The 115,343-nt window shown below is 47.7% G+C and carries 95 protein-coding genes, 6 tRNA genes and 1 pseudogene (1 of these 102 only partly in view); 40 read left to right on the forward strand and 62 right to left on the reverse strand.

The window, feature by feature from the left end; all coding sequences use genetic code 11:
* Positions 1-6: 6 nt before the first annotated feature.
* From H4O21_RS01995 to H4O21_RS02020, 6 genes are all read right to left on the reverse strand, one after another.
* Positions 7-83 (reverse strand) — tRNA-Asp (locus H4O21_RS01995).
* Positions 84-104: 21 nt separating this feature from the next.
* Positions 105-180: transfer RNA gene (locus H4O21_RS02000), tRNA-Val, on the reverse strand.
* 41 nt (positions 181-221) lie between these two features.
* Positions 222-298: transfer RNA gene (locus H4O21_RS02005), tRNA-Asp, on the reverse strand.
* Between the two features lie 50 nt (positions 299-348).
* Positions 349-424: transfer RNA gene (locus H4O21_RS02010), tRNA-Val, on the reverse strand.
* Between the two features lie 14 nt (positions 425-438).
* Positions 439-515, reverse strand: a tRNA-Asp gene (locus tag H4O21_RS02015).
* A gap of 25 nt (positions 516-540) precedes the next feature.
* A tRNA-Val gene (locus tag H4O21_RS02020) sits at positions 541-616 on the reverse strand.
* 720 nt (positions 617-1,336) lie between these two features.
* Here H4O21_RS02020 and ccoN point away from each other — a divergent pair.
* From ccoN to H4O21_RS02080, 12 genes are all read left to right on the forward strand, one after another.
* Positions 1,337-2,755, forward strand: a complete 1,419-nt coding sequence (gene ccoN, locus H4O21_RS02025) for a cytochrome-c oxidase, cbb3-type subunit I (RefSeq protein WP_182807169.1) — start codon at positions 1,337-1,339, stop codon at positions 2,753-2,755.
* Between the two features lie 18 nt (positions 2,756-2,773).
* Positions 2,774-3,382: a cytochrome-c oxidase, cbb3-type subunit II gene (gene ccoO / locus H4O21_RS02030; protein ID WP_182807170.1), complete on the forward strand. Its 609-nt coding sequence runs from the start codon at positions 2,774-2,776 to the stop codon at positions 3,380-3,382.
* Between the two features lie 6 nt (positions 3,383-3,388).
* Positions 3,389-3,574 carry a cbb3-type cytochrome oxidase subunit 3 gene (locus H4O21_RS02035; protein ID WP_182807171.1) on the forward strand — a complete coding sequence of 62 codons (186 nt, stop codon included), beginning with the start codon at positions 3,389-3,391 and terminating at the stop codon, positions 3,572-3,574.
* Entirely contained in the window at positions 3,567-4,463 is an 897-nt protein-coding gene (gene ccoP / locus H4O21_RS02040; protein ID WP_182807172.1) for a cytochrome-c oxidase, cbb3-type subunit III, read from the forward strand. Before H4O21_RS02035 ends, ccoP begins: the two co-directional genes overlap by 8 nt.
* 171 nt (positions 4,464-4,634) lie before the next feature.
* Positions 4,635-6,098 carry a cytochrome c oxidase accessory protein CcoG gene (gene ccoG, locus H4O21_RS02045; RefSeq protein WP_182807173.1) on the forward strand — a complete coding sequence of 488 codons (1,464 nt, stop codon included), beginning with the start codon at positions 4,635-4,637 and terminating at the stop codon, positions 6,096-6,098.
* A gap of 7 nt (positions 6,099-6,105) precedes the next feature.
* A complete protein-coding gene (locus H4O21_RS02050) occupies positions 6,106-6,621 on the forward strand; it encodes a FixH family protein (RefSeq protein ID WP_182807174.1) in 516 nt (171 codons plus the stop codon).
* A gap of 14 nt (positions 6,622-6,635) precedes the next feature.
* Positions 6,636-9,086, forward strand: a complete 2,451-nt coding sequence (locus H4O21_RS02055; protein ID WP_182807175.1) for a heavy metal translocating P-type ATPase — start codon at positions 6,636-6,638, stop codon at positions 9,084-9,086.
* Positions 9,083-9,328, forward strand: coding sequence for a cbb3-type cytochrome oxidase assembly protein CcoS (gene ccoS / locus H4O21_RS02060; protein WP_182807176.1), 246 nt, complete (start codon positions 9,083-9,085; stop codon positions 9,326-9,328). The genes H4O21_RS02055 and ccoS overlap by 4 nt, the downstream gene beginning before the upstream one ends.
* 21 nt (positions 9,329-9,349) lie before the next feature.
* The gene (locus H4O21_RS02065; RefSeq protein WP_255487092.1) at positions 9,350-10,063 is read left to right on the forward strand and encodes a sulfite exporter TauE/SafE family protein; all 714 of its coding nucleotides are present in this window, start codon (positions 9,350-9,352) and stop codon (positions 10,061-10,063) included.
* Between the two features lie 71 nt (positions 10,064-10,134).
* Positions 10,135-11,529 (forward strand): oxygen-independent coproporphyrinogen III oxidase, encoded by a 1,395-nt coding sequence (gene hemN / locus H4O21_RS02070; RefSeq protein ID WP_182807177.1) that lies wholly within the window; start codon positions 10,135-10,137, stop codon positions 11,527-11,529.
* A gap of 164 nt (positions 11,530-11,693) precedes the next feature.
* Positions 11,694-12,473, forward strand: coding sequence for a fumarate/nitrate reduction transcriptional regulator Fnr (gene fnr, locus H4O21_RS02075; protein WP_182807178.1), 780 nt, complete (start codon positions 11,694-11,696; stop codon positions 12,471-12,473).
* Between the two features lie 62 nt (positions 12,474-12,535).
* On the forward strand, positions 12,536-13,075 hold the full coding sequence (locus H4O21_RS02080) for a purine phosphoribosyltransferase family protein (protein WP_182807179.1): 540 nt from the start codon (positions 12,536-12,538) through the stop codon (positions 13,073-13,075).
* A gap of 70 nt (positions 13,076-13,145) precedes the next feature.
* Here H4O21_RS02080 and ttcA read toward each other — a convergent pair whose 3' ends face one another.
* A complete protein-coding gene (gene ttcA, locus H4O21_RS02085; protein ID WP_182807180.1) occupies positions 13,146-13,991 on the reverse strand; it encodes a tRNA 2-thiocytidine(32) synthetase TtcA in 846 nt (281 codons plus the stop codon).
* 176 nt (positions 13,992-14,167) lie between these two features.
* On the opposite strand from ttcA, the gene H4O21_RS26240 reads away from it, so the two are divergent.
* Positions 14,168-14,770 (forward strand): DNA-J related domain-containing protein, encoded by a 603-nt coding sequence (locus H4O21_RS26240; RefSeq protein WP_182807181.1) that lies wholly within the window; start codon positions 14,168-14,170, stop codon positions 14,768-14,770.
* A complete protein-coding gene (locus H4O21_RS02095; protein WP_182807182.1) occupies positions 14,767-15,846 on the forward strand; it encodes a polysaccharide deacetylase family protein in 1,080 nt (359 codons plus the stop codon). Before H4O21_RS26240 ends, H4O21_RS02095 begins: the two co-directional genes overlap by 4 nt.
* 151 nt (positions 15,847-15,997) lie before the next feature.
* On the opposite strand, the gene H4O21_RS02100 is transcribed toward H4O21_RS02095, so the two are convergent.
* The 5 genes from H4O21_RS02100 to H4O21_RS02120 all read right to left on the reverse strand — a co-directional run bounded on the left by H4O21_RS02100 (position 15,998) and on the right by H4O21_RS02120 (position 20,924).
* Positions 15,998-16,216, reverse strand: a complete 219-nt coding sequence (locus H4O21_RS02100; protein ID WP_182807183.1) for a hypothetical protein — start codon at positions 16,214-16,216, stop codon at positions 15,998-16,000.
* 24 nt (positions 16,217-16,240) lie between these two features.
* Positions 16,241-16,858, reverse strand: coding sequence for a 3'-5' exonuclease (locus H4O21_RS02105; RefSeq protein ID WP_182807184.1), 618 nt, complete (start codon positions 16,856-16,858; stop codon positions 16,241-16,243).
* A 3-nt stretch (positions 16,859-16,861) separates the two neighbouring features.
* Positions 16,862-18,712: a putative nucleotidyltransferase substrate binding domain-containing protein gene (locus H4O21_RS02110; protein WP_182807185.1), complete on the reverse strand. Its 1,851-nt coding sequence runs from the start codon at positions 18,710-18,712 to the stop codon at positions 16,862-16,864.
* A 75-nt stretch (positions 18,713-18,787) separates the two neighbouring features.
* Positions 18,788-20,611 carry a sodium:solute symporter family protein gene (locus H4O21_RS02115; RefSeq protein WP_182807186.1) on the reverse strand — a complete coding sequence of 608 codons (1,824 nt, stop codon included), beginning with the start codon at positions 20,609-20,611 and terminating at the stop codon, positions 18,788-18,790.
* Between the two features lie 58 nt (positions 20,612-20,669).
* Positions 20,670-20,924, reverse strand: a complete 255-nt coding sequence (locus tag H4O21_RS02120) for a DUF4212 domain-containing protein (protein WP_182807187.1) — start codon at positions 20,922-20,924, stop codon at positions 20,670-20,672.
* 315 nt (positions 20,925-21,239) lie between these two features.
* On the opposite strand from H4O21_RS02120, the gene H4O21_RS02125 reads away from it, so the two are divergent.
* The 3 genes from H4O21_RS02125 to H4O21_RS02135 all read left to right on the forward strand — a co-directional run bounded on the left by H4O21_RS02125 (position 21,240) and on the right by H4O21_RS02135 (position 29,137).
* Entirely contained in the window at positions 21,240-25,184 is a 3,945-nt protein-coding gene (locus tag H4O21_RS02125; protein WP_182807188.1) for a hybrid sensor histidine kinase/response regulator, read from the forward strand.
* 565 nt (positions 25,185-25,749) lie between these two features.
* The gene (locus H4O21_RS02130; RefSeq protein ID WP_182807189.1) at positions 25,750-26,778 is read left to right on the forward strand and encodes a TAXI family TRAP transporter solute-binding subunit; all 1,029 of its coding nucleotides are present in this window, start codon (positions 25,750-25,752) and stop codon (positions 26,776-26,778) included.
* 232 nt (positions 26,779-27,010) lie between these two features.
* Positions 27,011-29,137, forward strand: a complete 2,127-nt coding sequence (locus tag H4O21_RS02135) for a TRAP transporter permease (protein WP_182807342.1) — start codon at positions 27,011-27,013, stop codon at positions 29,135-29,137.
* A gap of 69 nt (positions 29,138-29,206) precedes the next feature.
* On the opposite strand, the gene H4O21_RS02140 is transcribed toward H4O21_RS02135, so the two are convergent.
* From H4O21_RS02140 to H4O21_RS02160, 5 genes are read right to left on the reverse strand one after another with little or no spacing between them, the layout of a single operon-like run.
* Positions 29,207-30,448, reverse strand: a complete 1,242-nt coding sequence (locus H4O21_RS02140; RefSeq protein WP_182807190.1) for an MFS transporter — start codon at positions 30,446-30,448, stop codon at positions 29,207-29,209.
* Positions 30,445-32,529 (reverse strand): IucA/IucC family protein, encoded by a 2,085-nt coding sequence (locus H4O21_RS02145; RefSeq protein ID WP_182807191.1) that lies wholly within the window; start codon positions 32,527-32,529, stop codon positions 30,445-30,447. Before H4O21_RS02145 ends, H4O21_RS02140 begins: the two co-directional genes overlap by 4 nt.
* The gene (locus tag H4O21_RS02150; protein WP_182807192.1) at positions 32,526-33,851 is read right to left on the reverse strand and encodes a type III PLP-dependent enzyme; all 1,326 of its coding nucleotides are present in this window, start codon (positions 33,849-33,851) and stop codon (positions 32,526-32,528) included. Before H4O21_RS02150 ends, H4O21_RS02145 begins: the two co-directional genes overlap by 4 nt.
* Entirely contained in the window at positions 33,851-35,791 is a 1,941-nt protein-coding gene (locus tag H4O21_RS02155; RefSeq protein WP_182807193.1) for an IucA/IucC family protein, read from the reverse strand. The genes H4O21_RS02150 and H4O21_RS02155 overlap by 1 nt, the downstream gene beginning before the upstream one ends.
* Positions 35,788-37,029: an ATP-grasp domain-containing protein gene (locus H4O21_RS02160; protein ID WP_182807194.1), complete on the reverse strand. Its 1,242-nt coding sequence runs from the start codon at positions 37,027-37,029 to the stop codon at positions 35,788-35,790. The genes H4O21_RS02155 and H4O21_RS02160 overlap by 4 nt, the downstream gene beginning before the upstream one ends.
* Positions 37,030-37,155: 126 nt before the next feature.
* Here H4O21_RS02160 and H4O21_RS02165 point away from each other — a divergent pair, with 126 nt between their 5' ends.
* From H4O21_RS02165 to H4O21_RS02175, 3 genes are all read left to right on the forward strand, one after another.
* Entirely contained in the window at positions 37,156-37,743 is a 588-nt protein-coding gene (locus H4O21_RS02165) for an RNA polymerase sigma factor (RefSeq protein ID WP_182807195.1), read from the forward strand.
* An 18-nt stretch (positions 37,744-37,761) separates the two neighbouring features.
* Positions 37,762-38,976, forward strand: coding sequence for a FecR family protein (locus H4O21_RS02170; protein WP_182807196.1), 1,215 nt, complete (start codon positions 37,762-37,764; stop codon positions 38,974-38,976).
* A gap of 147 nt (positions 38,977-39,123) precedes the next feature.
* Positions 39,124-41,556 (forward strand): TonB-dependent siderophore receptor, encoded by a 2,433-nt coding sequence (locus tag H4O21_RS02175; protein ID WP_182807197.1) that lies wholly within the window; start codon positions 39,124-39,126, stop codon positions 41,554-41,556.
* 72 nt (positions 41,557-41,628) lie between these two features.
* Here H4O21_RS02175 and fecE read toward each other — a convergent pair whose 3' ends face one another.
* The 7 genes from fecE to cysM all read right to left on the reverse strand — a co-directional run bounded on the left by fecE (position 41,629) and on the right by cysM (position 50,410).
* Positions 41,629-42,399, reverse strand: a complete 771-nt coding sequence (fecE, locus tag H4O21_RS02180; RefSeq protein WP_182807198.1) for a Fe(3+) dicitrate ABC transporter ATP-binding protein FecE — start codon at positions 42,397-42,399, stop codon at positions 41,629-41,631.
* Positions 42,399-43,346 carry an iron chelate uptake ABC transporter family permease subunit gene (locus H4O21_RS02185; protein WP_182807199.1) on the reverse strand — a complete coding sequence of 316 codons (948 nt, stop codon included), beginning with the start codon at positions 43,344-43,346 and terminating at the stop codon, positions 42,399-42,401. The genes fecE and H4O21_RS02185 overlap by 1 nt, the downstream gene beginning before the upstream one ends.
* Entirely contained in the window at positions 43,346-44,371 is a 1,026-nt protein-coding gene (locus H4O21_RS02190; RefSeq protein ID WP_182807200.1) for a FecCD family ABC transporter permease, read from the reverse strand. Before H4O21_RS02190 ends, H4O21_RS02185 begins: the two co-directional genes overlap by 1 nt.
* A gap of 2 nt (positions 44,372-44,373) precedes the next feature.
* Positions 44,374-45,282: an ABC transporter substrate-binding protein gene (locus H4O21_RS02195; protein ID WP_182807201.1), complete on the reverse strand. Its 909-nt coding sequence runs from the start codon at positions 45,280-45,282 to the stop codon at positions 44,374-44,376.
* Between the two features lie 249 nt (positions 45,283-45,531).
* The gene (gene relA, locus H4O21_RS02200) at positions 45,532-47,796 is read right to left on the reverse strand and encodes a GTP diphosphokinase (RefSeq protein ID WP_182807202.1); all 2,265 of its coding nucleotides are present in this window, start codon (positions 47,794-47,796) and stop codon (positions 45,532-45,534) included.
* Positions 47,797-48,005: 209 nt separating this feature from the next.
* Positions 48,006-49,289, reverse strand: coding sequence for a 23S rRNA (uracil(1939)-C(5))-methyltransferase RlmD (gene rlmD, locus H4O21_RS02205; protein WP_182807203.1), 1,284 nt, complete (start codon positions 49,287-49,289; stop codon positions 48,006-48,008).
* A 206-nt stretch (positions 49,290-49,495) separates the two neighbouring features.
* Positions 49,496-50,410, reverse strand: a complete 915-nt coding sequence (cysM, locus tag H4O21_RS02210; protein ID WP_182807204.1) for a cysteine synthase CysM — start codon at positions 50,408-50,410, stop codon at positions 49,496-49,498.
* Positions 50,411-50,631: 221 nt separating this feature from the next.
* On the opposite strand from cysM, the gene H4O21_RS02215 reads away from it, so the two are divergent.
* Positions 50,632-53,514 (forward strand): response regulator, encoded by a 2,883-nt coding sequence (locus H4O21_RS02215; protein WP_182807205.1) that lies wholly within the window; start codon positions 50,632-50,634, stop codon positions 53,512-53,514.
* 64 nt (positions 53,515-53,578) lie between these two features.
* On the opposite strand, the gene acpS is transcribed toward H4O21_RS02215, so the two are convergent.
* The 11 genes from acpS to rpoE form a co-directional block, all read right to left on the reverse strand.
* Positions 53,579-53,956, reverse strand: coding sequence for a holo-ACP synthase (acpS, locus tag H4O21_RS02220; RefSeq protein WP_182807206.1), 378 nt, complete (start codon positions 53,954-53,956; stop codon positions 53,579-53,581).
* Between the two features lie 29 nt (positions 53,957-53,985).
* On the reverse strand, positions 53,986-54,690 hold the full coding sequence (recO, locus tag H4O21_RS02225) for a DNA repair protein RecO (protein WP_182807207.1): 705 nt from the start codon (positions 54,688-54,690) through the stop codon (positions 53,986-53,988).
* A 111-nt stretch (positions 54,691-54,801) separates the two neighbouring features.
* Complete coding sequence (era, locus tag H4O21_RS02230; RefSeq protein ID WP_182807208.1) at positions 54,802-55,707, reverse strand: GTPase Era; 906 nt, start codon at positions 55,705-55,707, stop codon at positions 54,802-54,804.
* 8 nt (positions 55,708-55,715) lie between these two features.
* On the reverse strand, positions 55,716-56,363 hold the full coding sequence (gene rnc, locus H4O21_RS02235; protein WP_220495477.1) for a ribonuclease III: 648 nt from the start codon (positions 56,361-56,363) through the stop codon (positions 55,716-55,718).
* Between the two features lie 117 nt (positions 56,364-56,480).
* Positions 56,481-57,290, reverse strand: coding sequence for a signal peptidase I (gene lepB, locus H4O21_RS02240; protein ID WP_182807343.1), 810 nt, complete (start codon positions 57,288-57,290; stop codon positions 56,481-56,483).
* An 8-nt stretch (positions 57,291-57,298) separates the two neighbouring features.
* On the reverse strand, positions 57,299-59,098 hold the full coding sequence (gene lepA, locus H4O21_RS02245) for a translation elongation factor 4 (protein WP_182807210.1): 1,800 nt from the start codon (positions 59,096-59,098) through the stop codon (positions 57,299-57,301).
* 241 nt (positions 59,099-59,339) lie between these two features.
* Positions 59,340-60,737 (reverse strand): DegQ family serine endoprotease, encoded by a 1,398-nt coding sequence (locus H4O21_RS02250; protein ID WP_220495468.1) that lies wholly within the window; start codon positions 60,735-60,737, stop codon positions 59,340-59,342.
* Between the two features lie 21 nt (positions 60,738-60,758).
* A complete protein-coding gene (locus H4O21_RS02255; RefSeq protein WP_182807212.1) occupies positions 60,759-61,235 on the reverse strand; it encodes a SoxR reducing system RseC family protein in 477 nt (158 codons plus the stop codon).
* Positions 61,236-61,274: 39 nt separating this feature from the next.
* Positions 61,275-62,180 (reverse strand): MucB/RseB C-terminal domain-containing protein, encoded by a 906-nt coding sequence (locus H4O21_RS02260; RefSeq protein ID WP_182807213.1) that lies wholly within the window; start codon positions 62,178-62,180, stop codon positions 61,275-61,277.
* Positions 62,181-62,202: 22 nt separating this feature from the next.
* Positions 62,203-62,844: a sigma-E factor negative regulatory protein gene (locus tag H4O21_RS02265; RefSeq protein WP_182807214.1), complete on the reverse strand. Its 642-nt coding sequence runs from the start codon at positions 62,842-62,844 to the stop codon at positions 62,203-62,205.
* 51 nt (positions 62,845-62,895) lie between these two features.
* Complete coding sequence (gene rpoE, locus H4O21_RS02270) at positions 62,896-63,486, reverse strand: RNA polymerase sigma factor RpoE (protein ID WP_182807215.1); 591 nt, start codon at positions 63,484-63,486, stop codon at positions 62,896-62,898.
* 451 nt (positions 63,487-63,937) lie between these two features.
* On the opposite strand from rpoE, the gene nadB reads away from it, so the two are divergent.
* On the forward strand, positions 63,938-65,542 hold the full coding sequence (nadB, locus tag H4O21_RS02275) for an L-aspartate oxidase (RefSeq protein ID WP_182807216.1): 1,605 nt from the start codon (positions 63,938-63,940) through the stop codon (positions 65,540-65,542).
* Between the two features lie 43 nt (positions 65,543-65,585).
* Here nadB and H4O21_RS02280 read toward each other — a convergent pair whose 3' ends face one another.
* Positions 65,586-65,954, reverse strand: a complete 369-nt coding sequence (locus H4O21_RS02280) for a hypothetical protein (protein WP_182807217.1) — start codon at positions 65,952-65,954, stop codon at positions 65,586-65,588.
* 1 nt (position 65,955) lies between these two features.
* The gene (locus H4O21_RS02285) at positions 65,956-66,234 is read right to left on the reverse strand and encodes an FAD assembly factor SdhE (protein ID WP_182807218.1); all 279 of its coding nucleotides are present in this window, start codon (positions 66,232-66,234) and stop codon (positions 65,956-65,958) included.
* A 209-nt stretch (positions 66,235-66,443) separates the two neighbouring features.
* On the opposite strand from H4O21_RS02285, the pseudogene ihfB reads away from it, so the two are divergent.
* The 3 genes and pseudogenes from ihfB to H4O21_RS02300 form a co-directional block, all read left to right on the forward strand.
* Positions 66,444-66,749, forward strand: a pseudogene (gene ihfB, locus H4O21_RS02290) (integration host factor subunit beta); the annotation flags it as partial.
* Between the two features lie 118 nt (positions 66,750-66,867).
* Positions 66,868-67,185: a LapA family protein gene (locus H4O21_RS02295; RefSeq protein WP_182807220.1), complete on the forward strand. Its 318-nt coding sequence runs from the start codon at positions 66,868-66,870 to the stop codon at positions 67,183-67,185.
* Entirely contained in the window at positions 67,178-68,350 is a 1,173-nt protein-coding gene (locus H4O21_RS02300) for a tetratricopeptide repeat protein (RefSeq protein ID WP_182807344.1), read from the forward strand. Before H4O21_RS02295 ends, H4O21_RS02300 begins: the two co-directional genes overlap by 8 nt.
* Positions 68,351-68,432: 82 nt before the next feature.
* On the opposite strand, the gene pyrF is transcribed toward H4O21_RS02300, so the two are convergent.
* Positions 68,433-69,146, reverse strand: a complete 714-nt coding sequence (gene pyrF / locus H4O21_RS02305; RefSeq protein WP_182807221.1) for an orotidine-5'-phosphate decarboxylase — start codon at positions 69,144-69,146, stop codon at positions 68,433-68,435.
* 240 nt (positions 69,147-69,386) lie between these two features.
* On the opposite strand from pyrF, the gene H4O21_RS02310 reads away from it, so the two are divergent.
* Positions 69,387-69,746, forward strand: coding sequence for a ComEA family DNA-binding protein (locus tag H4O21_RS02310; RefSeq protein WP_220495469.1), 360 nt, complete (start codon positions 69,387-69,389; stop codon positions 69,744-69,746).
* Between the two features lie 92 nt (positions 69,747-69,838).
* Here the strand turns inward: H4O21_RS02310 and H4O21_RS02315 are convergent, their stop codons facing one another.
* Complete coding sequence (locus H4O21_RS02315) at positions 69,839-70,600, reverse strand: SDR family oxidoreductase (RefSeq protein ID WP_182807222.1); 762 nt, start codon at positions 70,598-70,600, stop codon at positions 69,839-69,841.
* 182 nt (positions 70,601-70,782) lie between these two features.
* Between H4O21_RS02315 and H4O21_RS02320 the strand changes: the two genes are divergently transcribed.
* The 4 genes from H4O21_RS02320 to H4O21_RS02335 all read left to right on the forward strand — a co-directional run bounded on the left by H4O21_RS02320 (position 70,783) and on the right by H4O21_RS02335 (position 74,373).
* Complete coding sequence (locus tag H4O21_RS02320; protein ID WP_182807223.1) at positions 70,783-71,298, forward strand: FxsA family protein; 516 nt, start codon at positions 70,783-70,785, stop codon at positions 71,296-71,298.
* 159 nt (positions 71,299-71,457) lie between these two features.
* Complete coding sequence (locus tag H4O21_RS02325) at positions 71,458-71,751, forward strand: co-chaperone GroES (RefSeq protein WP_182807224.1); 294 nt, start codon at positions 71,458-71,460, stop codon at positions 71,749-71,751.
* Between the two features lie 61 nt (positions 71,752-71,812).
* Positions 71,813-73,462 carry a chaperonin GroEL gene (groL, locus tag H4O21_RS02330; protein ID WP_182807225.1) on the forward strand — a complete coding sequence of 550 codons (1,650 nt, stop codon included), beginning with the start codon at positions 71,813-71,815 and terminating at the stop codon, positions 73,460-73,462.
* A gap of 203 nt (positions 73,463-73,665) precedes the next feature.
* Positions 73,666-74,373 (forward strand): RNA methyltransferase, encoded by a 708-nt coding sequence (locus tag H4O21_RS02335; protein WP_182807226.1) that lies wholly within the window; start codon positions 73,666-73,668, stop codon positions 74,371-74,373.
* Between the two features lie 131 nt (positions 74,374-74,504).
* On the opposite strand, the gene H4O21_RS02340 is transcribed toward H4O21_RS02335, so the two are convergent.
* The 11 genes from H4O21_RS02340 to H4O21_RS02390 all read right to left on the reverse strand — a co-directional run bounded on the left by H4O21_RS02340 (position 74,505) and on the right by H4O21_RS02390 (position 92,531).
* Positions 74,505-76,142: a methyl-accepting chemotaxis protein gene (locus H4O21_RS02340; RefSeq protein ID WP_182807227.1), complete on the reverse strand. Its 1,638-nt coding sequence runs from the start codon at positions 76,140-76,142 to the stop codon at positions 74,505-74,507.
* 29 nt (positions 76,143-76,171) lie between these two features.
* Complete coding sequence (locus H4O21_RS02345) at positions 76,172-76,420, reverse strand: hypothetical protein (protein WP_182807228.1); 249 nt, start codon at positions 76,418-76,420, stop codon at positions 76,172-76,174.
* Between the two features lie 29 nt (positions 76,421-76,449).
* Positions 76,450-78,510, reverse strand: a complete 2,061-nt coding sequence (locus tag H4O21_RS02350; protein ID WP_182807229.1) for an NHL repeat-containing protein — start codon at positions 78,508-78,510, stop codon at positions 76,450-76,452.
* A 292-nt stretch (positions 78,511-78,802) separates the two neighbouring features.
* Positions 78,803-80,482 (reverse strand): 30S ribosomal protein S1, encoded by a 1,680-nt coding sequence (gene rpsA / locus H4O21_RS02355; RefSeq protein ID WP_182807230.1) that lies wholly within the window; start codon positions 80,480-80,482, stop codon positions 78,803-78,805.
* Positions 80,483-80,708: 226 nt separating this feature from the next.
* Positions 80,709-81,386 carry a (d)CMP kinase gene (gene cmk / locus H4O21_RS02360; protein ID WP_368737509.1) on the reverse strand — a complete coding sequence of 226 codons (678 nt, stop codon included), beginning with the start codon at positions 81,384-81,386 and terminating at the stop codon, positions 80,709-80,711.
* A 126-nt stretch (positions 81,387-81,512) separates the two neighbouring features.
* Positions 81,513-83,726 carry a bifunctional prephenate dehydrogenase/3-phosphoshikimate 1-carboxyvinyltransferase gene (locus H4O21_RS02365; protein ID WP_368737512.1) on the reverse strand — a complete coding sequence of 738 codons (2,214 nt, stop codon included), beginning with the start codon at positions 83,724-83,726 and terminating at the stop codon, positions 81,513-81,515.
* A gap of 28 nt (positions 83,727-83,754) precedes the next feature.
* Positions 83,755-84,876 (reverse strand): histidinol-phosphate transaminase, encoded by a 1,122-nt coding sequence (gene hisC / locus H4O21_RS02370; RefSeq protein WP_182807232.1) that lies wholly within the window; start codon positions 84,874-84,876, stop codon positions 83,755-83,757.
* Positions 84,877-85,049: 173 nt separating this feature from the next.
* Entirely contained in the window at positions 85,050-86,141 is a 1,092-nt protein-coding gene (pheA, locus tag H4O21_RS02375; protein ID WP_182807233.1) for a prephenate dehydratase, read from the reverse strand.
* Positions 86,142-86,145: 4 nt separating this feature from the next.
* Entirely contained in the window at positions 86,146-87,231 is a 1,086-nt protein-coding gene (gene serC, locus H4O21_RS02380; protein ID WP_182807234.1) for a 3-phosphoserine/phosphohydroxythreonine transaminase, read from the reverse strand.
* Positions 87,232-87,382: 151 nt separating this feature from the next.
* Positions 87,383-90,169 (reverse strand): DNA gyrase subunit A, encoded by a 2,787-nt coding sequence (gene gyrA / locus H4O21_RS02385; protein ID WP_182807235.1) that lies wholly within the window; start codon positions 90,167-90,169, stop codon positions 87,383-87,385.
* A 379-nt stretch (positions 90,170-90,548) separates the two neighbouring features.
* Positions 90,549-92,531 (reverse strand): methyl-accepting chemotaxis protein, encoded by a 1,983-nt coding sequence (locus H4O21_RS02390; RefSeq protein ID WP_182807236.1) that lies wholly within the window; start codon positions 92,529-92,531, stop codon positions 90,549-90,551.
* Positions 92,532-92,877: 346 nt separating this feature from the next.
* Here H4O21_RS02390 and rdgC point away from each other — a divergent pair, with 346 nt between their 5' ends.
* The 4 genes from rdgC to H4O21_RS02410 all read left to right on the forward strand — a co-directional run bounded on the left by rdgC (position 92,878) and on the right by H4O21_RS02410 (position 96,592).
* Positions 92,878-93,792, forward strand: a complete 915-nt coding sequence (gene rdgC, locus H4O21_RS02395; RefSeq protein ID WP_182807237.1) for a recombination-associated protein RdgC — start codon at positions 92,878-92,880, stop codon at positions 93,790-93,792.
* Positions 93,793-93,853: 61 nt separating this feature from the next.
* The gene (locus H4O21_RS02400; RefSeq protein WP_182807238.1) at positions 93,854-95,008 is read left to right on the forward strand and encodes a 1-acyl-sn-glycerol-3-phosphate acyltransferase; all 1,155 of its coding nucleotides are present in this window, start codon (positions 93,854-93,856) and stop codon (positions 95,006-95,008) included.
* Between the two features lie 41 nt (positions 95,009-95,049).
* Positions 95,050-96,180: a cation diffusion facilitator family transporter gene (locus H4O21_RS02405; RefSeq protein ID WP_182807239.1), complete on the forward strand. Its 1,131-nt coding sequence runs from the start codon at positions 95,050-95,052 to the stop codon at positions 96,178-96,180.
* Between the two features lie 136 nt (positions 96,181-96,316).
* Entirely contained in the window at positions 96,317-96,592 is a 276-nt protein-coding gene (locus H4O21_RS02410) for a hypothetical protein (protein WP_182807240.1), read from the forward strand.
* Positions 96,593-96,688: 96 nt separating this feature from the next.
* Here H4O21_RS02410 and H4O21_RS02415 read toward each other — a convergent pair whose 3' ends face one another.
* Positions 96,689-97,177, reverse strand: a complete 489-nt coding sequence (locus tag H4O21_RS02415; protein WP_182807241.1) for a DinB family protein — start codon at positions 97,175-97,177, stop codon at positions 96,689-96,691.
* A 21-nt stretch (positions 97,178-97,198) separates the two neighbouring features.
* Positions 97,199-97,678 (reverse strand): pilin, encoded by a 480-nt coding sequence (locus tag H4O21_RS02420; protein ID WP_182807242.1) that lies wholly within the window; start codon positions 97,676-97,678, stop codon positions 97,199-97,201.
* Positions 97,679-97,841: 163 nt separating this feature from the next.
* On the opposite strand from H4O21_RS02420, the gene pilB reads away from it, so the two are divergent.
* From pilB to yacG, 5 genes are all read left to right on the forward strand, one after another.
* On the forward strand, positions 97,842-99,518 hold the full coding sequence (pilB, locus tag H4O21_RS02425) for a type IV-A pilus assembly ATPase PilB (RefSeq protein ID WP_182807243.1): 1,677 nt from the start codon (positions 97,842-97,844) through the stop codon (positions 99,516-99,518).
* 38 nt (positions 99,519-99,556) lie between these two features.
* Positions 99,557-100,777, forward strand: a complete 1,221-nt coding sequence (locus tag H4O21_RS02430) for a type II secretion system F family protein (protein WP_182807244.1) — start codon at positions 99,557-99,559, stop codon at positions 100,775-100,777.
* A 9-nt stretch (positions 100,778-100,786) separates the two neighbouring features.
* Positions 100,787-101,635 (forward strand): prepilin peptidase, encoded by an 849-nt coding sequence (locus H4O21_RS02435; RefSeq protein ID WP_182807245.1) that lies wholly within the window; start codon positions 100,787-100,789, stop codon positions 101,633-101,635.
* Positions 101,636-101,758: 123 nt separating this feature from the next.
* A complete protein-coding gene (coaE, locus tag H4O21_RS02440; protein ID WP_182807246.1) occupies positions 101,759-102,406 on the forward strand; it encodes a dephospho-CoA kinase in 648 nt (215 codons plus the stop codon).
* Positions 102,403-102,606: a DNA gyrase inhibitor YacG gene (gene yacG / locus H4O21_RS02445; RefSeq protein ID WP_182807247.1), complete on the forward strand. Its 204-nt coding sequence runs from the start codon at positions 102,403-102,405 to the stop codon at positions 102,604-102,606. The genes coaE and yacG overlap by 4 nt, the downstream gene beginning before the upstream one ends.
* A gap of 64 nt (positions 102,607-102,670) precedes the next feature.
* Here yacG and H4O21_RS02450 read toward each other — a convergent pair whose 3' ends face one another.
* The 4 genes from H4O21_RS02450 to H4O21_RS02465 all read right to left on the reverse strand — a co-directional run bounded on the left by H4O21_RS02450 (position 102,671) and on the right by H4O21_RS02465 (position 108,720).
* Positions 102,671-103,615 carry a Nudix family hydrolase gene (locus H4O21_RS02450; protein WP_182807248.1) on the reverse strand — a complete coding sequence of 315 codons (945 nt, stop codon included), beginning with the start codon at positions 103,613-103,615 and terminating at the stop codon, positions 102,671-102,673.
* Between the two features lie 78 nt (positions 103,616-103,693).
* A complete protein-coding gene (gene argJ / locus H4O21_RS02455; RefSeq protein WP_182807249.1) occupies positions 103,694-104,908 on the reverse strand; it encodes a bifunctional glutamate N-acetyltransferase/amino-acid acetyltransferase ArgJ in 1,215 nt (404 codons plus the stop codon).
* A 27-nt stretch (positions 104,909-104,935) separates the two neighbouring features.
* A complete protein-coding gene (secA, locus tag H4O21_RS02460) occupies positions 104,936-107,677 on the reverse strand; it encodes a preprotein translocase subunit SecA (RefSeq protein WP_182807250.1) in 2,742 nt (913 codons plus the stop codon).
* Between the two features lie 113 nt (positions 107,678-107,790).
* Positions 107,791-108,720 carry a M23 family metallopeptidase gene (locus H4O21_RS02465; RefSeq protein WP_182807251.1) on the reverse strand — a complete coding sequence of 310 codons (930 nt, stop codon included), beginning with the start codon at positions 108,718-108,720 and terminating at the stop codon, positions 107,791-107,793.
* A 69-nt stretch (positions 108,721-108,789) separates the two neighbouring features.
* Here H4O21_RS02465 and H4O21_RS02470 point away from each other — a divergent pair, with 69 nt between their 5' ends.
* A complete protein-coding gene (locus tag H4O21_RS02470) occupies positions 108,790-109,260 on the forward strand; it encodes a DciA family protein (RefSeq protein ID WP_182807252.1) in 471 nt (156 codons plus the stop codon).
* Positions 109,261-109,342: 82 nt separating this feature from the next.
* On the opposite strand, the gene lpxC is transcribed toward H4O21_RS02470, so the two are convergent.
* From lpxC to murC, 6 genes are all read right to left on the reverse strand, one after another.
* Positions 109,343-110,251: a UDP-3-O-acyl-N-acetylglucosamine deacetylase gene (lpxC, locus tag H4O21_RS02475; RefSeq protein WP_182807253.1), complete on the reverse strand. Its 909-nt coding sequence runs from the start codon at positions 110,249-110,251 to the stop codon at positions 109,343-109,345.
* Positions 110,252-110,350: 99 nt separating this feature from the next.
* Positions 110,351-111,679 (reverse strand): cell division protein FtsZ, encoded by a 1,329-nt coding sequence (gene ftsZ, locus H4O21_RS02480; RefSeq protein WP_182807254.1) that lies wholly within the window; start codon positions 111,677-111,679, stop codon positions 110,351-110,353.
* Between the two features lie 38 nt (positions 111,680-111,717).
* Entirely contained in the window at positions 111,718-113,010 is a 1,293-nt protein-coding gene (gene ftsA / locus H4O21_RS02485) for a cell division protein FtsA (RefSeq protein WP_182807255.1), read from the reverse strand.
* 72 nt (positions 113,011-113,082) lie between these two features.
* Entirely contained in the window at positions 113,083-113,781 is a 699-nt protein-coding gene (locus tag H4O21_RS02490; protein WP_182807256.1) for a cell division protein FtsQ/DivIB, read from the reverse strand.
* Positions 113,782-113,800: 19 nt separating this feature from the next.
* On the reverse strand, positions 113,801-114,712 hold the full coding sequence (locus H4O21_RS02495; protein WP_370463907.1) for a D-alanine--D-alanine ligase: 912 nt from the start codon (positions 114,710-114,712) through the stop codon (positions 113,801-113,803).
* 1 nt (position 114,713) lies between these two features.
* Positions 114,714-115,343: the 3' portion of a UDP-N-acetylmuramate--L-alanine ligase gene (gene murC / locus H4O21_RS02500; protein ID WP_182807258.1), read on the reverse strand. 837 nt of this gene lie beyond the right edge of the window; only the last 630 of its 1,467 coding nucleotides appear in the window; the start codon falls outside the window, past its right edge; it ends in the stop codon at positions 114,714-114,716.

Here is a 115,343-nt window from a genome sequence, read left to right on the forward strand (position 1 = left end):
AAAAATTGGCGGACCGGACGGGACTCGAACCCGCGACCCCCGGCGTGACAGGCCGGTATTCTAACCAACTGAACTACCGGTCCGCTATTTATCTCGTAAGATAATGGTGGGTGGTACAGGGATCGAACCTGTGACCCCCAGCTTGTAAGGCTGGTGCTCTCCCAGCTGAGCTAACCACCCACTGGCTTGCAGATATACTGCAGGGAGAAATTAAACTTAACTGGCGGACCGGACGGGACTCGAACCCGCGACCCCCGGCGTGACAGGCCGGTATTCTAACCAACTGAACTACCGGTCCACTACATTAAGTTTATTCTGTCGTACTGACCACTGTTATCTAAAAAACAATGGTGGGTGGTACAGGGATCGAACCTGTGACCCCCAGCTTGTAAGGCTGGTGCTCTCCCAGCTGAGCTAACCACCCAGCACGACGATGACTGGCGGACCGGACGGGACTCGAACCCGCGACCCCCGGCGTGACAGGCCGGTATTCTAACCAACTGAACTACCGGTCCGCATATCATCAATTTACAAGTTAAATGGTGGGTGGTACAGGGATCGAACCTGTGACCCCCAGCTTGTAAGGCTGGTGCTCTCCCAGCTGAGCTAACCACCCCCTCAACTTGTGGCGCAAATTATAGGGAGATTTTCAGAACTGTCAAACACTTTTTCTCAAAAATTTAAATTATTTTTCAGCAAGTTAGCTAAGGCCGTGATTAACAGAGGGTTTAAGCTATAACAACAGAATTCTACTCTCTCCGGATATATAAGCTGAAAGCTTCTGACAGGTTACTGATCACGCTAACCAATACAACTAACTCATACAAGCACCAGGAAAACAGAGAAAACTCTTGCTTCATCTATATGCTTTTTAGCTCTGCAAGAAATTATCTCCTATTCAGCCAGTGCCCTCCCCGAAAAACCTGATGATAATACAAAGAATACAAATAATGTGAACATAACAACCATCGCTTCATAAAGTCTTACCCCTCGAACAACCCTGACGACACCTGCATTCCTGGTATTTTACTCGGATATAAAAACCCGTCCCAGGTCAACAAACCCCTATCACTGTTCAGTTTTTACTACTTTCGGCTATGCCATATCCTCTCTTTTGCTGTTAAAATTGCCCCGCTTCTTGTACCCACTATGAGGAAGTGAATGCAAGAAGCAAGGCACCTGCTCTGGGTTAATACGCGTGTATCGGTTGCTTCATAACGCATGTGCGTCACATTGTCGCGCGAACTTGATATGCGTCATTGCCAAGAGTGTCGTAGTTTTACAGACTGCGAATGGATTCCTTTACTTTTAAACTCGCTGTTAATGGGAACCTGACATGAGCACAGCAACTGAACAACCGACCTATAACTATAAGGTGGTTCGGCAGTTCGCCATCATGACAGTCGTTTGGGGTATCGTCGGCATGGCCGTCGGTGTCTTAATCGCTGCTCAACTGGTGTGGCCGGCACTTAACTTTGATACTTCATGGCTTAGCTTTGGTCGTTTACGCCCACTGCATACAAACGCTGTGATTTTTGCATTTGGCGGTAGCGCTCTGTTCGCAACCTCCTACTACGTAGTACAGCGTACCTGTCAGGTTCGCCTGTTCTCCGACACTCTGGCTTCCTTCACCTTCTGGGGCTGGCAGCTGATTATCGTTCTGGCAGCAATCTCTCTGCCACTGGGCTTTACGTCCGGTAAAGAGTATGCCGAGCTGGAATGGCCAATCGATATTCTGATCGCAGTGGTCTGGGTTGCTTACGCAATCAACTTCCTGGCGACAGTTAAGATTCGTAAAACCTCCCACATCTACGTGGCAAACTGGTTCTACGCGGCCTTTATTCTGACCGTTGCAATCCTGCACATTGTAAACAGTGCCGCTCTGCCAGTAAGCATGACTAAGTCTTACTCTGCATACGCCGGTGCTATCGATGCAATGGCACAGTGGTGGTATGGTCACAACGCTGTAGGTTTCTTCCTGACTGCAGGCTTCCTGGGTATGATGTACTACTTCGTACCTAAGCAGGCTGAGCGTCCGGTATACTCCTACCGTCTGTCTATCGTTCACTTCTGGGCACTGATCTGTACGTACATGTGGGCCGGTCCACACCACCTGCACTACACAGCTCTGCCTGACTGGACTCAGTCTCTGGGTATGGTTATGTCTCTGATCCTGCTGGCTCCATCATGGGGTGGTATGATCAACGGTATGATGACTCTGTCTGGTGCATGGCACAAACTGCGTAACGATCCGATCCTGCGCTTCCTGGTTGTATCTCTGTCTTTCTACGGTATGTCTACCTTCGAAGGCCCGATGATGGCAATCAAGACTGTAAACGCCCTGTCTCACTATACTGACTGGACTATCGGCCACGTACACGCTGGTGCTCTGGGCTGGGTTGCTATGATCTCTATCGGTGCAACTTACCACCTGATTCCACGCGTATTCGGTAAAGAAGGCATGTACAGCGTTGGCCTGATCAACGTTCACTTCTGGCTGTCGACTATCGGTACCGTACTGTATATCGCAGCGATGTGGGTAAACGGTATCCTGCAGGGTCTGATGTGGCGCGCAGTTAACGCTGACGGCACTCTGACTTACAGCTTCGTAGAAGCACTTGAAGCAAGTCACCCAGGTTTCTTCGTTCGCTGGATGGGCGGTGCATTCTGGGTACTGGGTATGCTGCTGATGGCTTACAACGTCTTTATGACTGTTCGTAGCGCAGAAGCCAAGCCTGTAGCACAGACTGCCTAAGGTAAGGGATCGATAGACATGAAACACGAAAACGTCGAAAAGAATATCGGCCTGATGATTGTACTGATCCTGATTGTGGTCAGTTTCGGTGGTCTGGCTGAGATCGTACCTCTGTTCTTCCAGAAACAAACAACTGAGCCGGTTGAAGGTCTGAAACCTCTGACCGCTCTGGAACTCGAAGGCCGTGACATCTACATCCGTGAAGGTTGCTACGTGTGTCACTCCCAGATGGTTCGTCCATTCCGTTCTGAAACTGAGCGCTATGGTCACTACTCCGTAGCGGGTGAGTCTGTTTGGAACCACCCATTCCAGTGGGGTTCTAAGCGTACTGGTCCTGATCTGGCACGTGTTGGCGGTCGTTACTCTGACGACTGGCACCGAGCTCACCTGTACAACCCTCGTGACGTAGTACCTGAGTCTAAAATGCCATCTTATCCATGGCTGTTTACTAACACCCTGGATGGAAGTCTGACCGCTAAGAAACTGGAAACTCTGCGTACTCTGGGTGTTCCATACAGCGATGATGACATTGCAAATGCTAAAGCTTCTGTTCAGGGTAAAACTGAAATTGAAGCAATAGTTGCTTACCTGCAGCAGCTGGGTACTGTGCTGAAAGACAAACGGTAAGGATTTATGGACATCAATACATATCGCGGCATTCTGACCATTCTTGTAATGGTAGGCTTTATCAGCCTGGTATTCTGGGCCTATAGCAAACGTCGTAAAAACGACTTTGATGAAGCTGCAAACCTGCCTTTTGCCGACGAAGATGACCATAAACTGAGCAAATCAGAATTGGAGAAAAAAGACCATGAGTAGCTTCTGGAGCGCATGGATCATTGTCATCACCCTGGGTGTGATTGCAGGATGCTGGTGGGTACTGTTTGCCAACCGTACTGCAGCCCCTAAAGGTGAAGTAAAAACCATGGGTCATAGCTTCGATGGCATCGAAGAATATGACAACCCAATGCCTCGCTGGTGGTTCATGATGTTTATCGGAACCATCATTTTCAGCCTGATTTACCTGGCCCTGTATCCTGGTCTGGGTAACTTTAAAGGCATGCTGGGCTGGACTCAGGAAGGCCAGTGGGCTGAAGAAGTTGCATATGCAGATGAGCACTATGCACCTATCTTCGAACAGTATGGCAAAATTCCGGTAGAGCAGCTGGCTAAAGACGCAGAAGCCATGAAAGTGGGTCAGCGTCTGTTTGCCAACAACTGTGCTCTGTGTCACGGCTCTGATGGTCGCGGTGCATACGGATTCCCGAATCTGACCGACAACGACTGGCTGTATGGCGGTACTGCTGAAGCGATTGAGCATACCATCGTAAACGGCCGTAACGGCCAGATGCCTGCATGGGGCGACGTTCTGGGTGACGAAGGTGTAAACCAGATGGTTCAGTACGTTCTGAGCCTGAGCGGTAAAGAAACTGATGCGGCAGCTGCGAAAGTGGGTGGCGCAACCTTCGGCGCTATGTGCTCAGCCTGTCACGGTGCTGATGGCAAAGGCACTCAGATGCTGGGCGCACCAAACCTGACTGATGACACCTGGTTGTACCTGAACCCTGAATGGGGCCTGGCGAAGTCGGTTGAACAGTCTATCCGTCTGGGCCGTAATGGTCACATGCCTGCACAGGCTCGCTACATTGGTGAAGATAAAGTTCACCTGGTAACTGCATATGTTTACAGCCTGTCTCAGGGTAAGTAATCGATAGCAGAGTAGCCTGTCATCCAAAAGGAGTGCGACACAGTGTCGCATTCCTTTTCCCTGCCCCCTTCGCAAAAAATCCCTTAAAATTAGCTCTACCTGAACCTGTATTACAATAATATCAACTTCCCGGTTCAACCTGTCACCTATGAAATAAGGTTGGTTAGTGCGATGAAGGATAGAATTCCTACTCAGGATATAACAGATGCCGCCCAGAAAAAGGCTGCTGCATTGCGTGCAGCAAAGGGCAGAAAAATAGAGAAACAGCAAGACAGCGCCGATCTCTATCAGAAGCGTAAACATATCTATGTGCGCAAAGCGATTGGCTTTTTCACAAACCTCAGGACAACCCTGAACTGGGTCCTGCTACTGGCTTACTTCTCTGTCTCCTGGTTACAGTGGGATGGTAAGCAGGCAGTCTTTTTTGATCTGCCAAACCGACAGTTCCATGTATTTGGCTATACGTTTTTCCCCCATGACTTCATGTTATTATCATGGATACTGATTATCTGTGCTTTCCTGCTATTTTTTATGACCGTATTCGCTGGACGGGTGTGGTGTGGCTATGCCTGTCCACAGAGCGTATGGACATTCCTCTACATCTGGGCTGAGCGCGTTACTGAAGGTTCCAGAAACAAGCGCATGTCTCTGGACCGTAGCGAGATGACCGGAGAGAAAGTCCGCAAAAAAGCAGCAAAACATGCACTGTGGATATTTTTTGCTCTGGCTACAGCGTTTGCCTTTGTCGGTTACTTTTCGCCTGTCCGGGAGCTGGGTCCACGTATACTTGCATGGGATTTAGGTCCATGGGAGATGTGGTGGCTGTTCTTCTTCACCACAGCAACATATATTAATGCCGGCTGGATGCGTGAGCAGGTATGTATTTACATGTGCCCTTACGCCCGTTTCCAGAGTGTAATGTTTGACCGGGACACCCTGGTAGTATCCTATGATGCTGAGCGCGGTGAAAATCGAGGTCGTCGCAAAAAAGGCGTCGATTACAAAGCCGATGGCCTGGGTGACTGTATTGATTGTGGCGTCTGTGTCCAGGTATGCCCTGTAGGCATCGATATTCGCGATGGCCTGCAATACGAATGCATCACCTGTGCAGCCTGTATCGACGGCTGCGATGAGATGATGGATAAAATGGGCTATGACCGTGGCCTTGTTCGTTACACCACTGAAAACGAACTGGAAGGCAAGAAAACCCATATTCTGCGCCCACGCCTGATCGGTTATTTCACCGCCCTGATGGCGATGGTGATAGCCCTTATGATTGCCATCTCTGATCGTATTCCACTGGAGCTGGAAGTTCTGCGTGACCGGAATCAGCTATATCGTATGGATACTGCCGGTAATATCGAAAACAGCTATATCATTAAAATTGCCAATATGGATCAGAAGAACCATGACTATCGTCTGAGTGTTGATGGTATTCAAGGACTGGAACTCATTGGCAGCACTGAAGTCTCAGTGAACGCCGGTGAAGTAATCAACCTGCCTGTACGTATCAGCATTCATCAATCCTCAATGAATGTGCCCAGCGCAGATATTACTATTACCGTGAAATCGACAGATGGCTCTGAACAGGAGTTATCTAAAGAATCACGCTTTATCAGTGCAGTACAACGGTAACTCTTAAATGCAAAAAACGAATAGCAAATCCACTGCGTGGTACAAACAGTTCTGGCCATGGTTTCTGCTGGTACCTCTTATTGTGACTGTTATTGTCGGTATTACCATGCTGACCCTGTCTATCAAGTACTTTGATGGTACAGTGAATGATAACTACTACAAAGAAGGTCTGGCAATTAACCAGGTACTGCAGAAGGATAAGGCCGCAGCTGAGCTGAACATGGCCGCATCTATGAAAGTGGATGAACTAACCGGAGAAGTTGTACTGTCTCTGTCTGGCCAGCTGAAAAGCTGGCCAGATAAGCTGAAACTGGAAATGGTTCACCCGACACGTGCTGTTCTGGATTACGGGATTACGCTTAGTCAGGTATCTCAGAATCATTACAGGGGCCAGCTGGAAAAAATTCCACAGAACTTCTGGTACCTGGATATCTCTCCTGTTGAGAGTGACGACTGGCGCATTAAAGGAGGCAGCAAATTTCCTGCCCCTGAAGGCATCAGCATGAAAGCCGGCTCACAATAAGAGATATCCTTACAATGAGTTTAACCTGTTACCACTGCGGAGAGCCGGTACCTGCCGGCTCTGACTTCTCTGTTGTTATCAACCAGGAAAAACAGAGCATGTGTTGCCTGGGTTGCGAAGCTGTAGCCCATGCCATCGTCAACGGGGGGCTGGAAAACTATTACCGCTTCCGTGATGGACCTGCAGCACGACCGGATGATCTGACAGATGAGCAACAGGCAGCATTTGCCCTGTATGACAGGGATGATGTTCAGGAAAGCTTTGTCAGGGACAGGGACGGAGGCGAAAAGGAGGCCTCTCTTGCGATTGAAGGCATTACCTGTGCAGCCTGTGTCTGGCTGATTGAACATCAGATGTCTAAAGCAGACGGTGTTAGCAAAGTTCAGGTTAACCTCAGTAATCACAGGGCCAGTTTGCACTGGAACCCTGAAAAGTCCAGCCTGAGTAAACTAATGGCCCTGTTTTCAGCCATTGGTTTCCAGGCTTTTCCATACCAGGCTGACGAACAGCAGGAACGTCTGGTAAAAGAGGAAAAGAAAACCATCCGACGTTTGATTATCGCAGGCGCAGGCATGATGCAGGCCATGATGTTTGCTGTCATGCTCTATGCCGGAGCCTTTCAGGAAATGGAAGAGCAATATGTACTGCTGTTTCGCTGGCTCTCTCTGATTGTATCAGCCCCTGTTATTCTCTATTCCGCCCAGCCTTTCTTTAAAGCGGCCATCCGTGATTTTAAAGCAATGCACCTGACGATGGATGTGCCCGTATCCTTAGCCATTGGTGTTGCTTTTGCTGCCAGTGCCTGGGCAACCATTACCAACAGCGGTGATGTCTATTTTGATTCCGTCAGTATGTTCACCTTTTTCCTGCTCTTCGGCCGCTATCTTGAAATGCGCGCCAGACACCGAATAGGGCGCAGCGGAAATGCTCTGAACACCCTGATTCCCACCAGCACAACCCGCCTGAATGGCTCAGAGGAAGAGGTTGTGCTGACAAGGGAGCTGAAAGCAGACGATATTCTTCTGGTCAAGCCCGGACACACTGTACCTGCTGATGGGGAAATCATTGAAGGCCGGAGCAGCCTGAATGAATCAGCACTGACCGGTGAATATATGCCTGTATCCAGGCAGACTGGCGATAAAGTTCTGGCTGGAACGATGAATACAGAAAGCCCGTTGAAAATACGGGTAGAAAAGACCGGACAGAACGCGCGTGTTGCCAATATCGTACATTTGTTAGACCGGGCTTTTTCAGAACGACCTAAAACCGCCGAAATTACTAACCGGGTTGCCCACTGGTTTGTACTGGGGGTGTTGGTATCTACCTGCGCTGTTGGCCTTTACTGGTGGCAGCATAAACCTGAAGATGCCTTCTGGATTGTATTATCTGTACTGGTTGTTACCTGCCCCTGTGCACTATCGCTGGCAACACCAACCGCACTGACGACATCAACTAATGCCCTGAGAGAAAAAGGGCTACTGGTCACCCGAGGGCATGTTATTGAAACACTGGCAGATGCCACCCGGATTGTATTTGATAAAACAGGTACCCTTACTGAAGGCAGGCTTATTCTAACCGGAACTCACCCTGTATCCGGAGAAACAGATGCAGAGGAAGCCAGAAAGCTGGCTGCCGCTCTGGAACGTACATCTGAGCACCCAATTGCCAGAGCCTTCGATGACTTCAGAGGGTACTACCTTGCAGAGCAGGTTGAAGCAACGCCAGGCAAAGGCCTTCAGGGTGAGATTCTTGGCGAACTCTATCGTATAGGTACCCCCGAATATGCCACCTCTTCTGAGACACCGCTATCACCACCAACAGAGGAAGGACAGTGGCTGTTACTGAGTAAAAACCATCAGGCCTTTTGCTGGTTTGCTATCGGTGATCATATTCGTTCAGATGCCGCTCAGGCGGTTGACGCCCTGAAAAAGCTGGGCCTTGAAGTTGATCTGCTTTCTGGGGATCATTCAGGCGCAGTAAAAGCCGTTTCAGAGGCGACGGGCATCAGCAATGTCAGATCCGGAGCCAGCCCGGAAGAAAAACTGAAATATGTTCGGGAGCTGCAATCCTGCGGAGAAAAAATTATCATGGTCGGTGATGGAGTGAATGACATTCCTGTACTGGCCGGAGCAGATATCTCCATTGCTATGGGCAGCGCAACAGATCTGGCAAAAACCAGCGCAGATGCAGTACTGATGGCCAGCCACCTGCAACGTATTGCTGACAGTATTGCACTGAGCAGAAAAACACGTCGGGTTATCAGGCAGAATCTGGCCTGGGCGCTGGGCTACAACCTTACCGCTCTGCCTCTGGCTGCTGCAGGTATTATTCCACCATACCTCGCAGCGATTGGCATGTCAGCCAGCTCTTTAATCGTCGTTATTAATGCATTGAGACTAAGCAAACGTAAACGCACGGAACAGCAAAACTCAACTGAACAGCCTGAAACAGGACTTGCATCATGAGTATTCTTTTTTTATTAATCCCCTTATCACTGATATTGCTGGGCGTTGCGATATGGGCTTTTTTCTGGGCTGTAGATTCCAATCAATTTGATGATCTGAGTGGCCCGGCTTACAGCATTCTTTATGATGAGGATGAAAAAGCCACTCTGAAGGCTGAAGAGCAGAGTTCACAACAGTACTCTGCCAGCAGAGCGGCCCCGAAATCCGAATCATCATCCAGCACTTCTTCATCAGATAGCTGATTACTGTTACAACCGGAAAATATGGAACAAGTACCCCACTTAATGGGTTCTGTTAACCTGATGGCGGCTTTTATGTTTGGCCTGATGGGCAGCGCTCATTGCATCGGCATGTGCGGCGGCATTATGAGCACTCTTTCTCTGGCAAGAGGGTCAGGCTATTCTGCTGCAGTCAGTCTGCTGGCTTACAATTCAGGCCGGATTATGACTTATAGCATTGCAGGTGCAATTGTAGCCGGATTTGGCACTTTGCTGACTGACCGGCTAATGACGGCAGGTATTATACTGCGCGTCTTTGCCTCAATAATGCTGATAGCTATGGCTTTGTATCTGGCAAACTGGTGGAAAGGACTGGTATACGTCGAGAATATAGGCCGGGCGCTCTGGAAATATCTGCAGCCTTTTGCTTCCAGACTGATGCCAGTACGCACTTCAGGGCAAGCCTTACTACTGGGATTAATATGGGGCTGGCTCCCCTGTGGATTGATATACAGCGTGCTTATCTGGACGCTGTCAGCAGCATCACCTGCTCAGGGTAGTCTGATTATGCTGGCATTTGGCCTGGGCACTCTGCCTTCTATGCTGCTGACAGGAGCCCTGGCCGCACAATTCAGGCAATTGAGCCAGTCCCCGTTATTACGCAATCTGGCAGCAGTCACTATTATTATCTTTGCCATCTGGCAACTGTTACCGCTGATTGGCCTGGACCCGTTTCAGACCGGCCACAGCCACCATTGACCGATTAGCAATATCACTGCAGGCTCTGCTGACAGCACCATCCTGCACACTACAGATAACAGGTATAACTAATGAGTAATCTGAACCAAATTGAATGGGACCATGACCTTATTCAGCGCTATAACATCTCAGGTCCGAGATATACCTCTTATCCTACCGCTGTTCAGTTTACAGACCAGTTCAGAGAGTCAGAGTACCAGGTTGCTGTCCAGCGCAGCCGTGAGTCGGGTACACCTCTTTCACTGTATTTCCATATTCCTTTCTGCGATACCGTCTGCTTCTATTGTGGTTGCAACAAAATTGCAACTAAGGATACAGCCAAAGCACAACCTTATCTGGAACGGGTTTATAAAGAGATTGCTCTGCAGGCTGAACAGGCTGGCAGCTCAGAGCGCACGGTAAAACAGCTTCACTGGGGCGGTGGCACACCAACCTTTCTCAGCCATGAACAGATGCGGGAACTGATGGCTGAAACACGTCGGCATTTTCAGCTGCAAGAGAATGACGAAGGTGATTTTTCAATCGAAATTGACCCAAGAGAAGCCACTGGCGAGACAATGGAACTCTTGCGAGAGCTTGGTTTTAACCGGGTCAGTCTGGGGGTTCAGGATTTTAACCCGGATGTTCAGAAAGCCGTCAATCGTATCCAGTCTGTAAAAATTACTCAGGAGATCATGGACCATGCCCGTCGTCTGGGCTTCCGCTCCCTGAATCTTGATCTGATTTATGGCTTGCCATTACAGACAGAAAGCAGTTTTGCTGAAACCCTGGAGACCATTATAGAAATGGACCCGGACCGTATTTCTGTTTTCAATTATGCCCACCTGCCTGAGCGCTTTAAGCCACAACGCCGTATTAATAATGATGACCTGCCGTCTCCGGATACCAAGCTGAAAATTCTGGAGCATACCATCAATCGTCTGATTGAAGCTGGTTATGTCTATATTGGTATGGATCACTTTGCGAAGCCGGATGATACTCTGTCAATTGCACAGCGCGAAGGCAAGCTGCATCGTAATTTCCAGGGATATACCACTCATTCAGATTGCGACCTGATTGCTATGGGAGTTTCATCCATCAGTCAGCAAGCTAACACTTACAGCCAGAATGCTTACACAATCGATGAGTACCAGGCTGCAATTGATGATGGACATCTGCCCGTGATCAAAGGCGTAGAACTGAATGACGATGATATTCTGCGCCGGAGTGTTATCAACCAGATTATCTGCCATTTTGAGCTTGATGGTGATGATATCAGTAAAACTTTCGGTATCGACTTCAACGAGTATTTTGCCGAAGAGCTTGAGTTTCTTGAGCAACACTGTCGTGATGGTCTGGTAATAAGAGAAGGAAATCACTATACAGTAACACCTGCTGGTCGCTTACTGGTCAGAGCAGTTTGTATGGCATTTGATAGCTACCTCGATAAAAAAGCCCTGACTCAGTCCTATTCACGCATTATTTAAACCTCTTTCAGCTGCCTGAATCTTCAGGCAGCTAGCTCCCCGCCTTGTTTCATTTACCATATAAATCTGATGTGCATCAAAAAACCTTTGCGTAAAATGGCAAATTGTTCATAATGAGCTTCGAGCGGATTGTAAATGAACAGTAAAAAGCCCGGAGTACCGTCATGCCAAAAGGGCAACTTAAGGGAATTTGTTTTCACCCAAGCAAGGAAACAAAGTGTGTCACCTGTAGTCTCAGCTCGCTATGCCTTCCAATTTCTCTGAACTTCGAAGATATTGACCAGCTGGATAAAATCATTAAACGTCGTCAGCCTTTGAAAAAGGGAGAACACCTTTTCCATCAGGGGGACCGTTTTGATTGCGTCTATGCCGTAAGGTCCGGCAGTATCAAAAATTACGCGATGACCAATGACGGTGAAGAGCAGATCACCAACTTCCATCTTCCCAGCGAGCTGGTGGGAATGGATGGTATTGACTGCGACACCTACCCCGTGTCTGCAAAAGCACTGGAAACCACCACCGTTTGTGAAATCCCATTTTCCCGCCTGGAAGAGCTCGCTAAAGAACTACCGGAGCTACGCTCCCAGATTCTGCGTATCATGAGCCGGGAACTGCGTGATGACAAACAGATGATGATGCTGTTAAGTAAAAAGAATGCCGAGCAGCGTGTCGCAACTTTTCTGACCAATCTGTCTACACGGTTCAAGCGTCGGGGCTATTCGCCTTATACCTTCCGCCTGCCGATGTCCCGCAATGAGATAGGTAACTATCTGGGATTGGCTGTAGAAACTGTCAGCCGGGTCTTTACCCGCTTTCAGAACAATGAGTTAATTGCAGTTAACGGAAAAGAGGTCCATATTCTGAATATGGATGACCTTAGTGAACTGGCAGGCCTGCCTGAACAGGAACCCCGTCATATAGAAGTGAATGCCAGTACGGGCTGACTTCAGAATAACAGGCCTTCTTGCTAAGGAAAATCGCCCCGTAAATAGCCCGGAGGCCTGTTATGATCATTGATGAACTTTATCTGAAAAACCTTGTTCACTGTATCTCCGACTTCCCCGCAAAAGGGCATAAGTTCAGAGATCTGTCACCGTTAATTGCAGACCCTAAAGCCTTGCAGATTGCTTGTGATCTTCTTGTATATCGTTACAGCCAGACAGATATCAGCTGTATTGTTACCGTCAGCGATAGCGGCCTGCTAACAGGCTCGATTATAGCCTATCGTCTTCAGAAGCCTCTGGTGCGCGTACGTCCTTCCAGTGTCATCCCGGATACCGCATTCAGTGCAACATTCACCAATGTATCAGGTGAACAAACCGTAGCGATTGCCCGCAACGCACTGAATGAACAGGACAGAGTCCTTTTATTTGATGATGCTATTGCCAGCGGAGAAAGCATGCTTGCAGCAGCAGCATTAGTAAGACAATGTAATGCCAGCATACATGAAGCCTGCACACTGGTTGACCTGCCTGATGCCGGAGGACGGGAGAAGCTGACAGAGCTGGACGTACCTTTTTATGCCCTGCTCACATTTGAGGATTGAAACAGAAGAAATTACCAACAGATAATGGCAACAAGGATACAGCCATTATCTGTTGCTCTGAATGAGAAAATTATTCGGCCGCATTCACAATTTCAATGCGATTAGCCATCATAGAAATCTGCTTCTCTTCCAGATTTTTAAAATCAAACAGATCATTATCCGCCAGCTGAGAAGGCGCCACATTCTGCATAGCCCGGAACATAATCTCCAGACGTCCTGGATGTTGCTTCTCCCAGCCCTGCAACATCTCTTTAATCACCTGACGCTGCAACCCATCCTGAGAGCCACACAGGTTGCACGGAATAATCGGGAACTGTTTAAGCTGCGCAAACTCAGCAATATCTTTTTCAGGACAATAAGCCAGAGGACGAATAACAATATTTTTCCCATCATCACTGAGCAGCTTAGGCGGCATAGATTTCATGGTTCCGCCATAGAACATATTCAGAAACAGAGTTTCCAGCATATCATCTCTGTGGTGGCCCAGAGCAATCTTGGTTGCTCCTATCTCTTCAGCAAAACCATACAGAGAACCACGACGCAAGCGGGAACAAAGTGCACAGGTTGTTTTTCCTTCCGGGACTTTCTCCTGCACAATACTGTAAGTGTCCCGCTCAAGAATATGATAATCAACACCAATAGAAGACAGGTATTCCGGCAGCACATGCTCAGGGAAACCAGGCTGTTTCTGATCCAGATTGACAGCCACCAGCTCAAAGTTAACCGGAGCACTTTTCTGCAGGTTCATCAGAATGTCCAGCATGGTATAGGAATCTTTCCCACCAGACAGACACACCATTACCTTATCGCCTTCCTGGATCATATTAAAGTCGGCAATGGCTTGTCCGACATGGCGGCGTAAACGCTTCTGTAATTTGTTGAACTCGCGTTTTTCTTTAGGTAACAGTTCCTGCATGACTACTCCGGAAAGGCTGGCACAAAACGAGGAGGCTCTTTTACCCAAATTCGCTGATTTTGTAAACCATAAAGCCACATAAAAAAGCAGAAAAATGCCAACACTTTGATGTGTAAAGCGTTTATGATTAAGGATCTGGTAAAAGATTTTCCACGGACATCAGGTTAACGAGTCAGATGAATACACTGCAACGATCGCGCCTGCTGGATACGCTGCAGCTGGTACTGGAAGCCCATCCTCAGGGGCTGAATGAACATGCCCTGATTAAAGCTCTGGGTGAAGTCGGTGTTATTGAAGTCACCACAGAAACCTTCTCAGATACGATGGCACTGTTCAGAACTCATTTTCTGGTCTATAACGCTTTATATGAGCTGAAAGACGAACTGATCAGAAACGCACACTGGATTCTTGAAATATCAGCAGTCAATATCAAACTGCACCCCTATGAGTTCGGACATCATTTGCTCAGCGAACCCGACCCTATGAGAGACTATTATCTGGATCTTTCTGCTCTTCAGGAAACCACTGAAGATGAGCTGGATGATATGCTGCGCAATTTCTGGAAAAAAATTGATATTGAAGAGGAAAAACAGATTGCCAGAGGTCTCAGCCAGAAAGCTCTGAGATGCCTGGATCTTGAAGAACCCATCACATTTGATGAAATAAAAAAGAGATACCGGAAACTGGCCATGCAACACCATCCCGACCGGGGTGGCGATCCGGCCAGAATTCAGGAAATCAATGAAGCAATGGAAGTCCTCAAGGCCGCATTCCGATGACAAGATACCTTCAATTCAGTTCTGTATTATGTTTTCTGCTAGTCCTGATCGGACTGTTCGTCAGTCATACTGCCCAGGCAGCACGGCATGCCGTTGTTCTTCAATATCAGCATATCAGCGACCGTACCCCTCCCAGTAAAAGCGCCCCGAAAAAGAACTTTATTCAGCACCTGGACTATCTGGAGCAGAATGGTTATCAGGTCTGGCCGCTTGAAAAGATCGTTAAGCGTATTAAGACAAAAAAATCACTCCCCAATAAGGTTGTAGCGATTACTTTTGACCATGCCTATATCAGTGTGTTTGAGAATGCATTGCCAGAGCTGGCACGCCGGAAAATGCCATTTACTGTTTTCGTTGCTGCAGAGCCTGTCATGAAGGGGCATCCACTCTATATGAGCTGGGAGCAACTGAAAGAAGTAATACGTCAGGGTGGTACAATTGGCAGCATGGGTTTAATGGCTAGCAATATGGTTAAACGCCTGCCGGAAGAGTTTCCCGGAGAACGTATTAAACGCCTGACAAAAGAGCTGGAACTGAATGAAAAAGCACTGAAAAAATACCTTAATGTCACACCAGAGCTATTCGCGTATCCCGAAGGCCAGTCTGATGAGCAATCCAGAAAACTGGTCAGAAAAATGGGTTATGCCGGTTTTGGTACTCACCCCGGAGCCGCAAGCCGATTCAGCTCAATCAGTTTTCAACCCAGATTCGTAGCCACAGGTACAGCCAGAAATGTTAACAACCTGCCAGTCAAACTTAGCGCCCTGCCTTTGCCGGTTCGCAGCGTGAAGGCAGAGAAATCATTGCTAAGGCATGATAACAAATACCCTGAAGCTCTGGTTGAACTGTATTCAGGGAGCTATGTCTTAACCGGGCTACGCTGTCAGAATTCAGCAGGCATTCCGGTTCCTCATTACCTGCAATCAGGGAAAAAGCCGTCATTTCTGCTTAAAAGTAAACAGGGGGAGCCTATCGGTACCGTTGGGTACTACTGCACGGCTCCTCATGATAAGTCCTCCCGTTTTTACTGGTTTTCCTATAACTGGATCAGACCAGACGCGCAAGGAAACTGGTAATGCAAAGAGCCAGGAGTCTATTACGGTTTTAGCTATCTCTGCTCTGGCCTACTGACAGATTCAAACCAGACAAAAAAAGCCCACTAAAATGTGGGCTTCATACAGTGTGAAAGGGAAGTATACGGCCGATACCGGCCACCTCCAGGGCAGATCAATAGGACATCTGATTGTAGATACGAATACAGATACCTATAAGAAGAATCAGAAAGCCCAGTCTTTTTACCTTAATTTCTGCCGCACTGATCGCCATTTTAGCAGACCAGAATGTCAGTACTCCCTTCATATCTCCGGTCCGTCGAACGTACATCACAAGAGAACTCAGGTAAACTACCAGGCCGATAACTAAAATAATATGTTCAAGTAAAACCATGCTTCATCTCATATCTTATTGTTATTAAACAGGAATATTTCCTTGCATGGTACGAACATACATCAAAGCAGTCGTTACTGCATCTCCTATTGCTGTATGGCGTCCCATGATAGGAACTTGCAATTTTTCAGCAATTTTCTCAAAGTGCAGATCAGGCTGAAGCTCAGGATTCATTCTCTGAACTTTCTGCTGATAAACATGGGATAACTCGACAGCTTTATTAGGCAGACTGAAACCATACCGGGGACGAATATGCCTGTTAAGGACGGCAATATCAAAATCAATATAGTATCCCATAATAGGCCGGTTACCGATAAACTCCAGCAACTGATCCAGGGCATCGCCCAACGCCTCACCACCATGCAGATCCACACCACGAATTCTATGGATCTTAATCGAATCAGCCGTCAGTGTTTCCGGCTTCTGCAACTTGATATCCAGCTTATCGCTGGTTATCACTTTTTTGCCCTTAACCTTAACCGCGCCAATGGACAAAATATCAGCGACCTGAGGATCAAGACTTGTCGTTTCAAGATCCAGGGCAATGCATTCATCTCCTGAATAGGGCTCAAACAAATACCCATATTCACCTTTACTGTGTTGCCAGCGATCCGTCACTGTTCTTATTGTTTTGAGAACCATGGCTTACCTCTCCAGTCTGTATCTGTAGGACAATCTGGACTTGAAGTCTTTCACCACATGCAAAGCATCCCTGAAGAACTCTTTATCAAGTTTAGTCATATCCGAGATAATAATGTGGTTAGCATCTTCTGCTTCAGAATCTCCCGAAAGTGTTTTTAACTGTTGTTTCAGTCTGAGAGAAACAAACAGCCCCAGAGCTTCGCTCAGATTATCAGCGAATTTTTTCTTCAGAATCCCTTTTTCCACAAGAGCATTTATCCGGTCAAAGGTATTCGTTGCCTTAATGCGGTTTTCCAGAGCCATAGTGCGAATACCATGAACAATTGGAAAAATGCCACCCTTTTTTATATCAATGCCTCTGCGGGAACTCTTGATACTACCAAACATAGTCAAAGGAGTACCAAACCTGAGAACAGGGGCAGCAAAATAGGAGTAGAACACATCATTGCCAGCCAGATGCGCAAACATAAAGTCACGTACACCTTTAAAAATAGCCCGGTCGCCAGCAATCACATGCGCATCTGTGAAAATAGCCAGATTCATCTGGGCAACACCATCTGTAGTATTGACCCACTCAATCAATTGATGTTTCCACTGAGTTTCAGTCAGAACCCACTCGGGATTAGATACCATGATATTACCCGGACATAGCGGATAACCAAAGGATACCAGGGTATCTGTAAAGCTCTGCAGAATTTGCTGACGCTCATCACCGGACCAGTCAATATCATCACTCAGAATCAGGGCATTATCCTGATCCGTCTTCAGAACCTGCTCACCACGTCCTTCACTACCCAGAACCAGCAGACATATTTTATGTTTCAGTGCTTCTGGTATCAGTGCTTCAAAGACTTTACCAATAATCCTGGCATTAAGAGCTGCCAGCAGGTCCATAGCAAAGCTGATTTTTACACCATGAGAGACCAAAGACTTCACCAAATCATTCAGTCCATTAGCTGCTACAGCCAGTTCATCAAGGTTAGCTGCTTTTTCAATTTGCAGGCCAATCACGTGAGACTGGTTCGAGAAGAAACTTAAAACATCAACCAGCTCAACAACACCATGAAGCTGATGATCCTCATCCAGTACCACAACCCGCTCAATTTTATGCCGGGTCATTAACACCAGTGCATTGAACAGGAAGTCTCCGGGCAAAACAGTCAGCAACTTATAATGGGCTAATTCTGCAATATCCGTATCCAGGTTCAGGCCTTGCAGAACGATAGCATCCAACAGATCTGTCTTGGTTACTATGCCATATTCACCTGCCCGATTAACCAACAGACTATCAGCATGCTTATCTTTAAGGGCTTGTGTCGCTTCGCGAATACAGCTCCCGGCTTCCAGTACCAGAGGCTGACGCATACAGGATTCATCAACTTGCGCCAGCATAAAACTGGAAGTATCAAATTGTTCATCCGACTGCCGTTTTAGCAGCATACGGGTTTTTTCAGCCAGACTCTTACGGAAAAAAGCAGAAAAGTCTTCATTCTGATCCATAAGGCTGACAAATAGCTCTTTTGGAATCAGATAACTGATGGTTTCTTCCAACGCAGTAAAAGTATGTCGACTGGCACCATTAATAATAGAGATAGCGCCAAATAATTCTTCATTGCCATAATGGGCAACAAATCCTTCAGCTTCCTCATCGGAAAAATCCCCCTGAAAGTGATCATCCGTTTCCGCCACATCGCCTTTCATAATCACATAGACGTAATCACTGGGCTGTCCCGCTTCCAGAATAATCTCATCTTTATCAAAGTAACCAATATCCAGAGAGTTTTTCAGAGAAGTCTGCTCTGCATCAGTCAGAAGATTGAAGGGAGTGTGGCTTGTATCAAAATCGGTTGGCATACACGAATTCCTTTTAGACTCAAGGAACTGAAGAAATGAAGAGTGCCGGCTTCCCGCCGGCACTCAGGGTGCATCTTAGTGATCTTGCGCCGCTGCGGCACCGCGTGGAATACGGATGTCTTCCACAATATCCTGAATTTCCTGTGGTGGCGGAGGAGTCATGTTAGACACCACAAAGCTCACGACAAAGTTCAGAATCATACCTACAGTACCAAAGCCTTCTGGAGAGATACCCATGAACCACATGTCCTTAGGGCCGCCCATGAACTTGAAGTACACGATGTATGCCATAGTCGATACCAGACCGACGACCATACCTGCAATTGCGCCTTCTCTGTTGATACGCTTAGAGAAGATACCCATCAGAATCGCCGGGAAGAAAGACGCTGCTGCCAGACCAAAGGCCAGTGCTACAGTTGCCGCTACATAACCCGGAGGATTCAGACCAAAGTAACCTGCTACACAGATCGCTGCTACAGAGGCCAGACGAGCCGCTAGCAGCTCCTGTTTCTCGTTGATATCAGGCTTCAGAGTTTTCTTCAGCAGATCGTGAGAGATCGCTGTAGAGATTACCAGCAGCAGACCTGCTGCAGTAGACAGTGCTGCAGCAACCGCACCGGCTGCAACCAGAGCAATTACCCAGTCAGGCAGCTCTGCGATTTCAGGGTTCGCCAGAACCATGATGTCGCGGTCTACAAAGATTTCGTTAGCAAACGGCTGTTTAGCTGTGTCAAACTCACCGCTACCCGGGTTAGTGATCAGACGCTGACCCAGCTCACCACGGTTCTCACCGTCAAACGCTGGCTTACTACCGTCGAATGCATTACCAGCAGCGTACTGAACTTTGCCATCACCATTGTGGTCATACCAGCCCAGCAGACCAGAAGTCTCCCAGTTTTTAAACCACTGTGGCATTTCAGCATACGGAGTACCCTGACCATCCATGCCATTTACAGTGTTGATAAGATTCAGACGACCAATAGCACCTACAGCAGGAACAGTAGTGTACAGAATTGCGATGAACAGCAGAGCCCAACCCGCAGAAGTACGCGCATCTTTCACACGAGGAACAGTGAAGAAACGCACGATTACGTGTGGCAGACCTGCAGTACCCGCCATCAGAGCGACTGTCAGGAAGAACATATCAATGGTGGTTTTCTTACCATCGGTGTATTCGTGGAAACCAAGATCACGAACCACCTCGTCAAGTACCACTAATACAGGTTTGTCAGCCCACACAGGGTTAACAGATTCAAGTACTGTACCACCCAAACCCGTCTGAGGCAGGAAGTGGCCAGTGATCTGCATTACCAGGAACATGGCAGGTACGGTGTAAGCAAAAATCAGAACACAGTACTGAGCAACCTGAGTATAGGTAATACCCTTCATACCACCCATTACTGCGTAGAAGAATACGATAACCATACCAATCAGTACGCCAGTATCAATATCTACATGCAAGAAACGGGAGAATACAATACCAGTACCACGCATCTGACCGGCAATGTATGTGAAGGAGATGAAAATTACACAGATTACCGCAATAGTACGTGCAGTACTTGAGTAATAACGATCACCAATAAAATCAGGTACGGTGAACTTACCAAACTTACGCAGGTAAGGCGCCAGCAGCATAGCCAGCATCACGTAACCACCGGTCCAGCCCATCAGGTAGGCAGAACCATCAAAGCCGATAAAAGAAACAATACCGGCCAGAGAGATGAAAGATGCAGCAGACATCCAGTCGGCAGCAGTTGCCATACCGTTAGCTACTGGCGGAACACCACCACCCGCGACGTAAAACTCTTTAGTAGAGCCGGCGCGAGCCCAGATAGCGATACCAATGTAGAGTGCGAAGGATGCACCTACAAAAAGGTAGGTTAAGACGTCAAGGCTCATAATTAAGCACTTCCTCTATTATTTAAAAACTTATTATTGTTATAACGCTCAGGCACAATTACTCGTGTACATCATACTTCTCGTCCAGCGCATTCATGCTACGCGCATACAGAACAAGAAGAACCAGGAACACATAAATTGAACCTTGCTGTGCAAACCAGAATCCCAGCTTAAAGCCGAAAAATTCAATGCTGTTTAAAGCGTCGACAAAAAGAATGCCGCAGCCATAAGAAGCAATAAACCAGATCACCAGATATCGGATGATCAGGCTGACATTTTCTCGCCAGTAGGCAATAGCTTGTTCTTCTTTCATGGATCTACCCTATTTGTTGTTATTTACTGCATAGACGACCACGGTCTGAATGTAACAAAGCCATATTTTATGAAAACCATTACTTTAGTATTAAATGCATAGCAGCATTTCTTCTCTCTTATAAAAAAAAGAAAAAAAACCTTTAAATTCAAAAAGATAAAACAAACTTACTTTTTCCTGTTAACTTTTATTTTTGCCGGGCCTTTGACCTTTTGACTAGATGGTCATTGGTGCTTTTATTGAAGGAAGAAGCTTGCAGGTACCAAAAGAGTGAATAACAATATTGTTGTGCCCTCTATTTCAGGAAATCTTTACATGTTTCAAGGCTGGACTCTGGTTAGTATATCGCTGGCTTATATTGCAATTCTGTTTACGATTGCCTGGTGGGGAGATAATAAAGCCCGTAAGAATAAGAGCGGTGGAACAAGAAAGCGACCTTACATCTATAGTCTTGCTTTAGCAGTCTATTGCACCTCCTGGAGTTTTTACGGCACTGTCGGACAGGCCACTCATAGTAGCTGGACCTACCTGAGTATATTTCTTGGTCCGATAATAATGTATGTACTGTTTTCCAGTCTGATCAGGAAAATTATCCGGGTCAGTAAGAAACAGAATATTACCTCTATTGCCGACTTTATTGCCTCCAGATATGGTAAAACACAAGGTCTGGCGGTACTGGTCACAGTCATTGCGCTGATAGGAACACTGCCATATATCGCATTGCAGCTGAAAGCGGTTGCGATGTCTTACAATGTGATTACCAGCTATCCCGCTCCACTAACTGAAGGTCATTTTGATCTGTTCAGTGATACCGCACTGTATGTTGCGATAATGATGGCTGTATTTGCCATCTTTTTTGGCACCCGCCATATCGATGCAACAGAGCACCATGAAGGTCTGGTACTGGCTATTGCTTTTGAATCTATTGTTAAGCTGATAGCTTTTATGGCTGTCGGAGCTTATATCACCTACAGTATGTTCAACGGCTTCAATGATCTGCTGACTCACGCCCGTTACTACCTGGAAATAGAGAAGCAGCTGAGTAAAGACCCGATTAATAACGGTTTTCTGGCTCAGACTATTCTGGCAATGCTGGCTATACTCTGTCTGCCTCGCCAGTTTCATATGGCTGTTGTTGAAAACACCCATGTTGATGATTCACGGACGGCACGCTGGGTCTTTCCCTCTTATCTGATTGCCATTTCATTTTTTGTCCTTCCTATTGCGGCAGCGGGGCTATTGATCTTTCCGGATGGTACAGTAGAACCAGATACTTTTGTGCTGACTCTGCCAATGGCCGCTCAGGATCATTTTCTGACTCTTCTGGCTTTTGTCGGCGGTTTTTCAGCAGCTACCAGTATGGTTATTCTGGCCACCATTGCGATCAGCATCATGGTGTCTAACGATATTGTCATCCCACTTCTGCTGAAATTTCGCTGGAGTGGAAACACATCTCATCACGATTTTGGTCAGATGGTGCTGCGTATCCGCAGAATTACCATCGTAGTCGTTCTTGCTCTGGCCTATATCAGTTACCGTGCACTGGCAGAATTCAGCTCTCTGGCAGCTACAGGCTTGTTGTCATTTGCTGCCGTCGCACAATTTGGCCCGGCGCTTATTGGCGGTATGTACTGGAAACGGGGGAATCGCTATGGCGCACTGGCAGGGTTAAGCGGTGGTTTTATTGTCTGGGCTTATACTCTGTTATTACCGGCTCTGGTCAGTGCAGGCTGGGTAGAGACAGGTATACTTGCTGATGGCCCTATGGGCATTTACTGGTTACGCCCGGAAGCGCTTTTCGGTGCAGAACTGGACTTTCTGACTCACGGTGTCATATTCAGCCTTAGCGTTAATCTTTGTCTGTATATTGCTTTATCCAATCTCACAAAACAAAGAGTTATTGATCGCATTCAGGCCTCTGCTTTTATCGACAGCATTGATACACGTAATGCAAAAACCACACGCCCCTGGATGGGCTCCACTTCGGTGGGTGATCTGATGGCGTTATGTGAACGTTTTCTGGGTCCTGAGTCTGTGGATAAAGCTTTCAGTGAATATTTCACCCAGCACGAAAAGGAAGATTTTCGTACTGAAGATCGGGCCAGCATTGAGGTTATTCGCTTTACAGAACGTCTTCTTGCCGGTGTACTGGGCGCCTCCTCTGCACGCATAGTGATCAACTCCGCACTGCAGGGTAAAGAGATTCAGATCAGTGATGTGATCTCAATTGTCGATGAAGCGTCACAGGTTCTGGAATTTAACCGGGCTCTGTTACAGGCCACTATTGAAAACGTTAGCCAGGGCATATCAGTAGTCGATCATAATTTGCGTCTGGTGGTATGGAATCAGCATTATCTGGATCTGTTCAATTTTCCTGACAACCTGATTCGCGTCGGTGAACCTGTCGAAAATATTTTCCGCTTTAATGCGCAAAATGGTGAGTATGGCCTGGGAGAACCTGAAGACCACGTCCAGCAGCTCATGGATAATATCCGTCGTAGTGAACCTCATCGCTATATCCGCTACAGAAAGGGTGGCACCGTACTGGATGTGCAGGGCAATCCTATGCCTGGCGGAGGTTTTGTTTACACCTATCAGGATATTACTCAGCAAAAGCAAACCGAAGAGGCTCTGATTAAATCTGAAAATAATATACGCATCTATACCGATAATGTACCGGCTCTGATCGCCTATTTTGATACCGATTTGCGTTATCTGTTTACTAATAAAGCTTATGAAGAAGTGATGAGCGTCGACAGGAACGCCATTATTGGTCAACCCATGTATAAAGTCCTGCCAGTCAGTCAGTACGAAGCCAGACGCCCTTATATTGAGAAAGTCCTGAAAGGTGAGCGGGCAGTATTTGAGCTGGAACACTCAATGGAGAACAGCCAGATTCATTATGCTCTGGTCACTTACACTCCTCATAAAAGTGATATTGGAGACATTCTTGGCTTCTTTGCTCTGTATCAGGATATTACGGAACGACGCCAGGCAGAAATTGCTTTGCAGGAAACCAATGAAACACTGGAAGAACGAGTCAAAGAACGTACCCAGAAGCTCTCTGATGTCAACCAGGATCTGTTACAAGCAAAACAGATAGCAGAGCAGGCTAACGCCTCTAAAACCCGATTCCTGGCTGCAGCCTCTCATGACTTATTACAACCTTTGAATGCGGCACGATTATTTACCTCAGCACTGGCCCATCAGGTAAAAGAAGAAAACCCGGAACAATACCGGATGACACGCAACATTGATGGATCACTCAAAGCAGCAGAAGAACTGCTCGGCACCTTACTTGATATATCCAAACTGGATGCTGGTGCATTATTACCTAATCTGAATACCTTCAGAATCTCAGAAATTCTGGATCCGTTGAAAGCTGAATTTGGTGTACTGGCCAATGACAGAGGACTACAGCTGGATGTGGTTCATTCTGCTGCCATCGTTCACAGTGACCCGCAGATGCTGCGACGTATTGTACAAAACTTCCTGTCGAATGCCGCCCGCTACACCCAGCATGGCAAAATTCTGCTGGGATGCCGTCGCCTGAAAGGTAGCATTCGTATTGAAGTATGGGATACAGGTCCGGGTATCCCTGAGGAGAAACTCAGTGAAATTTTTCAGGAATTTAAACGTCTGGATCATCCCGAGCGTCATAATAAGGAAGGGGAAAAAGGCCTGGGCCTTGGGCTTTCCATTGCTGACCGTATGAGCAGGGTACTTAAGCATCAGATACGCGTACGATCCTGGCCCGGCGAAGGCACAGTATTCAGCGTTGAGGTGCCATTGGGTCAGGCTGAAAACCTGAAGCCTGAAACGCCCCCTGGAGATACAACTCAGACATCTTCACCCACACGAAAGCGGAACAATCCTTTGTCCGGTCTGCATGTGCTCTGTATCGATAATGAGCCACTTATTCTGGAAGGCATGGAAGCCATGCTGAAAAACTGGGGTTGTCGGGTCAGTAAAGCAACCACCATCGGAGGTGCTAAATCTGCCATTCGAAATAGTGGCCACCCGGATATTGTGCTGGCGGATTATCATCTGGATAACGATGTGACCGGTGTTATGGCTCTGGCCGCATTAAATGAAATGCAGGACACCCCTCTACCAGGTATCGTCATTACTGCAGACCGGACAGAAATCGTCGCAGAAGAGATTAAACGGGAAGGCTATACCCTGTTACACAAACCATTGAAACCTGCACCACTCCGAGCGATGGCAACACGTGTATTACAAAGTCACAAACTCAGATAAATAAAGAGGTCATTTCATCTCTGATTAGCAGGCAAAGACCTCTGGCTGGTCGCCAGTAAGAGCACCACACCAGGGGTAGTGCATGCCCTGCCCAACGCATACCATATACTCAAACAACGGGGAGATTGCAGCAACTCTATGAGGCCTACCATCCAGACAGCCCTATCATGCCCAGATACCGGCAAGCACGAAAGATGGCATCTCCGTCCTGATAACCTTCCTTCTTCTTTCCTGGAGCAACTCTCAGAATCTCTGGCAATTTTTTGCCTATCAACAATCACCTCTTACGAAACCCGGACTATATCGTATTACCTGATACTTTCTGGACGGAATCAGCCTGAAAATAACATTACCTGGCAGAGCCTATGGCTCGGTGGCATTTTTTTGCTCACTCTCTCAACCCGGAAAATAAGCTATTTTTTGCTCACAAAATTGCACATCAGCATCAAAAATAAAAATAAAACTATTAATATCAATAAGTTATAAAAAAATAAAAAAATGGCACAACTTCTGCTAAGTGTTAAGAGTGTCTTTTATAACCACCTCTGAACAAAAGGGTACGAGGATGACAATAACAAAACGTACTTTTATTAAAGGCCTTGGCCTGACTCTGGCAATGAGCACTCTGGGAGCCGCAGGCCTGGCTCAGGCTGCCGATGCTAAACGCTCTTATATTCTGGCAACGGCTTCTACCGGGGGAACTTATTATCCTGTTGGTGTAGCCCTGGCAACCCTGACCAAAGTTAAGCTGGAGCCTCAACATAAAATATCTATGTCTGCAATTAACTCCGCAGGTTCTGGTGAAAATGTGAAGCTGTTGGGTGAAAACGAAGCTCAGTTCGCCATTCTTCAGGGTCTCTATGGTGCCTGGGCATGGAATGGTGAAGGTAAGCTGGAAGCGGCAGGCCCTCAGCAACACCTGCGCTCCGTGACTATGCTGTGGCAGAACGTTGAGCAGTTCGTAGTAAAAAGCGAATATGCTAAAACCGGAACGATTGATGACATCAAAGCTTTCTCTGACAAGAAGTTCTCAATCGGTAAAAAGAACTCAGGCACAGAAGGTTCCGGTCGTACTATTCTGGGTAACCTGAATGTTGATCCTGACAGTTTCAATCTGGCTTACATGGGTTATGGTGCATCCGCTGATGCTCTGCAGAATGGTACCATTGAGGGAATGAATATTCCTTCTGGTGTTCCTACCTCAGCAATTACCCGTGCTCATGCGGCTCTGGGTAGTGATATTACTGTGCTCAACTTCACCGATGAGCAAATTAAGCAGGCTAACGGTAACTATAACCTGTGGACACGCTACACCATTCCGGCCAATACCTATCCGGGACAAACTAAAGATATCAACACCATGGCGCAGCCAAACTTCCTGGCAGTGCGCAATGATATCTCTGAAAACGACGTCTATATGCTGACGAAAACGATTTATGAGAATCTGCCGTTTCTGAATGGCATCCATAAAGCGACTAAAGCTATGGCTCTCGAAAAAGCAATTGCCGGTCTGCCAGTCCCTCTGCACCCGGGCGCAGCTCGTTTCTATAAAGAGCAGGGCATTAATATCCCGGCACACCTGACCACGAACTGATAGTAAAGGCCGGATACTCTGACAGTATCCGGTCATTGACCGTTGTGCAGAATCAATTTCTGTTTACCCCGGTACAGGCTTAATACCGGAACGTTTCAATCGCTGGTGAAGCACAACGGTCAGCTATAGTCTAATGCCTATATTCCTGAAACATCCCTGAGACTGCTGCCACTGCAACCCGAATATTGATGTTCGTATGAACATGAATGTTATCCTGAGCGAAATAAGAACCATGACCACAGAAAACGCCACATCAGATCAGGATGTCAGCCAGAAGCTGAAAAGTCTGGAGCTGACTCAACGACCGGAGCATTCACCAACAGGCCGCTTTATTTACTGGGCCGGTGTTGTATTTGCTCTGCTGCACATTTATTTCAACACCCTGGGCACCTGGTCTGAACTATATGTTTCTGCCATCCACTTTGGCGGCTTTGCCATGCTATGTGCCCTTATGGTTCCTATGATCAGACAGGGATCAGCAGCCAGGCAAAAGCTGGCCTTAGTACTGGATATCCTGCTGGGACTGGCTGCTATTGTCTGTGCTCTTTATCTCATTGGTTTTGAAGATGAACTTTATGACCGGGGAGTTAAATTTGCCCAATGGGACTGGGTGTTCTCCATCTGTGCGATTTTCATCGCACTGGAGATGGCTCGTCGTACTACTGGCTGGTTTATTCCCTGCCTTATTCTGACCGCGCTCACTTATGTATTCTGGTGGGGGCCGTATATTGACGGTATATTTGGTTTCGCTGGCCTGAGCCTTGAAACCCTGCTATATCGCTCCTACTTCTCATCTGAAGGCATGTTCGGACAGATCGCCCGTATCTCCTGGACCTATGTCTTTATGTTTATTCTATTCGGAGCTTTTCTGGTTAAATCCGGTGCTGGAGACTTTATTATTGAGTTATCCCGATGCGCCGCAGGTCGCTTTGTTGGTGGACCGGGCTTTGTTGCCGTACTGGGTTCAGGCCTGATGGGTTCAGTATCCGGCTCATCTGTTGCTAACACGGTATCGACCGGGGTGATCACCATACCTCTGATGCGAAAAGCCGGATTCCCGGCCCGATTCTCTGCTGGCGTGGAAGCCGCCGCTTCAACAGGTGGACAGCTGATGCCTCCTGTTATGGGTGCCGGGGCATTTATTATGGCGTCTTACACCCAGATCTCTTATCTGGACATTATTGCGGTAGCCGCTCTGCCTGCTTTACTTTATTTTTTATCTGTCGGCTTTTTTGTTCGCGTTGAAGCGATGCGCAGCCATGCTAAAGCAGTTGAGCTGGACACCCGCCCTATCGGTGAAGTGTTTAAAGAAGGCTGGCACTTCCTTTTGCCTCTGGTCGCGCTGGTTACTTTGCTTATCTATGGCTTTACACCGACCTATGCTGCCGGTTTGTCTATCATATCTGTTATCGTTTCATCCTGGTTATCCAAACACCCGATGGGCATCAGAGATATTTTTGATGCCCTGTCACAGGGGTCAAAAAACATGGCCACCACGGCTATGTTACTGATCTCTGTTGGTCTGGTCGTCAATGTGGTTGCCATGACAGGCATTGGTAATACTTTCTCGCTGATGGTGACGGAATGGGCCGGTGGCAGTCTGCTGATGACTCTGGCACTGGTTGCTCTGGCTTCATTAATTCTGGGCATGGGATTACCAGTCACAGCAGCTTATATTGTACTGGCCACCCTGTCCGCTCCAGCGCTTTATAACCTGATGGCTGAGAGTCGCCTGATCGACCTGATGGTTTCAGGTCAGCTACCGGAAGCCGCCCGTATGATCTTTATGCTGGCAGCGCCTGATAAACTGAGTCTGCTGGAAGCACCGATGAGTGAAGCTCAGGCTATCAGTATGCTGGCTCTGGTGCCTTCGGACTTTATGGGCCAGCTGATGGACCAGGCCATTCCAGCAGAGTCGTTAAGCATGATTCTGGTATCAGCCCACATGATTATTTTCTGGCTATCACAGGATTCAAATGTCACACCACCTGTTTGCCTGACCGCGTTTGCAGCGGCTGCGATTGCTAAAACGCCTCCAATGGCAACGGGCTTTACCGCATGGAAGGTAGCCAAAGGCCTTTATATTGTGCCTTTGCTGTTTGCTTACACCAGCTTTATTGGAGGAGATACTGCAGAAGTACTGACGATTTTTGTCTTTGCGGTCTTCGGTCTGTATGCCTTCACAGGCTTTATGGAAGGTTATCTGGAAGGTCCTCTGAATATTGTGTTGAGGCTGGGCTGTGCTCTTGCAGCAGTAGGGCTGTTATGGCCCCATAACATGCTGATTATCAATCTGTCTGCCCTTGCTGTCTTTATTGCAATATTCCTGTTCAGCAGAAAGTCCATCTCTCACGCCTGAGTAATAACTGGTCTGAGCTGCATCCAGCTCAGACCAGAGCATATTTTATGACTTAATCATCAAGCCTGTTCAGCTTTCTGCCAGCCGGGCCTTTTCTTTCTGGTCAGAATTTTCCCTGATAGCCAGATGACTGCCAGCAAACACCAGAACGCCAGAGACCAGCAGATATATCAGAGCAGCCAGAATAAATCCTTGCTGAAAATCCCACCAGCTGAGTAATAAAGCCCCAGCTCCGACTCCGGCCAGATTGCCTATTTTAATTGCTCTCTGAGCTTTACCAATGATTAACCCCTGAGAATGTTCAGCCGTCAGATGAATCATAGTTGCCTGAACCATAGGCAGCATCGCGCCCAGACAGATACCCCAGATAAAGCGTACTGCCAACAACCCCAGCCAGCTCTCCTGCAGATGCATCAGATAACAGCCTCCTGCCAGAGACGCAATCAGTGCAAGCCTGATCGGACGGCGTGACAGTTCAACCTGATCAAACCACCCTCCCCAGACAGGTGCACTCAGCATCATCCCCACACCGGCAGCACTGAAAATTATCCCTGTAATCAGTGGCGTGGCTGCCAGTTGCTGCTCCGCATACAAAGCAAACCAGGAGCTGGGCAGTGCTTTCGCTGTTTGCAACAGAAATATAGCCAGCAGAAACAGCAGTAAAACCTGCCCATAAACCGACTCAGGCCGTTCCCGAGCAACCTCCGGATACTCTGACTGAACAGGTACATCTGTTTCCAGATAACAGGCCAGTATCAGAGTAATGCCAACACAAACCAGAGACGCTGTCGCAAACAGAGCCTGGAAATCCAGATATTCAATCAGGACACCACCCAGTAAAGGCCCCATAATAGCCCCCGCAGCAGTCGCAGACGTTAAGCGACCAACAATGCGGGACCTCTGATCGTCGGGAGCAATGCGATTGGCATAACAAAGTACAGCAGTAATCACCCCCGCCAGAGCGCCCTGCAATAAACGCAGGCTCAGCACTTCCCAGAGACTGCTGCTGAAAAACAGCAGCCCCTGAGTCAATGCCAGCCCAGCTGATGCTCTGAGCAGCATCTTTTTATGCCCGTACTTATCTCCAAGGCGTCCCCAGAAAGGAGCAACCAGGCCAGAAACCAGCAAAGGTGCCGCGTAAATCAGCGCACTCCATAGTTCAACCCCTGTCACCCCGGCATCAACTCCTGAAACATCTCCTGCCAGTTGACGTAAAAACAGAGGCCAGAATGGCTCACTCATTTCCATCGCAGTGATGCTGATCAGCTGACTCCACCAGAGTAACCGGATCTGACTCTGCCATGGTGTCATGAACCACTCTCCGGACTTGCCTTCATAGCAGATGCCGAAAAATACCGGGCCAGAGGGTTTTCCAGTGGCTGACTGACAGAAAACTGTGACTGATCCTGCAAACGCATACTGATAAATGCAGTACCAGGCCAGGCCATTTCAAAAAAGGCCTGATACTCCTCTGCCCAGATTACCTCTGATTCCTGCTGCGTATGCTGAGCGGATAAGCGCAGACGCCACAAATCCAGACGATGCATCAAGGCTTCTCCCACCTGCTGCCAGAGTAAAGGAGCCGTCAGATCGAAGTAACCATCCAGCAAACGAATCATCTCTGCTATGTGACTCTGCATCACGGCGTGAGAGATATTTACTCTGGCATCAGACCGGCTATCCACCAGGGTTGCTGCCGGAGTAAAATCGACAAACCAGCCAGCATTCTGCAATGCAGTCTGATACACACAGATTCCCCCGACATCCCGATTAATAAACCCGGTTAACTGCCCTTGTCTGGTAAAAACAGCCATCATATTCTGCTGATGAGCTTCCAGAGCCAGCCCATAATCCAGATAAAGATCCAGTACGGCCTGTAGCAAGGTATCCGTGTAATGACGGAACCACTGAATTCCTGTCTCCCTGTCTTTAACATCAGCAGCCAGCATCAGCTCAATTAATAAAGGATCTGCTGATAAAGCACTGGGTGTAAACAAGCCTGCAACAACCACAGCATGCTCACTCTCATCCAGTAAAACACAAGGATTTCTCCGGAAAATAACGGATAAATAACGGTCATCATCCCGATGTTCATGATCGACACAGGTATGCAGACCGACTTCATCCCACTGACACCTCAGAACAGAAGCAATATCCGGTCTCAGCGTCATAATATCCTGTACGATTGATGCAAGAACGGGAGCATTATCTACCGAGGGCGATGATAAGTTACGAACAGAGCTGGTCATTTGTGCAGCAACCGGTAATTTAATATATGGCTGAGAAGGGTTCAGATCTGGCGCCAGCGTCCGGACAGACAGGGTAGGCCTTGCTCTGAATTCAGGACCTGATAGCAGAATCTTTTGCTGATGAATTTCTTCTGCAAACCGCTGTGGCAACTCATGGGCTAACTGCCAGGGATGAACCGGCACAGGCCAGAACTCATTCAGCTCAGTATAATTGAAACAACGCTGCCACTGACTGAACCATTGAGGATAATGTCCGGCGAACCAGTCGCTATAATTCAACCCCGGACACAATGTTTTAAGCTGCAATAAAGAACGGTGCACAGCGATCAGAACTAACGGCACCTGAGTACTGAACTCAGGTGCATATGCCAGAACCTCTGCAATACTGAACCCCAGCTTGGTTTTACTGCCCGGGTGATAAGGGTGGCCTGTAGCCGACCATTGCTCCAGTAAAATAGCGCTGTTGAATCGCTCCTGACGAATCTCTTCGGCACTATTTTTGCCACCGTCATAGCCTGATACCGGGAGTATTGTATTGTTTCCTGCGGAATCTGCTGTCGATTGAGCCCAGGTCAGCATGCTGGTCAGCTTTCTCTGCCGAGCTATTAAACGAATCTGCTGATCCTGATGTGTCCGCCATACCAGGGTCAGCGCTTCATTCTGTGATGAGTTTTCAAGCTCTGCACGAATTCGCGTCCAGGCCTGAAAGTCTTCTCTCAATTCACCGTGTTGTGACGCGTCCCTACTACGGGTCAACTGCAACATATAATCCAGTGCTGCTACGGGGTCAGTAACCCGGTTGCATTGCTGCTGATGCCGATAAAAACAAGCGGAGAACGATACCAGGTTGCCCATGTCATCATATTCCGGAGCGTCCAGCCAGAACTGATCTGAAGATAACTCTGAAGCTGATTCCATCGGTTGCAGATAAAGCCTGTTTTCCCGAACCTGCCAGCGAAATATACGCTCACGTAATACACATCTCAGCAAACGATACAGCCCATTTTCATCCGCCTGAGATCGGGCAACTCTTTGCTGTTCAGGTGTCAGCATATTGACCAGCTCTTTCGCAGGCAGTGCTGATATTGCATCAGATCCCGGGAGGCTTGTATCAGCCTGATAATTTTGCATCAGACTGGTCATACTATAACCTCCTCTATTTCCGTATTAACCTCCTCTGCTGCCGTATTAACCTCCTTTATTTTCAAACTTTCACACTGTTTATCACTCTCAACACCCGATGCATCTGCTGATACAGATACATCATCCGGGCGTAAATAATGAAATACCGGAGCCGGATGACACAGAAAGTTCTGGTGGGAAATATTCCAGGCATAAGCACCTGCAAGAGGAAAAACCAGCAGATCTCCGATCGATACACGCTGAACAAAATGATCTCTGGCCAGAATATCTTTCGGAGTACACAACTGTCCGGCAACCGTAATGCTGGCAGCCTCCAGTGCAAAATGCTGCAATTCAGGGTAGCGTCCTGTTTCAATGCAGATAAAAGGATGGCTATGGCTTTGTGCAGCAGGTAAGCGAAACTGATGTGTACCTCCCCGGCAAACAGCAAAATCAGCACCATGATTATGCTTCAGATCCAGTACTTCCATCACATAGTAACCACAGAAAGCCGTCAGATAACGTCCCATCTCAAAGCGGATCTGCAGATGACGGCGTTCAGAGTGATCAAGTAAGTTCCTTAACCCATCAGCAAATACAGGCCATTGATACTGCTGTTCTGGCTGGCGATAGTTAACGCCAATGCCTCCTCCAAGGTTCAGCTTTTTCAATTCAAAACCATGCTGTTCAGCTAACTGGCAAGCTCTGCCAATCAGAAAATCCAACAGCCTTAAATGACGCTCTGCTTCCAGTTGATGGGATAAGGCATGAATATGAAAACCCTGCAGATCAATCCAGTCACACCGCTTAGCCAGATTGATGACATCAGCAAGATGTTGCTCATCAATACCAAAAGCGGTCGCTCTGCCAGCCATAGTAAGCGTCGTTTGCATCTCTTCTGGCAGTACAGGGTTCAACCGAAGCAGTACAGGCACTTTTAGTTGTTGACGTTGCGCCAGTGAATTAAGGCGTATCAGTTCACTGGCACTCTCGATATGCAACAAATCGGCTCCGAGAGCTATTGCCTGATAAAGATCCTCACTCAGCTTTGCCGGGCCACCAAAAATAAAGGGCTTACCCTGCAAAAAGGGCTGTATCAGCTCCAGCTCCCCACCTGACGCAATTTCAAGACCATCAACAATCTCTGCCACCTGCTGCAGAATCACTGGATCGGGATTTGCTTTCACAGCATAAAATAATTCAACCTGATCCGGCAGATCCGCTTTCATCATTTCCAGGTGTAAACGGAGCTCAGGCAGATCATAAATGTAACTGACCAGAGGCTGTGATTGTCCCTGTTGTAGCTCAAGCGCCTTATTAACAATATGATCAGGTAACTGCATCAGATCACCTCCTGGCAGTTCAGGGACAGTGATGTCGCTGAATGAGATGACATAATCGATTGCCCCGACGCAAAGGGGCTTACTACCGGTGCATATCCTGCTGCCCGATCCGGACTTTTACTGATGCGAACCAACAGGTTTGTCTTACCGGGCAGCGGCTCTCCTGCCAGTAAAGCCGTTAATCGGTACTCAAGATCAGCCGGGTCAGGAGCAGATACTTTTGCTTTATGCAGAAATGCTGAAATCACCGTCTCTACGGTCTGCCATAGAGCCTGCTCCAGTTCAGCCTGATCATTAGCCAGCCAGCTCACAGCTTCCATCAGATTATTAATAAACAGGCAATAACGCACCCGGTTCCAGCCCTGATCAGCGCTATAGTGCACGGACTGACAGGCTCTGGCAGTCAGGTCTGTCAGCTCCTGCTCCGGCCAGCGCTGATCAACCAGTTTGACGCCCTCAAAGTCACGGACAATCACCCCAGTAGGCATATTATCTTTCAGACAGATCACGGTATTCTGCAGATGAGGTTCAAATATCAATCCATGATTGAAATAAGCTGCCAGCATAGGATGAATCAGCGCATGTGCATAAGCTTCCAGCCAGGCCAGTTTATCCGGTATATCAATCACACCAGCCAGCGGTGCCCCCTGCTGAAACAGAGCACCAGCCAGAACAGCGTCTTCTCCGTCAGCCAGCACAGTATTAATATTCTGGCGCACGACCATGCCAAATCCTTCCTGTACGGCTTTATCTTCAGAAGCATCCAGTCCGGGGAGTGTTACAGTCAGAAATCCGGGTTCACCTAACAGACGAAACCCTTGATGGTAAGCTTTCAGGTCAGGCTCTATCCCCTGTAAGCGCTTATGCAGTGCCAGTGCACTTTCCAGTTCATAAATAGCGTTTTTACGTACACAGTTGGTAATACGAATATTCAGCGACCCTTTCAGAAACCAGGGTTTATCCGGGTTATACAGAGTCCGTACCGATGCAGTCGGGTAATAAGATTCTCCGGAAATACCAGCATCCCGGATCTGCTCCAGAGCCAGTGCCTGCTGAATAACCGGCAGTTGTAACAGATAGCGGGCCTGCACCGGATGAACCGGAACCAGAGTAAAGCCCTCTTCTGCCTGCAGAGTATCCGGAGCAATATCAGACATCAGCTGATCAGGCTGTAAAGGGGCGATGGTTTCAACTCTTAGTAACTCATCTTTCACTTCGAACCAGTGCATCTGGAAACTCTGTCGGTACTCAGGTGCATAACGGGCTTCACCTTCTCCCGCATCCCACTGACGGCACTTTGGCGTCGGATGAAAAGCATGTCCATAAGCCAGAGATTGTTCCGAATACAGATAAAGATCCTGCTGCCTGCCTGATACAGACTCCTGTAAAAGCTGTTCCGACTGCATACCAGCCTGATAAAGCTGTTCACTCAGCATAATGCCCTGTTTCGTGTGCATACTGTGCAGAATCTGCTGCAGAAACTCCTGATTAAATGCAACCTCCTCTGCCAGACAGATTTCCGCAATAAGCACACTGGCCAGTTCTTCTGCCTTCAGGGTTTTCCAGGCCGCGCCACTACCACTGACAGAACGCATCAGAACCGGGAAAAAGTAACGATAATTTCCCATCAGTGTTTTTCTGGTGACCGCAAGGATAAGTTGTTTCTGACTTTCAGGCAGCCCGATCTGTAACCACTGTGCCAATTTAAAACGCTGGCACCAGCCAAATGGTAACGTTGGCAGAAGCGTAGAGTCCGGTTGCTCAGTAATCTGCTGGCGGGGCCGGGCAACTTCACGGATATAACAGTTCAACAGAGTACGCTGAGTACTGTGCGACGCTTCATCTTTCGCCTGTTGTATACGCAGTTGCTGTAGCGCAGCAGATATCTCAGTATCCGCAGACTGAAGAAGATTCAGAGTAGCCGGGTTAATCGCATTCATGCTACGGCCTCCTCTGCATTCAGAGCTGTATCTGACAGATCCGTCGTGAATTGAATCTTCAGTTCCTGAATAAAGTGCTGTACCACAGGCATTAATATCTGCTCGGAAGGCCCTGTGGCTCGTAAAATACTCAGATAATCACGATTAGAAAAATCCTGCTGATGGAAATCTCCTGCCTTACATAAAGGCTCAAAGCTAATCTGACAGCCTTCTTTTTCCAGCTGCTGAGCCACAGGAACCTGATGAATGATTCCGCTTTGTTCTGCCACCTGGCAATAAATATAAGCACTCTGGCTGCCTGAAGGCAGTTCAGCTGCTGCATGTCCCATATACAGGTCAATCACAGCACCAAACAGATTAAATCCCAGTGCCTGGGCCATCAGAAAATCAGACTGATCACCGATATTCCTGTAATTCACTTCAATCAGCCGAGGCCCTTTATCTGTCATGACAAATTCGGTATGGCAGGTTCCAAATCCGACACCCAGAGCCTTCAGCTGCGCCAGTAAAACCTCTGAGACACCGCGGGCTGGCTCACGACTGAAACGTTGTTCCAGCTCGATGAAACAGGGAGGTTCTGACAAAAATGTTTCGAAGCTGCCCATCACCTGTATCTGCTGACCATCTCCGAGTGTTTCCAGTGTATGTAATGAGCCTTCCAGATATTCTTCCAGTAAAAGAGGCTGTCCCGGCACTTTTTGCCAGAAGCGATCAGCATGTTGCTGAAGCTCCTGGACATTACTTACCAAAGCAACATTTTCACTGGCAACACCCTCTACCGGCTTAACAATACACGGAAAAGGAATATCGCTGGCCTGAAGCTCCTCACGCTGGTAAACAGGGCGAAACCAGACATTATCCAGTCCTGCATCCTGAATGGTCTGACGCATCACCAGTTTATTTTTAGCCCGATAGCAGGCCTGCCAGTCTTTTGCAGGCAACCCGTAAAAAGCAGCCACCATAGCTGCCGCAGTCTGCAGATGATCACTGTTAGTCAATACTGCAGCCGGATTAATCTGATACTGAGTCAGCACATTCAGTATCGCAATCGGGTTAAACACATCTGCAGCCACAATCTCTTCAGCTTTAATCAATCCGGATTCCAGATAGCACTGATGGCGTTCAGGCTGATCGGTTACCAGCAGTAATGGCTGGTTCCGTCGTTTCAGTTCCGGAATAAAACCTTTGATAACAGAATCAGTTGGGACATGGGCCACGATAACAAATGGGTTCTGCACAATTCGCTCCTGACAGGATAATCCTTAGCAAAAATATGTATAATTCGAAATCTCATATGAGAATAATTTCTATTAACACAAAGATAGACGTATGACTTCATCAAACACCCAACCTGAGTCTGCCGAATGAACAGAATTTTTTTTGATGCCGCTCTGAGTGCTGAAAATTTCTGTGATGAACCTGATACCGGTGACCCGCTAAAGGGAAGAAAAGAACAGGTCATTGCCAGGATGTACCAGCAGCACCGTCAGGATATACTTTCGCACCTGCTAACAATGGTTAAAAACAGAGAAATTGCTGAAGAATTATTGCAGGATAGTTTTATCCGTTTATCCAGAGTGCCAGGGATTGAAGTTATTCGCCAGCCCAGAGCATTTCTGACAAAGATCGCCACCAATCTGGCATTGGATTATCTTCGTCAACAGAAAAAAGTACCGGCCTTTGAAACAACAGATGATGCCTTTGATAGCCTGATTGCACCCCAGCCAGAACAGCTGGACGAGGTGATAAAAGAGCGCCACTTGAATCAGCTGAAACAAGCAATATCTCAGTTGCCGGACAGAGCCAGAGAAGCTTTAATGCTGGCAAAGTTCAAAGAGATGACACTGAAAGAAGTCGCCAGAGAGATGGATATATCTCAAACCATGGTAGAAAAGCATCTGAAGACCGCATTACAAAAATGCCGGGCCGCATTAACTTCAGATATCCACTGATGCGGAGCCTATAGAACAATGAACATCAGGACAGATAAAACCAGTCGCTCTGCTACAGAACACTCGGATACCAGGAGTACCCGGGGGCACCAGCAGCCTGATCAGACTTACCTATCTCCCCCCGAAGATAAAACGCAGTCACTCTCTGCAGAAGAGCTGGCCCGGGAGTGGTTTATCACTTTACAAAGCGCTCCCAATGACCAGGATCTGTTACGTCAGTTTCAGCAATGGCTGCAACAGAGCCCGGAACATGAAGATTATTACCTTGAAGTGTGTCTGCTCTGGCAGGATATGGAGCTTGCAGCCGGGCAGCTGCACGAAGAGATGCATCATAGCAATGAAACCTGTCACGCCTCCGGCTCAGAAGAATCAGCTCACTTCGGTAAAACATCAGATCGTGCGGCAGTATCAGGCGCTAACCCGATATCCATATCTGCCAACAACAAGACAGTAACATCGTCGGAAGCAGGGAACGCTTATATTCCGGCAACCCCTCGGCATAGCGGGTTATCATCTCGTATTGTCACTCCACTGCTGAGTATCTCCATGTTAATGATACTAATTGTGATGCTGCTACCGCCTTATATCTGGCATGCCCCTGATCATTACACTCAGTCAGGTGAAAAACTGAGTTTATCTCTGGATGATGGCAGTACCATTCACCTGAACAGCCAGAGTGCCGTCAACATAGATTACTCTGACTCACAACGCAGAGTTGAGCTGATATATGGCGAAGCATTTTTTGAGGTTGCCTCAGACAAGGAACGTCCATTCAGTGTAAGCAGTCAGGGAGTTGTCGCTACAGCACTGGGAACAGCCTTCAATGTACGTCAGTTGGAACAGGAGATTCAGACCACACTGACAGAGGGCCGGCTCAGAATCAGTACTCTGCGTTCTGATAATCGCCATCAACCCGATATTACTCTGACACCAGGTCAGAGAGTCACAATTTCGGGCCCGGGACAGATGACTCTGACAGAAGGACATAAACTGTACCTGCCAGACTGGAAACGTAATGTACTCAGGCTGGACAATACTCCACTCTCAGATGTCCTGGCGCTATTGAACCGTCAGTATTCTGCTCATCTGGTTCTGGTCAATCCTGAATTACAGGATAAGCCTATGAATGGCGTCATTCCGTTGAATGATCTGCCTGTGACTCTGGAATTGCTCAGTAACAGCCTGAACACCCGGACAGTCAGGATCTCCGACCGGATTATTTTTCTGCACTGATCACGACAATAGATTACCCGATCTCATTTGTGAAAAAAATTTGTCATCTGAGGTTGGGTATATCCGCTTCGCTCCGTCTTAGTTATTAATAAAAATGAGAAAGATTCCTTTTTATAAATAAAAATATCTGAGACACAGGAGTAACGGATGCCCGTTCCACAGTTCAATACCCTTCAGTCTGCTATTCGCCAGCATCATCAACACAACTACCGGAAATCCATAGCCACCGGACTGGTCATATCAGCACTGACAGCAGGTCAGCTAACCACCGCTTACGCCGGGCAGACACCCTCAGTACTGCAACAAACCCAGTCCTGGAATATCCCTGTTCAGGCACTGGAACGCTCTGTTACCGATCTGGCAGAGCAGGCCGGATTGCATATCCTGTTACAACCCGGTCAGCTGAAAGGTATTGATGGTCAGGCTGTAAAAGGAAATATGAATACAGCTCAGGCTTTGCAGGTGCTACTGAAAGAGAGTGGGCTGAGTTATAAAATCAGCTCAGGTAATCGTCTGACTCTGGTGCAGGCTGATCCGGTATCCTCATCACATCCTGAGCTTCAGGATGATCTGATCATCGTAGGTAACTGGCTGAATAATGCAGACAGCACAACCTTACAAACCTTTCCCGGAGCCCGCCACCAGCTTAGCCGTGAGGAGATGGAAAAGTCAGGAGTCAGCTCACTGACTGAAGCATTTCGAAAAATACCTGGTGTACAGGTCCGCGTTCCTGCTGAAAGTTATGGCGCGAATCATGCTTTGAGTATCGGCGTACGGGGACTGAAATCCCGCTTCTCAGAGAAATCCACCATATTACTGGATGGTATGCCACTCTCTTTTGCTCCTTATGGTCAGCCTCAGCTGTCTATTGCCCCGGTTGGCCTGGGTAACCTGGCTGCCATTGATGTTGTGAAAGGCGGCAGCTCTGTCCGTTATGGACCACAGAATGTTGGCGGCATTATTAACTTCGTGACTCCGGGAATTACGGAAGAAACCACATCCCGTATCAGACTGAGAGCAGAAAGCGCTGTCGATGATGGTAAGCAGAATTTGCTGGGGCAAATGAATGCATTATTCAGTGGCAAAGTGAATGAAGATACCGGCCTGGCACTGATCTACTCTGGCAGCCACGGTAGCGGATTCAGGGAAAATACAGATGAAGATATTGATGATCTGATTCTGAAAGGAGAAACCTGGTTATCCGATAGTGAAGTACTGGACGGCCATCTGCGTTTCTTTAATGCAGAAACCGATATTCCAGGCGGGCTGAATGAGCAGGAATATGCGCAGAATCCGTGGCAATCCCGTTATGACTATAACCACTTCAAAGGGGATCGTACCGAAGGTCGCGTGCGTTACACCAACGAAATCAGTGACAGTCAAGAGTTTGAAGTTCAGGCTTTCGCTGCAAATACTTATCGCCTGTACGGTCTGCAATTCAACCCGGACTCCCGTCAGCGCTATGACGAATGGGCCCGGGAATATGATGTTTATGGTGTAGAACCTCGTTACAGCCAGCTGTTTTCTGCCGGTAACACCGAACACGAAGTGTCTATCGGCTATCGCTTTGTCAAAGAAGAAGCAGATCTGACCCGCCACCGCTGGAATAACTTTGCTGAAGGGACTGCACCCAAATCGATTGAAGGCGTTCTTCGCAGCCGTGATGAAGCCGGAACCACAGCCCATGCCGCATTTATCGATGACAGAATCAGTGTCGGACAGTGGCAGATTACTCCGGGTGTGCGCCTGGAAAACGTAGAGGTTTATCGCCATAGTAAGGTGAAGAAAAACAACGCCAACGATTTCCGTAATGAGGAAAGTTATACTGAAGTGCTGCCATCTCTGAGTGCCAGCTATCTGTTATCGCCTGAGATGACACTGTTCTCTAACTTCAGCACCTCCTTTGGCACTCTGCAGCACCTGCAATTATCGGACAGTACAGATAACAACCTGGAGCCAGAAATCGCGCGTACTTTTGAACTGGGCAGTCGTTATAACAAAGACAACCTGAGTGCAGAAATCACCCTGTTCAACATCAACTTCGATAACAAACTGCAATGGGATGATAACCTGGGACACCACGTGAATAAGGGCGAAACCCGGCACTATGGTATAGAGATGGGAGCCTCTTATGACTTTACCGGCACAGGTTTCAGTGTATACGGTAATATGGCTTACACTCAGGCTGAGTTTCGTGAAGGAGACCTGAAAGGTAATGAGTTGCCTTACTACTCAAACTGGACAGGTAATCTGGGTATGGAATATCAGAGCGGTCGCTGGACCTGGAATCTGGATAGTTATAGCCAGTCATCTCAGTTCGCGGACAATGAAAATACCCGTGATCTGACCGTTAACAACAGCACCTATTATCGCGGAAAGTTACCAGGCTTCTCAATCTGGAATACCCGTGTCAGCTACCAGATGACTGAAGGCCGCAATGCCAGCAGCATCGCTTTTGGTGTAAAGAACCTGTTTAACAAAGATTATTACACTCTGAGTGGACCTGATCAGCCGTATGGTGCAGGTATCAGTGCCGGGGCACCGGCCACAGCCTATATGGAGGTTGATGTCGCTTTCTGATATTTGTCGACCATCCATGCCTTTCTCATTTCTCCGGCTGTAATCGCCAGCCGGAGAAACTTAAACAGCGCCTTATACAGCAACCAGTGTCGGAGTACCAGCAACCGGATCAGGGTGAATCTGAGCATCCAGCTCAAAAACACTCTGCACCAGCTGTTGAGTCAGTACTTGTTCGGGTGATCCCTGCCGCTGTAATGCACCCTGTTTAAGTACAACCAGTTCATCACAATAACGGCAGGCCTGATTCAGATCATGCAGCACCACCACGATTGTTTTCCCTTCCTGATTCAGCTCTCGCATCAGCTTTAACAATTCGATCTGATGCGCAATATCCAGCCAGGTTGTTGGCTCATCCAGTAATACCAGGTCGGTTTTCTGAGCCAGAATCATGGCGATCCAGGCTCTTTGCCTCTGCCCACCGGACAGATCTGTCGCCGGGAGCTCAGCCAGCTCTTCCAGACCAACCTGTTCCAGTGACTGCTGGACAATCTGGCGATCATCGTCACTCAGACGACCCCAGCGAGATCCCCAGGGAGCCCGTCCATATCCCACCAGATCCCGAATAGTCACACCATCTGGCGTCACTGGTGCCTGAGGCAACAAAGCCAGTTGACGAGCTACCCGACGTGTATCCTGTTTGTGCAGATCTTCGCCCTGTAACAGAACTTTACCCTGCTTCGGTGTCAGAATACGTGCCACAGTTTTAAGTAATGTGGATTTACCGCAACCATTAGGACCGATCAATGCGGTGATTTTTCCTTCAGTAATCTGAAGATTCAGCTCTTTCAGAATAACTTTCTCACCGTAACTGACCGTCAGATTTTCAATAGACAGATATGCCATTACCAGCCTCGATAGCGGGTTAACAAAAACAGAAAGTAGGGTGCACCAATCAAAGAGGTCAACACCCCGGCAGGTAATTCAACAGGAGGAGCCAGGGTTCGGGCCAGGATATCTGCCAGCAAAACCAGCACAGCACCAATCATAGCCGTGGCAGGTAATAAACGCCGATGAGTACCACCGACCAGTAAACGAGCCAGATGAGGCGAAATCAGCCCGACAAAACTGACAGCACCACATACCGCCACACTGACAGCAGCCAGAGCAACAGAGAGTAACAACGCCCACTTTCGGGTATTTCGGACATCGGCCCCTAACCCTTCTGCAGTCTCATCCCCCAGAGCGAGAAGATCCAGCTTAAGGGCCATTACCAGAGTCAGAGGGACCAGTATCAAGAACCAGGGCAGCAACACAGCCACATGATCCCAGCCACGCCCCCATAAACTGCCTGTCAGCCAGACCAGAGCAGCATTTACCTGAAAGGGATGGCTGACCAGCAGCCAATCCGTAATGGCTGCCAGCCAGGCGCTTAATGCAACGCCGGTCAGAACCAGGCGAGCAGGATTAAGGCCCTGGTGACGAATAAGCCAGAGCATCAGAGCCATTGTCAGCAGTGCACCACTGATTGCTGAAGGAATCATCCAGCTGAAAGCGATATCAGGAAACACCAGAAGCAATGCTGTCGCAGCAGCGCCTGCACCTGTTGTTACACCAATCACATCAGGAGATGCCAGAGGGTTTCTGACCACACCCTGAATCATAGCCCCTGCCAAACCCAGGCCTGCACCAGCCAGCACGGCGACCAGTACTCTGGACAGTCTGAGATCGGTCAGAATACCCGGACCAGCCTCAAGGGCGGTCTGCAAATCAAGAGATCCCAGCAGAACGCCACTCACCACGAGAGCTAATAAAACAACAGGCAGACATAAGAGTGTTAAACGAGGATACATCAGTGTTTTACCTCCTGACTGGCCAGCCAGAGAAAACAGGGCGCACCGATCAGGGCAGTCACCAGACCGATCGGGGTTTCTGAAGGAAAGACCAGTAAACGGGAGATATAATCAGCCCAGACCATCAGTGTTGCTCCCATCACAGCACAGACCGGTAACAGAATTCTATGATCCGCCCCGGTAAAACGACGGGCAAGATGAGGAACCAGAAGCCCTACAAAAGCGATTGGACCTGTGATCGCTACCGTCGCAGCCGCCAGAATGATCACCAGACAGGACACCTGTAATCGTAATCGAACCGGAGACACACCAAGCCCAGAGGCCATTTCCTCCCCCAGGGCCAGTAAGTTCATCTTCTGAGCCAGTAACCAGGATAAAACTGCAGCGATCAGCACCCATGGCCATAACTGATGCCACTGCTTCCAGCCAATATCCGTCAGGGAGCCCGATAGCCAGTCCAATACTGACTGAGACTGCTCATCCAGAATAAGCAAGGTTCTTGTCAGAGCGACTAAAAGAGCAGTGACAGCCACTCCGGCCAGTACAACCCGAACAGGATGGATACGCCCGGCCAGCCCTCCCCCCAGCATCAGAACCAGAGCACCGGACAGCGCAGCCCCAATAGCCGTCACCACAATCAGAGGCAGAGACGTGAGTATGGGCAAGAAACCGGATTGAGCCATCACCAATAAGCAGGCCGCTCCGGCATTGATACCAAATAATGCCGGAGATGCCAGTGGATTACGGGTAATGCCCTGCATCAGAGCACCCGCCATAGCCAGTGCGGCGCCCGCAACAGCCGCGACCATGACTCTGGGCAAACGTATGGTACTGACCAGCTGAGCAGCCAGAGTACTGGCCTGTCCGGAAATAGCCTGCCAGAAATCAGATAACGTCAGTGTAAATGTCGAGGCTCCAATTGAAGCCAGGATAACACCGGCAGCCAACAACACCAGAAGACATACAGGCAACACAACACGTTGCCGGACAGATGGGATACCAGACAGAGATACCTGAGTCGCCATGATTAATCTGCCACCTGATCAGCCGCTACCAGTGTCAGCAGATCTTCTGCAATCTGTTCCGCAGCATAAATCCCCCGGCTCAGCGACCAGACTTTCGGGTCAACCTTTTTCATCTGCTGCCGCTTCGCTATGGTCAGCATTGGCCACAGAGGGTGCGCCTGCCAACGCTGCAGAATATCAGCATCTCCTTGCTGATTATAATCCCCCACCAATAACCAGTCCGGGTTCATTCCCGCCATCTGTTCAAAGCTGACTCGCATATAAGCATTATCATCTTCAGGGGGAATAGCCGTCTCCAGCCCCAGCCGTTTGATCACACCACTGGCGAACGCTTTACTGGCATGAACAGCAACCCCTCTGGCGCTGGCTGTGGCAAACAAAAAACGTTCTGGAGAAGGCGACTCTTTGTTTTCTGTCAGGCTATCCAGTTCAGCGGCATACCGATCCATCGTATATTCATGTGCCAGTAGTCGTTCACCAATCAGAGAGCTTTTCCCCAGCGCCTGACCTATCACGCGAGCATCTGTCAGTAAGTCGCTATATTGTGCGCCATAACTCAGTAACAACAGTGTTGGAGCAATCTCCTGCAATTCACGATAAATAGTACGATGACGCTGCTGGTCCGCAATAATCAGATCAGGCTTCAGGCTCGCGATGGTTTCAAGGTTGGGCTGCCCCCGAAGACCTACCGACTGATAATGCCCAATACGCTGCTTCAGCTGTGGCAGAATTCGCTGAGGCTTCTGGTCATCTGCAATCCCAACCGGGCTGATACCAGCCAGAACCACGGCATCCAGAAAAGAATATTCGAGTACAATCACCCGTTGAGGCTGCCCCTGAATAACCAGTCCGTCTCCCAGATCCGGCACTCTTCTTTCTGCCGCCTGACTAACAGGGGGGAAAGACAGCATTATCAGTAGCAATCCACAGAGAATCCTGACCTGGTGATATATATTCCTGTACTGATCCAGACTGAGCAGCATTACGTTCTCCTTTTAACAGGATCGCAATGCTAATCGTTTTTATTAATAGCTGCAATTAATTCATATAATCAACATCATCAATACAAGATCGGACAAACTCAGTAACCGCTGACAGTAAAAAAAACGGCCGGGCCTCTTACGAGACCCGGCCGTTACCAGAAAATGAAAAGCGACAGATCAGGACTGTTTATCAGAGAAACGCTGTACATCCAGAATATTTGGCAACTGCTCAATGCGATTCAGCACACGCCCCAGTACCTGCAAACCTTCCACTTCCAGAGTAATCAGAATATTAGCCTGATTCTCTTTCTTATCTGTCAGGGTATTGACCGATAGAACGTTCACCTTTTCATTCGCCAGTACAGACATGATATCCCGCAGTAGTCCTGAACGATCCCAGGCACGAATGCGAATATCCACCGAGTACATATGCTGGGTTTTCTCGCCCCACTCCACATTAATCATACGATGCGGATCTTCAGCTTTCAGCTGCAGAGCATTACTGCAATCCTGACGGTGAATAGATACTCCCCGGCCTACCGTGATATAACCGACAATGTCATCTCCCGGAACCGGATGGCAACATTTGGCAATCTGAGTCATCAGATTCCCTACACCATAAATGGTGATGTCGTCCGCACCTTTTCCACCGTGATGATAACGGCGCTGCATCAGGAATTTTTCCAGCTGCTCCTCATCATCTGTTTCGCCAAACAGGTTCTGAGCCACGCTCAATACCTGACCAATGCGGAGATCACCAGCACCTAATGCTGCATACATATCGTCTTCTGCAGAGTAATTGACCGCCTGGGCCAGTTTCAGCAAATCCAGTCCTGTTAAACCGAGTTGTTTAAACTCTTTCTCCAGCAGTTGACGGCCTTCAACAATATTCTGATCTCTATCCTGTTGTTTAAACCAGCTCTGAATTTTCGCTCGGGTTCTGGAAGTCAGAGCATAACCCAGCGCCGGATTCAGCCAGTCACGACTTGGTCTGGTATTTTCGGAAGTCAGAATTTCCACCTGATCACCCGTCTTAAGATGATAGGTCAGGGGAACAATACGACCATTGACTTTAGCTCCACGGCAGCGGTGACCGACTTCAGTATGCACCCGATAAGCAAAATCAACCGGTGTGGCATCATGAGGCAGGTCAACTACATGACCGTCCGGAGTAAATACATAGATACGGTCCGGAGCGACATCATTACGCAGCTCTTCGCGTAAACCGTCGGCATCTCCCACCTCTTCATGCCATTCCAGAACCTGACGCAACCAGGCAATCTTTTCTTCATAAGAGTCACTGGTTTTGTTCGTATCCGTACCTTTGTACAGCCAGTGAGCACATACCCCCAGCTCAGCTTCCTCATGCATTGCATGAGTACGAATCTGCACTTCAAGTACTTTGCCTTCAGGCCCTACAACCGCCGTGTGTAAAGAGCGATAGCCATTTTCTTTAGGAGTAGCAATATAATCATCAAACTCGTGAGGGATGTGGTGCCATAGTCCGTGAATAATACCAAGCGCGGTATAACAATCCTTCACATCCGGCACCAGAATACGAACAGCCCTGACATCATAAACTTCAGAGAAATCAATATTCTTGCGCTTCATTTTACGCCAGATACTATAGATATGTTTTGCCCGGCCATTCACTTCCGGTTCAATATTTTCTGCCCTGAGTTTAGTTTTGAGCAGCTCAATAACCTTCCCAATATACTCAGTACGATCTACCCGCTTTTCTGCCAGCAAGCGAGCAATATTTTTATATTGATCTTCCTCCAGATATCGGAACGACAGATCCTCAAGTTCCCATTTGATATAACCAATACCTAAACGGTGTGCCAGCGGTGCATAAATCTCAGATACTTCCCTTGCCACTCGCATTCGTTTATCACGGGACGCTTTTTTCACCTCCCGGATAGCACAGGTGCGTTCAGCCAGTTTAATCAGAGCGACTCGTACATCATCAATCATTGTCACCAGCATTTTTCTCAGATTCTCAAGCTGGCTTTTACCCTGTGCAAACCCTGCTGTAGTTTCTGAAGGCATCTGAGTCTGGCTGATAGCCGCCATCTCGGTAACGCCATGAATCAGATGAGATACTGTTTCGCCGAATGCCTCTTCTACCGCATCCAGTTTAATCTGTTCTTCTCGTACTGCCCGGTAAAGAATCGCTGCTATCAGGGTATCTTCATCCATCTGAAGCTCACCCAGAATATCAGCCATCTCCAGACCGGTGCGAAAACTGCTTGCACCGGAAGCCACCCAGGCATTTTCTGAATTATCTGCAGCATCCTGCTCCAGAGTCTGTGCCAGCTCACAAGCCTGTTGCACACGCTCCGGATGACTCAACGTCACATCATCCTGCAAACGCTCCAGCCATGCTGGAATGTTAATACTGCCATCAGGATTGACCGGTTGATCTTCGCGAACTTTAACCATGATTCTCTGCCTGTGAATAATTCAGTTTCTTGTTATTTATGCTTACCCGAAGAGTATTCTTCGGGTAAGTCCCTTATCCCTGCAACAGGTTATATGTATCCTGCCTGCTGTTTTACAATGACCGGGCCACAGAAAATAATTAATCCAGTCATCCGCTTCTGTCAGTTATTCAGTACTGACAGAAAAATAGCCCCGGAACAGGCTATTCATCAACCACGAACAAATAATGCCATTGACTCCACATGCGTCGTCTGCGGGAACATGTCCATAATTCCGGCCCTGGCCAGTCGATAACCTTTCTGAACCAGAATCTCACTATCCCGTGCCAGGGTAGAAGGATTACAGGATACATAAAGAATTTTTTCTGCATTGAAGCGTTCAATCTGCTGACAAATATTCTGAGCGCCTGTTCTGGGCGGATCCAGCACAACCAGATTATAGCGTGCCTGAGTCCATGCTAGGTCGGCAAAAGACTGACTCAGATCAGCCTGATAGAAATCAGCATTATTTATGCCATTTGCTGTCGCATTGTCTTTTGCCCGCTGGACCAGAGCCTGTTCACCTTCAATGCCGGTAACATGAGCTGCTTTTTTTGCCAGAGGCAGACTGAAATTACCAAAACCGGCAAACAGATCCAGAACCCGGTCTTCCTGCTCAGGCGATAGCCAGTCAAGGGCCTGCTGAACCATCTTCTGGTTAACAGCAGCATTTACCTGAACAAAATCATTAGGTAAAAAAGCCAGTTCCAGTCCTTGTAATTGATAATGAAGCCGATGGGCTTCAGACTGATCGGCTTCTGTCAGCGATGCCGGACCCTCCGGTTGAAAATAGAGATGAACATTATGTTTCTCAGCCCATTGAAGCCATAAAGTACGATCACGATGAGACAAAGTTTTCAGATGACGCACCACAAGTGCGCACCCTTCATCTCCCAGGGCCAGCTCCAGGTGACCAATCGTCTTTCGGGACTCAAGCTCAGGAATCAGAAGGTATAAAGATGGAATCAGTGCCGATAAATCAGAGTCCAGAACGGCACAGTGCTCTACTGCCGTCAGATGAGGAGACCCCTTCTCTCTGAAACCGATAAGTAACCTGCCCTGACGGTTCCATTTCACGCCCATACGGGCTTTTCGCCGATAACCCCAGGCTTCATCCACCAGAGCATCCTGTAATGGGATATCACTGATTTTTCCAAAACGCTGTAACTGGTCAGTCAGAGCATCTTCTTTGACCTGTCGCTGTTGCTCCAGTGCCAGATGTTGCAGGCTGCATCCTCCACACTTGTCGTAATATTCGCAAGGAGGCACAATCCGATAAGGACTAGGAGAGATCACCTGTTCGCAAACAGCTTCTTCAAAGCGCCTCTGCTTACGGGTAATCCGTGCCTGAACCGTCTCACCGGTCAGGGCCCCTTCTACAAATGTTGTTTTTCCTTTCTGACGGGCAATACCACGGCCATCATGGCTCTGGCGTTCAATAAAGAGTTCAGGCATTACGCCCCCTTCAGTGCTCTGTTTCTGTGCCACCGGCTACTCAAAAAGTAAAGTAAATACTCAGATCAGCAACGGCTTTCTGGCGGCAGATAATAGCGGCTTAACCAGGCTTGTCCAGTCATGGAGCGTTATGGAAGGCATACAAAGAAACAGGCAACAGGACAACGAAAGTCTTCTGCCCTGCTGCAACCCTTATCATTTCTGTATCAACGGTTAAAGACACCCGTAGAAAGATAACGATCACCCCGATCACAGATAATTGCCACCACAACAGCATTCTCATTCTGCTCTGCAATTTTAAGTGCTCCGGCCACCGCGCCACCAGAAGATACTCCGGCAAAAAGCCCTTCATCTTTTGCCATCGCTTTCATGGTCTCTTCCGCCAGTTGTTGATCAATATCCAGTACCTGATCAACTCTGTCTTCTTCAAAAATAGTCGGCAGATACTCTTCAGGCCAGCGGCGAATACCGGGAATACTGGAACCTTCACTGGGTTGCAGACCCACAATCTGAATATCCGGATTCATCTCTTTCAGGTAACGGGATACCCCCATAATGGTACCCGTAGTTCCCATAGAGCTGACAAAATGAGTAATTTTACCCTGTGTTTGCTGCCATATTTCAGGACCAGTTGTACGATAATGAGCTTCTGGATTATCAGGATTACCAAATTGATTCAACACCTTGCCTTTGCCCTGTTCCTGCATTGCCAGAGCCAGATCTCTTGCCGCTTCCATACCTTCTTCTTTACTGACAGTAATCAGCTCAGCGCCATATGCAGCCATAGAGGCTTTACGTTCTTCGCTCATATTGTCTGGCATGATCAGAATCATGCGATACCCTTTAATCGCTGCAGCCATCGCCAGTGCAATGCCAGTATTGCCACTGGTCGCTTCAATCAGAGTATCGCCTGGCTGAATATCACCTCTTTGTTCTGCCAGGTTAATCATACTCAACGCCGGACGATCTTTTACCGAACCCGCAGGATTATTGCCTTCCAGTTTAGCCAGCACAACAGAGGAAGTGTGTCCGGCCAGGCGCTGTAAACGCACCAGAGGTGTTTGTCCGACACAGGCTTCAATAGTCGGGTGATGTGCAAATTCATCTTGTATACGTGACATAATTATTCTCAAAATCCTCTCAGGCCGGGCATACCCAGTAATGACCGCCATGTATGGGAGCTATATTGGGCAATTTACCGGTTTTACCAAAGAATGCTTTGCTATTTCGTTATAACTACGCGATAAAAATCACATAGGCATCCGCTATAAGCTCAGTATAATGACAAAGCCCAGGCCTGATGGACCAGGTAAATTATTCAATCAGCTAATCGGATCGCCCTATGAAAGACTGGCCGCTGCGAAATCGAATCATATTTATTGCTCTGGCACCGGCGATGCTGACAGCTCTGGTACTGAGTACTCATCTGTTTATCAATTATTACGCCTTACTGGAAAAAAATCTGTTGCAACGAGGAGAAGCTCTGGCACGCCAGCTCAGCGTCCCCGTAGCCTATGCCATTGAGCAGGATGATTTGCAGCAGATGCAGACTATTCTGGATAAACTGCTGCAGGAACCTGAAGTCAGAGCAGTCTCAATACATAATAAAGAACGCAATAACATTCTTCATGGCGGTCCCAGTATGTACGGGGTCAGTAATGCCAGCCATCGTCTGCAGAATCAGCCTCTGGTACGTTATTCAGACGCTTCGCTCAGAATTATTCATCCCTTGTACAGCCCGTATCCTCATCAGGCTGATCTTCAGAATAACCAGAAAAGCTATACACCGCTATTTACACCCGTTGAAGTCAAAACCCGCTATATATCAGGCTGGCTGGAAATAGAGGTCAACCTGAGTCAGACCCGCCTGGATACCATCTACGATGTCATCCTGAACTGGATGCTGGTGATCTGTCTGCTAATTATCACGCTGATGATAGCAATAAGGACCAACCGCCTCTTCCTGGCTCCGATTCAGGAACTGTCTCTGACCATTAAAAATATCACCTCGGGAAACTATCACACCCGAGCACAGAAATCAGGGCTGCCTGAGTTCAAAGTGCTGGCAGATGATCTGAACCGGATGACAGAAAAACTGGCGGAAAGCCGAAAAGAGCTGGAAGACAGCATTGAGCAGACCACCTATGAACTGGAAGAAACCATGGAGACCATGGAAACTCAAAGTATTGAGCTTGATCTGTCCAGGAAAAAAGCGGAAGAGGCCAATCGGATTAAATCAGAATTTCTGGCCAATATGAGTCATGAGATCAGGACGCCTCTGAACGGTATTGTCGGTTTTTGTAATCTGTTGAAAAGAACACGTCTGAATCCTCGCCAGAATGAATATCTGACCAACATCCGCAATGCATCTGACAGCCTGTTAGCCATTATTAATGACATTCTGGATTTTTCCAAGATTGAAGCTCAGAAGCTGGAAGTAGAATCGATTCCATTTAATTTGCGCGATATCCTGGATGAATCAATTACATTACTGGCTCCGGAAGTGCACAGAAAACAGCTGGAACTGGTCGCTATGATCTATGATGATGTTCCGGTTCATCTGATCAGCGACCCACTCAGATTAAAGCAAGTACTTACCAACCTGATCAGTAATGCAGTAAAGTTCACTGAACATGGTGAAGTGATTATCCGGATTATGGTTGAAGAAGAACTGAATGACGAGATGATCCTCAGGGCCAGTGTCACCGATACTGGTATCGGTATTTCTCCCCAGCAACAGCAATATCTGTTCAGTGCCTTTACCCAGGCAGACCCCAGCCAGACCCGCCAGTTTGGCGGCACAGGGCTTGGCCTTGTGATCTGTAAACGCCTGGTAGAATTAATGGGAGGGGAAATAGGTCTGGACAGCCAGCCAGGCCAGGGATCTACATTCTGGTTTACTGTCAGAACCCCACTGGTTACCGATATAACCCAGCCACAGAGTTCCCAGCGTTTTGCCGGGCTTAAAGCCCTGCTGGTTGAAAGCCATCCACTTCACCAGACTGCTTTAAGTCATCAGCTGTCCCAGGCCGGACTGAAAGTCATCAGTCACAACAGTCTGACCGGCATCAATGTCAATGACCCTGCTGCTGACCTTGCGGTACTGGCTTTCAACACCCAGGAAGCATCAGACAGAGCCAATCTGGCTTTGTCCCATAAACTGGCTGAAAATATCCCTGTCCTGGTACTTGCAGGCAGCAGTGATGGAGATCTGATTACCCGCTATATGAGCGCCGGTGTGCACAGAGTCGATACCAAACCTGCTGGCTACGAGCTTTTGCTCGATGCCATCGAAAGTATTCTGCAGCAGAATCGTAAATCGGCACAGGATCAGAGCTTCCCAGGTACATCTGCCCTGATCCTCAATGAAGAGCGCAGAAATAAAACTGTCCTGCCTTCAGATGACTCTGCCAGCTTTGACAAAATCGCATCAGCGCCTCTGATTCTGGTCGTTGATGATAATGCAGCCAACCTGTTACTGGCCAGCAGCTTGCTTAAAGAATACGGACTGGAAGTCACTCAGGCCAATAGTGGTAAAAAAGCGATTGAAAGAGTCCTCAGTAAACGGCCAGATCTGGTGCTAATGGATATTCAGATGCCGGATATGGATGGCCTTGAAGCCACCCGCCGTATCCGCAGTCTGGGGCCTCAATTTGAGGAACTGCCGATTATCGCTCTGACAGCTCATGCGTTACCAGAAGAAGGAGACAAATTCCTGCACGCCGGGCTGAACGATTTGCTGACCAAACCTTTTGATGAACAAAAACTGGCCCGTATCATCCGGCACTGGACCGGATTCAGTCCCCGGTTACTGACGGCAGATGAAACCCCACAAGCCCCCGATCGCAGTACAGATAGCGATGATATTGATGATGTAGTGGATATGGAACTGGGCATAAGACTGGCCGGAGGTAAACCCGCCCTGGCCAAAGAGATGCTGGATATGCTGATACAGAGTATTCCGGAGAGCAGAGACAGCTTGCACCGCGCTTTCCAGAGTAACAATATTGAAGAGATGATCCATTCTGTTCATCATCTGCATGGCGCAACACGTTATTGTGGTGTTCCGAGGCTGGCTCTGACTACAGAAACTCTGGAAACCCAGCTAAAAATGAATCAGTTAGTCATTGCTCAGGGAACATTGCAAACCCTGTACCAGGAGCTTGAAAAGCTGGAAAGCTGGCACAGGGAACAACAATTAATTGACCATCATAATCAGGGCTGATGAATATCAGTTCTGGTAATAAACATCAGAACGCTTGATTACCCGATAAATGTACCGATTCTGATCACCGGGCTTCCAGTACCACAAAGGCCTGAGCAAGTCCGGCATCATCAGATATAGAGAGATGGCATACCAGATGATCATATTGCTGATAACGTTCAGCGGCTGCTCCCAGTAAAATGAGTTCGGGTGCACCAGAAGGCAGGGATCGGATCTCAAGATCCTGCCAGCTGATTGCACCAATACCCGTTCCTATAGCTTTTGCCGCAGCCTCTTTCGCAGCAAAGCGCTTAGCCAGAAAAGCAGCTGGCTGAGCATGCTGTCCAAAGCGAACCAGTTCATCAGACGTCAGTATTCGCCGGGCAAAACGTTCACCATGTCTGTTAAGCGCTTGCTCAACCCGCTCAATAACGGCCAGGTCAGTACCTATACCAAGAATCATTTTATCTCCACCTGACGGCCAACAGGGAGCTAAGGCGCCGGGGCCTTATGTACTCCATTATGAAATAACTGTCGGGACAACAAAGGTTTATCTCCCAACAAAGGCTGAATTGCGGCCCTGTTCAGTATTTTAGCCGCACGCAGAGCCCGGGGATCACTCCAGTCATCCTGCTCCAGTGCCAGTAACAGCTCACCCGGAATTCCTTCATCATTGATAACGAATCCTGATTGCCAGAGATAATCATAACGTCCCTGTGGATCAATCACCTTTCCACTGGATTGTCGGAATAAAATCGGATAGCCCAGAGAAGCCAGCAATTGCCACTCAAAATTACGCAATGCCGGTTCCAGCAGAGCCTTGTCCTGAAGCTGATTAATCAAAAGAGCATATTCCCGGAATAATTCAGGCACAGCTTCACCGGGCATAATTAAACGATTAATCAGCTCATTAGCATATAGTACGCAGGACACCGCTCGCCCAGTCAACAGAGGCAGGCCACCACAGGCTTCAATATCAGATAAGGTTTTCAGCTCACTCGCCCCACGCCAGGAAATATGCAGGGGCTGAAGAGATTGTAAGAGTGCCCGATTACGGCTGTTTTTACGACGTACACCACGGGCAACGCCATCAATTCGTCCGTAATCCAGAGTCAGAAAAGAAACCAGCGCACTGGTCTCTTTATAAGGTCGGGAGTGAAGCACATAAGCAGGCTGGCATTCAACACGTTCTGGCAAGATATCATCTCTTATAGACAATCAGCATGATCAGAACACCGGGACAGATTTACAGTCAGAGTAATTAATTACCATGAACTATCATTCTCTCCCGATAACGGCAGGAAATTATCAGAGGTCAGTATATCCCAGGCTTTGCAGAGCACGCTCATCATCAGACCAGCCTCCCTTGACCTTCACCCAGAGATTCAGCATGACTTTTGCGCCAAAAGCACGCTCCATATCCAGGCGCGCCTCTGTGCCAATCTGCTTAATACGGCTGCCATTATCACCAATGATGATTTTTTTCTGGCCACTGCGCTCAACCAGGATCAGAGCGCCGATAAATAAAACACCTTCATCTTCAGAGAATTCTTCAATCTCAACAGTAACCTGATAGGGGATCTCATCACCCAGCTGGCGCATAATTTTCTCACGCACCAGTTCAGCAGCCAGAAATCGCTCCGTACGATCTGTCACCTGATCTTCCGGGTAATAATGGAAAGACTCTGGCATCAGGGCTCTGACCCTGTCTTCCAGCTGAGGCAGGTTGTGACCATGCTGTGCCGATGTCGGGATAATGGTGTCAAAGTTGTACTTCTGCGCCACCTCTTCCAGATAAGGTAGCAGAGCATCTTTTTCTTCCAGACGGTCCATTTTATTGATAGCCAGAATAACCGGACATTTAACATGTTGTAGTTTCTGCAGAACTACCTCATCTTCATCTGTCCAGCGCATACGATCAACAATAAAAATCACCAGATCAACATCTTTAAGCGCACTGCTGGCGGTCTGGTTCATATACCGGTTAATCGCTTTATTACGGTCTTTTTCCAGCTTGTGCATACCCGGGGTATCCACATAGACCACCTGTACATCATCTTCTGTCTTAATCCCCAGAACCTGATGACGCGTTGTCTGAGGACGACGGGAAGTAATACTCAGCTTCTGGCCAAGAATATGATTCATCAAAGTGGATTTGCCGACATTAGGACGGCCGACAATCGCTACAAACCCGCAACGGCTCTCACTGCTCATACCTGCACTCACTTCTTAACGTTCAGGCTTTCAAGAGCCTTCTGAGCCGCCTGTTGCTCCGCATTACGGCGGCTACTACCGATACCTGTTGTCTTCTGCTCCAGCAGAACAACCTCACACTCGACAGTAAATGTCTGATCATGAGCTTCACCTTCTACCGAAATCACTTCATACTTCGGCAAGGCCTGCTGACGGGACTGCAAAAACTCCTGTAGCAGAGTCTTAGGGTCTTTCTGAGTATCATTGAGATTCAGATTCGTCAGCCGCTCTCTGTACCAGGTCAGTACCCGCTCGCGACAGACCTCCATACCGGCATCGTTATAGATAGCTCCAATCACAGCTTCCATGGCATCAGCCAGAATAGAATCCCGACGATAACCTCCGCTTTTCAGCTCCCCGGAACCCAGCTGAAGATAATCTCCCAGCTCAAATTCACGTGCCAGCTCAGCTAGTGTCAGTCCTTTTACCATACGTGCACGTAAGCGGCTCAACTGACCTTCACGGGCTTCTGTAAACTGGTGATAAAGCGCTTCTGCAATTACAAAGTTAACAATAGAGTCGCCCAGAAACTCCAGACGTTCATTATTGCGACCACCAAAGCTACGGTGTGTCAGTGCCAGTTTAAGGTGATTAATATTATTAAAAGTATAACCCAGCTTAGCGCAGAGTTTATTTAAGTTTGCTTTCACGCTGATCCGTTCTTTTTTTCTGTCTCAGAAAAAGTTAAACCGGCCCATAGTGGGCCGGTATTCTTATATCATATTGTTCAGGTGTTATTTTATCAGCCGTACATCTGAAAAGTCCGGTAAGCTACTCCAGCCTTCCCAGTGCATCCACACTGCAAAAGCCTTTCCGACTATCAGCTCTTCGGATACAAATCCCCAGTAACGGCTGTCATTACTATGATCTCTGTTATCACCCATGACAAAGTAGTGTCCTTCCGGCACAACGACTTCGCGCATATTCTGTCCGGGCTCAAGGCTGTTGTAGATCTCATGCTCAACATCCCCCAGAGTCTCTTTCAGCAGTTTGCGTTCCGGATTGCCTGCAGGCAAGGCAGCAACGAACTGCTGAGGAGCCGGTTTCCCGTTGATATATAACACCTTATTTTCATAGCGTAGACGATCTCCCGGCAAACCAACCACTCTTTTAATAAAGTTCAGTCGGGTATCTTCCGGAAAACGGAACACCATTGAGTCGCCACGCTCAGGTTCATTCAACTCCAGAACTCTGGTGTTCGTCACAGGTAAACGTATGCCATAAGTAAACTTGTTTACCAGAATAAAATCACCAATTTTCAGGGTTGGCAGCATAGAACCACTGGGAATCTGAAACGGTTCAACCAGAAAAGAGCGTAAGACCAGCACCAGTAACAATACAGGAAAAAATGAACGGGAATACTCCGCCCATAATGGCTCTTTTTCCAGCTTAGCAATCACCTCAGAATCCAGCGCAGAACGCTGATCCCCATTCAGATAGTTGCCTACTGCCCGCTTTCTGCTACTGCGGAAATACAAGGCATCAGCAGCATAGCCAACACCTGTCACCGCGACAGCAATTACCAGCAGTAATGCAAAATCCATTTCCATAATCAGTTATCCACTTTCAGTACGGCCAGGAAGGCATCCTGTGGAATCTCCACACGCCCAACCTGTTTCATCCGTTTTTTACCTTCTTTCTGCTTCTGCAGCAGCTTTTTCTTACGACTTACATCACCACCATAACACTTAGCCGTTACATTCTTGCGAAGTGCTTTTACAGTCTGGCGAGCAACAACCTGGTTGCCCACTGCAGCCTGAATCGCCACATCAAACATCTGGCGTGGGATAATCTCTTTCATCTTCTCAGTCAGCCCCATACCCCGACTGCGTATCTGATCTTTATGAACAATACAGGCCAGAGCATCAACCTTATCGCCATTGATCAGAATATCCAGACGAGCCAGATCTGCCGCCTGGAAACGGTCAAAACTATAGTCCAGAGAAGCAAAGCCGCGGCTGACAGATTTCAGACGATCAAAGAAATCCAGCACCACTTCATTCAGTGGAATATCGTAAACCAGCTGTACCTGTTTACCGACAAACTGCATATCAATCTGCACACCTCGTTTCTCGATACACAGAGTGATCACACTACCCAGCATCTCATGAGGCACCAGAATATTGACACGGGCAATCGGCTCCCGCATCTCTTCGATGCCAGCCGGATCCGGTAATTTAGCGGGGCTATCTACGTGAATAACCTGCTGATTCTTCTGCAGTACTTCGAAAATAACCGTTGGCGCTGTCGTGATCAGATCCAGATCATATTCGCGTTCCAGACGCTCCTGAATGATTTCCATATGCAGCATACCCAGGAAGCCACAACGGAAACCAAAACCCAGAGCCTCACTGTTTTCCGGCTCATAGAACAGGGAAGCATCGTTCAGCGTCAGTTTTTCCAGTGCATCACGGAAATCTTCGTAATCATCGGAGCTGACAGGGAACAGGCCAGCATAAACCTGAGGTTTAACTCGCTGGAAACCAGGCAGTGTTTCAACTTCAGGCGTTTTAGCCAGAGTGATGGTATCACCAACCGGAGCCCCTTGAATCTCTTTAATACCGGCAACAAGATACCCCACTTCACCGGCTTTAAGAATCCCGGTAGGCGTCTGTTTAGGCGTAAAAATACCCACCTGATCCGTTCCCCAGGCTTTGCCTGTAGACTTGATCATGATCTTGTCACCTTTACGTACGGTGCCTTCGACCACACGAATCAGAGAGACAACACCCAGATAGTTATCAAACCAGGAGTCAATAATCAGCGCCTGCAGAGGAGCATCAGGATCACCTTCCGGTGGAGGAATCTTAGCCACCAGGTCTTCCAGCACATCGTCAATGCCAAGGCCGGACTTGGCACTACAGCGCACAGCTTCGATTGCATCAATGCCAATGATCTCTTCGATCTCTTCTGCCACACGATCAGGTTCTGCCTGAGGCAGATCCATTTTATTCAGAACAGGCACAACTTCCAGCCCCTGTTCAATAGCCGTGTAACAGTTAGCAACAGACTGGGCTTCTACCCCCTGAGCCGCATCAACAACCAGCAGAGCCCCTTCACAGGCAGCCAGAGATCGGGAAACTTCATAAGAGAAATCCACGTGTCCGGGAGTATCAATAAAGTTCAGCTGATAAGTATTGCCATCTTTCGCGGTGTAATTCAGCGTTACACTCTGCGCTTTGATGGTAATACCACGCTCACGCTCCAGATCCATAGAATCAAGCACCTGCTCAGCCATTTCACGCTCACTCAGACCTTCACAAGTCTGGATAAAGCGATCAGCCAGGGTGGATTTTCCATGATCAATATGGGCGATAATCGAAAAATTACGGATATGACTTAAACGACTCACAGTATTTTTTCACCAAAGAGAGGTAGTTGCCGCGAAGTGGCTTCCAAAAAGCAGGTGCAGAGTCTACATGATTCGCTATTCAGACGCCATGCCAGTCTGATCGAAATCAGCAAATACAGAGGTTTATTCCATATAAACTATCCGAAAATACAGGCTGGCTGTCCTGTTTTTTCAGAGTCAGCCAGAATCTCCGGGAGCACCAGACTACCCGGAATTCTGGCGACAAACACTGGATAACGGTTTATTCGACCTTCAGAGGTACAAAGGTTGCGTTACCACGGCGCACTACGCGCACAGGAACAGAACTGCCTGACTCCAGAGATTCAACAACATCCCGGTATGATGAAACATCATTGATCTGCTGACCATTGATCATAGTGATCAGATCACCTTTTTTCAGACCTGCTGCCGCAGCACTTCCTGGCTTGATCTCGCGAATAAGTACACCATGATCAACATCCCAGCGCTGACGCTGCTCACTGGTCAGATTGTCTACTCTCAGCCCCAGACGATCAGTCGGAGTGACGGCAGCGCCTTTCTCAGCACTGGCTATGCGTTGCTTTTCAGGTAACTCTTCAATTTCAACAGACAGCGTTACTTTCTTACCTGCACGCAATACTTTAATGTCTGCACGTTCACCTGGGTGAACCTGCCCGACGAGGGGAGGCAGTTCTCCTGAGCGGCGAATATCTGTGCCATTGAAAGCCAGTACAATATCACCTTCCTGCAGCCCCGCTTTATCAGCAGGTCCATTTTCTGCAACCTGCACCACCAGAGCCCCCATTGGCTTGCTCAGGCCGAAAGACTCTGCCAGATCACGATTGACCTCCTGAATCAGAACACCAAGCCATCCACGGGCTACTCTGCCATTATCTTTCAGCTGATCAGCAACATTCATGGCAACATCAATAGGAATCGCAAACGACAATCCCATAAAGCCACCGGAGCGGGTATAAATCTGAGAATTAATTCCGACAACCTTGCCATCCAGATTAAACAAAGGCCCGCCCGAGTTCCCCGGATTAATTGCCACATCAGTCTGAATAAAAGGCACGTAGTTTTCGTTAGGCAAAGAGCGATTAACAGCACTGACGATACCTGCTGTGACAGAGTGATCAAAACCAAAAGGCGAACCAATTGCCAGTACCCACTCCCCCGCTTTCAGCTCTGAAGAGTCACCTAACTCAACCACTGGCAGCTTATTGGCGCTTACTTTCAGTAAGGCCAGATCGGTACGTTTGTCCAGACCAATAACCTGCGCTTCCATTTCACGGCGGTCAGACAGGCGCACAATAATTTTATCAGCACCTTCTACCACGTGATTATTGGTCAGAATATAGCCATCATCAGAAATAATAAAACCAGACCCCAGTGACTGCTGAGGTTCTCCACGAGGCGAACCACCCGGATTGCCAAAGAAATGACGGAAAATTTCAGGCAGATTTTCCTGATCAATTCCCGCCATAGGGTGACGGCTGTTATCCGGTTCTCTGACAGTGCTGATGTTGACAACAGCGGGAGCAGATTCTTCAACCAGCTCTGTAAAATCGGGCAGACTGTATGCCATCGACAGTGATGAAAACAGACCCATAATCAACAGACTCAGCCACTGTGTTATCACTTTGTAACGTCTGATCATAAATATCTCCATCAGTTTTTATCATTCTGCAGATGAGCGCGTAATCACTTCATAACTGCCTGCAGAAGGGAATTTTCTCAATACAACGGGTTGATAATCCGGGTTAAACTGGTTTTTTCTGCTATACCAACGCACCAGTAAAAACCCGGATAACAAACCTGTAGCGGCCAGAAAAAAGCTCATTAGGGAATTACTGCCAAACCACTGTTCACCTATGACAGCCATTAGCATCATTACCAGCAACGGCATCAGGTAAACCAGAGCAGATCCCTTAAGAAACGCCTGCTCTCCCAGACCCAGAACCACCTGGTCTCCCGGCTTAAGCTCAAAATCAGTACGGACATAAAACTGCTGAATCTGCCCTTTACTGATTTTGCCCAGCAGAGAATGTCCGCAATGGCTTTTTGCGGAGCAACTCTGACAGGCAGACTGACGACAGGTCTCAACCCTGACACCGTCGTCATCCACAGCAACAACAAGTGCCTGTTCTTCTAACACCTTAAAAGCCTCGCAGGGCATGAGCCCCAATAATTACTATCAGAATGCTGCCGCCACTTTTCTTGCGGTATGCAAAGGTATTTCACCTACCACAGTGACAACACGAGCCGTGTTATTTCGTGTTACCATACGAACCACGACTACCGTTGCGCCATACTGATGAACGCCTTCTTTAAGTGAATCGTTTCTTAAAGGCTCAATAAACACCGAAAAGGTGCTCACTCCATCAGACAACCCGAACATATTGGCCAGATGATTCTCAGAGACAGGCACAGAGTCTTTGACCAGATAAACATCAAACCCTTCTGGTAACCAGGGCAAAGAAGCACCGTCTGCAGGAGCCTGCTGTTGATGCTCTTTTTTCAGAGGCGTGTCTCTGCGGACAAAGTTGAACGATGTAAACTGAAAGGTCTCCAGCTCCCTTGAAAGAGGATCAAGAGTGACCGATTTCAGCAATAGAGCTGATTCCTTGTCCAGCCATAACCTGTACCCCAGCCGCTGATTATCCCTGGGCGTTATCTCAACAATAACCGCTGGCCGCCCGACAACACGACCCTGCCCCTTCAACTGTAGCTGGTAATATTTTTTCACCTGCTCTAATCCCCCCGAGAAGCGTCCGACGGGGTTCCGGCCATGAATACGATCACTGGCTACCGTTTCGCCCGAAATTTTATGGACGATCTGGTCACCATGCTGCAAAAACTCTCTCGGCAAACCATCCAGATAGCTCAGACGGGACTGCTCACCCATCTCATTAACATCATGGCTCAGCTCTACCGTATCCAGCTGCCCTTCACGGGAATACACCAGCACCCCATTATAATGGTAGCTATGCATCGCTTCAGAGAAGCGTACCAGCCATTGATCAGCCGTAACAGCCGCTCGTCCGGGCACAGATATAAACATAGCCAGCAGCAGCAATCCTAAAGTGAAAGATCGGCACATAGTCAAACCTATCTCCTTCCGCTCAGTGGGCATCACCAGCAGCCTGATACCCAGCGACTCGAGCCATTGGCATCATACCGTGGCTACCGTTGGCTGCCACATATTCAGAATGCTGCATCAGATAGCCTCGGATAAGCTCTTCCTGCTTCAGCTTCTGGTTGTCGGCCAGAATGTAATTACTATCTGACCCTCCCGCGCTCACACGCTGGATGCCAATAGGGCTTTGCTGCAAGCCTCTGACAGGCAATGTCTGCTGCAGGACCTGAGGAGAAATAACTTGTTCAGCAATAACTGATGGACTGGTTTCATTACCGGGCATAAGCACCACCACTGCTGCTGCAACGGAAGCAGCAATAGCCCCTTTTCCTAACCAGCTGCCAGCCTGTTTCCATCGGCTCACTGGTAGTATGTTACCTTCATCCGGAATTCGATCTATACCCGGCGCAGGCTCATTATCAATGGCCTCAGTAATCCGGTCTGACAGATCAAAAAGTTCAGGCTGCTCAAGCTCTTTATGCATCACACTACGCATCAGGTGATAGCGGTGCCAGCAATCAGCAAGCTCGTCCTGTTCATCACAGGCTTTCAGCACACGGCGCAGTTCAAGCTCATCTGCCTCATTATCCATCAGATGCGAAAGCGACTGGCGAATTTGATCACTCATGGCTTACCTCTGTGTTACTCTGTTCCGATATTTCATCAGAACCTGATATTATTACTGTGTCACCGCCTCAGAACCAAACAATCGTTTGATTTCTTTATCAACGGCTTCCCTGGCCCGGAAAATTCTTGAACGCACCGTCCCAACAGGACATTGCATAATCTGAGCAATATCTTCATAACTCAGCCCATCCATCTCTCTGAGTGTGATCGCTGTTCTGAGTTCATCCGGAAGCGCACTAATTGCGTTAAAAACAGTCGCCTCCAGTTCATCCCTCTCCAAACGGCGGTCCGGAGAAGCATTATCGTTCAATCGCCCGTCATTATTCAGAATTTCCGCGTCATCATAATCAATATCTGTTCCCGGTGGCCTTCGCCCTCTGGAAACAATATGATTTTTTGCTGTATTGATCGCAATCCGGTAAAGCCATGTATAAAAGGCACTCTCCGAGCGGAAATTACCAATAGCACGATAAGCTTTGATAAAGGCTTCCTGAGTCACATCAAGAACTTCATGGGAATCCTGTATATACCGGCTGATCAGGGCAGCAATTTTATGCTGATACTTGCGCACCAGCAGATCGAACGCACGCTTGTCACCAGACTGAACACGTTCAACCAGTTGCTGATCCGTTTCCTTCGTCATCTCTCAACCTCAGTGTGCGTAAACAAGGGATCTCTGAATAAACATTCGCCTGCTTTTAAAATATCAGTTTAACGCTCATTCAACGATTCCTTTACACACAAAGCACAAGTGTTTCTTGCTGAATATAATTATATCCGCCAACCGTTCAGAACTATCAGATAATCCTGACGATGGCGTGACTTCCACTGAGTTCAGTTTACTGATTTTCTTCAAATAATCAGAACCATGGCAGAAGTATGATGTCCGGGCAAGCGATGTGATCCCGCAAAAGAACCCCCTGTGTTTGCTCGCAAACGACATATCAAACAGTACACGGTTTGTCTGACAGCGTTTTTTTAACTACCATCACATGCCGGACGTAACTGCTCTTATGACTCAGCCTTAACACAAAGGTTCATCATAGATCAGAGATATTTTATTTTTAATTGTACTGTTTGGAACACCAGCCATTATGAGTCAAGTCTTTCAGCACGATGTGCTTGTCATTGGTAGCGGAGCTGCGGGGCTATCCCTGGCCATCAAACTGGCCCGACATTGTTCCGTTGCGGTACTCAGTAAAACCACCCTGGATGATGGATCAACCCGCTGGGCTCAGGGAGGTATTGCTGCGGTACTGGATACCGAAGACAGCGTTGAGTCTCATGTCCAGGATACTCTGGTTGCCGGTAATAATCTGTGTGACCCGGAAGCGGTTCGTTTTACTGTAGAAAATGGCAAAGACAGTATTGACTGGCTGATAGAGCAGGGCGTGCCTTTCACTCCCAATGATGACAGTAATAATAACGGCCAGCCTTACCATCTGACCCGAGAAGGCGGACATAGCCATCGCAGAATTATTCATGCGGCGGATGCAACCGGGTTTGCTGTTTCCAGTACATTGATTGAACAGGCAAAGCGTCACGACAATATCGAAATATTTACCAATCGCATGGCAGTCGACCTGATCACCCGACGCAAACTGGATGCTGAAGGTCATGGCTGTGCTGGCGCTTATGTTCTGAACTGCGAAACAGAACACGTTGATGTTTTTAAAGCCCGCTTCGTCGTACTGGCCACAGGCGGAGCCAGTAAAGTTTATCTTTATACCAGCAACCCGGACGGTTCTTCGGGTGATGGTATCGCTATGGCATGGCGAGCCGGTTGTCGGGTCGCCAATATGGAATTTAATCAATTCCATCCAACTTGCCTGTACCACCCACAGGCAAAATCATTCCTGATTACCGAAGCCTTACGCGGAGAAGGTGCTCACCTTCTGTTACCGGATGGTAACCGCTTTATGCCTCGCTTCGATGAAAGGGCCGAACTGGCTCCACGCGACGTGGTTGCAAGGGCCATTGATCACGAGATGAAGCGACTGGGCAGTGATTGTGTTTATCTGGATATCAGCCATAAACCAGCTGACTTTATTCGCCAGCATTTTCCTACAGTGTATGAGAGATGCCTGGAGTTCGGCATTGATATCACCCGGGATCCGATTCCGGTCGTACCTGCAGCGCACTATACCTGTGGTGGCGTTATGGTTAATCTGAATGGTCAGACAGACCTTCCTAACCTGTACGCGATTGGTGAAGCCAGTTTTACCGGATTACACGGTGCTAATCGCATGGCCAGTAACTCTTTACTGGAGTGCCTGGTCTATGCGGATGCAGCAGCCAGAGATATCCTGAACAAACTCTCAGATACTCCGGCGCCCCCGGATGTCCCACCCTGGGATGAGAGTCAGGTGACAGATTCAGATGAAGATGTTGTGATCTCTCACAACTGGGATGAACTCCGACGCTTCATGTGGGATTATGTAGGTATTGTCAGAACGAATAAGCGACTGCAACGAGCCAGACACAGAATCGATCTGTTGAATAACGAAATTGCGGAATATTACTGGAATTACAAAGTATCCGGTGATCTGATCGAACTCAGAAACCTGTCACTGGTCGCAGACCTGATTATACGCTCGGCCTTAATGCGCAAAGAAAGCAGAGGGCTTCATTTTACTCTGGATTACCCCGATGCCAGTACAGAACCCCGTAATACAATTCTGACTCCGGATCAGTGGTAATATATTCTTATCACAGCCTCTGACTATCTGGTTAATGGATAGCTCAGAGGTCTGTTGACATTCTCAGCCATAAACGTAACTGCCTTCGACCCTCCGGGTCAGAATTATCAGGCAACAAACAAACGGTTATCCAGTTACCCTGTGCATCCACGAACTTTAGCTGAATCCAGTACACACCAAACAACCACCATTGATATAACGCCACCTTCCGTACATCATTCTGCCCCGGAAGCACCAGACTCCAATCACCATCGCTGAAACGAATAGCCTTAATCAGATGCATTCTGTCTGTGCGATACCAGCGTAAAGATAGCACCATGCAAGGGGTCAACAGGCAGGACAGTTCATAACTGTAAAAAGCAGCAACAGAGAGGCATAGCAAATGGCTGACAAGGAGCCAGCCATTAAGCAAATCAGAGGTTCCGGAACACAGACAGATCAGCTGTTTCGGAGTAGGCAAGTATTTTCTCCACCATATCCTTATGCTCTGAAGATTCAGGAATTTCTCTTTTCATCAACCAGACGAACAGATCCTGATCTTCACATTCCAGTAACTTTTCATACCTGTCCTGATCCTGTTCGCTTAACAACCGAAAACAGTCTCTGACAAAAGGAACCAGCATAAGATCCAGTTCCCACATCCCTCTGCGGCTCTGCCATTGCAGACGCTTTACTCTCTCTTCAACACTCATTGGCAATTCTTAATTTCTGTCGGTCAGGATTTATATTTATGAGTATACCCTGCATCAGAAATATTCCCCAGCCCGTTACGACCAATGATAAAAAAACAAAAAACTACTTTTTTCCATTGATTTTTCACTAACCTTTTGTTTAATACAGGTTTATCCTTTAAAGATAAGCATTCGACAGCTGAGAGAAGAATAACAAGCGGACTAACAGGAATACCGAAATGACTAAATCAGAACTGATCGAACAAATAACCCTGAAACAACCCGAATTATCGGCCAAAGAAGTAGAAGCCGCAGTGAAAATTCTACTGGAGCAGATTACCGACACCCTGGCAACCGGAGGGCGGGTTGAAATACGCGGATTTGGCAGTTTTTCTCTGCACTACCGTGAGCCTCGTACAGGCCGCAACCCAAAAACTGGCGAAGCTGTTAAACTGACAGGTAAGTTTGTCCCTCATTTTAAACCGGGTAAAGAGTTAAGAGAACAGGTTGATGAAGCCAAAAAATTACGTGGATGACACTGAACGCGACTAATTGACGGCAATTCCTGTCAAAACATCTTAGATCTTCGGATGAGATTCCCTAAAATTACTGGCATAATTCGCCTCAGTGAATTAGTAATCTCTGGGAGTCAAAATGCGCTGGATAAAAGGTGGTATTTTTCTGGTCATCGTTGCTGCAATGATGGCTGCAGGTATCCTGTTCTCTTCTCGTAACACATCAACATATGCCGTAGATCTTGTTGTGCTTAAGTTGCCTGAAATCAACATTGCACTACTGATCCTTGCATCGATTGTTATCGGTATCGTGGCAGGCTGGCTATTATCCGTTAACACTTACATCCGTCTTAAGACGGGACAGATGAAGGTTGAAAAAGACCTGAAGCTGGCCAGAAAAGAGCTGGACTCGCTGCGTCTGGCTGGTATTAAAGGCCACGGGACAGGTAATGAATGAGCTGTTATTACTCGCAGCTTTCACTTGTGCCGTAGCCCTGGGCTGGTATTTCAGTCGTCTGTCTTTATTTAGCCGAAAAAAACACTCTGTTAACAACCAGCTGAATAAAGACTACTTTACCGGCCTGAGCTACCTGCTGAATGATCAGCAGGACCAGGCCATTGAAACCTTTATGCGGGTTCTGGAAATCAATCCGGAAACAATTGATACACACATAGCGATGGGAAACCTGTATCGCAGCAAAGGCGATACAGAGAAAGCTATCCGGATCCATCAGAATCTGTTCGCCCGCCCATCTCTGAGTCAGGAGCTTACCCAGCGGGTACAACTTGAACTGGCCAGAGATTTTTTTGCCGCCGGTCTCTACGACAGAGCTGAGCGCCTGCTGCAAGAACTGAACGATTCAGTTTCTTCCGATATACGTCTCAATAGTCACTTGCTGCTATTAAGGATTTATGAGCAGGAAAAGGAGTGGCAGAAAGCCATTAATACCGGCAGCAGTAATCTGCTAAAAGATCAGCCCGATAGCCGAAAATCACTGGCTCACTATTACTGTGAACAGGCGGAACAGGAAATTCAGCAACAGCATCTGACACAGGCCAGAAAACTATTAAAGCAAGCCTTATACTACGATCCAGGCTGTATCCGGGCTAACTGGATTGCAGCAGATCTGGAGTTTCGCAACCATAACCTGAGAAAAGGCCGGTCTATTTTACTCAGGATTCCGGAACAGGACCCCAGTTTTTATTCGCTGATTCTTCCCAGGCTGAATGGTATTATCAGCAACAAGGAGATGCACAGGATACTGGATCAGGCCATTGAGGCTTTTCCATCCAGAACGGCAGTGGCATTAAAAACAGACTTGCTTCAGATGGAACTGAACAATGATGCGGCTCTGGGCTATCTGGAAGCTCTATCGGATAAACAAAAGCTGCATAGTCCCTTTATGGTTGCCAGAGAGCTACGATATATCTCTTCCCCTCTGGCACCGGGTCTCCACAAAAGCAGACTGGATGGCTTACTGAACAGATTAAACACCTATGAGTCTTTACAGCACAACCTACGCTGTCTGAGCTGTGGATTCAAAAGCCATCAAAGCGAACTCTGGCAGTGCCCGAAGTGCAGAAGCTGGGGAACAATTCGCCCGGACGACAGACTGAATTAATAACACAGACAGCTCTCACAAGAGAGTATTCCAGCACTCCGGTAGAAACTCTGCACAGAGTGCTGTCTTATTCAGATCAGGATTAGCCCCTGACTGTCGCAATTTCCTGCTCAATCAATACCAGGGCCTGCATAGGATCTTCCGCTCGGGTAATCGGACGCCCAATAACCAGATAATCACTACCATCCAGAAGCGCTTTTGCAGGTGTTACAATACGCTGCTGATCACCTTTTTCAGCAAAAGACGGCCGAATCCCGGGTGTAACCAGTTTAAAATCAAGCGGCAACGCTTCTCTCAGCATGACCGCTTCCTGAGCAGAACACACTACACCATCCAGTCCAGACTGCTCTGTCAGAGCAGCCAGATGCATAACCTGTTCAGCTGGCGAAGCATTAATACCGGTCTGCCGCAACTGGATATCATCCATGCTGGTCAGCACAGTCACAGCAATCAGCAAAGTATCATGGCCGTGATCCCTCAGGCGTCGGGCAGATTCTTCCATCATAGGACGCCCACCACAGGCATGAACATTCACCATCCAGGCACCACAGTCCGCAGCAGCCAGTACAGCCTGAGCTGTCGTATTCGGAATATCATGAAATTTCAGATCAAGAAAAACCCGGAATCCCTTTTTAGTCAGCATTTCAACAATAGAAGGCCCTGAACGGGTAAAAAGCTCTTTACCCACTTTCAGCTGGCAACGTCCGGGTTCCAGTTGCTCGACAAATTCCAGCGCCTGGCGAGCATCAGCATAATCCAGAGCAACAATAATCGGGTTTTCAGGGTGTACAGACATATTCTCAGATCCTCAGTATAAACCTCAGATATTATATGCCGCCATGAAGCAGGTTACATCCATGATATTTCCCTCAGACTATCATCGCATCCTCCCTTCAATTACTGTCGCCAAAATAACTTTAATATCAGAAGAAACGACTATATACGACTTTTTGACTAAATAAGTATAGAAATTACTGTCGGATTCGCCAGGATTAATAAAGCCATGAGGGCTTATATCAACACAGGAGGAAGTGTTATGCACATTCAGGCAACATCCGATACACAACACCGGGGTAAAGTAAACATATGGACAACGGTTATGTGGCTGATACTGAGCTGTCTGTTACTGAGCTCCGGGGGCGCACTGGCAGAAACTGGCCCTGATCAGCCAAAAACAGAAGAAACACAGCAAAGTGTTGCAACACAAACAATCAGTATTAATAGCGCAACGGTCAATCAGCTTACCCTGTTAAAAGGTATCGGAATAAAAAAAGCAGAGCGTATTGTGCAGTATCGAACAGAGCATGGGCCATTTAAAACCCTGGAGGCCGTAACGGCAGTCAAAGGAATCAGCCTGCGAATCATCAATCAGAACAGAGAGGAGCTTACGCTATAACGATAGTGATATACGGATCTGCAGTTGAAACTGGCAATAAAAAAGGAGGTCAGCAGACCTCCTTTTTCAACATAGCAGCATCTGGAAAATAATCAGATACGCAGGCCACCATCACATTCAATAACACGACCAGTGAAGTAATCGTTTTCCAGAATGTACTCAACAGAGTGAGCAATTTCATCTGGCAGACCCAGACGCTTCATTGGAATCACAGAACATACTTTTTCCAGCGCTTCAGGCTTCATGCCCGCAGTCATATCAGTCTCGATAAAACCAGGTGCGATTGCACCGACACGAATACCGTAACGTGACAGCTCCTTAGCCCAGGTTACCGCCATATTAGCAACACCTGCTTTGGCAGCAGTGTAATTTGTTTGCCCCATGTTACCCGAACGAGAAATACTGGAGATGTTGATAATCACACCTTTAGTTCCTTTCTCAATCATCTGAACAGCGGCTTCACGAGCACACAGAAATACACCTGTCAGGTTAACATCAATCACCTGTTGCCAGCTCTGCAGAGACATTTTCTGCACAACCTGACCATCTTTAGCTTTGATAAACAGGCCATCACGAGTAATACCCGCATTATTCACCAGACCGTCAATGCGACCAAAATCGTCAGCAATCTGAGCAAATGTATTTTCCACCTGAGCTTCTTCTGCGACGTTTGCAATATAGCTTTTTGCTTCAGAGCCCGCTTCGGCAACCAGACCAACTGTTTCATCCAGTTTTTCCTGATTCAGGTCAACCAACGCCAGCTTAGCGCCTTTCGCAGCCAGACGCAGAGCCATCTGACGACCCAGACCCTGACCACCACCTGTAATCACTACTACTTTATCTTGCAAATCCATAACTACCCCCTGGGTTTATTCATACATTTTATTTTATTTTTTCTGAACAACATTACAGTTTGTGCATCGCAATATAACTCATTTTTTCGCACATGCGAACCCCGATGTTTAAAACAGATGACACCTTGAAATCCAGGCTATCATCCCCATGTCAGGTAAAAAGCTCACAGGACAAAGATAAAATGAATAAATTTCTGCTGGTCTTCATTGCCGTTCCCCTGATAGAGATGGTTGTTCTGATCAAGGTCGGAGAACAGATTGGAGCGCTCAGTACAATCGCTCTGGTCATCCTGACCGCTGCGATCGGCATTTCTCTCCTTAAAAAACAAGGAGTTGCAATGCTCAATAGAGCAAACTGGAAACTGAATCAGGGACAGTTACCAGCTAAGGAAATGGCAGAAGGTATTGTTTTGGCAGTAGGTGGCGCATTATTACTGACCCCCGGATTTGTGACCGATGCACTGGGTTTCGCCTGCCTGTTACCTTTTAGTCGTAATTTTATTCTGAATCAGGTCTTGAAAAATATTTCCTTCGGCCATATCCATAGTTCCGGGCCGACAGGTTATCAGTCTTATCATCATGCCAGCCCTGAGCAGGAACCTTTCCTGCACCAGGGTCAGCGTCCATTCGGAGAGGATACATCGGCATCTTCTCGTAATGGCGATGTCATTGATGGCGAGTTTGAGCGAAAAAAATAACTTCAGGCCATTGAATTTAAATACTGAGTCCCCAGATAGTGAGACATCAGTATGTTTCTTTCAGAGAGACAATCTCTGAAGATTGAAAACAACATCATGGGTAAAACCCGAGACCTAAAGATTGACGTTAAACGATCTTTTTTCAGGAGTGAGTTAAGAATGAACATCCGTCCTTTACACGACCGCGTTGTAATTCGCCGCAAGGAAGAAGAAACGACTACCGCAAGCGGTATCGTTCTGCCAGGCTCTGCAACTGAAAAGCCTAATCAGGGTGAGGTTGTGGCAGTAGGTTCTGGCCGTGTACTGAATAATGGTGAAGTACAGGCAATGAGCGTTAAAGTGGGCGATAAAGTCCTGTTTGGTCAGTACGCTGGCAGCAACACCGTTAAACTTGATGACGAAGAGCTGCTGATCATGAGCGAAAACGAAATCTTCGCTGTTCTGGAAAGTTAATTTCTACTTCCCTTATCAGACTAAGACAAATTTTCTGAGTTTTTTTACAGGATTTTAAAAAATGGCTAAAGACGTATTATTTGGTAATGACGCGCGTCAGCGTATGCTGGCAGGTGTTAATGTACTGGCTGACGCAGTAAAAGCAACACTGGGGCCTAAAGGTCGCAACGTTGTTCTGGACAAATCTTTCGGCGCGCCAACCGTAACAAAAGACGGTGTATCTGTTGCTAAAGAGATCGAACTGAAAGACAAGTTCGAGAACATGGGCGCACAGATGGTTAAAGAAGTTGCATCTAAAGCAAATGATGTAGCAGGTGACGGTACAACGACAGCGACAGTTCTGGCCCAGGCAATCGTAACAGAAGGCCTGAAATCCGTTGCGGCTGGCATGAACCCTATGGATCTGAAACGCGGTATCGATAAAGCAACGGTAGCCGTTGTAGAAGAGCTGAAAGCAATGGCAGTGCCATGTGCAGACTCTAAAGCTATCGCTCAGGTAGGCACTATCTCTGCTAACTCTGACACCACTGTAGGTAACATCATTGCAGAAGCAATGGAGAAAGTGGGTAAAGAGGGCGTTATCACTGTAGATGAAGGCCGCGGCTTCGATGACGAGCTGGAAGTTGTGGAAGGTATGCAGTTTGATCGCGGTTACCTGTCTCCGTACTTCGTAAACAACCAGGATAAGATGGCTGTTGAGCTGGACGATCCAATGCTGCTGCTGGTTGACAAGAAAATCTCTAACATCCGTGAACTGCTGCCAGTTCTGGAAGGCGTAGCCAAGTCTAACAAGCCTCTGGTAATCATCGCTGAAGACATCGAAGGCGAAGCGCTGGCAACTCTGGTTGTTAACTCTATGCGCGGCATCGTTAAAGTTGCTGCAGCTAAAGCACCTGGTTTCGGTGATCGTCGTAAGGCAATGCTGCAGGACATCGCAACTCTGACTGGCGGTACAGTGATCTCTGAAGAGGTTGGCCTGAGTCTGGAAACTGCAGGTATTGAGCATCTGGGTACAGCTAAGCGCGTAACCATGAGCAAAGAAAATACGACTGTTATTGATGGTGCTGGCCAGGCTTCTGATATCGACGCTCGCGTTGCACAGATTCGCGCTCAGATTGAAGAAACAACATCTGATTACGATAAAGAGAAGCTGCAGGAACGTGTTGCTAAACTGGCAGGCGGCGTAGCAGTAATCAAAGTCGGTGCAGGCACCGAAATTGAAATGAAAGAGAAAAAAGCTCGCGTTGAAGATGCTCTGCACGCTACCCGCGCAGCAGTAGAAGAAGGCGTAGTACCTGGCGGTGGTGTTGCTCTGATCCGTGCTCTGGCGAAAGTTAAGGGTCTGGAAGGTGAAAACCACGATCAGAACGTAGGTATTGAGCTGGCATTCCGTGCCATGGAAGCACCTCTGCGTCAGATTGTAGGTAACGCAGGTGAAGAAGGCTCTGTTGTTGTAGCAAACGTTCGCAATGGCGAAGGTAACTTCGGCTACAATGCAGCAAACGGCGAGTATGGCGATATGCTGGAAATGGGCATCCTGGACCCGGCTAAAGTAACTCGCTCTTCTCTGCAGGCAGCTTCTTCTGTAGCAGGTCTGATGATCACAACTGAAGCTATGGTAACAGATGCTCCTGAAGAGAAAGGTGCTGGTGGCGGTATGCCTGATATGGGTGGCATGGGCGGTATGGGTGGTATGGGCGGCATGATGTAATCATCCTCCTTGAAACCCGGTTGCTTAATCGCACCATATAGCTTTAGAAATATTCAATCCTGAATATTTCCCTAAGCAAGAAGCCCTGCCTATAATGGCGGGGCTTTTTTATATCTGTTGTTTTATGCGGAGTAAACCACTGCCGAAACAACATCAGGCAAAGTCTGTCTCAATCTTCCATAACCATTCCCTGATCCCTGAATATGCTTAATAGAGTCCGCATTGTACTAGTTAACACCTATCATCCCGGCAATATTGGTTCAGCAGCCAGAGCCATGAAAGTCATGGGATTGGATCGCCTGTATCTGGTAAGCCCTGCTCAGTTTCCCCATGAAGATGCCTCAACAATGGCAGCTGGTGCAGAGGATATTCTGGATAAGGCCACGATTACATCCTCACTGGAAGAAGCTGTCGCTGACTGCACTTACGTCATTGCTACCAGCGCCCGTCCACGCTCACACCAGGTTCCAGCGATGACACCAGGACAATGCGCTGAATTTACAGCAGAACAACCAGAAACAGATGAAATAGCCATTGTATTTGGCAGAGAACGCAGCGGCTTAACCGCCGAAGAATACCATCGTTGCAACCGTCATGTATTTATTCCAGCTAATCCGGATTACGCTATTCTGAATATGGCGTCGGCAGTACAGATTATTACTTACGAGCTGTATCAGAAAAGCCTGACGGAATTTAACCCCGTGCCGGGACAATCCGAGTGGCCCAATAATAAAGAGATGGGGTTCTTTTTTGATCGAATGGAAAAAGCCCTGGAAAATGCCGACTACTTTAAAGGCAAACCACAGGATATTACTTTCGGTAAATTAAGAGCGTACTTCCAGCGAAATCTGCCTGAGAAGTTCGAACTCAGCCTGCTACATGGCATCGTCAAGCGCCTGAAAGGCAACTAGCCAGATGGGCTAAACGTAAAAAACCGGAATCCGGTACAATCCGGATTCCGGCCTGATGCACAGAGCGGCAGGGATTAACCTACTTTAAAACGATTAACCTACTTTAAAACGATTAACCTACTTTAAAACGATTAACCTACTTTAAAACGATTAATCATGCCGATCATATCTTTTGATACCCCATCCAGATCATGGCTGGCTGCCGCCAACTGAGCAGACTCTGCTGCAACACTGGTTGTCAGATCCTTCAGATTCATCACATTCTGGTTAATACTATTAACCGTAGAGCTCTGCTCTTCAGATGATGCCGCGATCTGCTGACTCATACTCTGAATAGCCATCACCTCATCAGTAATACTACTCAGTGCTGAACCTGCCTCAGAAGAGGTATCTGCAGCACTGTTTGCTTTTTCAGCACCCCGGCTCATCACTTCAACCGCTTCTTCTGCAGCTGCCTGCAGCTTCTCAACAATAGTCTGAATTTCGGTTGTTGATTCCTGGGTCCGCTGAGATAGCGTTCTGACCTCATCAGCAACAACGGCAAAACCACGACCTGCTTCACCAGCTCGCGCCGCTTCAATAGCCGCATTCAGCGCCAAAAGATTGGTCTGTTCGGCAATACCACGGATCACTTCCAGTACCGTATCAACATTGCGACTATCTTCTGCAAGTCGGGAAATCACATCACCGGCCTGATTGATATCCTGAGCCAGTAACTGAGCCTCAGAAATATTACGCTGAATAATCTTCTGGCTACCCTCTGACTCTTTAGCTGCATGAATACTGGATTCTGTTGCGGCGATAGTACGACTGGTCACCTCATCCACACTAGCCAGCATCTGCTGCATGGCACTGGCCAGCTGCTCTGCATCCTGCTGCTGCTGGTGCAGACTGTTATCCACTGATGCTGTCGAGGCTGCCATTTGCGATGAGGCCGTAGCCAGTCGATGTCCGGCATCGCTGACATTGCGCATAATATCCTGAATAGAAGCAACAAAACTATTAAAGTAACGCGCCAGATCAACCAGCTCAGTACTGCCCTCTTCCTTAAGACGCTGCGTCAGATCACCATGACCTTCCGATAAGTCCTTCATTGCCTTCACAGTACTGTTCAGAGGAGTTGTGATACTGCGGATAAAGAAAGCCAGAATGACAGACAGAATAACCAGAATAACTGCCGCATTCACCATAGACATCACTTCTGAACGGTTAATATCAGCCTGTAATGCCTCCATATTCAGACCACTACCCAGCACCCATTGCCAGGGCGCAAACTGAGCCGCATAACTGGTCTTAGGATCAAGCTGTTCTTTATTCTGACTATTAGGCCATTTATAGTCTACAAACGCCCCGCCATTACGCGCAGCATCATAAAGAGACTGTACAAAAGTGTGCCCTGTCGGATCTTTCAGTCTCAGAATATTCTTACCAACCAGCGCCTTTACACCGCTGGCTAACTGAACACCGGAACTATCACCAACAAAAATATAGTTCCCATCGTCAAAGCGCATGGCCGAAATAGCCGCCAGCGCCTGCGTCTTCGCTTCCTCTTCACTCAGAGCACCCTGCTTACTGAGTTGATAATAATGATCTGCTACCCCGACAGCACTCTCTACCAGCAGGGTAACGCCTTTTTCATAACTGTCTCTAAGATGCTCTCTGGTTTTAGCCGTATCCAGCAACGTATTTGCAATCAATCCAACAGCAAAAAGAGCCAGGATCATCCAGGCTCTTATTGCAATGGATATCTTCGAGAAGCCACTCGCCATGATATACCCCTTATATACCAGCGGTAATATTATTCAGTTGGTCCAGTCAGACACTGACTCTTCAGTGCTTTTCTATGACGACTATGCAGGTCTTTCAGGCTGTTAATAGCCTGCTCCTTTTTATCCTGTTGAGCGGACTCAACCTCAACGATGACTTCCCTGAACTGATTCAGCAGAGCCTCAGACTCTGCACAGGAAGCGGCTGAAGGACCCGCTTCTGAACCACTTTGTCTGTGCTTCAACCGTTTACCGGTAGCACGCTGAAATACGTTACCCATTCTCTCCCTTCTCTCTGTTTACCAATGCATCAGTATTCAAACTGATAAACATTAACCCTGTTTAATGCACAATCAGGAAGAAAGACTTTGCCTTCCCTGACATGCAGCAGATACGGCATCCAGAGCTGACCCTTTTCAGCATCCGCCCCAAAACCGCTGAAGCTATCAATAAAGTTTCCCTGAGTATCAAATACCTTAATAGCCCGATTAACGAGATCGGACACAAATAAAAAGTTATCTTCGTGCTCAATACTGGTTGGCAGTAAAAATTTAGCTCCAGTGACACCATAACCGGCCTCACCAAAGCTATTCAGCCATGCACCATCACGATCAAAAATCTGAATACGATTATTAAACTGATCGGTCACATAACACAGACCATCTTTATCCACAGCGATATCTGACGGTGTATGGAACTCCCCGTCACCTTCGCCAAGAGAACCAAAAGTATCGACCAGTCCGGCAATACCAATAGCGTTCAGACGCCACCTGGCAATACGATTATTACCTGAATCAGCAATTAGAATATCGTTAGTGGACGGATCAATAGCAATGCCCTGAGGCTTATTTAACTGCCACGGAGCAGAACCCAGGCTGCCAAACACCGTATAGGGCACCAGCTCTCCCAGAATAGGGCTGTACTGGTAAATAGTGACAATAGCGCTCAGATAATTACTGACCACCAATAAGGGCACGGACGGATCGAGTTGCCCCGGAAGAGGGCTATCGGGTGTCAGGGCAGCAATACCCAGCGAACCCGGCAACATTGGCAAACTGACCGGGCGGGCACTACCCGGACGGGCTTCTTCTGTTGCCTGTAGCTGGTAGTTACCCGCATCGACCATCCACAGCAGTTCATCCGGAGTTTCAAACTTCTCTCCAAGAAACATGCGCCACCAGCTTTGTTGCCATCGCTGCATCCACTCAGCCTGCCAGCCAACGCCCAGACTCAGCCAGGAAGGCATCCCCGCAGGCTGCATCATCTGAACCACCTGTTCCTGCAGATTTTGCTGATAATTCAGCCACTGCTCAAGCTGAAGGTTTGCATTGTAACCCTCTCTTTCATCTTTAGGGACAACATCACCGGCTACCGAAGTCACAAAATGTAGCTGCCCCGGGTTATCTCTTTCATCACCAACACTTACCAGCACATTGGTTGCCCGGCTATTATTACGCTGTACTGTACGCAGATTAATTTCGTGCAGCTGCAATGACGCCAGAATTGGCTCAGTAATCAGCAAGCGGTTTTCTCCGGGGTGCTCTGTAATCTGAATTGGGGCAAAAAAGCCTTCCAGCTTTCCTTGTTTACGACCATTCATGCCATACACAGAAATCGCATTAGCTTCACCACCAGGAATCAGAATTCTCCCTTGCACACAGGCCACATCCCTTGCCAGCTCTAAACCATCAATATAGGATTTTTTAAGACCACTGAAAGGGACACCATTTCCCTGCCAGTCACAGCGAACGACGGTATTAAAGCCAGTATTAGCAATACAGATATTGCCCTGACTATCCAGACTAAGCCCCTGAGGCCAGAGCAGGTGCAGAGGATCAGAGCTGTACTGACAATCAATCTCATGAATACTGCGTTTATATTCACCATCATCACTGAAGATTACTAAGCGGCTTTCACCATCACTACCTTCATAGAATTCATCGGCAACACAGACCTCTCCAGCCGCAAGCACAATACCGTTAGGCCCTTTCAGGTCTACAGCAGGCTCATTACCAAAACATTTCAGAGGGTTAATATTCAGATGATTGTCATACTGCAGGATATGAATTCGGTAGTTACCGATATCTGTGACATAAATCCAGTTTTTGTCCGGGTGAGCCAGTAAACGAAATGGCATGTTGAATTGCCCGGCTCCATCCCCCACCGTGCCGAATACGGCCAGAATATGCTTCAGGTTCTGGTCAAAAATCACAAGGCGATTATGCGCAGTATCTGCCAGCCAGACATTTCCCATACGGTCAACACAACTGCCGACAGGAGTGTTCAGTGAAATATTCCCATCAGTGGCTGCAGGCAAATCCGGCAGTTGATCCACTGTCTTACCAATATATGAATGATACGATATTCCCATCCGCCCGTTCCTTATAACTCCTTGTGGCTTTGCGCAGCAAATTTCATGCGCTGCACAAATCAATGTAGCAGTAAAAGAGCATGATTCAAGCACATTTGTTTTACCAAAATGTGTCTTTTTTATACAGAATAAAGTCGGGCATTTCACTTACAGAGAATTACAACAAATCCTGACGCTGTTTAAAAATCAGACGACACCAGAGGGTAATAAGGAAACAAGATAGACAGACATAAAAAAAGCCATCGCAATGCGATGGCTTTTCTCAGATCGGAAAGAAAGCTAAGAAGAAATCTTAGTTCTGCTCCATCTGCTGCTTGATCAGGTCACCAATGGTGGTAGGACCAGCAGTTTCAACTTCCTGCGAACGTACTTTCGCCAGAGCCGCTTTCTCGTCAGCAGCGTCTTTCGCTTTCACAGACAGGTTGATTACACGGTTCTTACGGTCGATGCTAACGATCTTAGCTTCAACTTCATCACCTTCGTTCAGAACATTGCGAGCATCTTCGATCTTGTCACGGCTGATTTCAGAAGCTTTCAGAGTAGCAGTAACGTCACCAGCCAGCTCGATAGTCGCCTCTTTAGCGTCTACAGCGATAACTTTACCCGTTACCAGAGCACCTTTGTCGTTCTCAGCTACGTATTCCTGGAATGGATCGCTATCCAGCTGCTTGATGCCCAGAGAGATACGCTCACGCTCAGGATCGATAGACAGGATGATAGTCTCGATCTCATCGCCTTTCTTGTACTTACGTACAGCTTCTTCCCCTGCTTCATTCCAGGAGATGTCAGACAGGTGAACCAGACCATCAATACCGCCATCCAGACCGATGAAGATACCGAAGTCAGTGATAGACTTGATAGAACCGGTAACTTTGTCGTTCTTGTTGAACTTGCCAGAGAACTCTTCCCATGGGTTAGGCGTGCACTGTTTGATACCGAGAGAGATACGACGACGCTCTTCGTCGATATCCAGTACCATAACTTCAACTTCGTCGCCAACCTGAACCACTTTAGATGGGTGGATGTTCTTGTTAGTCCAGTCCATTTCAGACACGTGTACCAGACCTTCAACACCTTCTTCCAGCTCTGCGAAGCAGCCGTAGTCAGTCAGGTTAGTAACACGAGCTTTAACTTTAGTACCTTCTGGGTAACGAGTGATGATGTTCACCCATGGATCTTCGCCCAGCTGCTTCAGACCCAGAGAAACGCGGTTACGCTCACGGTCGAACTTCAGTACTTTAACCAGGATTTCGTCACCAACATTTACGATTTCGCTTGGGTGCTTGATGCGCTTCCAGGCCATGTCAGTGATGTGCAGCAGGCCGTCAACACCACCCAGATCTACGAACGCACCGTAGTCTGTCAGGTTCTTAACGATACCTTTAACTTCCTGACCTTCCTGCAGGTTAGCCAGCAGCTGCTCACGCTCTGCAGAGTTTTCTGCTTCCAGAACCGCACGGCGAGAAACAACAACGTTGTTACGCTTAGGATCCAGTTTGATTACGCGGAAGTCCAGCTCTTTGCCTTCCAGGTGAGTCGTGTCACGGACAGGACGAACATCAACCAGAGAGCCAGGCAGGAACGCACGGATGTTGCTAACGTCAACAGTGAAGCCACCTTTAACTTTACCGTTGATGATACCTTTAACAATTTCGTTCTCTTCGAAGGCTTTTTCCAGAACCTTCCAGGACTCAGCGCGTTTCGCTTTTTCACGAGACAGACGCGTCTCACCGAAACCGTCTTCTACAGCTTCCAGAGCCACCTGAACTTCGTCACCGATGTTCAGAGTAAACTCTTCACCTTCGCTAACAAACTGTGAACGAGGGATAACACCTTCAGATTTCAGGCCAGCGTGAACTGTAACCCAATCGCCATCGATATCAACTACAGTAGCAGCTACAATCGAACCCGGCTCCATGTTAACTTCTTGAAGGCTCTGTTCGAACAGTTCAGCAAAGCTTAATTCGCTCATTATTTTTCCTGTGTAATCATCAGTTATGGGATAGACAAAGCCTGCATCAGATTGCATTAAGCCCTGCTTCTCCACAGTCTCCGTATCACCAGCAAATACGGGCTTCATTTTATTATGCATCCAACGGCGTTAACACTGGTTCAGGCAATAACCGTTTATCAGTTAAAGGACAGTTATTCCCTATGACGCACTGTTGGACACACCTCCGAAAAAGAAAAAAGCACCATCAGACCAGAGAATATTCCCCAGCCAGTTCGATGATGTGATTGACCACTTCCGGAATCGACATATTCGTAGTATCCAGCGTAATAGCATCGTCTGCAGGCTTAAGTGGGGCCACTGCACGATTCATATCACGCTCATCGCGAGTTTGTATCTCGCTTAAAATGGCTTGGAATTTAGCATCAATTCCTTTTCCCTGCAACTGTTTTACTCTGCGACTGGCCCGCTCTTCCGCACTGGCAGTCAGGTAAATCTTCAGCGGCGCATCCGTAAAAACGACCGTTCCCATGTCACGCCCATCAGCAACAACCCCCGGTGCCTCTCTGAAATCACGCTGCCGTTGCAGCAAGGCATCACGCACACCGTTCAGGGCAGCCACTTTTGACGCATTATTGCCACAAGTCTCAGTACGGAGATCCTTTGAGACCTCCGTTCCCTCGAGCATAACACGCACAGGCTCGTTTTCTTCTCCGGGTAAAAAAGCCACATCCAGGTTACGAGCAACCTCAGACAAAGCTACCTCATCATCAAAAGACACACCGCGCCTCTCTGCGGCCAGCGCCGTAAGGCGATACAAGGCGCCACTGTCCAGTAAACGCCAGCCCAGCTTTCCGGCAATGATCTGACTGATAGTTCCCTTACCAGCACCACCTGGTCCATCCAGTGTTATTACAGGAATCACGATAGATAAATCCTAAACAGGTTAATCCAGCATAGCCCGACAGTAGCCTGATCTGCCGGTGCGTATCTTGTTCAGATAAAAAAACCGGCGTCTGCACAGGCAGAAACCGGCTCAGCATAGCAACGTTTACAATGACTCATCTTCAACAGAAAGATTGAAACCAGCACCATTAGCCAGCTCAACAAATCCCGGGAAAGAGGTTGCAACATTGGCACAATCTTCAATAAAGATTTCACCTTCAGAGCGCAAAGAGGCTACGGCAAACGACATAGCAATACGGTGATCATCACGACTATGCACGGAACCACTACCAATAACACCACCAACGATATCAATACCGTCCTCAACTACTGTGCAGTCAACACCCAGCGCCAGCAGCCCATCGGCCATCACCTGAATCCGATCACTTTCTTTAACTCTCAGCTCCTCAGCTCCCCGCAGGCGCGTCACACCTTCAGCGCAAGCCGCAGCAACGAACAATACCGGGAACTCATCAATAGCCAGAGGCACCTGATCCTCAGGAATATCAATGCCTTTTAACTGCGCAGAACGCACCCGAATGTCAGCAACGGGTTCTCCACCTACTTCAGCTTCGTTTTCCAACGTAATATCTGCTCCCATCAGCTTCAGAATATTGATCACACCAACACGGGTAGGATTCAGCCCTACGTGTTCGATCACTATCTCAGAATCCGGTGCGATAGAACCCGCCACCATGAAGAAAGCGGCAGAAGAGATATCAGATGGCACATCAATATCACTGGCAACCAGCTTTCCGCCACCCTGCAAAGATGCACTGGCGCCATTACGGGCGACCGAATAACCAAAACCTGTCAGCATACGCTCAGTGTGATCCCGAGTTGGAGCCGGTTCTGTTGTCTGAGTTTCACCCTGAGCATACAAACCTGCCAGCAACACGCAGGATTTAACCTGAGCACTGGCCATAGGCATGACATAGTCGATACCCTTCAGCTGCTGGCCACCTCTGATCAGCATAGGCGGGCGACCACCTTCAGCCGTTTCAACTACAGCCCCCATTTCACGCAGCGGCTTAGCGACACGCTCCATAGGGCGCTTAGTCAGAGAAGCATCACCTGTCAGCTCAACATCAAAGCTCTGCCCGGCCATCAGACCTGCCAGCAGACGCATAGAAGTACCTGAGTTCCCCAGATACAGAGGTCCGGCTGGTTTTTTCAACCCATGCAGACCAACGCCGTGCACCGTCACTTCACCCTGATGAGGACCTTCAATCACAACCCCCATATCACGGAATGCCTGCAAAGTAGCCAGACTGTCTTCCCCTTCCAGGAAGCCCTTAATATGAGTAGTACCTTCAGCCAGAGATCCCAGCATGATAGAACGGTGAGAAATAGATTTATCACCCGGTACACGTAAACGACCGGATAAAGCACCACCAGGTGCAGCTCGATAATGAATCAGTTTATTTTGCATAGGGATATAAGCCGAGTTTTCCAGAATTCTTGAAAAATGTTCCCGCGCTGATTTAGCCCGGGTAAAAATGCCCAGCATGGCATCACTGTCAGACTGCTCAACGGCAGTTCTTAATATGGCCAGTCCTTGTTCAAACTCCGTCAGCGCTTTCAGAACCGCCCTCTGGTTTGCTGTAAAAATATCCCGCCACATGACAGGATCGCTGGCAGCAATCCGGGTGAAGTCCCGAAAGCCTCCCGCAGCATAACGGAAAATTTCAAGGCTCTCATCCTGACGAGCCAGAGTATCCACCAGCGAAAATGCCAGTAAATGAGGCAAATGACTGGTCGCAGCCAGCACTTCATCATGATGCGGGATATCCATACTGAGTACTTCTGCCCCACAGGCCTGCCACATCTGAGTCACACAGCGCACCGCTGCCTGAGGATTATTTTCCGCTGGAGTAACAATCACTTTATGACGCTGGTAAAGATCAACCAGAGCCGCTGCAACACCGCTTTTCTCAGATCCTGCAATAGGGTGCCCCAGAACAAAGTTATCCGGCAAAGAGCCCCAGACCTTTTCAGCAGAAGCCAGTACGGAACCTTTACTGCTGCCCACATCCGTCACTATGGTATCCGGACGCAGCAAAGGCCGGATCTGGGCCATCACTGATTCCATGGCAATAACAGGCACGGAGATCACAATCAGATCGGCCTGTTCAATCCAGTCTTCAGCTCTGACTGATCCCTGATCAATCATGCCAATACTGATAGCCAGTTCCACTTCATCCTGATCACGGTCACAGCCGATAATATGCCCACCCAGCCCGGCTTTTTTCAATGCCAGAGCCAGAGAGCCGCCTATCAGACCCAGGCCGATCACCAGGGTTGTTTTAACTGTGTCGATTTCCCTGTTGGAGAAAACAGTATCCTGATTAGCTTTGCTCACCTGATAAAGCTCCCAATACCTTTTCCAGTGCCTCAATAAATCGGCGATTCTCATCCATAGTGCCTATGGATACCCTTAAGTGATCAGGCATCTGGTAAGGAGCAACAGAACGAACAATCACACCTTCCCGAAGCAGCGCCCCATCGACAGGACCGGCGGGCTGACCCACATCAACAGAGATAAAGTTCCCTACAGATGGAATAAAACCCAGTCCCAGACGATTGAACTCGCCTTCAAGGTAAGCCATACCTTCAGCATTAACAGCAACACTTCGTTTCAGATAATCTTCATCAGACAGAGCCGCAATAGCTGCTTCCTGGGCAGCCAGATTAGCATTAAATGGCTGACGGATACGATTCAGAATATCCGCAACCTCAGGGTTACTGACACTGTAACCAATTCTTAGTCCAGCCAGCCCATAAGCTTTAGAGAAGGTGCGAGTCACCACCAGGTTCGGATAGTCTTTCAGTAAAGCAATACCATCCGGGAAATCGGTTTTATCAACATACTCGGTATAAGCTTCATCCAGCACCACAATAACACGAGGCGGAACCTTATTCAGAAACGTCCGGACTTCAGATTCTGTCAGCCAGGTCCCCGTCGGGTTGTTAGGGTTAGCGACAAAGACCACTCTGGTTTTATCGGTGATCGCTTCCGCCATCGCGTCCAGATCATGCCCCCAGTCTTTCGCAGGCACTGCAATATGCTGTGCTCCGATAGCCTGAGTGACAATAGGATAAACAGCAAAGGCGTGCTGAGAATACACAGATGCACTATGAGCGGTCAGATAAGAGCGCGCAATCATTTCCAGCACATCATTAGAACCATTACCCAGCGTAATCTGTGCAGCCTCCACCCCCAGCTTATCAGCCAGAGCAGCTTTCAGACGAAAACCATTACCATCAGGATATCGGGTCAGCTCAGGTAAGACCGCCTGAATAGCAGCCAGCGCCTGAGGGCTGGGCCCCAGAGGGTTTTCATTACTGGCCAGCTTTACAATATCAGTAATACCCAGTTCACGCTCAAGCTCCTCAACCGGCTTACCCGGCTGATAAGGCTGCAAACCCTGAACACCCTTGTTGGCTAATTCGATATAGTCACATGCCATGATGATTTCCGCCTTTTTATTATCTGTTTCTGTCAACTCTGACTGTTCGCCATCCGTTATCTCCGTTACAAAGCTCCCGTAACGGATGGATCATACAGAGAAAAACGGGAGGCTATGCCTCCCGTTTTTCTCTGCGCATTAAGTATATTGAGCTTACCGCGTCCCGGGAGTGATTACAGCACACCCTTTGGATAGGAACCCAGTATCTTAAGATCAGATACCCGCTGTTCAACTTCTGCCATAGCCATACGCACACGATCATCATCTGCATGTCCGACAAAGTCGATAAAGAAGACATAGCTCCAGGCACCGACTTTAGAAGGTCGGGTTTCAACCCGAGTCAGATCAATACCATGACGGTGGAAAGGCTCCAGCAGATCGTGCAGGGCACCAGGCTGATTGCGCGTTGCAGCCATTAAAGACGTTTTATCGTCACCACTGCCAGGCACTTCCTGATTACCAATAATCAGAAAACGGGTTGAATTATCCGGTTGATCTTCAATTTTTTCGGCAATTTTTTCCAGACCATATAACTGAGAAGCCATATCTCCGGCAATAGCCGCTGAATGCCATTCTCCCTTAACCAGACGAGCGGCTTCAGCATTACTGCTGACCGGAATACGTTCTGCCGACGGGTAATGCTGGTCCAGCCACTTCCGGCATTGAGCCAGAGACGATGGATGGGAATAGATACGAGAAATTTTATCCCGACGGGTATTTTCACCCACCAGCAGATACTGATGAATTCTCAGTACAACTTCACCAGAAATTTTCAGAGATGAGTCAATAAAGCTGTCCAGAGTATGGCTGATGACACCTTCCGTCGAGTTTTCCACCGGAACCACACCATAGGCCACAGCACCCGCCTCGACCTCCCGGAACACATCATCAATTGCCGCCATAGGCTGAGCGACGGCAGAGTGGCCGAAATGTTTCAGTGCAGCTTCCTGAGTGAAGGTACCTTCAGGTCCCAGAAAAGCCACTTTAACCGGCTCTTCCAGTGCCAGACAGGCTGACATAATTTCGCGGAATAAACGCGCCATCTCCTCATCGGACAAAGGACCTTCATTACGCTCCATCACTCGACGTAAGACCTGAGCTTCACGCTCTGGGCGATAGAACTGGATATCGCCAGCCCCTGAAGCCAGCTTAACTTCAGCAACACGCTGAGCACACTGAGCCCGTTGATTAATCAGCTTCTGAATCGTCTGATCAATATCATCAATCTGATCCCGCAGGATCGCCAGCTGTTCTGCTTCAGTCATCCTATCACCCATGACGTTGTTCGAAATCACCCATGAAAGCAATCAATGCATCTACTGCCGCTTCAGGAACCGCATTATAGATACTGGCTCTCATTCCACCGACAGAACGATGCCCGGCCAGGTTCAACAAACCATTCTGCTCCGCTTCCTGCAGAAATACTTTATCCAGCGCATCATCTGCCAGAGTGAAAGGTACATTCATCTGTGAACGGTTAGCCACAGCAATCGGATTACCATAAAAGTGACTGTTATCAATGGCAGCGTAAAGTTTTGCCGCTTTACGTGCATTAATTTCTGCCATTTTCTCCAGACCGCCAACATCATTCTTCAGCCAGTCAAATACCAGCCCGGACAGATACCAGGCATACGTTGGCGGCGTGTTATACATAGAGTCATTATCAGCCATGATGCGATAACTCATCATAGAAGGAATAACATCCATAGCCTGATCCAGCAAGTCATCACGGATGATGACCAGCGTCAGGCCAGCAGGGCCAATATTTTTCTGAGCACCTGCGTAAATAACGCCATAATCCGTCACATCCAGAGGACGGGACAGGATGTCAGAGGACATATCGCATACCAGAGGGATACTTCCTGATTCCGGCAGATAGTCAAACTGCAAACCACCAATAGTCTCATTGCTGGTAAAGTGCAGATAAGCCGCATCATCAGACAATACAATTTCACTCTGAGCAGGCACAGACGTAAAATTACGTGCCTCACAGTTCCCGGCAATATGCGTATCAGCATAACGGGAAGCTTCTGCAATCGCTTTTTTCGCCCAGACACCTGTTTTCAGATAATTAGGTCGGCCGCCCTGTCCCAGCAGATTCAGAGGCACCATAGCAAACTGACTGCTGGCCCCACCCTGCATAAACAAGACTTTATAGTTGGATGGGATATTCAGCAGATCGCGCAGATCCTGTTCCGCTTTTTCCGCAATACCAACAAACTCCTCACTGCGGTGACTCATCTCCATGACGGATAAACCACGCCCTTGCCAATCTGTCATTTCAGCCTGAGCTTTCAGTAATACTGCTTCAGGTAAAGCAGCTGGTCCTGCGCAAAAATTGTATTTACGTGTCATCGATGTTCTCACACAAGAAGCAATGCTTCTTTCTGATCCTCTGTTACTTTGCAACCTGACAACGTTGTTCAGGTGCATCGTTGCATATCAAACAAAACAGGGGCCTCTGGCCCCTGTCGTTTTACCCCCGACAGATCACTGTCTGTCAGTATTATGATTCAGCATCTGACTCCGCCTGATGCCCATCATTTTGTTCAGGTTCTTCATTCTGCGCCGGATTGTCATCGGCGTCCAGCACCAGAGTCTCTTCTTCCACTTCACTTTCGTCTACATCCGGCTCATCAACCCGAACAGCAGTCACTAATTGCTCGCCATCTGTCAGACGAATCAGAGTCACACCCTGAGTATTACGACCAGAAACAGACACCTCCGCCACTCGGGTGCGCACCAGAGTACCACCGTCAGTAATCAGCATCATTTCATCCTGAGCCGCGACCTGAATAGCCGATACCAGCTGACCGTTACGCTCACTGGTCTGCATCGCGATTACACCCTGACCACCACGGCCTTTCACCGGGAAGGCTTCCAGACAGGTACGTTTACCGTAGCCATTTTCAGATGCCGTCAGAATATAGACCTGATCATCAATTGTTTCTGCACCTTCAGTCACTTCTACTGTAACGCTGTCCGTATCAGCTTCGTTATCATCATCTGCCACCACATTGGTTTGTGGAATAATCAGAGAGATCACTTCTGCGTCTTCCGGCAGTTTCATACCGCGAACACCACGGGCGGTACGTCCCATAGGACGAATCGCGGATTCATCAAAACGAATCATCTTGCCCGCACTGCTCAGGAGCATAACGTGATTTTCTCCGCAAGTTATAGCAGCGCCTATCAGACGGTCACCGTCTTCAATTTCCAGAGCGATCAGGCCACTACTACGAGGACGTGAGAATTGACCCAGAGAGGTTTTCTTGACGGTACCTTTTGCTGTTGCCATAAGTACAAACGGCGCAGAGTTTTTATCCTTCACCTCTGCAGTAACATTGTCGGACTCGTCTTTATCTTTATCGTCTGGCTTAGGCATCGGTAACAAAGCACTGATGTGCTCACCGTCTTCCAGAGGCAGCAGATTGACCATAGGACGACCACGGGAACCCCGACCCGCCTGTGGTAACTCATATACCTTCAGCCAGTAGACTTTACCCCGGTTACTGAACAGCAGAAGGGTGTCATGGGTCGATGCCACCAACAGGTGCTCGATCACATCTTCATCTTTCATAGCGGTGGCAGACTTACCACGACCACCGCGACGCTGAGCACGGTAATCACTCAACGGCTGGGATTTGGCATAACCGCTACGGGAAATAGTCACTACCATATCTTCAACGTTGATCAGATCTTCCATTGTCAGATCCAGACGGCTGCTGATGATTTCAGTGCGACGCTCTTCGCCATACTGCTCACGAATCGCATGCAGCTCGTCACGAATCACCTGCAGCAGTTTTTCTGAATCAGCCAGAATACCGGCCAGTTCAGCAATTTTTTCCAGAATATCCTTGTATTCATTGAGCAGCTTTTCATGCTCAAGGCCAGTCAGGCGGTGCAGGCGCAGTTCAAGAATAGCCTGAGCCTGAGCAGGTGACAGACGATAAATACCGTCATTCAAACCCATCCCTTCTTCCAGTTCATCCGGACGACAGGAGTCCGCACCGGCACGCTCTAGCATGGCAACGACATTGCCCGGCTGCCAGGCGCCTGCCATCAGCTTATCTTTAGCCTCAGAGGCAGATGGAGACTGACGAATCAGTTCAATCACCGGATCAATATTGGCCAGTGCAATCGCAAGACCTTCCAGGATATGGCCCCGTTCACGGGCCTTGCGCAGTTCAAATACAGTCCTGCGCGTAACCACTTCACGGCGGTGACGCAGGAAAGCATCCAGCAGCTGCTTCAGGTTCAATACCTTCGGCTGACCATTTTCCAGCGCTACGATATTGATACCAAACACACTTTCCAGCTGAGTCTGAGCAAACAGGTTATTGATCACCACATCGCCGGACTCACCGCGCTTCAGCTCAATAACGACACGCAGACCGTCCTTATCGGACTCGTCACGCAGCTCAGAGATACCTTCGATTTTCTTATCTTTCACCAGCTCGGCAATCTTTTCGATCACACGGGCTTTATTCAGCTGATAAGGGATCTCGGTGATAATAATGGTTTCTTTATTGGCTTTATCGTCACGCTCAATATGGTGACGGGCACGCATATAGATGCGGCCACGACCGGTGCGATACGCCTGCAGAATACCCGCACGGCCATTGATAATACCGGCAGTTGGCAGATCAGGGCCTGGGATAAACTCCATCAGCTGATCAACAGTCAGGTCACCATCGTCCAGCAGGGCCAGACAGCCGTTAATCACTTCGGTCAGGTTATGAGGCGGAATATTGGTCGCCATACCGACCGCAATACCAGACGAGCCGTTTACCAGCAGGTTAGGTACGCGGGTTGGCAGTACTTCCGGGATCTGTTCTGTGCCGTCGTAGTTATCAACAAAATCAACGGTCTCTTTTTCCAGATCTGCCAGCATCTCGTGGGAGATACGGGCCATACGCACCTCGGTATAACGCATCGCAGCAGCGTTATCACCATCGATGGAACCAAAATTACCCTGGCCATCCACCAGCATATGACGCATAGAAAAAGGCTGTGCCATACGTACAATGGTATCGTATACCGCACTATCACCATGAGGATGGTATTTACCGATGACATCGCCAACCACACGGGCAGATTTTTTATATGGTTTATTCCAGTCATTATTCAGTTCATGCATGGCAAACAGCACACGGCGGTGTACAGGTTTCAGACCGTCACGAACATCTGGCAGGGCACGTCCGACAATTACGCTCATCGCGTAATCCAGATAAGACTGCTTCAGCTCATCTTCAATATTGACCGGCAGGATTTCTTTGGCAAATTCACCCATGAGTATCGGAATCCTTTATCAGCAACATTAATGTTGCAATTCAGTACGCAACATGCGTCTTAAAAATTCACCCGATTATACTCTGATATCGCCCCTTGCAGCAATTTAGACACAGCGCTTTAACAATGGGTTGTCAGGGGAAAGAAAACCAGAAATCAGAAAGTTAGTTCATGCTGTCTGTCAGTGACTGCGGAAAGAGAGTCATATTGATAGTATTCAGACAAACGTTTATGAAGTGGGTCTGACAGTATTGATGAATATACCCGGAAGCAATCATACTGACATTTATTATCCAGAAAGGCTAAGTCTGCAGGTGCAGATAAAAGATGGTCCATTACAGTGAAATCTATACTGCCCTCCCTGGCAAAAATCCAGAGAACTATAGCAAGAGTTCTTTCTTTTCCCTGGATACACCCAGCGCATTAGAAATCCAGAGTACTTTTTCATGTACTTCTGTCTGCACAGAAAGAATGACATTTTCAGCTTGTTGAGCCTGCTGCTCCATCTCTTCCATCGCAGCAATAAACACCTCGACCTGCCCCACCTGATTACGGGACACCTCTGCACCTCTGTGAGCAAATTCAGCCGCTTTATCGGAATGATCCTGAACGGTCTTAGACATATCCAGTAAGAAAGTAGCCGCATCACGCTGTTCTTCTGCAGCTTCGGAGATATCGGTCATATTGACTTTAAGATCCGTTGATGCATTTTTCAGCTGATCCAGTATTGATCCTATGCGCGATACAGAGTTCTGCGTTTCCATAGACAGATTACGGACCTCATCAGCAACAACCGCAAAACCACGACCATGCTCACCGGCTCTGGCAGCCTCAATAGCAGCATTTAATGCCAGCAAATTCGTCTGATCAGAAATACCACTGATCACATCCAGAATACCGGTCACCTCATCCACTGCATCAATCAACTGATCCAGAGACTGATGCCCCAGACACAACTTATCAATTGCCTGACGACTGGCGCTTTCTACATTGCCGGCACTGTTCTGACTATTTTCCATAAACTTAGCCGTTTCCAGAGCAAAGTTCTCCACCTGGGTTGAACTGGCGTCCACATCATGGGCCAGACGGGTCAGTTCATCTGTAAAACTATGGGATTTGGCAATATACTCACGAGTTTCATTCGCGGCTTTACTGATGGTATCAATATCACTTAATACCACTTCCAGAGAGTCTGTGATCTGTGCCAGCTGAGTATCTTTTTCATGCTTCTGTTTCCGCATAGACTCGATCATATGGTTGAAGTTTTTAGCAATGTGTCCAGTTTCACTTCTGGAGTTACGAATCCGGATAGGCTTCATTTCTCCGCTGCTCACCAGCTTGTCAATCGCTTCAGCCAGCTGTTTTAGAGCAATAACAACCACATTATTCAGAAATAAATGCAACACAACGGCCAGAACAACAATCAGACCAACATAACTGACAAAAATCATTTTTACCTGATCTTCCAGCTCCGCTCTGTGTCTTATCACTTCTGCCTGCCCGGCTATGATACTCTGCTCCAGGTCATCAATCAGGCCATTGACCGCCTTACGGCTCGCCACACCTATTGCTATATTATCCAGCGTATTTTCAAGCTCACCCGGATAACGACGTACCAGACTGGCCAGATCAGATAGCAGCTCATCGCCTTTATCTTCCTGGACACTTTCATCATCATCCTCTCCCCACCCCATCATCGCCTGCATTTCATCTACTTCTTCTTCTGCAAAAATGCCCAGACGAGGTAATGCAGACAAGCGATCAACCAGAGATGATAAACGTCTGACCTGTTCCAGTAATGAATCCCGATAAGAGCTATTTGCGGTATCCATGTACTGTTCACGCAAATACTTAATCTGTATAAGCCCCAGAGAAATATCATGTAATTGCAGAAGGTACTGATAGGCCACCCCAGGATTACGACTCTGCCCTTGTCCGGCATAATCCCGAATACTATCGAGGCTGTCAGCGATCTCCTTCTCTGCCTGTAATAACAACCCTTTCTGATTACCAGCCAGCTTACCAGCCCCACGGAACTTTCCAGTAAGACCATCCTGCAGAGCAGATACAGATGGCCGGATAGCCGCTGATATATCATCAGGAAGACTGGACAGACGCTGCTCTGTCAGATAAGAAATTTTCTGCTCAGCTTCACTTAATTCCAGTGCATCACCGGTTGCCAGATAGCTCTGAATGGTCTTCCGTAAATCAATAGCGACTTCTTCTTTAAACAGAGAATATGACTGGGTTGCCGAAAACGCACTGTTGAGCCGTTCCAGCCCCCAAAGCAGAGTTGCCGCAAGAGAAACCGCAATCAACACCAGAACAACCGACGTTGCGCGTGTGACTGTAGCAATTTTCATAATAGAGAGAGCCTTTAAGTAGCTTGTCACCTGTTGCAACAGAGTCAGACAGATCCTGGATTCAAGTGATTAAGAATAATTTGGTTAAATGATTTTAATTTGGCGGGCACAATGCCAAAGCCAAATGACAGTTATCTGTCATTTTTATGACAGAAATATTTCACCGTTAACTAACTTATCCTCAGGGCTTGTTCTTGCGGTCACATTCTGAGTTGTTATTTTTTGTTACAATCTGTTGTATTGATAATAATTGCCCCAGATCGACTAAAATACAGCGGGCTCAACTGGTCAGTCAGGGTGCTTTATTAGATAATGTAGCGCCCGAATGTTACGGATATTTGATCATATGTGGTTTAAGAATATTCAGGTGTTCCAGTTCAGCGCCGACTTTTCTGTAAAGATTGATGAATTACAGGAAAAGCTTACAGAGTTTCTTTTTGAACCCTGTAAAAGTATAGAGACCTATCGTCATGGCTGGGTTATGCCTGCCACTACATCTGATCAGCTTTTCTATACCAGTAGCAACAGAGTTTTGCTCTGTCTGCGCCGCCAGGAAAAAGTCATTCCTGCGGCGGTAGTTAACGAAACCCTGAAAGAACGAGTACAGGAGCTGGAAGTAAAAGATCACCGTAAAGTTGGCAGAAAAGAGAAGCTCAGCATTAAAGAAGATATTCTGAGCGAACTAACGCCCAGAGCCTTTGCTAAATCCAGCTACACCTGGGGTTATGTGGATCTGAACAGCCAGCTGATACTGGTAGATGCTGCCAGCAGTAAAAAGGCAGAAGAGTTTTTAGACCTTCTGCGCCAGACTCTGGGTTCATTACCAGTACTTCCCCTGAATACAGAACTCACACCAGTCTCTCAGATGACTCAATGGTTGCAGAATACAGCAAGCAGGCCTGCCGGACTGGAACTGGATGGACAGTGTGAACTCAGATCAGACCTGGATGAAGGCAGCGTTATTCGCTGCAAGCAACAGGAGCTTGACGCTGATGATGTTTTATCTCATCTGGAATCCGGTAAACAGGTCACTAAACTGGCGATCAACTGGCAGGACAGAGTGCAGTGTATTCTGAATGAAGATCTGAGCATTAAGCGTTTGCGCTTCGGCGGCGACCTGCTGGAAGAGGCCCGCGACAGCTACGCGGATGAAGACCCCATAACCCGGCTCGATGCAGACTTCACACTGATGTCTCTTGAACTGTATCGTTTTATACAAGCCCTGACAGAATGGCTGGGCGGCCAGAGAGCGGCACACTGAAAAAAAGACCGCAAAGCAGCATACACACACCTTCGGACATAACCTCGGATACAGACATAAAATGACCACGGATACAGATCAGTTTAAAGAAATCCGCCCCTACTACGATCACGAAGCCCACACCGTTATCAACCGTATTATTAATCATCCGGAATTGATTGAAGCGATTTGTAAGTTCCGATTCCCTCAGATTCACAAACCCCTGGGATTTCTACTCCGTCCACTGATCAGAAGAAAACTGCAGAGCCAGTTTGCCAACATTGATAACGTGCACGACTTCCAGATGCAGGTTGCCAGTTATATGGCGCGCATGATCAAGAACAGCACCAGTGGTTTTACTGTATCCGGCCTGGATCAGCTGGACCCGGAACAGAGTTATCTCTTTGTTGCCAATCACAGAGATATCGCGATGGACCCGGCTTTTGTTAATTATGCTCTGTATCTTAACCAATCCAGCACTGTTCGCATTGCCATTGGTGACAACCTGCTGCAGAAACCCTATGTCAGCGACCTGATGCGCCTGAATAAGAGCTTTATTGTCAATCGCTCCGCGAAAGGCATACGAGAAATGATGAAAGCGCTGACAGAGCTATCATCCTACATTAATCATTCAATACTGGAAGAACATCACTCTGTCTGGATTGCTCAGAAAGAAGGGCGGGCAAAGGATGGTATTGATGCAACAGATCCGGCCATTATTAAAATGTTTTATATGAGCCGAAAAAAGAAAAAAGATGGTCCTGCGTTTTCAGACGTCATGAACGAGCTGAATATTGTGCCTGTCAGCATTTCTTATGAGTATGATCCTTGTGATGAGCAAAAAGCCAGAGAGCTTCATGCTGTTGCCACAGAAGGGGAATATAATAAAGCTGAGTTTGAAGATATTCGCAGTATCGTCAATGGCATTTCTGGTTTCAAAGGTAAAGTACATGTGCATTTTGGCCATCCCTTAAAGGGAGAACTGTCTGACGCTGAAACCGTCGCAGAAAAGATTGACCAGAGTATTATGGATCACTATCAGCTGTACGATTCTAACTGGCTGGCTCTGGAAATGCTGGAAGGCTATGACCATATCAGCGGCAAACCCCAGATCAGTGATACCTCTCGTCAGGTGTTTACAGACCGGATTAACAGCTATGCTGAAGAATACAGGCCGTATGTACTGAGAATGTATGCCAATCCAATTCTTAACAGCAGAAGATTACTTGCATCCTGATCCGGGCTGTTATTTTCTGACCTTGATAAACAGGAGTTCAGATGTCTGAAGCAGAACGTAATGCAAAAGCCATTCAGAAGGTTACCCTCACCGGCGCAGTACTGGATCTGTTTCTGGGTATCGCAAAAATTGTCGTGGGCTGGCTGAGTCAGTCCCACGCACTGATAGCCGATGGCATTCACTCACTGTCTGATCTGCTGACCGATGCCCTGGTTCTGATTGTCGCCCATTACGGCGCTCAGGCTCCGGATAAAAGCCACCCTTACGGCCATGCCCGTTTTGAGACCCTGGCAACACTGTTACTGGGCAGCACTCTGATCGCCGTTGCTGGCGCGATAGCCTGGGATAGTCTGGAACGCCTGATATCATCAACCCCTGCCCCAATCCCCGAATGGCCTGCTCTGATTGTCGCCATCCTGTCTATAATGGGAAAAGAGTGGATCTTTCACTACACCATGCGCGTCGCCAGGAAAGTGCAGTCGGAATTGCTAAAGGCTAATGCCTGGCACAGCCGTAGTGATGCTCTGTCATCTATCGTCGTTCTGATAGGTTTACTCGGATCAATGGCAGGCTGGCACTGGCTCGATCAGATCGCTGCCGTTATTGTAGGGGTGATGGTAGGTTATATTGGCTGGAAGCTAATGACAGACAGCATCAGAGAGCTGATCGATACAGCCTTGCCAGAACAGCAACTGGCGGAGATAAGATCAGAGCTGCTGCGCACCGAAGGCGTAATTGATGTTCATGATATAAGATCACGTACAATGGGTGCTCGTATCCTTCTTGATCTGCATTTACAGGTCAGCCCACGGGTCAGTGTATCTGAAGGGCATTACATCGGGGTTCGGGCAGAATATATACTGAAATCGGCTCTGAATATTTCTGATGTTGTTGTACATATCGATACCCATGACGATTCTTCTTCCGAGGATATATTACCCGGGTTACCGGGAAGAGCTGAAATTCTGCATCAGATAGAAGATTGCTGGCAGAAAACTCCAATCAACTACCAGACAGATCGGGTACAGATTCACTACCTGAACGACTCAGTACATCTTGATATCATGATTGCAGGCATACCACCGGATGAAGATACAGTAAGACAAATGACTCAGTGTATACAGTCTCAGCCCTGGGCTGGCCAGGTTCGGCTATGGTTCACTCCTCTATAGCCTGTTTATTCTGTTATAAGAAAGCAGAGAACAGAATCAATCTGCCGAGACATAAAAATGCAGCAAAGAAAGCTTGCAACTAGCCTGATATTGATAGAAAAATTACAATAAAGATGGATAACATTAAGGAGCCGGTATGAGCACCGCAAACGAGATTAACCAGACACGAATTATCAACGAGCTGCGCCAGTTTATTAAAAAGCTGTTACAGGATCCTCAAATTGTAGCATCGGCACTGGAAGTAGCCCGTAAACACTATGGCTCTCAGGATGCTGCCGTTGAAATGGCCAGAGAAATCAGCAGCCTGACCAGTGTCCACATTCCTGATGATCCAGAAGATTTTTCAGATGCAGACCGTCTGTTTCTGGAGATCCTGAAAGAAGTGATGAACGAAGAGCAGGCCATGTACTGATCTACAATATCAACAGAACAAGAGCATCACACTGTGTGTGGTGCTCTTGCATAAGAACAAACAGGCAATACCTATACAGCTATAAACAGTATCATTTCAGCCTGTTACAAAATAGAAATAATCCATAGCCGGTACTGGCACTCCTGCTTTGGCCAGTGCAGAAGAGATCTGTCCCCGGTGGTGCGTGCCATGATTAAACACATGGATCAGCAAATCGCCATTTTTTATTCTGGCCGGATCACCTGACATATTCCTGTACTTAATAACTTGTTCCAGCCTTCGATCTGTCAATGTCGCACATTCACGAAACCAGAGATCACATTGATTCAGCAATGCCGTTTCTAATGCTTTCAGATCTGTTTCTATTTCATGCCCTAAATCAGTAACAGGGTAAGGCACTCCTTGTATACGGGCCAGCCACAACTGATCAACCAGCAACAGGTGATTCAACGTATTATGTATACTGCCAAAATAGAGCCCGGCATCCTCCCGATACTGATCCTCAGATAACAGGTCAACGGACTCAAACAGCTTCTCTGTTGCCCAACGATGATAACGGGATAATTTGGATAAATACTGTTGCATATACCCCCCTGAAAAATCAGATTAGTTACAGTGTGCCGGAAGATATTTTGAATCAATGACCATACTCTCAGAAAGGTCTTGCGTGGTACAGTCCCATGTGACCGTTCTGGCTGCATTATCATATTTACCGACAAATAAAACCGCCTTACCCGCTATAGGATAGGCCACACCTTCATCCGTATTTTTAAGAGTGACTTTTATTCTTGCCTCAGCATCCGATTTTTTCTCATAACTGATCGCCGCGACATAACGCCCGGATACATTATTCGTGGTAAACGGAGGTTTATTTGTTGCGGGGAAAGCACCTCTGACCAGTAAAGCTTCTGTTGTAGATGTCTGAGCAGCAGATGCAAAACTAACGACCTCAGGCATCTGACTTCTGGCGACATAATTATCATATTCAGGGATAGCAAAGCTGGCCATAATGCCAACAATTGCGACAACGATCATAAGTTCAATCAGTGTAAAACCCTGTTCATCCTGAACGCCATATCCATACATAAGACACCACCCTGAAACGTCATCTGAAGATAACAGCAGTGTGTCATTTTTCTTATTTTGTTACAATAAAGCTGAATATACGTACTTTTAACCCTCATTTAACGACAAATAGCGACATAAAAAACAATTAACTTTTATCAGAAAATGCCAGGGACTAAGGCCTATGATGCCCTCTTATTCGACTGAAGGAATAGTATCGCGACTTATTCAGGAACATGGAGTATCTGAAAAAAAGCTCACACGGCTGATCCGGAACACAGAAGAAACCAGCAATAATCTCTTTGAAGCGGCTATACACTCGGGGCTGATCGCCCCCCGGCTACTGGCACAGGTTGCTGCAGTGGAGTTTGCCATCCCATTTATGGATCTTGCCGCATTCAACAACAAACAGATACCCCATAATATTCTCAGCGACAGCACTATCAAAAAACACAAAGTCCTTCCTCTGAAGACACAGAACAACAAACTTTTTCTGGCTCAGTCAGATCCGACAAATCTACAAGTCTCTAAAGAAATTATGTTCCAGACAGGGCTTTACACCGAGACAATCCTGGTTGCCAGTGATCAACTGGATAAGATGATCAGCCAATACCTGAGAAATAATAAGAGCAGGCTGAACCACCTTGAACAGGAAGAATCTTCTTATAATCCTTCTGATACCCTGCAAACTGAAGACAGCGATGGCCCGATCAGCAGGTTTATTAATCATATTCTGAATGATGGAATTCAATCCGGGGCGTCGGATATTCATTTTGAGCCTTACGAACAATCTTTCAGAGTGCGTTTTCGCTATGATGGCCTGCTCAGAGAAATAGCCCACCCTCCCTTTAATCTGAGAAACAGGATTATTAGTCGCTTGAAAGTACTGGCTAACCTGGACATATCGGAACGACGCCTGCCTCAGGATGGCAGCATAAAATTTTCTCACCATGACAAAAATAAAACAGATATCCGGATTAATACATTGCCGACACTATGGGGTGAAAAAGCAGTACTTCGTATTCTGGATACCCGACACAGGCTAATTCCTATCGAACAGTCGGGCATGTCATTACAGCAACAGATTCACTTTAAAAAAGCTCTCAAGCACTCTCAGGGTATGATTCTGGTAACAGGGCCTACAGGCAGTGGCAAAACAGTCACTCTGTACACTGGCCTGAGCCTGATAAATAGCCCTGAAAACAATATTCTTTCTGCTGAGGATCCTGTTGAAATTAATCTTGAAGGCGTTAATCAGGTTAATATTAACCCTGCAATAGGGCTGGACTTTGCTTCATGCCTGAGAGCCTTTTTACGTCAGGATCCGGATATTATTATGCTAGGAGAAATACGGGATGCTGAAAGTGCAGAGATAGCAGTAAAAGCCGCTCAGACAGGCCATCTGGTACTATCAACACTACATACCAATGACGCTTCAGGTGCATTAAATCGTCTCTACAACCTGGGAGTCTCACCGCACAATCTGGCATCTTCCGTTAACCTTATTATTGCTCAACGACTGGTCAGAAAACTCTGCCAGCGATGCAAAACGCCCATCAGCTACTCTGAAGAAGAGCTACAAAAAGCAGGTCTGCCCCACAACCAGAATGCACCACAGATACTATATAGCGCAAAAGGATGTGATAGTTGCCAGACAGGTTACAAAGGCAGAACCGGAGTATTTGAAATGCTGGCTCTCACACCAGAAATAAGGGAACAGATAGAGCAGCAAATACCTGTCACCCGAATTATCAGCAGCTTGCAGAAACAAGGCCACACCTCGCTCACAGAAGCAGGAACAGCACTTGTCGCACAGGGAATCACCAGCCTGGAAGAGATCAGAAGAGTTATATCTCAATAGAGTTTGTCAGCCTGGAATCATAAGAAAGGAGTCAGCATATGGAGCAAAAGAAACTCAAAGAATCCGACTACATATGGCGGGGAAGAAACCAACAGAACAACCAGGTCAACGGTGAGATATCTGCTGCAAATATCCACCTTGCACATGCCCGGCTACTTAAACAGGGCATTATTCCAGACAAAATATCCCGAAAGAACACTATACTGCAATGGTACAACTCCAAGCCACCATCACAGAAAGATATTAATCAATTCACCCGCCAGCTCTCTGTTTTACTGACAGCTGGAATACCTCTGATACAGGCACTGGATACGCTTAGCAGCAACAGGCATCATCGTCTCATGCGCTCTGTTCTTCTGAACATAAAGCAGGAAGTCTCTGAGGGACATATGCTCAATCAGGCCTTAAGACAGCACCCGAAAGTTTTTCCACCTCTATACTGCAACCTGATAGAAGCAGGTGAGTACGCTGGCACACTGGAGTCTATCCTTAACCGGATAGCCGATTACCAGGACAAAGCAGAAACCATCAGAAAAAGAATTAAAAAAGCACTGGCTTACCCAACAATTGTCGTCTTAACCGGTGCTCTGGTGATATTTATCTTACTGACAAAAGTGATTCCTGAGTTTCAGGCCCTGTTCGCCAGTTTCAATACCACATTACCACCACTAACCCGGCTATTTATTTCTCTGTCAGAACACTTCAGAAGCTGGGGCTGGCTCATTCCAGTAATGATCTCAACACCACTGATTATTCTGATCAAAGGTTACCGGTCCTCAGAAAAAATCAGAAAATATGCTGACACAGTCTTGCTGAAAACACCCGTAACCGGTTCTATTATACGTCAATCCGTTGTCGCACATTTTTGTGCTGTTCTGGGTACTTCTCTCTCAGCAGGCACCCCTTTAACCCGAGCAATGACACTGGCTTCAAAATCCTGCGGCAATCTGGCCTGTGAAACGCTATTACTGAATTCAGGACAACACCTGGCAGCAGGACAACCTCTGCATTTTGCATTACGCTCCACAGAGCTTTTTCCTGATATTGCTATTCAGATGATTATGATAGGCGAAGAGTCGGGATCACTGGAACTGATGCTAAAACGTGTCACAGATTACTGTGAACAGGAATCTGATCAGACTCTTGATAAAATGACCACCCTGCTGGAGCCTCTCACCGTTATAATACTCGGAGGGACAACATTCTTTCTTGTACTGGCAATGTACCAGCCCGTATTCAGCTCAAACCACCTGTTCTGAGATCTTCTGATGGAAATACAGATATTACTGCATGAGCTGTATCAGCTTTTTCCTGCAGGCACCCTATTCATTGTTTTTATTCTCGGCACTGTTATCGGCAGTTTTCTGAATGTTGTGATACACAGACTCCCACTGACTATAACCACCAGGCCAGATACAATGACCAGCGATACATTCAATCTGGCCTGGCCACCCTCTCACTGCCCGGTTTGCAAGACTGCCATTAACAAAAGAGATAATATCCCTCTGATCAGCTTTTTCTTGCTAAGGGGTCAGTGCCGTCACTGCCACAAATCAATTTCCATACTCTACCCTATTGTCGAATGCTTATCAGGCATTCTGGCAGTCATTGCTGTCATTCAATCAGGTCCGGGAATACAGGCTATGGCTCTGTCAGCCGTCAGCCTGACTCTGCTGACTCTGGCCTGCATCGATTTCAGAACATGGCTGCTGCCTGATAAGCTCACTCTGCCTTTATTATGGAGCGGGCTGCTATACCATAGTCTTGACAATCCAATCGGATTATCCAGCTATGTATGGGGCGCTGCAGCAGGCTATCTTAGCCTCTGGTCCGTTTATCAGGGATTCAGATTACTCACTGGCAAAGAAGGCATGGGATACGGAGACTTTAAGCTAATGGCAGCACTAGGGGCATGGTGTGGCATAATAGCTTTACCTTCGATATTGTTAATCAGCTCTGTAGCAGGTCTTTTGTTTGCGATAGGTATTCGCATTTTCAATCCCAGGACAAAAAATCCATCTGCTATTCCGTTTGGTCCGCCTCTGGCAGTTGCAGGCTGGCTGACACTCTGTTTTCCGGATAATATCCAGCATGCAATGAACCTGATATTCACATAAATGAGCTTTTATCCGGATACAAGGCACTGATTGAGGGATAATAATGGACTACGAGCCTGATACACTCCGGTACTACGGATACAAGCATACATCCTCACTCCGAAATATAAGCCAGATAACACTATGCAAACAGATCATCTGATAATTGGCCTGACAGGGGGCATAGGCTCAGGAAAAACGGCTGCCTCCGATTTTTTTTCCGAGCAGGGGATACCTGTTGTTGATGCCGATATCGTCGCCAGACAGATTGTTGAACCCGGACAACCTGCCTGGCAAGCTATCCGGGAACATTTTACCCCTGACGTTTTACTGGAAGACCAAACGCTGAATCGTGCATGGTTGCGGGAAAAGATATTCCAGGACCCGGAAGAACGTACATGGCTGGAGTCGATCACTCATCCGGCAATCAGAAGTGAGATTATTAAACAACTCAACCAGCCGGCAATCAGCTATACCCTTCTGGTTTCCCCGTTACTGTTTGAGAGCCAACAACATACACTCTGTCATCGCACACTCCTGATTGACGTTCCGGAAAAGCTTCAGATAGAACGCACTAGCCAAAGAGATAACAATAGCCCGGAGCAGGTTGAAGCCATTATTCGAGCACAGATGTCACGTGCTGAGCGCCAGATAAGAGCTCACGATATTATTCTGAATAATGAAAGCCGGGAGAAGTTATACCAGGCCTGCCTCGACAAGCACAGGGACTACCTTACGCTGGCTGAAAATTATAAAATGATTCGGATTACAGACAGAGATTCAGCATCATGAGCCAGAAAACACTGACCGTTAACTGCCCGACATGCCGATGTCAGATTGAATGGAAACCAGAAAACCAGCATCGCCCATTCTGCAGTGAACGCTGCCGACTAATTGACCTTGGAGAGTGGGCCAGTGAAAGCCACAAAATTGCCGGAGAACCAGCATTGGACGAAGCCAGTTCAGATCTGATGGAAAATCTGTACCGCTGATAGCAATTAATAACGTAAACAGGCCGAATAGTCGACCTGTTTACTCAATGATCAGAAGCTATAATTATAGCTGGGGCCAGAAAGCCCTGATACCAGCAACCCCCTGTCCACCAAGCCCTCTGGCACGCCTGATATCAGCTCGTCCCAGACCACCCAGAGCATACGCAGGTACAGACAGTTTCTCTATCATTTCACTGAATTTCTGCCATCCCAGCGCCTCTACTCCTGGATGACTCGCCGTCGGCTCAACCGGACTCAAAGTCACCATATCCGCCTGCAAAGCAGCTGAGATATTTAACTCAGCAATATTATGACAGGCACACGACAGCAACTTATCTGATGGTACAGGTCGCTGTGAATAATAGGATAAGCGCTCACTGGTCAGGTGAATACCGTCTGCTCCCACCTTATCAAGCAGGCCAGGCTCAGCGTTAAGCAATAACCGGGCATTTGCCTCTCTGGTCAGCTTCAGTGCTTTTTCAGCACGAGCAATAAATTCGGCTTCATCCAGCTCATGACAGCGCATCTGCACCAGTGAAATACCGGACTCAAGCGCTTTCTGTAATTTACTCAGCCAGTCATCTTCATTATCGGCATCGCCAGTAACCAGATAGTGGTCCGGCAACCCCAGGGCTTTCAGAATCGGTTTATTGGCCTCGGGAAAACTATACTGTGACAACTCATCAGGTGAGACCCAGCGCACGGCCTGCCCCTCTTTTCCATACGCCTCACCATCAAACTGATCGACACTCCATATATCCAGTAAAACATTTTTCTCAGGATACTGGTGATGAATACGAATCAGTGGTGTTGCAGATACAACCTCGATACCAACTTCTTCATGTAATTCACGAACCAATGCCTGACGAGCAGTTTCATAAGGGGCCAGCTTACCGCCCGGAAATTCCCAGAGCCCCCCCTGATCAACAGTAGCAGGACGACGGGCAATCAGGACATTGCCCTGATCATTTGTCACTACAGCAGCAGCAACATGGAGTGTTTTCGGCATGAAATATATCCCGATAAGCAAAACGGCAAACCTGAAGCAAAATGCTCCGGGTTTGCCGGTTAATCAAAGACAGGTTGTTTAGCTGCGATAATCAGCATTAATGCTGACATAGTCATGAGAGAGATCTGTTGTCCAGACCGTATCCTGCTCACCACCAATTCCCATATTAATACGAATCTGAATATTTTCTCTGGCCATAACAGCAGATCCTGCTTCTTCGGTATAGTCAGCTGCGCGACCACCATCAGCAACAATTTGCACATCATCGAGCCAGATAGAAATTCGATTCACATCAATGTGTGAAACATCGGCACGCCCGACCGCAGCCAGAATTCTCCCCCAGTTAGCATCACTGGCAAACAAAGCCGTTTTGACCAGAGGCGAATGAGCCACAGTGAAGGCTACTTCCAGAGCATCCTTTGCTGTTGCAGCACCTTCTACATTAATCTCAACAAACTTAGTGGCACCCTCACCATCTTTCACAATAGCATGGGCCAGTTCGCGCATCACGTTATCCAGTGCTTGCTGGAAAGTATCAACAGCATCCTGATCAGCCCGATCAATACGTGCGGAACGCTTTGTCGCAATTAGCATACAAGCATCATTCGTAGAAGTATCACTGTCTACAGTAATACGATTAAACGAACGATTCGTGCTGATTGTCAGCATTTCCTGCAACAAGTCTGTATCAATATCAGCATCTGTCGCCACGAACCCAAGCATGGTCGCCATATTAGGCTTGATCATGCCAGATCCTTTAGAAATACCATTGATAGAAACCAGCTGACCATTGACAGTCACCTGAGCCACAGCGCCTTTAGGCCGGGTATCTGTGGTCAGAATTCCTTCAGCGGCATCAGCCCAGTTATCTTCAGCAAGACTCTCAAAAGCAGCAGGCAGGGCCGCTTCAATTTTATCTGTTGGCAGGGGTTCCCCAATCACACCAGTAGAAAAAGGTAATACCTGCTGAGAGGAAACAGATGCGACCTCAGCCAGCGCTGAACAACATTGCAGAGCAGCCTGATAGCCCTGCTCACCAGTTCCGGCATTAGCATTCCCGGTATTCACTAACAGATAGCGCGGCGTACCTTGCTGCAGATGTTCTTTAGCTACCAGCACAGGAGCTGCACAGAAAGCATTTTTTGTAAAAACACCGACAATGGAGGCCTGTTCAGGGCACTCAACAATCACAACATCTTTACGACCGGGCTTTTTAATACCTGCAGAGGCGACACCAAGACGTACGCCGGGTACCGGAAAAAAAACAGGTAATTCAGAAGGGCCTACAGCCATGAAATACTCCTTAAACCACTCAGACTTTTAACTGAGCTTACCGTGACACTGCTTATATTTTTTACCAGAACCGCATGGGCAAGGTTCATTGCGTCCGACTTTTCGACCATCACGAACGAAAGGCTGAACCTGATTTTCATTATTATCTGAATTATCTGATACGTCTTCATCGCCCTGCATGCCTCCTGAATCAGCATGTTGATACTGATACTGCTGCTGAGCCTGAGCTTCACGTCTGCGACGTTCCATCTCTTCAACGTCTTCTTCTTTCTGAACCTGAACATGACTCAGAACCCGAATAACATCGTGCTTGATATTGGACAACATTGACTGGAACAGCTCGAAAGATTCGCGCTTATATTCCTGTTTCGGGTTTTTCTGGGCGTAGCCACGCAGATGGATTCCCTGACGCAGGTGATCCATTGACTGCAAATGTTCTTTCCAACGTGTATCCAGGACCTGAAGAAGAACCTGCTTTTCAAACTGACGGATGGTTTCAATACCTACCTGCTCTTCTTTCTCTCGGTAGATTCTTACCAGCTCATCACTGATTTTTTCTCGCAAGGTTTCTTCATACAGAGACTGATCTTCATCCAGCCACTGCTGCACAGGCAGACGCAACGCAAACTCTGATTCCAGATGTTGTTCCAGTCCAGAGATATCCCACTGTTCAGGCATACTCTGTGGTGGAATACAGGTATCAATTGCCTCACCCAGAACATCAGCTCTGATTGAATCAATCATTTCTTCCAGCGACTCAGAGTTCAGAACTTCATCCCTTTGCTGGTACACCACTGTACGCTGATCATTTGCAACATCATCGTATTCCAGCAGCTGCTTACGGATATCAAAGTTGCGGCCTTCTACCTTGCGCTGCGCTTTCTCAATCGCATTGGTCACCATACGGTGCTCAATAGCCTCACCTTTCTCCATACCCAGAGCCTGCATAAAGCCCCGGATTCGGTCAGAAGCAAACAGACGCATCAGATCATCTTCCATAGACAGGAAGAATCGGGTTGAGCCCGGATCACCCTGACGACCGGAACGGCCTCTCAGCTGATTATCGATGCGGCGAGACTCATGGCGCTCGGAACCAACAACATGCAGGCCTCCTGCAGCCAGTACAGCATCATGGCGTTCCTGCCATTGGGCTTTAATCTCTGCTATACGTTCATCGGAAGGGTTATCTTCCGCATTAACTTCTGCTTCCCAGTTACCGCCCAGCATGATATCAGTACCACGACCTGCCATGTTGGTAGCAATCGTTACTGAACCCGGACGCCCGGCCTGAGCAATAATCTCAGCCTCACTGGCATGTTGCTTAGCATTCAGGACATTATGTCTGATACCCGCTTTTTTCAGCAGACCACTGACATACTCAGAAGCTTCAATGGATGCAGTCCCCACCAGTACAGGTCGTCCCTGTTCGGTTTCATACTTCACATCTTTAATTACAGCTTCAAACTTTTCTTCCATTGTCAGATAGATCAGATCATTAAGGTCTTTCCTCTGAACCTTTTTATTGGTTGGAATAACCACTACATCCAGACCATAAATCTGGCGGAACTCAAAAGCTTCAGTATCGGCGGTACCTGTCATACCGGACAGTTTGTCGTATAAGCGAAAATAGTTCTGGAAGGTTGTTGAGGCCAGTGTCTGACTCTCATTCTGAATCGCTACACCTTCTTTTGCTTCAACAGCCTGATGCAACCCTTCAGACCAGCGTCGTCCGGGCATAGAGCGTCCGGTATGCTCATCCACAATAACAATTTCATCATCCTGAACAAGATAATGAACATCTCTCTGGAACAAATTATGAGCACGTAAACCTGCATTGATATGATGCAGCAGACTCAGGTTGCCCGGCGCATACAGACTTTCCCCTTCAGGCAATAAGCCTTCTTTCTGCAGCAGTTCTTCAACGAACTGGTGGCCGTCCTCCGTCAGGTCAACCGTTCTCTGCTTCTCATCTTTAATAAAGTGACCTGTCGTTGTTGTCTGATCACCTTCTGTGACTTCCTCACCTTTCTCCAGCAGAGGAATCAGGTTATTAACAGTACGATACATCTCTGTATTATCTTCTACTGCACCAGAGATAATCAGAGGCGTCCGCGCTTCATCAATCAGAATAGAGTCAACTTCGTCAACAACGGCAAAATTCAACTCACGCTGCACTCTGTCTTCCAGAGAAAAAGCCATGTTATCGCGAAGATAATCAAAGCCGAATTCGTTATTAGTGCCGTATGTAATATCGCAGGCATAGGCTGCCCGCTTCTGCTCAGGCATCATACCTGGCACAGCCACACCTACGGTCAGCCCGAGGAACTCATACAGAGGGCGCATCCATTCCGCATCACGACGCGCCAGATAATCATTCACAGTAACGACATGCACACCTTTCCCACTCAGAGCGTTCAGATATACAGCCAGAGTCGCAACCAGCGTTTTACCTTCACCAGTGCGCATTTCAGAAATTTTGCCACCGTTCAGCACCATACCGCCGATAAGCTGAACATCAAAGTGGCGCATTCCCATTACCCGGACGCTGGCTTCGCGACAGACAGCAAAAGCTTCTGGCAAAATCTGCTCCAGTGTCTGTCCGTCTTTCAGACGGGACCGGAACTCACCAGACTTCGCCTGTAGCTCATCATCTGATAAGGCTTGCAGTTGCTCTTCCTGAGCATTAATTTTTTTTACAATCTTTCCTAACCGCTTAAGTTCACGGTCATTCTTACTTCCGATAATTTTTTTTAACAGGGATGCAACCATGATATTTCTTCAATAACTGAATGCCTGAAACAGAAAGGCATGAAAATAATAAAATTCTGCCCGCATAGTAACATGGACTCATGCGGGCAGGAATGTGATTCGTCTGACAAGCCTTAGCGACTGGCTCTGTTGATAAACTTTGCGGGGTTCACGGAACGGCCTTTATGTCTGACCTCATAATGCACATGGGGTCCTGTCGACCGGCCACTGCTTCCCATATAGGCCAATACCTGGCCTTTGCTGACAATATCACCGGGTTTCACAGCATTTTCCTTATTGTGGGCATAGCGTGTGGTATAGCCACCACCATGGTCCACTTCCACCATCAGTCCATACCCATACCGGGGGCCAGACCAAGTGATAACCCCTGCGGCTACTGCAATAATTTCAGAGCCGTCTTTACCAGCAAAATCGACCCCTTCATGCCATGCTTTGCGCCCGGTAAAAGGGTCTGTTCTTTTGCCATATTTAGATGACAACCAGCCTTTTTTAATCGGCCTTCCAGCAATAAATACATCATCCTGAATTTTTCGGTTTCCCAGCAGAGATTCAATTACTTCAAGCTGCTGCTGACGATCTTCAATAGTGCGTGCCAGCTCATCAAGAGAAGAGATGAAATCATCTACTTCAACTCTGACGCCCGTTTCTTTTGCTGCCGGGCCACCTACCGGAGGAGTACGGTCAAAATCAAATTCCCCCTGATCAAGATCAGCAATGTGAGTCAGCCTTTTGCCCAGAGCATCTAACCGCACCAGCCTGGCCTGAAGTTCAGCTATTCGGACAGTTAAAGCATCCAGTTGTTCCTGGGAATGCTGCTTCAATTTCAGCACTTCCTCTTTCTGCGTAGTAAGATCTGACATCCACTGACGTGCTGACTCATTGGTCAGCAACTTATCTTCCTGTTTCAGGATGAAATACAAGCCAGCTCCACCAACAACCATTGGCGTTACAATAAAGAGTAAAACTAATAAGGTCAGAGTAAAGCGTGAGATGTTAAAATGTTTAGAGGCGGTATGCCGATTATTAAAAATGACAATATTCATCAAGCTGACCCTAACTTAATTCCGTATTATAAATATTTGTTTTACTTGACCCTAAGCTGGACACAGTATATGCGATCCGCTCGCTCGACAAAACGCCTGAATACGATAATTCACCAGGAAAATAGCATGCCAGCCCGGATATGGCGCAAAAGTGAATTTTTACAAGAACTTAACAATGAGATGCAGGTATTATTACCTGAAAACCTCCGACAACGCTGCTTTATTGCGAATATCTCCCGATCAGAAGTGATCATCCATATCCACACAGCATCGCTACTCACCCGTTTGCGCCAGTTTCAATCTGTTATTATAACTCATATTAACCAGCACTATGAGTGGGCTGAAATCCGGAAAGTATCAATCAGAGTAAGGCCCGCTATATCACAGGCCTCTGCCAGACAAAAAAAAATAAAGCGACGTAAAAGCCCCCTTATAGCAGAGACAATCTCTGAAGGAGCCCGGCATTGCTCTGACGAGGGCCTGAAAAAAGCCCTTATGGCATTAGCCAGACATATCTCTGAAGACTGTAAGGAAACCTGATCACCAGGTTAAAAGCAAAACACAGGCGGCCTCACCAAAAAAAAAGCCCCGATATACGAGGCTTTTATCCGTTAATATCAACTCAGACTGCAGCAGGTTTCATATATGAAATAGGAGAAATATCAGCTTCTTCAAAAGTGATAATCTCATAGCACTCAGGCCTTTGCAGCAACTCTCTGAGCAACATATTATTGAGACCATGACCGGACTTATACCCAACAAACTCACCAATCAGACCATAGCCAAGCAAGTAAAAGTCACCGATAGCATCCAGCACTTTATGGCGGACAAACTCATCCTCATAGCGTAAACCATCTTCATTCAGAATATTGTACTCATCAACGACAATAGCATTATCCATGCTACCACCCAGGGCAAGATTCTTTGAGCGCAAAAACTCAATATCCTGCATAAATCCGAATGTTCTGGCACGACTCACTTCTTTCACAAAAGAAGTGCTTGAAAAATCAATTGTTATATCCTGCTTCTGACGGGAAAACACTGGATGATCAAAATTAATCCCAAAGGAAACCTTAAAGCCATCATATGGTTTGAATGAAGCCATTTTATCGCCATCATCAACGCGCACAGACTCTTTAATGCGGATAAATTGCTTTGCTTTATCCTGCTCACAAATACCTGCAGACTGTATCAGAAATACAAAAGGCCCTGCACTGCCATCCATAATAGGCACTTCCGGAGCGCTGACCTCAACATACAGGTTATCAATCCCCAGACCAGCCAGAGCGGATAACAGATGCTCAACGGTACCGACTTTTGCTTCTCCTTGACCAATCGTTGTTGATAACGTTGTTTCACTGACATTTGTGGCGGTGGCTTTTATCTCAACAGCCGGATCAAGATCCGTTCTTCTGAAAACAATGCCCGTGTCAACAGCGGCAGGACGCAAGGTTAAATACACTTTTTTTCCAGAATGCAGGCCTACGCCTGTCGCACGAATCGTATTCTTTAGTGTCCGCTGTTTAATCATGCCACTTCTTACGCTATAAGGTTTAAATAGTATCTATCGTACCAGATTACTAATGATAACTGCTATCAATAAAAGCTTTTTATGCTTACCGGGCAGATATCAATCCGCCTGCCGTCTCAGGAAAGCAGGAATATCCAGATAATCCATATCTGATTTGCTCTCAGCTTGCTTTTTAATAGCAGCAGGATCCTGAGTCTGAGCCTGAGCTTTACGGTTCATCGCGGGCTGACGTTCAAACTGAGTATAGTCTGTCGGTGCTGAGGCCATCTTCTCTTCAGGTGCCCTTCTGGTTGCAGCCGACTGAGCAGCAGCATTCTGACGCACAGCGGCTTCAGACGAAACAGAACCAGCCTGTCTGGAGACATCGGCCTGAGGCTGTACCTGTGCCGCAGTAGCTTGCTGAGGTGGCTGTTGAACCTGTGGAGCGGATTGCTGTATATCTTCCGGCTTACGAGCACCCAGGTCAGGACCAAGGCCAGCAGCAACAACAGTCACTTTCACCTCATCGCTATTATCCATTTCCGGATCAATAGATGTCCCTATCACTACAGTAGAATGCTCTGATGAAAACTCATCCAGCAGATCACCTACAGCGGTAAATTCACCAATCGAGAAATCCTGTCCAGCCGAAATATTAACCAGGATACCTCTGGCATCGCGCAGATCAATATCTTCCAGTAATGGGCTGCGAATAGCTTTCTCTGTTGCTTCCAGAGCACGATTCTCACCACTGGAGGAGCCATTACCCATCATAGCCATGCCCTTCTCAGACATCACTGTACGTACATCAGCAAAGTCTACATTGATCATACCTGGACGGGTAATCAGGTCTGCAATACCCTGCACAGCACCAAGTAAAACATCATTTGCTGCCCCAAACGCCTGGAGGAGACTGGTATTTTTGCCAAGCGCAGTCAGTAGCTTTTCATTTGGGATCGTGATCAGAGAATCAACATGCTCCGACAGAGCCTTAATACCAGCTTCTGCAATTGCCATTCTTTTACGGCCTTCAAACGGGAAAGGCTTGGTAACAACCGCTACTGTCAGAATGCCTTGCTCACGGGCTATTTCAGCAATTACCGGTGCGCCACCAGTACCTGTGCCACCACCCATTCCCGCAGCAATAAAAACCATATCAGAACCAGCCAGCAATTCAGCAATGCGATCCCGATCTTCCAAAGCAGCCTGACGGCCAACTTCCGGATTCGCACCAGCTCCCAGACCTTTAGTCAGCTCGCTGCCCAATTGAATAATACTTTTCGCCTCAACCTTTTTCAGTGCCTGGGCATCTGTATTAGCCACAATAAAGTCAACGCCCTCGACATTGTGCCGAAGCATGTGGGTAACCGCATTACCGCCACCGCCGCCGACTCCGACAACCTTGATGACAGCGTTGGCATTTGCTGCATTATCTAAAATCTCAAACATTATCCAGTCTCCTCAACGCACTATAAAACGCAGCTTTGTCAGAAGTTACCCTTAAACCAGCCTTTAATTCTATCAACTACACCGGCATCAACGCTATCAATATCGTGAACCGTTGCGGATGTCCCATGCGATTCTGCCTGTTTTTCACCTGAGTAGCTGGCCTGAGATCTGGAAAGATCATTATTATGCAAGCCATATGCAATCAGGCCGACTCCTGTAGAGTAAATCGGGTTTCCCATTACCTCTGATAACCCTTTAATATTAACAGGAGATGCGATTCTTACCTGCATATGAAAGATCTCTTCTGCCAACTGAGTCACACCTTCCATCTTAGATGCCCCTCCAGTCAACACGACACCTGCAGGAATCAGGTCTTCAAACCCACTACGACGAATTTCATCCAGAACCAGTGAAAACAGTTCTTCGTATCTTGGCTCAACAACTTCAGCCAGTCTTTGCCTGGACAGCTCCTGAGGCTCACGATCCCCAATACTGGGGACTTCAAAAACATGATCCTCATCCGCCAGCTGCGTTAAAGCGCAGGCATATTTAATTTTAATCTCTTCCGCACTTTTTGTCGGTGTTCTTAGCGCCATTGCAATATCATTAGTCACCTGATCGCCTGCAATGGGAATCACAGCAGTATGTTTAATCGCACCTTCAGTAAAAATAGCAATATCTGTGGTGCCACCACCAATATCTACCATACAAACGCCCAGTTCGCGTTCATCGTCACTCAGAACTGCATGACTTGAAGCCAGCTGCTCAAGGATGATGCCGTCAACATCCAGATTACAGCGCTGCACACACTTCTCAATATTATGTATAGCATTAACGGCCGCTGTCACCAGATGCACTTTGGCTTCAAGTCTTACACCCGACATACCAAGAGGCTCTTTAATTCCTTCATGATCATCAATGGCATATTCCTGAGCCAGTAGATGAATAATCTCCTGATCTGCCGTAATGGTGACAGCCTGAGCCGTTTCAATAACACGATCAATATCGGCCTGAGTCACTTCGCGGTTTGTGGTACCTACCACGCCATGAGAGTTCTGACTTCTGATATGACTGCCAGCAATACCGACAAAAACAGAGTGAATATCATACCCGGCCATCAGTTCAGCTTCTTCGATAGCTCGCTGAATAGACTGAACGGTAGACTCAATATTAATCACCACTCCTTTTTTCATACCAAAAGAAGGATGAGTTCCTATGCCAACAATCTCAATATCGCCATCCGGTCGCTGGTGTCCAACAATAGCAACAACTTTGGATGTTCCGATATCAAGCCCGACAATTGTTTTGTTGTCCGTCATATCTGCCGCCATAAGCCGGGCATACTCCTGAATACTGAAACTCAAAAACCAAGAAAAAACAGATCATCTGCAAGATTATAAAGACTATTGCTGCCATTCAACAGCAAAACCATTAGGGTACCTCATATCCACCAGACGTATTTCACTCCAGCGCTCAGGCAGCTTTTCGTAAACTGATTTCAGACGCCTCAGATTCGCTTCCAGATGATCTTTACCCAGCAGAATCCAGGGACCATCAGCAATATGAAGTGACCAGGCACCATATCCAGCCAGAGACAGCACATCTGGTTTTAATCCGTACGCTTCCAGCTCCTGCCTGACCGTCTGATAAACCTGCCAGACCTTCTCTTCACTTCCCGGAGGCCCTGCAAGATGCGGTAAAGATTCAAACGCTTTCTGATCCTTTGGAAAAAAAGGAACTAGATTAGAATCCAGCAAACCATTTTGCAACCAGTTTGCTACGGCTTGCTTTTCTTTCAGCCTTAACTCTATCTGTTCTGGCCAGACGCGTTTGATGTCAGCACTGTCCACCCAGGGCAGAGCTTCAACCCCACTCTTCACTTCGGATAACTCTGAAGCCAGGAACCCAGGCAGCAGACTTCTCGCCAGAACATACTGCAACTGGTCCGGACGGGTATGTTCAAGCTTTCCTAACACCCGAACTTCACTGACAGGCCAGTAAAGCAGCGGCTGAATAAACTTATATCCTGCCGCAATGATAATAAATACCAAAGTAAGGATCAGTGGATTTAACCAGTCAAGACGTAACTGATAACGACTCACCAATGAACTCCTTTACCACTCACACAGCATGATAACGTTTCTGCGCAGCCCTGATAATTTCAAGAACCAGCTCAGCAAAGCTATAACCTGCAGCCTTTCCAGCCATAGGTACCAGACTATGATCAGTCATACCAGGCAGAGTGTTGACTTCCAGCAACTGAGGCCTGTTGTCACCATCAACCATCAGATCAACACGCCCCCAATCCCGACATCCCACTGCATTGAAAGCTTCAATAGCCAGGGACTGAATATGGGATTCTTCTGCCTCTGTTAAACCACAAGGCAGCAGATATCGGGTATCATCCACCAGATATTTCGCCTCATAATCATAAAACTGGTGATGAGTCTCCAGACCAATAACAGGCAGCGCCCGACCGTCAAGAATCGTTACGGTATACTCCTTTCCGGTAATCCATTGCTCTGCAATAACCTGACTATCCAGCTCTTCAGCTTTGAGAACAGCCACTTTAAGCTCATCCAGCTGCTCAACTTTGGACAGACCGATACTGGAGCCTTCATGAACAGGCTTAACCATGAGGGGACCACCAAGAGTCTGCCAGATCTGTTCGGGATCACTGTCATGATCAATCACAGCATATGCAGGTGTTGGCAAACCCAGTGTTTGCCAGATCTGTTTGGTCCGTACTTTGTCCATAGCCAGAGCAGAACCCAGCACACCACTGCCTGTGTAGGGAATGTCCAGGCTATCAAGCAATCCCTGAATAGTGCCATCTTCGCCACCCCGACCATGCAGCGCCAGAAATGCGATATCAAATTCATTTTTTCGGAACTGATCCAGCCAGCCTTCACAAACATCAACAGGCAACACATCAATATCAATACTGCGCAAAGCATCAATGACTGCCTGCCCGCTCTTCAGAGAAACAGCTCTCTCAGCTGACATGCCACCATACAGAACGGCCACCCGCATATCACTTATCCTCATTGATTACTGTTTTAAGGTCAGAAGCCGATAGCTTCTGCGCCAGCCCACCAATATCTCCTGCACCCTGCATCAACAGGATATCTCCATCATTCAGCACCGAAGACAGGACTTTGCTCAGTTCTTTTTTATCAGGAATAAATACAGGCTCAACCTGCCCTCTCTCCCGGATACTACGACTCAGTGCACGACCATCGGCACCAGGAATGACCTGCTCACCAGCCGCATAGACCTCCATCAGCAAGAGTTTATCCACACCGGACAAAACCTGAACGAAATCTTCATACAGATCACGGGTTCTGCTGAAACGATGAGGCTGATATACCATAACCAGCCTGCGTTCGGGCCAGCCACTGCGTACAGCATTAATCGTTGCTTCCACTTCTCTGGGGTGATGGCCATAATCATCCACCAGCATGGCAGAGCCATTATCGTGCTCCAGCTGACCTAACACCTGGAAGCGACGGCCAACACCTTCAAAACGTGCCAGCCCCTGACAAATAGCCTGATCATTGACACTTTCATCTGTAGCGACAGCAATAACAGCCAGAGCATTCAGTGCATTATGTTTACCGGGCATATTCAGTGTCACTGGCAGATCAGGTAAACCTCCTGGCCT

Origin of the sequence: Oceanospirillum sediminis, assembly GCF_014164585.1 — a bacterium.
GTDB classification, from domain to species: domain Bacteria; phylum Pseudomonadota; class Gammaproteobacteria; order Pseudomonadales; family Halomonadaceae; genus Oceanospirillum; species Oceanospirillum sediminis.

Coding starts and splice junctions, on each gene's coding strand:
- ccoN (WP_182807169.1), top strand. CDS start 1,337: ATGAGCACAGCAACTGAACAACCGACCTATAACTATAAGGTGGTTCGG.
- ccoO (WP_182807170.1), top strand. CDS start 2,774: ATGAAACACGAAAACGTCGAAAAGAATATCGGCCTGATGATTGTACTG.
- H4O21_RS02035 (WP_182807171.1), top strand. CDS start 3,389: ATGGACATCAATACATATCGCGGCATTCTGACCATTCTTGTAATGGTA.
- ccoP (WP_182807172.1), top strand. CDS start 3,567: ATGAGTAGCTTCTGGAGCGCATGGATCATTGTCATCACCCTGGGTGTG.
- ccoG (WP_182807173.1), top strand. CDS start 4,635: ATGAAGGATAGAATTCCTACTCAGGATATAACAGATGCCGCCCAGAAA.
- H4O21_RS02050 (WP_182807174.1), top strand. CDS start 6,106: ATGCAAAAAACGAATAGCAAATCCACTGCGTGGTACAAACAGTTCTGG.
- H4O21_RS02055 (WP_182807175.1), top strand. CDS start 6,636: ATGAGTTTAACCTGTTACCACTGCGGAGAGCCGGTACCTGCCGGCTCT.
- ccoS (WP_182807176.1), top strand. CDS start 9,083: ATGAGTATTCTTTTTTTATTAATCCCCTTATCACTGATATTGCTGGGC.
- H4O21_RS02065 (WP_255487092.1), top strand. CDS start 9,350: ATGGAACAAGTACCCCACTTAATGGGTTCTGTTAACCTGATGGCGGCT.
- hemN (WP_182807177.1), top strand. CDS start 10,135: ATGAGTAATCTGAACCAAATTGAATGGGACCATGACCTTATTCAGCGC.
- fnr (WP_182807178.1), top strand. CDS start 11,694: ATGCCAAAAGGGCAACTTAAGGGAATTTGTTTTCACCCAAGCAAGGAA.
- H4O21_RS02080 (WP_182807179.1), top strand. CDS start 12,536: ATGATCATTGATGAACTTTATCTGAAAAACCTTGTTCACTGTATCTCC.
- ttcA (WP_182807180.1), bottom strand. CDS start 13,991: ATGCAGGAACTGTTACCTAAAGAAAAACGCGAGTTCAACAAATTACAG.
- H4O21_RS26240 (WP_182807181.1), top strand. CDS start 14,168: ATGAATACACTGCAACGATCGCGCCTGCTGGATACGCTGCAGCTGGTA.
- H4O21_RS02095 (WP_182807182.1), top strand. CDS start 14,767: ATGACAAGATACCTTCAATTCAGTTCTGTATTATGTTTTCTGCTAGTC.
- H4O21_RS02100 (WP_182807183.1), bottom strand. CDS start 16,216: ATGGTTTTACTTGAACATATTATTTTAGTTATCGGCCTGGTAGTTTAC.
- H4O21_RS02105 (WP_182807184.1), bottom strand. CDS start 16,858: ATGGTTCTCAAAACAATAAGAACAGTGACGGATCGCTGGCAACACAGT.
- H4O21_RS02110 (WP_182807185.1), bottom strand. CDS start 18,712: ATGCCAACCGATTTTGATACAAGCCACACTCCCTTCAATCTTCTGACT.
- H4O21_RS02115 (WP_182807186.1), bottom strand. CDS start 20,611: ATGAGCCTTGACGTCTTAACCTACCTTTTTGTAGGTGCATCCTTCGCA.
- H4O21_RS02120 (WP_182807187.1), bottom strand. CDS start 20,924: ATGAAAGAAGAACAAGCTATTGCCTACTGGCGAGAAAATGTCAGCCTG.
- H4O21_RS02125 (WP_182807188.1), top strand. CDS start 21,240: ATGTTTCAAGGCTGGACTCTGGTTAGTATATCGCTGGCTTATATTGCA.
- H4O21_RS02130 (WP_182807189.1), top strand. CDS start 25,750: ATGACAATAACAAAACGTACTTTTATTAAAGGCCTTGGCCTGACTCTG.
- H4O21_RS02135 (WP_182807342.1), top strand. CDS start 27,011: ATGACCACAGAAAACGCCACATCAGATCAGGATGTCAGCCAGAAGCTG.
- H4O21_RS02140 (WP_182807190.1), bottom strand. CDS start 30,448: ATGACACCATGGCAGAGTCAGATCCGGTTACTCTGGTGGAGTCAGCTG.
- H4O21_RS02145 (WP_182807191.1), bottom strand. CDS start 32,529: ATGACCAGTCTGATGCAAAATTATCAGGCTGATACAAGCCTCCCGGGA.
- H4O21_RS02150 (WP_182807192.1), bottom strand. CDS start 33,851: ATGCAGTTACCTGATCATATTGTTAATAAGGCGCTTGAGCTACAACAG.
- H4O21_RS02155 (WP_182807193.1), bottom strand. CDS start 35,791: ATGAATGCGATTAACCCGGCTACTCTGAATCTTCTTCAGTCTGCGGAT.
- H4O21_RS02165 (WP_182807195.1), top strand. CDS start 37,156: ATGAACAGAATTTTTTTTGATGCCGCTCTGAGTGCTGAAAATTTCTGT.
- H4O21_RS02170 (WP_182807196.1), top strand. CDS start 37,762: ATGAACATCAGGACAGATAAAACCAGTCGCTCTGCTACAGAACACTCG.
- H4O21_RS02175 (WP_182807197.1), top strand. CDS start 39,124: ATGCCCGTTCCACAGTTCAATACCCTTCAGTCTGCTATTCGCCAGCAT.
- fecE (WP_182807198.1), bottom strand. CDS start 42,399: ATGGCATATCTGTCTATTGAAAATCTGACGGTCAGTTACGGTGAGAAA.
- H4O21_RS02185 (WP_182807199.1), bottom strand. CDS start 43,346: ATGTATCCTCGTTTAACACTCTTATGTCTGCCTGTTGTTTTATTAGCT.
- H4O21_RS02190 (WP_182807200.1), bottom strand. CDS start 44,371: ATGGCGACTCAGGTATCTCTGTCTGGTATCCCATCTGTCCGGCAACGT.
- H4O21_RS02195 (WP_182807201.1), bottom strand. CDS start 45,282: ATGCTGTCTTTCCCCCCTGTTAGTCAGGCGGCAGAAAGAAGAGTGCCG.
- relA (WP_182807202.1), bottom strand. CDS start 47,796: ATGGTTAAAGTTCGCGAAGATCAACCGGTCAATCCTGATGGCAGTATT.
- rlmD (WP_182807203.1), bottom strand. CDS start 49,289: ATGCCTGAACTCTTTATTGAACGCCAGAGCCATGATGGCCGTGGTATT.
- cysM (WP_182807204.1), bottom strand. CDS start 50,410: ATGTCACGTATACAAGATGAATTTGCACATCACCCGACTATTGAAGCC.
- H4O21_RS02215 (WP_182807205.1), top strand. CDS start 50,632: ATGAAAGACTGGCCGCTGCGAAATCGAATCATATTTATTGCTCTGGCA.
- acpS (WP_182807206.1), bottom strand. CDS start 53,956: ATGATTCTTGGTATAGGTACTGACCTGGCCGTTATTGAGCGGGTTGAG.
- era (WP_182807208.1), bottom strand. CDS start 55,707: ATGAGCAGTGAGAGCCGTTGCGGGTTTGTAGCGATTGTCGGCCGTCCT.
- lepB (WP_182807343.1), bottom strand. CDS start 57,290: ATGGATTTTGCATTACTGCTGGTAATTGCTGTCGCGGTGACAGGTGTT.
- H4O21_RS02250 (WP_220495468.1), bottom strand. CDS start 60,737: ATGATCAGACGTTACAAAGTGATAACACAGTGGCTGAGTCTGTTGATT.
- H4O21_RS02260 (WP_182807213.1), bottom strand. CDS start 62,180: ATGTGCCGATCTTTCACTTTAGGATTGCTGCTGCTGGCTATGTTTATA.
- H4O21_RS02265 (WP_182807214.1), bottom strand. CDS start 62,844: ATGAGTGATCAAATTCGCCAGTCGCTTTCGCATCTGATGGATAATGAG.
- rpoE (WP_182807215.1), bottom strand. CDS start 63,486: ATGACGAAGGAAACGGATCAGCAACTGGTTGAACGTGTTCAGTCTGGT.
- nadB (WP_182807216.1), top strand. CDS start 63,938: ATGAGTCAAGTCTTTCAGCACGATGTGCTTGTCATTGGTAGCGGAGCT.
- H4O21_RS02285 (WP_182807218.1), bottom strand. CDS start 66,234: ATGAGTGTTGAAGAGAGAGTAAAGCGTCTGCAATGGCAGAGCCGCAGA.
- H4O21_RS02295 (WP_182807220.1), top strand. CDS start 66,868: ATGCGCTGGATAAAAGGTGGTATTTTTCTGGTCATCGTTGCTGCAATG.
- H4O21_RS02300 (WP_182807344.1), top strand. CDS start 67,178: ATGAATGAGCTGTTATTACTCGCAGCTTTCACTTGTGCCGTAGCCCTG.
- pyrF (WP_182807221.1), bottom strand. CDS start 69,146: ATGTCTGTACACCCTGAAAACCCGATTATTGTTGCTCTGGATTATGCT.
- H4O21_RS02310 (WP_220495469.1), top strand. CDS start 69,387: ATGCACATTCAGGCAACATCCGATACACAACACCGGGGTAAAGTAAAC.
- H4O21_RS02315 (WP_182807222.1), bottom strand. CDS start 70,600: ATGGATTTGCAAGATAAAGTAGTAGTGATTACAGGTGGTGGTCAGGGT.
- H4O21_RS02320 (WP_182807223.1), top strand. CDS start 70,783: ATGAATAAATTTCTGCTGGTCTTCATTGCCGTTCCCCTGATAGAGATG.
- H4O21_RS02325 (WP_182807224.1), top strand. CDS start 71,458: ATGAACATCCGTCCTTTACACGACCGCGTTGTAATTCGCCGCAAGGAA.
- groL (WP_182807225.1), top strand. CDS start 71,813: ATGGCTAAAGACGTATTATTTGGTAATGACGCGCGTCAGCGTATGCTG.
- H4O21_RS02335 (WP_182807226.1), top strand. CDS start 73,666: ATGCTTAATAGAGTCCGCATTGTACTAGTTAACACCTATCATCCCGGC.
- H4O21_RS02340 (WP_182807227.1), bottom strand. CDS start 76,142: ATGGCGAGTGGCTTCTCGAAGATATCCATTGCAATAAGAGCCTGGATG.
- H4O21_RS02345 (WP_182807228.1), bottom strand. CDS start 76,420: ATGGGTAACGTATTTCAGCGTGCTACCGGTAAACGGTTGAAGCACAGA.
- H4O21_RS02350 (WP_182807229.1), bottom strand. CDS start 78,510: ATGGGAATATCGTATCATTCATATATTGGTAAGACAGTGGATCAACTG.
- rpsA (WP_182807230.1), bottom strand. CDS start 80,482: ATGAGCGAATTAAGCTTTGCTGAACTGTTCGAACAGAGCCTTCAAGAA.
- hisC (WP_182807232.1), bottom strand. CDS start 84,876: ATGGCATGTGACTATATCGAATTAGCCAACAAGGGTGTTCAGGGTTTG.
- pheA (WP_182807233.1), bottom strand. CDS start 86,141: ATGACTGAAGCAGAACAGCTGGCGATCCTGCGGGATCAGATTGATGAT.
- serC (WP_182807234.1), bottom strand. CDS start 87,231: ATGACACGTAAATACAATTTTTGCGCAGGACCAGCTGCTTTACCTGAA.
- gyrA (WP_182807235.1), bottom strand. CDS start 90,169: ATGGGTGAATTTGCCAAAGAAATCCTGCCGGTCAATATTGAAGATGAG.
- H4O21_RS02390 (WP_182807236.1), bottom strand. CDS start 92,531: ATGAAAATTGCTACAGTCACACGCGCAACGTCGGTTGTTCTGGTGTTG.
- rdgC (WP_182807237.1), top strand. CDS start 92,878: ATGTGGTTTAAGAATATTCAGGTGTTCCAGTTCAGCGCCGACTTTTCT.
- H4O21_RS02400 (WP_182807238.1), top strand. CDS start 93,854: ATGACCACGGATACAGATCAGTTTAAAGAAATCCGCCCCTACTACGAT.
- H4O21_RS02405 (WP_182807239.1), top strand. CDS start 95,050: ATGTCTGAAGCAGAACGTAATGCAAAAGCCATTCAGAAGGTTACCCTC.
- H4O21_RS02410 (WP_182807240.1), top strand. CDS start 96,317: ATGAGCACCGCAAACGAGATTAACCAGACACGAATTATCAACGAGCTG.
- H4O21_RS02415 (WP_182807241.1), bottom strand. CDS start 97,177: ATGCAACAGTATTTATCCAAATTATCCCGTTATCATCGTTGGGCAACA.
- H4O21_RS02420 (WP_182807242.1), bottom strand. CDS start 97,678: ATGTATGGATATGGCGTTCAGGATGAACAGGGTTTTACACTGATTGAA.
- pilB (WP_182807243.1), top strand. CDS start 97,842: ATGATGCCCTCTTATTCGACTGAAGGAATAGTATCGCGACTTATTCAG.
- H4O21_RS02430 (WP_182807244.1), top strand. CDS start 99,557: ATGGAGCAAAAGAAACTCAAAGAATCCGACTACATATGGCGGGGAAGA.
- H4O21_RS02435 (WP_182807245.1), top strand. CDS start 100,787: ATGGAAATACAGATATTACTGCATGAGCTGTATCAGCTTTTTCCTGCA.
- coaE (WP_182807246.1), top strand. CDS start 101,759: ATGCAAACAGATCATCTGATAATTGGCCTGACAGGGGGCATAGGCTCA.
- yacG (WP_182807247.1), top strand. CDS start 102,403: ATGAGCCAGAAAACACTGACCGTTAACTGCCCGACATGCCGATGTCAG.
- H4O21_RS02450 (WP_182807248.1), bottom strand. CDS start 103,615: ATGCCGAAAACACTCCATGTTGCTGCTGCTGTAGTGACAAATGATCAG.
- argJ (WP_182807249.1), bottom strand. CDS start 104,908: ATGGCTGTAGGCCCTTCTGAATTACCTGTTTTTTTTCCGGTACCCGGC.
- secA (WP_182807250.1), bottom strand. CDS start 107,677: ATGGTTGCATCCCTGTTAAAAAAAATTATCGGAAGTAAGAATGACCGT.
- H4O21_RS02465 (WP_182807251.1), bottom strand. CDS start 108,720: ATGAATATTGTCATTTTTAATAATCGGCATACCGCCTCTAAACATTTT.
- H4O21_RS02470 (WP_182807252.1), top strand. CDS start 108,790: ATGCGATCCGCTCGCTCGACAAAACGCCTGAATACGATAATTCACCAG.
- lpxC (WP_182807253.1), bottom strand. CDS start 110,251: ATGATTAAACAGCGGACACTAAAGAATACGATTCGTGCGACAGGCGTA.
- ftsZ (WP_182807254.1), bottom strand. CDS start 111,679: ATGTTTGAGATTTTAGATAATGCAGCAAATGCCAACGCTGTCATCAAG.
- ftsA (WP_182807255.1), bottom strand. CDS start 113,010: ATGGCGGCAGATATGACGGACAACAAAACAATTGTCGGGCTTGATATC.
- H4O21_RS02495 (WP_370463907.1), bottom strand. CDS start 114,712: ATGCGGGTGGCCGTTCTGTATGGTGGCATGTCAGCTGAGAGAGCTGTT.